At 67.3% G+C, this 94,230-nt stretch carries 85 protein-coding genes, 1 tRNA gene and 6 pseudogenes (2 of these 92 cut by a window edge); 44 read left to right on the top strand and 48 right to left on the bottom strand.

Annotation, left to right across the window (positions count from 1 at the left end):
• The 4 genes in view from nusB to EOJ32_RS06995 are tightly spaced (at most 22 nt apart) and all read right to left on the bottom strand, a layout consistent with a single transcriptional unit that may run on beyond the window.
• Nucleotides 1-185, bottom strand: the 5' portion of a protein-coding gene (nusB, locus tag EOJ32_RS07010) for a transcription antitermination factor NusB (RefSeq protein ID WP_127898074.1). Its footprint begins 298 nt before the window's first position; only the first 185 of its 483 coding nucleotides appear in the window; its start codon is at nt 183-185; its stop codon lies beyond the left edge, outside the window.
• Nucleotides 182-724 (bottom strand): 6,7-dimethyl-8-ribityllumazine synthase, encoded by a 543-nt coding sequence (locus EOJ32_RS07005; protein WP_127898073.1) that lies wholly within the window; start codon nt 722-724, stop codon nt 182-184. Before EOJ32_RS07005 ends, nusB begins: the two co-directional genes overlap by 4 nt.
• Nucleotides 725-728: 4 nt before the next feature.
• Nucleotides 729-1,847: a 3,4-dihydroxy-2-butanone-4-phosphate synthase gene (ribB, locus tag EOJ32_RS07000; protein ID WP_127898072.1), complete on the bottom strand. Its 1,119-nt coding sequence runs from the start codon at nt 1,845-1,847 to the stop codon at nt 729-731.
• A 22-nt stretch (nt 1,848-1,869) separates the two neighbouring features.
• Entirely contained in the window at nt 1,870-2,478 is a 609-nt protein-coding gene (locus tag EOJ32_RS06995) for a riboflavin synthase (RefSeq protein ID WP_127898071.1), read from the bottom strand.
• 188 nt (nt 2,479-2,666) lie between these two features.
• On the opposite strand from EOJ32_RS06995, the gene EOJ32_RS06990 reads away from it, so the two are divergent.
• The 3 genes from EOJ32_RS06990 to EOJ32_RS06980 all read left to right on the top strand — a co-directional run bounded on the left by EOJ32_RS06990 (nt 2,667) and on the right by EOJ32_RS06980 (nt 7,267).
• Nucleotides 2,667-4,013 carry a capsule biosynthesis protein gene (locus tag EOJ32_RS06990; RefSeq protein ID WP_127898070.1) on the top strand — a complete coding sequence of 449 codons (1,347 nt, stop codon included), beginning with the start codon at nt 2,667-2,669 and terminating at the stop codon, nt 4,011-4,013.
• 157 nt (nt 4,014-4,170) lie between these two features.
• Nucleotides 4,171-5,259 carry a polysaccharide biosynthesis/export family protein gene (locus EOJ32_RS06985; protein WP_369799423.1) on the top strand — a complete coding sequence of 363 codons (1,089 nt, stop codon included), beginning with the start codon at nt 4,171-4,173 and terminating at the stop codon, nt 5,257-5,259.
• A 4-nt stretch (nt 5,260-5,263) separates the two neighbouring features.
• A complete protein-coding gene (locus EOJ32_RS06980) occupies nt 5,264-7,267 on the top strand; it encodes a capsular polysaccharide biosynthesis protein (RefSeq protein WP_127898069.1) in 2,004 nt (667 codons plus the stop codon).
• Here the strand turns inward: EOJ32_RS06980 and ribD are convergent, their stop codons facing one another.
• Together ribD and nrdR are read right to left on the bottom strand one after the other, a co-directional pair.
• Nucleotides 7,268-8,245 carry a bifunctional diaminohydroxyphosphoribosylaminopyrimidine deaminase/5-amino-6-(5-phosphoribosylamino)uracil reductase RibD gene (gene ribD / locus EOJ32_RS06975; protein ID WP_127898068.1) on the bottom strand — a complete coding sequence of 326 codons (978 nt, stop codon included), beginning with the start codon at nt 8,243-8,245 and terminating at the stop codon, nt 7,268-7,270.
• Between the two features lie 29 nt (nt 8,246-8,274).
• Entirely contained in the window at nt 8,275-8,739 is a 465-nt protein-coding gene (gene nrdR / locus EOJ32_RS06970; protein ID WP_045982052.1) for a transcriptional regulator NrdR, read from the bottom strand.
• A gap of 163 nt (nt 8,740-8,902) precedes the next feature.
• Here nrdR and EOJ32_RS06965 point away from each other — a divergent pair, with 163 nt between their 5' ends.
• A complete protein-coding gene (locus EOJ32_RS06965) occupies nt 8,903-9,574 on the top strand; it encodes an SDR family oxidoreductase (RefSeq protein ID WP_127898067.1) in 672 nt (223 codons plus the stop codon).
• On the opposite strand, the gene EOJ32_RS06960 is transcribed toward EOJ32_RS06965, so the two are convergent.
• The 6 genes from EOJ32_RS06960 to EOJ32_RS06935 form a co-directional block, all read right to left on the bottom strand.
• The gene (locus tag EOJ32_RS06960; protein WP_127898066.1) at nt 9,565-9,990 is read right to left on the bottom strand and encodes a secondary thiamine-phosphate synthase enzyme YjbQ; all 426 of its coding nucleotides are present in this window, start codon (nt 9,988-9,990) and stop codon (nt 9,565-9,567) included. The genes EOJ32_RS06965 and EOJ32_RS06960 overlap by 10 nt on opposite strands.
• Complete coding sequence (rmuC, locus tag EOJ32_RS06955; protein WP_127898065.1) at nt 9,987-11,390, bottom strand: DNA recombination protein RmuC; 1,404 nt, start codon at nt 11,388-11,390, stop codon at nt 9,987-9,989. Before rmuC ends, EOJ32_RS06960 begins: the two co-directional genes overlap by 4 nt.
• A gap of 63 nt (nt 11,391-11,453) precedes the next feature.
• On the bottom strand, nt 11,454-11,879 hold the full coding sequence (locus EOJ32_RS06950) for a BLUF domain-containing protein (protein WP_127898064.1): 426 nt from the start codon (nt 11,877-11,879) through the stop codon (nt 11,454-11,456).
• Complete coding sequence (gene rpoD / locus EOJ32_RS06945) at nt 11,869-13,842, bottom strand: RNA polymerase sigma factor RpoD (RefSeq protein ID WP_127898063.1); 1,974 nt, start codon at nt 13,840-13,842, stop codon at nt 11,869-11,871. The genes EOJ32_RS06950 and rpoD overlap by 11 nt, the downstream gene beginning before the upstream one ends.
• Before the next feature lie 150 nt (nt 13,843-13,992).
• Nucleotides 13,993-15,903: a DNA primase gene (gene dnaG / locus EOJ32_RS06940; RefSeq protein ID WP_127898062.1), complete on the bottom strand. Its 1,911-nt coding sequence runs from the start codon at nt 15,901-15,903 to the stop codon at nt 13,993-13,995.
• 42 nt (nt 15,904-15,945) lie between these two features.
• The gene (locus EOJ32_RS06935) at nt 15,946-16,530 is read right to left on the bottom strand and encodes a TetR/AcrR family transcriptional regulator (protein ID WP_127898061.1); all 585 of its coding nucleotides are present in this window, start codon (nt 16,528-16,530) and stop codon (nt 15,946-15,948) included.
• Nucleotides 16,531-16,606: 76 nt separating this feature from the next.
• Between EOJ32_RS06935 and EOJ32_RS06930 the strand changes: the two genes are divergently transcribed.
• Together EOJ32_RS06930 and EOJ32_RS06925 are read left to right on the top strand one after the other, a co-directional pair.
• Complete coding sequence (locus EOJ32_RS06930) at nt 16,607-16,855, top strand: hypothetical protein (protein ID WP_127898060.1); 249 nt, start codon at nt 16,607-16,609, stop codon at nt 16,853-16,855.
• Nucleotides 16,856-16,913: 58 nt separating this feature from the next.
• On the top strand, nt 16,914-18,092 hold the full coding sequence (locus EOJ32_RS06925) for an alpha-hydroxy acid oxidase (RefSeq protein WP_127898059.1): 1,179 nt from the start codon (nt 16,914-16,916) through the stop codon (nt 18,090-18,092).
• Here the strand turns inward: EOJ32_RS06925 and EOJ32_RS06920 are convergent.
• A complete protein-coding gene (locus EOJ32_RS06920; protein WP_127898058.1) occupies nt 18,089-19,048 on the bottom strand; it encodes an acyltransferase family protein in 960 nt (319 codons plus the stop codon). The two genes, EOJ32_RS06925 and EOJ32_RS06920, sit on opposite strands and share 4 nt — an antisense overlap.
• Before the next feature lie 209 nt (nt 19,049-19,257).
• Between EOJ32_RS06920 and EOJ32_RS06915 the strand changes: the two genes are divergently transcribed.
• The 3 genes from EOJ32_RS06915 to gluQRS all read left to right on the top strand — a co-directional run bounded on the left by EOJ32_RS06915 (nt 19,258) and on the right by gluQRS (nt 22,132).
• Nucleotides 19,258-19,887: a 50S ribosomal protein L25/general stress protein Ctc gene (locus EOJ32_RS06915; RefSeq protein ID WP_045982043.1), complete on the top strand. Its 630-nt coding sequence runs from the start codon at nt 19,258-19,260 to the stop codon at nt 19,885-19,887.
• A 101-nt stretch (nt 19,888-19,988) separates the two neighbouring features.
• Complete coding sequence (gene trmFO / locus EOJ32_RS06910) at nt 19,989-21,326, top strand: methylenetetrahydrofolate--tRNA-(uracil(54)-C(5))-methyltransferase (FADH(2)-oxidizing) TrmFO (protein WP_045982042.1); 1,338 nt, start codon at nt 19,989-19,991, stop codon at nt 21,324-21,326.
• The gene (gluQRS, locus tag EOJ32_RS06905; protein WP_127898057.1) at nt 21,308-22,132 is read left to right on the top strand and encodes a tRNA glutamyl-Q(34) synthetase GluQRS; all 825 of its coding nucleotides are present in this window, start codon (nt 21,308-21,310) and stop codon (nt 22,130-22,132) included. The genes trmFO and gluQRS overlap by 19 nt, the downstream gene beginning before the upstream one ends.
• On the opposite strand, the gene hisI is transcribed toward gluQRS, so the two are convergent.
• Nucleotides 22,129-22,485 (bottom strand): phosphoribosyl-AMP cyclohydrolase, encoded by a 357-nt coding sequence (gene hisI / locus EOJ32_RS06900; RefSeq protein WP_127898056.1) that lies wholly within the window; start codon nt 22,483-22,485, stop codon nt 22,129-22,131. The two genes, gluQRS and hisI, sit on opposite strands and share 4 nt — an antisense overlap.
• Nucleotides 22,486-22,557: 72 nt before the next feature.
• Here hisI and EOJ32_RS06895 point away from each other — a divergent pair, with 72 nt between their 5' ends.
• Nucleotides 22,558-22,995: an iron-sulfur cluster assembly scaffold protein gene (locus tag EOJ32_RS06895; RefSeq protein WP_127898055.1), complete on the top strand. Its 438-nt coding sequence runs from the start codon at nt 22,558-22,560 to the stop codon at nt 22,993-22,995.
• Between the two features lie 273 nt (nt 22,996-23,268).
• On the opposite strand, the gene recG is transcribed toward EOJ32_RS06895, so the two are convergent.
• From recG to EOJ32_RS06875, 4 genes are all read right to left on the bottom strand, one after another.
• Nucleotides 23,269-25,389 (bottom strand): ATP-dependent DNA helicase RecG, encoded by a 2,121-nt coding sequence (gene recG, locus EOJ32_RS06890; RefSeq protein ID WP_240542514.1) that lies wholly within the window; start codon nt 25,387-25,389, stop codon nt 23,269-23,271.
• Nucleotides 25,362-27,551, bottom strand: a complete 2,190-nt coding sequence (gene ligA, locus EOJ32_RS06885) for an NAD-dependent DNA ligase LigA (RefSeq protein WP_371706049.1) — start codon at nt 27,549-27,551, stop codon at nt 25,362-25,364. The genes recG and ligA overlap by 28 nt, the downstream gene beginning before the upstream one ends.
• A gap of 75 nt (nt 27,552-27,626) precedes the next feature.
• Nucleotides 27,627-28,337, bottom strand: a complete 711-nt coding sequence (ctrA, locus tag EOJ32_RS06880; protein WP_042249236.1) for a response regulator transcription factor CtrA — start codon at nt 28,335-28,337, stop codon at nt 27,627-27,629.
• Nucleotides 28,338-28,436: 99 nt separating this feature from the next.
• The gene (locus EOJ32_RS06875; protein ID WP_042249233.1) at nt 28,437-28,712 is read right to left on the bottom strand and encodes a DUF1153 domain-containing protein; all 276 of its coding nucleotides are present in this window, start codon (nt 28,710-28,712) and stop codon (nt 28,437-28,439) included.
• A gap of 177 nt (nt 28,713-28,889) precedes the next feature.
• On the opposite strand from EOJ32_RS06875, the gene mnmA reads away from it, so the two are divergent.
• Nucleotides 28,890-30,059 carry a tRNA 2-thiouridine(34) synthase MnmA gene (gene mnmA, locus EOJ32_RS06870; protein WP_127898054.1) on the top strand — a complete coding sequence of 390 codons (1,170 nt, stop codon included), beginning with the start codon at nt 28,890-28,892 and terminating at the stop codon, nt 30,057-30,059.
• On the opposite strand, the gene EOJ32_RS06865 is transcribed toward mnmA, so the two are convergent.
• On the bottom strand, nt 30,031-30,441 hold the full coding sequence (locus EOJ32_RS06865; protein ID WP_045982037.1) for a SufE family protein: 411 nt from the start codon (nt 30,439-30,441) through the stop codon (nt 30,031-30,033). The genes mnmA and EOJ32_RS06865 overlap by 29 nt on opposite strands.
• Before the next feature lie 119 nt (nt 30,442-30,560).
• On the opposite strand from EOJ32_RS06865, the gene EOJ32_RS06860 reads away from it, so the two are divergent.
• Entirely contained in the window at nt 30,561-31,064 is a 504-nt protein-coding gene (locus EOJ32_RS06860) for a hypothetical protein (protein ID WP_052714684.1), read from the top strand.
• 42 nt (nt 31,065-31,106) lie between these two features.
• Nucleotides 31,107-31,196, top strand: a tRNA-Ser gene (locus tag EOJ32_RS06855).
• 88 nt (nt 31,197-31,284) lie between these two features.
• Here EOJ32_RS06855 and EOJ32_RS06850 read toward each other — a convergent pair.
• Nucleotides 31,285-31,474: pseudogene (locus EOJ32_RS06850) on the bottom strand (IS5/IS1182 family transposase); the annotation flags it as partial.
• A 565-nt stretch (nt 31,475-32,039) separates the two neighbouring features.
• Between EOJ32_RS06850 and EOJ32_RS06845 the strand changes: the two are divergent.
• The 6 genes and pseudogenes from EOJ32_RS06845 to EOJ32_RS06825 form a co-directional block, all read left to right on the top strand.
• Nucleotides 32,040-34,790 carry a DEAD/DEAH box helicase family protein gene (locus tag EOJ32_RS06845; protein WP_127898053.1) on the top strand — a complete coding sequence of 917 codons (2,751 nt, stop codon included), beginning with the start codon at nt 32,040-32,042 and terminating at the stop codon, nt 34,788-34,790.
• On the top strand, nt 34,790-35,164 hold the full coding sequence (locus EOJ32_RS06840; RefSeq protein WP_127898052.1) for a restriction endonuclease subunit S: 375 nt from the start codon (nt 34,790-34,792) through the stop codon (nt 35,162-35,164). Before EOJ32_RS06845 ends, EOJ32_RS06840 begins: the two co-directional genes overlap by 1 nt.
• Nucleotides 35,116-35,277 (top strand): annotated as a pseudogene (locus EOJ32_RS20630) (hypothetical protein); the annotation flags it as partial. The gene EOJ32_RS06840 and the pseudogene EOJ32_RS20630, both read left to right, overlap by 49 nt.
• 33 nt (nt 35,278-35,310) lie before the next feature.
• Nucleotides 35,311-36,588 (top strand): restriction endonuclease subunit S, encoded by a 1,278-nt coding sequence (locus tag EOJ32_RS06835; RefSeq protein ID WP_164871401.1) that lies wholly within the window; start codon nt 35,311-35,313, stop codon nt 36,586-36,588.
• Nucleotides 36,588-36,851: an AAA family ATPase gene (locus tag EOJ32_RS06830; protein WP_205963187.1), complete on the top strand. Its 264-nt coding sequence runs from the start codon at nt 36,588-36,590 to the stop codon at nt 36,849-36,851. Before EOJ32_RS06835 ends, EOJ32_RS06830 begins: the two co-directional genes overlap by 1 nt.
• Before the next feature lie 65 nt (nt 36,852-36,916).
• Nucleotides 36,917-37,731 (top strand): annotated as a pseudogene (locus tag EOJ32_RS06825) (IS3 family transposase); the annotation flags it as partial.
• A gap of 216 nt (nt 37,732-37,947) precedes the next feature.
• On the opposite strand, the gene EOJ32_RS06820 reads toward EOJ32_RS06825, so the two are convergent.
• Nucleotides 37,948-39,228 (bottom strand): IS110 family transposase, encoded by a 1,281-nt coding sequence (locus tag EOJ32_RS06820; RefSeq protein ID WP_045983797.1) that lies wholly within the window; start codon nt 39,226-39,228, stop codon nt 37,948-37,950.
• Between the two features lie 136 nt (nt 39,229-39,364).
• Between EOJ32_RS06820 and EOJ32_RS06815 the strand changes: the two are divergent.
• The 3 genes and pseudogenes from EOJ32_RS06815 to EOJ32_RS06805 form a co-directional block, all read left to right on the top strand.
• Nucleotides 39,365-39,637: pseudogene (locus tag EOJ32_RS06815) on the top strand (transposase); the annotation flags it as partial.
• 98 nt (nt 39,638-39,735) lie between these two features.
• Entirely contained in the window at nt 39,736-41,367 is a 1,632-nt protein-coding gene (locus EOJ32_RS06810) for a DUF262 domain-containing protein (protein ID WP_205963186.1), read from the top strand.
• Nucleotides 41,368-41,447: 80 nt separating this feature from the next.
• The gene (locus EOJ32_RS06805) at nt 41,448-42,911 is read left to right on the top strand and encodes a class I SAM-dependent DNA methyltransferase (protein WP_127898050.1); all 1,464 of its coding nucleotides are present in this window, start codon (nt 41,448-41,450) and stop codon (nt 42,909-42,911) included.
• Between the two features lie 326 nt (nt 42,912-43,237).
• Here EOJ32_RS06805 and EOJ32_RS06800 read toward each other — a convergent pair.
• From EOJ32_RS06800 to EOJ32_RS06775, 6 genes and pseudogenes are all read right to left on the bottom strand, one after another.
• Nucleotides 43,238-43,729, bottom strand: a pseudogene (locus EOJ32_RS06800) (ATP-binding protein); the annotation flags it as partial.
• Nucleotides 43,718-44,304 (bottom strand): annotated as a pseudogene (gene istA, locus EOJ32_RS06795) (IS21 family transposase); the annotation flags it as partial. The pseudogenes EOJ32_RS06800 and istA, both read right to left, overlap by 12 nt.
• 328 nt (nt 44,305-44,632) lie before the next feature.
• Nucleotides 44,633-44,821: an AlpA family transcriptional regulator gene (locus EOJ32_RS06790; RefSeq protein ID WP_240542513.1), complete on the bottom strand. Its 189-nt coding sequence runs from the start codon at nt 44,819-44,821 to the stop codon at nt 44,633-44,635.
• A gap of 711 nt (nt 44,822-45,532) precedes the next feature.
• Nucleotides 45,533-46,450: a plasmid partitioning protein RepB C-terminal domain-containing protein gene (locus EOJ32_RS06785; RefSeq protein WP_127898049.1), complete on the bottom strand. Its 918-nt coding sequence runs from the start codon at nt 46,448-46,450 to the stop codon at nt 45,533-45,535.
• A complete protein-coding gene (locus EOJ32_RS06780; protein WP_094020045.1) occupies nt 46,447-47,355 on the bottom strand; it encodes a plasmid partitioning protein RepB C-terminal domain-containing protein in 909 nt (302 codons plus the stop codon). Before EOJ32_RS06780 ends, EOJ32_RS06785 begins: the two co-directional genes overlap by 4 nt.
• Nucleotides 47,355-48,848, bottom strand: coding sequence for a recombinase family protein (locus EOJ32_RS06775; RefSeq protein ID WP_240542541.1), 1,494 nt, complete (start codon nt 48,846-48,848; stop codon nt 47,355-47,357). The genes EOJ32_RS06780 and EOJ32_RS06775 overlap by 1 nt, the downstream gene beginning before the upstream one ends.
• A gap of 175 nt (nt 48,849-49,023) precedes the next feature.
• On the opposite strand from EOJ32_RS06775, the gene EOJ32_RS06770 reads away from it, so the two are divergent.
• From EOJ32_RS06770 to modC, 4 genes are all read left to right on the top strand, one after another.
• Nucleotides 49,024-49,410, top strand: a complete 387-nt coding sequence (locus EOJ32_RS06770; protein ID WP_127898048.1) for a hypothetical protein — start codon at nt 49,024-49,026, stop codon at nt 49,408-49,410.
• A 295-nt stretch (nt 49,411-49,705) separates the two neighbouring features.
• Nucleotides 49,706-50,464 (top strand): molybdate ABC transporter substrate-binding protein, encoded by a 759-nt coding sequence (modA, locus tag EOJ32_RS06765; protein WP_127898047.1) that lies wholly within the window; start codon nt 49,706-49,708, stop codon nt 50,462-50,464.
• Nucleotides 50,461-51,168, top strand: coding sequence for a molybdate ABC transporter permease subunit (gene modB / locus EOJ32_RS06760; RefSeq protein WP_127898046.1), 708 nt, complete (start codon nt 50,461-50,463; stop codon nt 51,166-51,168). The genes modA and modB overlap by 4 nt, the downstream gene beginning before the upstream one ends.
• Nucleotides 51,165-52,262 (top strand): molybdenum ABC transporter ATP-binding protein, encoded by a 1,098-nt coding sequence (modC, locus tag EOJ32_RS06755; protein ID WP_127898045.1) that lies wholly within the window; start codon nt 51,165-51,167, stop codon nt 52,260-52,262. Before modB ends, modC begins: the two co-directional genes overlap by 4 nt.
• 107 nt (nt 52,263-52,369) lie before the next feature.
• Here the strand turns inward: modC and EOJ32_RS06750 are convergent, their stop codons facing one another.
• The 9 genes from EOJ32_RS06750 to EOJ32_RS06715 form a co-directional block, all read right to left on the bottom strand.
• A complete protein-coding gene (locus EOJ32_RS06750) occupies nt 52,370-54,373 on the bottom strand; it encodes a Hint domain-containing protein (RefSeq protein WP_127898044.1) in 2,004 nt (667 codons plus the stop codon).
• A gap of 178 nt (nt 54,374-54,551) precedes the next feature.
• Nucleotides 54,552-54,740: a hypothetical protein gene (locus EOJ32_RS06745; protein WP_127898043.1), complete on the bottom strand. Its 189-nt coding sequence runs from the start codon at nt 54,738-54,740 to the stop codon at nt 54,552-54,554.
• Nucleotides 54,741-54,812: 72 nt separating this feature from the next.
• Entirely contained in the window at nt 54,813-55,178 is a 366-nt protein-coding gene (locus EOJ32_RS06740; protein WP_127898042.1) for a hypothetical protein, read from the bottom strand.
• Between the two features lie 15 nt (nt 55,179-55,193).
• Entirely contained in the window at nt 55,194-56,468 is a 1,275-nt protein-coding gene (locus EOJ32_RS06735) for a hemolysin family protein (RefSeq protein ID WP_127898041.1), read from the bottom strand.
• Between the two features lie 195 nt (nt 56,469-56,663).
• Nucleotides 56,664-56,825, bottom strand: a complete 162-nt coding sequence (locus EOJ32_RS20075) for a hypothetical protein (RefSeq protein WP_157020456.1) — start codon at nt 56,823-56,825, stop codon at nt 56,664-56,666.
• Nucleotides 56,826-56,960: 135 nt separating this feature from the next.
• Nucleotides 56,961-58,478: a tripartite tricarboxylate transporter permease gene (locus tag EOJ32_RS06730; protein ID WP_127898040.1), complete on the bottom strand. Its 1,518-nt coding sequence runs from the start codon at nt 58,476-58,478 to the stop codon at nt 56,961-56,963.
• Between the two features lie 4 nt (nt 58,479-58,482).
• Nucleotides 58,483-58,971 (bottom strand): tripartite tricarboxylate transporter TctB family protein, encoded by a 489-nt coding sequence (locus EOJ32_RS06725; protein ID WP_127898039.1) that lies wholly within the window; start codon nt 58,969-58,971, stop codon nt 58,483-58,485.
• Nucleotides 58,968-59,912, bottom strand: a complete 945-nt coding sequence (locus EOJ32_RS06720; protein WP_240542512.1) for a tripartite tricarboxylate transporter substrate binding protein — start codon at nt 59,910-59,912, stop codon at nt 58,968-58,970. The genes EOJ32_RS06725 and EOJ32_RS06720 overlap by 4 nt, the downstream gene beginning before the upstream one ends.
• 84 nt (nt 59,913-59,996) lie before the next feature.
• Nucleotides 59,997-61,094: an ABC transporter substrate-binding protein gene (locus tag EOJ32_RS06715; protein WP_205963184.1), complete on the bottom strand. Its 1,098-nt coding sequence runs from the start codon at nt 61,092-61,094 to the stop codon at nt 59,997-59,999.
• Between the two features lie 99 nt (nt 61,095-61,193).
• Between EOJ32_RS06715 and EOJ32_RS06710 the strand changes: the two genes are divergently transcribed.
• The 10 genes from EOJ32_RS06710 to EOJ32_RS06665 all read left to right on the top strand — a co-directional run bounded on the left by EOJ32_RS06710 (nt 61,194) and on the right by EOJ32_RS06665 (nt 71,004).
• Nucleotides 61,194-61,862: a response regulator transcription factor gene (locus tag EOJ32_RS06710; RefSeq protein ID WP_046000203.1), complete on the top strand. Its 669-nt coding sequence runs from the start codon at nt 61,194-61,196 to the stop codon at nt 61,860-61,862.
• Nucleotides 61,863-61,868: 6 nt separating this feature from the next.
• Nucleotides 61,869-63,230: a sensor histidine kinase gene (locus EOJ32_RS06705; RefSeq protein ID WP_127898037.1), complete on the top strand. Its 1,362-nt coding sequence runs from the start codon at nt 61,869-61,871 to the stop codon at nt 63,228-63,230.
• Between the two features lie 97 nt (nt 63,231-63,327).
• Nucleotides 63,328-63,663: a hypothetical protein gene (locus EOJ32_RS06700; protein ID WP_127898036.1), complete on the top strand. Its 336-nt coding sequence runs from the start codon at nt 63,328-63,330 to the stop codon at nt 63,661-63,663.
• A 216-nt stretch (nt 63,664-63,879) separates the two neighbouring features.
• Nucleotides 63,880-66,777: a monovalent cation/H+ antiporter subunit A gene (locus EOJ32_RS06695; RefSeq protein WP_127898035.1), complete on the top strand. Its 2,898-nt coding sequence runs from the start codon at nt 63,880-63,882 to the stop codon at nt 66,775-66,777.
• Entirely contained in the window at nt 66,777-67,124 is a 348-nt protein-coding gene (locus EOJ32_RS06690) for a Na+/H+ antiporter subunit C (protein ID WP_045983165.1), read from the top strand. The genes EOJ32_RS06695 and EOJ32_RS06690 overlap by 1 nt, the downstream gene beginning before the upstream one ends.
• Nucleotides 67,121-68,761, top strand: a complete 1,641-nt coding sequence (locus tag EOJ32_RS06685; RefSeq protein ID WP_127898034.1) for a monovalent cation/H+ antiporter subunit D — start codon at nt 67,121-67,123, stop codon at nt 68,759-68,761. The genes EOJ32_RS06690 and EOJ32_RS06685 overlap by 4 nt, the downstream gene beginning before the upstream one ends.
• Nucleotides 68,758-69,246: a Na+/H+ antiporter subunit E gene (locus EOJ32_RS06680; RefSeq protein ID WP_232303301.1), complete on the top strand. Its 489-nt coding sequence runs from the start codon at nt 68,758-68,760 to the stop codon at nt 69,244-69,246. The genes EOJ32_RS06685 and EOJ32_RS06680 overlap by 4 nt, the downstream gene beginning before the upstream one ends.
• Nucleotides 69,243-69,524 (top strand): K+/H+ antiporter subunit F, encoded by a 282-nt coding sequence (locus EOJ32_RS06675; protein WP_045983163.1) that lies wholly within the window; start codon nt 69,243-69,245, stop codon nt 69,522-69,524. Before EOJ32_RS06680 ends, EOJ32_RS06675 begins: the two co-directional genes overlap by 4 nt.
• Nucleotides 69,521-69,886 (top strand): monovalent cation/H(+) antiporter subunit G, encoded by a 366-nt coding sequence (gene mnhG, locus EOJ32_RS06670; protein WP_045983162.1) that lies wholly within the window; start codon nt 69,521-69,523, stop codon nt 69,884-69,886. The genes EOJ32_RS06675 and mnhG overlap by 4 nt, the downstream gene beginning before the upstream one ends.
• Nucleotides 69,883-71,004, top strand: a complete 1,122-nt coding sequence (locus EOJ32_RS06665; RefSeq protein WP_045983161.1) for an AI-2E family transporter — start codon at nt 69,883-69,885, stop codon at nt 71,002-71,004. Before mnhG ends, EOJ32_RS06665 begins: the two co-directional genes overlap by 4 nt.
• On the opposite strand, the gene EOJ32_RS06660 is transcribed toward EOJ32_RS06665, so the two are convergent.
• Both EOJ32_RS06660 and EOJ32_RS06655 read right to left on the bottom strand, forming a co-directional pair.
• Nucleotides 71,001-73,532, bottom strand: a complete 2,532-nt coding sequence (locus EOJ32_RS06660) for an ABC transporter permease (protein ID WP_127898033.1) — start codon at nt 73,530-73,532, stop codon at nt 71,001-71,003. The two genes, EOJ32_RS06665 and EOJ32_RS06660, sit on opposite strands and share 4 nt — an antisense overlap.
• Nucleotides 73,529-74,212, bottom strand: a complete 684-nt coding sequence (locus EOJ32_RS06655) for an ABC transporter ATP-binding protein (RefSeq protein WP_240542511.1) — start codon at nt 74,210-74,212, stop codon at nt 73,529-73,531. The genes EOJ32_RS06660 and EOJ32_RS06655 overlap by 4 nt, the downstream gene beginning before the upstream one ends.
• 157 nt (nt 74,213-74,369) lie before the next feature.
• On the opposite strand from EOJ32_RS06655, the gene EOJ32_RS06650 reads away from it, so the two are divergent.
• Nucleotides 74,370-74,930 (top strand): arylesterase, encoded by a 561-nt coding sequence (locus EOJ32_RS06650; RefSeq protein ID WP_341872770.1) that lies wholly within the window; start codon nt 74,370-74,372, stop codon nt 74,928-74,930.
• On the opposite strand, the gene fba is transcribed toward EOJ32_RS06650, so the two are convergent.
• From fba to EOJ32_RS06625, 5 genes are read right to left on the bottom strand one after another with little or no spacing between them, the layout of a single operon-like run.
• Entirely contained in the window at nt 74,924-75,958 is a 1,035-nt protein-coding gene (gene fba, locus EOJ32_RS06645; protein ID WP_045982706.1) for a class II fructose-bisphosphate aldolase, read from the bottom strand. The genes EOJ32_RS06650 and fba overlap by 7 nt on opposite strands.
• Before the next feature lie 6 nt (nt 75,959-75,964).
• Nucleotides 75,965-76,933, bottom strand: a complete 969-nt coding sequence (locus EOJ32_RS06640; protein ID WP_127898030.1) for a class 1 fructose-1,6-bisphosphatase — start codon at nt 76,931-76,933, stop codon at nt 75,965-75,967.
• Nucleotides 76,933-77,394 carry an RpiB/LacA/LacB family sugar-phosphate isomerase gene (locus EOJ32_RS06635; RefSeq protein ID WP_127898029.1) on the bottom strand — a complete coding sequence of 154 codons (462 nt, stop codon included), beginning with the start codon at nt 77,392-77,394 and terminating at the stop codon, nt 76,933-76,935. Before EOJ32_RS06635 ends, EOJ32_RS06640 begins: the two co-directional genes overlap by 1 nt.
• A complete protein-coding gene (locus EOJ32_RS06630) occupies nt 77,391-78,152 on the bottom strand; it encodes a triose-phosphate isomerase (RefSeq protein ID WP_127898028.1) in 762 nt (253 codons plus the stop codon). The genes EOJ32_RS06635 and EOJ32_RS06630 overlap by 4 nt, the downstream gene beginning before the upstream one ends.
• The gene (locus EOJ32_RS06625; RefSeq protein ID WP_045982702.1) at nt 78,149-78,919 is read right to left on the bottom strand and encodes a DeoR/GlpR family DNA-binding transcription regulator; all 771 of its coding nucleotides are present in this window, start codon (nt 78,917-78,919) and stop codon (nt 78,149-78,151) included. The genes EOJ32_RS06630 and EOJ32_RS06625 overlap by 4 nt, the downstream gene beginning before the upstream one ends.
• Nucleotides 78,920-79,050: 131 nt before the next feature.
• Between EOJ32_RS06625 and tkt the strand changes: the two genes are divergently transcribed.
• Nucleotides 79,051-81,075 (top strand): transketolase, encoded by a 2,025-nt coding sequence (tkt, locus tag EOJ32_RS06620; RefSeq protein WP_127898027.1) that lies wholly within the window; start codon nt 79,051-79,053, stop codon nt 81,073-81,075.
• 116 nt (nt 81,076-81,191) lie between these two features.
• Here tkt and EOJ32_RS06615 read toward each other — a convergent pair whose 3' ends face one another.
• From EOJ32_RS06615 to EOJ32_RS06595, 5 genes are read right to left on the bottom strand one after another with little or no spacing between them, the layout of a single operon-like run.
• Nucleotides 81,192-82,145: a sugar-binding transcriptional regulator gene (locus tag EOJ32_RS06615; RefSeq protein ID WP_127898026.1), complete on the bottom strand. Its 954-nt coding sequence runs from the start codon at nt 82,143-82,145 to the stop codon at nt 81,192-81,194.
• The gene (locus tag EOJ32_RS06610; protein WP_127898025.1) at nt 82,145-83,293 is read right to left on the bottom strand and encodes an iron-containing alcohol dehydrogenase; all 1,149 of its coding nucleotides are present in this window, start codon (nt 83,291-83,293) and stop codon (nt 82,145-82,147) included. Before EOJ32_RS06610 ends, EOJ32_RS06615 begins: the two co-directional genes overlap by 1 nt.
• Before the next feature lie 22 nt (nt 83,294-83,315).
• Complete coding sequence (locus EOJ32_RS06605; protein ID WP_127898024.1) at nt 83,316-84,248, bottom strand: sugar phosphate isomerase/epimerase; 933 nt, start codon at nt 84,246-84,248, stop codon at nt 83,316-83,318.
• Complete coding sequence (locus EOJ32_RS06600; RefSeq protein ID WP_127898023.1) at nt 84,245-85,762, bottom strand: glycerol-3-phosphate dehydrogenase; 1,518 nt, start codon at nt 85,760-85,762, stop codon at nt 84,245-84,247. Before EOJ32_RS06600 ends, EOJ32_RS06605 begins: the two co-directional genes overlap by 4 nt.
• Nucleotide 85,763: 1 nt before the next feature.
• Complete coding sequence (locus EOJ32_RS06595) at nt 85,764-87,323, bottom strand: FGGY-family carbohydrate kinase (RefSeq protein ID WP_127898022.1); 1,560 nt, start codon at nt 87,321-87,323, stop codon at nt 85,764-85,766.
• A gap of 364 nt (nt 87,324-87,687) precedes the next feature.
• On the opposite strand from EOJ32_RS06595, the gene EOJ32_RS06590 reads away from it, so the two are divergent.
• From EOJ32_RS06590 to EOJ32_RS06565, 6 genes are all read left to right on the top strand, one after another.
• Nucleotides 87,688-88,350: a DUF2291 family protein gene (locus EOJ32_RS06590; RefSeq protein ID WP_127898021.1), complete on the top strand. Its 663-nt coding sequence runs from the start codon at nt 87,688-87,690 to the stop codon at nt 88,348-88,350.
• Entirely contained in the window at nt 88,347-89,852 is a 1,506-nt protein-coding gene (locus tag EOJ32_RS06585) for a sugar ABC transporter ATP-binding protein (protein ID WP_127898020.1), read from the top strand. Before EOJ32_RS06590 ends, EOJ32_RS06585 begins: the two co-directional genes overlap by 4 nt.
• 21 nt (nt 89,853-89,873) lie before the next feature.
• Nucleotides 89,874-90,911 carry an ABC transporter permease gene (locus EOJ32_RS06580; protein WP_042245462.1) on the top strand — a complete coding sequence of 346 codons (1,038 nt, stop codon included), beginning with the start codon at nt 89,874-89,876 and terminating at the stop codon, nt 90,909-90,911.
• 97 nt (nt 90,912-91,008) lie between these two features.
• Nucleotides 91,009-91,959 carry a D-ribose ABC transporter substrate-binding protein gene (locus tag EOJ32_RS06575; RefSeq protein ID WP_045982694.1) on the top strand — a complete coding sequence of 317 codons (951 nt, stop codon included), beginning with the start codon at nt 91,009-91,011 and terminating at the stop codon, nt 91,957-91,959.
• A gap of 58 nt (nt 91,960-92,017) precedes the next feature.
• Complete coding sequence (locus tag EOJ32_RS06570) at nt 92,018-92,818, top strand: DeoR/GlpR family DNA-binding transcription regulator (protein ID WP_127898019.1); 801 nt, start codon at nt 92,018-92,020, stop codon at nt 92,816-92,818.
• A 4-nt stretch (nt 92,819-92,822) separates the two neighbouring features.
• Nucleotides 92,823-94,230 carry the 5' portion of an FGGY-family carbohydrate kinase gene (locus EOJ32_RS06565; protein ID WP_127898018.1) on the top strand. It continues 86 nt past the right edge of the window, so only the first 1,408 of its 1,494 coding nucleotides appear in the window; its start codon is at nt 92,823-92,825; its stop codon lies off the right edge, out of view.

Genomic DNA, 94,230 nt, shown 5'->3' with positions numbered 1-94,230 from the left:
TCGGCCTGATCGGTCGGGCCGTCGCGGTCGTCGAAATCGATGCGGAAGTTCTGGAATTCGCGCGTGACACGGTCTGCGGACTGACCCGCGGCCTCCATCTGGAACAGCGCCTGCACGGCATACATCCGCGCCGCGCTGCTGAGGGCGCGCCGGTCGGGCCGCTTGTCCTGGTCGTGGTCGGTCATGCCCTGCCCTGCCCTTCAAGTTCGCCCGCCAAGCGGATCACGTCATGGGCCGCAGCCTTTTGCGGTGTCGCCGCCCAACGGCGCGCAAGTGCCACCAGATGCAGCGCGGCCGCCGCGGCGCCCCCGCCCTTGTTCTGACCCGCCGGGTCCGCGCGGACCTGGGCTTGGGCCATCGTCTCGACCGTCAGGATGCCGTTGCCAAGACAGACGCCCTGCAGCCCCAGCAGCGTCAGCGCGCGGGAGCTGTCGTTGCAGACAGTGTCGTAATGCGTGGTCTCTCCGCGGATGACGCAGCCCAGGGCCACGAAGCCGTCGTACTGACCGCTGCGGGCGGCAAGGCCCACGGCGGTGGGGATCTCCAGCGCGCCGGGCACCTCGATCACGTCAAGGCTGGCGCCCGCGGCATCCGCCGTGGCGCGGACGCCCGACAGCAGGCCGTCGGTGATGTCCTTGTAATAGGGTGCCACGACCGCCAGCAGGCGCACCGGAGCATCCAGACGCGGCAGCGCCAGTTCGTGATGTTGCGTGTTCGAGGCCATGTACCTAGTCCTTGGGGATAGGCCGGGTGGAATGGATGGAAAGGCCGTAGGCGTCAAGCCCAACCACCTTCACCGGCGCCGAATTGGTCAGCAGGATCAGGTCCGACAGGCCAAGGGCAGACAGGATCTGCGCGCCCAGGCCGTATTGACGCAAGGTATGCGGCCCGACATCGCCCGGATCGGCGATCGCATGGGACAGGTCGCGGATCAGCACGACGACGCCCCGCCCCTCGTCGGCGATGGCCTGCATCGCCGCGGGCAGGCTGCCCGCGCTTTCGCGCCCGACGCCCAGCACGTCGTGCAGCGGGTCCAGCGCGTGCATCCGCACCAGCACCGGCTCGGGGGTCGTCAGGTCCCCCTTGATCAGGACGATATGCTCGCTGCCCTGCGTCTCGTCCGCAAAGACCCGCATCATCCAGTCGCCGCCATGGGCGGAATGAACCGCCTTCTGCGACCGCTCGGCGATCAGGTTGTCGTGGCGGCGGCGATAGCGGATCAGGTCGCTGATCGTGCCGATCTTCAGACCGTGGCGCTGCGCGAAATCGACCAGGTCGGGCAGGCGTGCCATGCTGCCATCGTCGTTCATGATCTCGCAGATCACGCCCGACGCGTTCAGCCCGGCCAGGCGGGAAATGTCGACCGCGGCCTCGGTGTGGCCCGCGCGGACCAGCACGCCCCCGTCGCGGGCGCGCAGCGGAAAGATGTGGCCCGGCGTCGCGATATCGGGCGCGCCCTTGGTCGGGTCGATCGCCACGCTGATCGTGCGCGCGCGGTCGGCGGCGCTGATGCCGGTGGTGACGCCTTCGCGCGCCTCGATGGACATGGTGAAGGCGGTCTCGTGCCGGCTGGAGTTCTTGGGGCTCATCAGCGTCAGGCCCAGGGTCTCGATCCGGTCGGCGGTCAGCGTCAGGCAGATCAGCCCGCGCCCATGCGTCGCCATGAAGTTGATGGCATCCGGTGTGGCCATCTGGGCGGGAATGCACAGATCGCCCTCGTTCTCGCGGTCCTCGTGGTCGACCAGAATGAACATCCGGCCGTTGCGGGCTTCGTTGATGATGTCCTCGATCGGAGAGATGGCGGCCGATAGGTCGCGTTCGACGGGTCCGGGTTCTTCGAATTGCATCTGTTCGTCCTTCACGCAGGCGTCACGCGCCGATCGGTTGTCCGGCTTCGGCCAGCCGCGCGACATAGCGGGCCAGCGTGTCGATTTCCAGGTTCACGACATCGCCCACCGCCGCATCGCCCCAGGTGGTCACCTGCTGGGTATGCGGGATCAGGTTGATGCCGAAGCTGTTGCCAAAGACCTCGTTCACGGTCAGCGAGGTGCCGTTCAGCGTGACCGACCCCTTCTGCGCGATGAAGCGTGCCAGGTCCGCGGGCGCCTCGAAGGTCAGGCGCAGGCTGTCGCCGTCCTTCGCGGCGGCGGTGATCTGGGCCACGCCGTCGACATGGCCGCTGACGATATGGCCGCCCAGCTCGTCGCCGACGCGCAGCGCGCGTTCCAGGTTCAGGCGCTGGCCCACGGACCAACCCTCGGCGCCGATGCTGGTCTTGGACAGCGTCTCGGCCGAGATGTCGACGTCGAACCAGTCCGGGCCCTTGGCCACGACCGTCAGGCAGACCCCGTCGCAGGCGATCGAGGCGCCCAGATCCACGCCCGCCATGTCATAGGCACAGCCGATGCGCGCGCGCATGTCGCCGCGCATCTCGACCGCGCGGACGATGCCGATATCCGTGATGATCCCCGTGAACATCGCAGCCCTTCCCTGATGATCCTGGTTCGAACTAGGCCATCGGCCCTGTCCGTTCAAGCACCAAGCCCCCGCCCCCGCGCCGGGCCGCTAAAGCTTGATGCACAAAATGATGGATCGGTGGGGCATGACATGGCATGTCTGACGCATGGCCCCAGGCATTGCGGCCGCCCCTCCTTTTCAAGTCGACCATGATTCAGACCGGCGTCACCCCCCTGCCCCAGACCTCGCACGCGCCGACGGGCCGCGTGTCCGCGCAGGGTGATCCGGTCTTCCTGATGCTGCAGGGGCCCCATGGTCCGTTCTTCGACCGCCTTGGACGGCTGCTGCGCGCGGCGGGGGCGGTGGTCTGGCGCTGCGGCTTCAACGCAGGGGATGAGTTCTTCTGGTCCGACCCGAAAAGCTTCATCCGCCATCAGGGCAGCGTCGACGACTGGCCCGACCATCTGGCGGCGCTCCTGGACGACAAGGGCGTGACCGACATCGTCCTCTACGGCGATGTCCGCCCGATCCACGCCACCGCCCGCCGCCTGGCCGCAGCCCGCGGCCTGCGCGTCCACGTGTTCGAGGAAGGCTATCTGCGTCCCTACTGGGTCAGCTATGAACGTCAGGGATCGAACGGCAACTCGGTTCTGATGCGCATTCCGCTGGCCCAGATGCGTGCCGCGCTGCGCGAGCAGATCAACGAGGTGCGCCGCCCACCCGCCCATTGGGGCGATATGCGCCACCACAAATTCTATGGCGCCTTCTATCATTTCCTGATCCTGGTCGCGAATGGCCGGTACCGCGCCTATTCGGGGCATCGTGCGATCGGCGTCGTGCAGGAATTCCGCCTAAACCTGCGGCGGCTGGTGCTGGCCCCGGCCTACAACCTGGGCCGCGCACTGCAATGGCGGCGCCTGCGCCTGTCGGGCTGGCCCTACAACCTGGTCCTGATGCAGCTGGAACACGATTCCAACTTCTTGGGACATTCGCCCTTCACCCGCAACGCCCAGTTCGTCCGCACCGTGATTGACGGGTTCGCCCGCGCAGCCCCCCGACACCACCACCTGATCTTCAAGGCCCACCCGCTGGAGGACGGTCGCGCAGGGAACCGCGCCGCCATCCACGCGGCGGCTGCCGAACATGGGGTGTCGGACCGCGTACATTACGTCCGCGGCGGCAAGCTGGCCGAGATTCTGTCCCATGCCCGCGCCGTGGTCACCGTCAATTCCACCGCTGGCCAGCAGGCCCTGTGGCGCGGGATTCCGGTCAAGACCCTGGGCCGCGCCGTCTATGACAAGCCGGGGCTGGTGTCCGAGCAGACGCTGGAGGAGTTTCTGGCCGATCCTGACGCCCCGGATCCGCAGGCCTACCGCGTCTTTCGCGACTATCTGCTGCAGACCAGCCAGATCCCCGGCGGCTTCTATGCCAGTCGGTCGCGCGCCCACGCGCTGCGCCTGGTGGCCGACATGCTGCTGTCGCCGGACGACCCCTACCAAGCCCTGGCGACCGGCCGAATCCTGCCGCGGCAGCAACTGGCGGACCGCCATGGCTGAAAGGCAACGCCCCGCCGACATTGCTCAAGATGATATAGCCTGTCTTTGCGGACAGGGTTACAGTGGATGCAAACCGGCATACAAGGCCGGAACCAGACAAAATGGAGTATCAGAGGTGACAGTTTTATCCCGGTCGTCGACCACCCTGCGGATGCTGATGATCGCGTCAATGAGCCTTTTGGCCGCTTGCGCGCTGCCCCGTTCCGGCCCCAACAAGAACGAGATCTTCAACGGCGCGGTCGAACGCGGCGGCAACACGCAGGTGATCTACGTCAACGACCACGTCACCCGTGCCTCCGCCTTCGCACCCGCCTACGGGTTCTCGAACAGCTTCCGCAATGCCGGACAGGTCGGCGCGGACGAGATCCGGGCCGGCGACACGCTTGGCCTGTCGATCTGGGAGAACGTTGATGACGGTCTGCTGACCTCGCTCGGCGCCAGCTCGACCACCCTGACGGAAATCCAGGTGGACAGCGACGGCTTCATCTTCGTGCCCTATGCCGGCCGGGTCCGCGCCGCGGGCAACACGCCCGACCAGCTGCGCCAGGTCATCACCGACGCGCTCAGCGCGCAGACCCCCGACCCGCAGGTGACCGTCCAGCGCGTCGCCGGCAACGGTGCGACCGTGTCCGTGGTGGGCCGCGTCGGCGCTCAGGGCGTCTATCCGATCGAGCGCCCGACCCGGTCGCTGTCGGCCATGCTGGCCCGTGCGGGCGGCGTCGCCATCGAGCCCGAGGTCGCCGTCGTGACCGTCAAGCGCGGCAACGACAGCGGCCGCGTCTGGCTGACGGACCTCTACAGCAGCCCCACCAACGACATCGCCCTGCGTCCGGGTGACCTGATCGTGGTCGAGGAAGACCAGCGGACCTTCACCGCCCTTGGCGCTTTGGGCGGCCAGACCCGCGTGCCCCTGGGCAACGAGGTGATCAACGCGGCCGAGGCCATCGCCATGGTCGGCGGTCTGACCAGCGCCCTCGCCGACCCCACCGGCGTCTTCGTCCTGCGCGACGAGCCGGAATCGGTCGCCTCGCGCGTCCTGGGCAAGCCGGTCGTCGGCACGCAGCGCTTCGCCTATGTCCTGGACCTGACGCGCCCCAACGGCCTGTTCCTGGCCCGCGACTTCGTCATCCGCGACGGCGACACCGTCTATGTGACCGAGGCGCCCTACGTCCAGTGGCAGAAGACCCTGTCCGCCGTCACCGGCAGCGCCGCCACCGCAGACAGCCTGTCCAGCATCGGCAACTGATCTGCTGCCGACGCCGCGAGACGATCGTTCAGCCGCCGGGGAAACCCGGCGGCTTTGCGTTTTCAACCTTGGTTTCCTGACCCGCCCCCGGATCGCACGCATCCTGACGCTGGCCGGCCACCGTCCGGTCCTGGCCCTGCCCCGGCCTGGCGATGCGGTGGGCATCTGGGGCAATAGCCCGACGGCATGGCGCGGTCGGGCCATTGCGCAACGCCACGGCTACCCGCTGATCACGGTCGAGGACGCCTTGCTGCGATCGGTTCTGCCCGGCCGGGCGCGGGGGACACTGGCGGCTCGCGGTCCGGTCGGACTGATCATCGACCCCCAGGGGCTGCATTTCGATCCTGACCGGCCCTCCCGCCTGGAACACCTCATCGGACAACCGCTGGCACCCGCCACGCGCGACCGCGCGGTTCGCCTGCTGGCCCGGCTGCGCGCGGCGGATCTGTCGAAATACAATCTTCATGATCCCGACGCGCCGCTGCCGCCGCCCGGCTATGTACTGGTCATCGACCAGACGCGGGGCGACGCATCCTTGCGCGGCGCGGACCGCGCTTTGTTCCTGACGATGCTGCAGGCCGCGCGTGACGAACATCCCGGCTGCCGCATCGTGATCCGCACCCATCCCGAAACCGCGGCGGGGCTCCGGCCCGGCCATCTGACCGCCGAGGACCTGCGTCCCGGCGACACGCTGTGCGACGGACCGGTATCCCCGTGGCGACTGGTCGAGGGGGCCGATGCGGTCTATGCCGTCAGCTCTCAACTAGGATACGAGGCCTTGCTGGCCGGGCACCGACCGCGCCTGTTCGGTCAGCCGTTCTATGCAGGCTGGGGCCTCAGCGATGACGAAACCCCCCCCGCCCGGCGCGGCCGCGCCACGCGCGAGGCATTGTTCGCCGCCAGTCACCTGACCGGGCCCACATGGTACGACCCCTGCCGCGACCGGCTGACCGATTTCGAAGGCGCGGTGGATCAGATCGAGGCCGAGACCCGCGTCTTTCGCCAGGATCGGCACGGCCACACGGCCCATGGCATGCGTCTGTGGAAGCGCCGCTTCCTGGCCCGTGAATTCGGCGATGCCCGCCCGCTGCGTTTTGCGGCTGAACCCGGCCCGAAGGTGACCTTGGCTTGGGCCGGGGCTGCGCCTCAGGTGCCGCAGGCGATCCGGGTCGAGGACGGCTTTCTGCGATCGAACGGCCTCGGTGCCGCGCTGACCCCGCCCCTGTCGGTGGTGGCCGACGATCTGGGGATCTATTTCGACCCGACCGCGCCCTCCCGGCTGGAGGCGCTGATCTCTCGCGGCCCGCCGCCCTGCGGACGCGACAGGGCGGAACGGCTGATCGCCGCGCTGATCTCCGCGCGGCTGACCAAGTATAATCTGGGCGGGACCGTTGACCTGCCCCCACGCGACGGGCGCCGCCGCATCTTGGTGCCCGGACAGGTCGAAGATGACGCCTCGATCCTGAAGGGCGCAGGCGCCGAACGGACCAACCTGACGCTGCTGGCGCGGGTGCGGGCGGACAATCCAGATGCCTGCCTGATCTACAAGCCGCATCCCGATGTCGAGGCAGGGTTACGCCCCGGCGCGATTGATGCCGCATCGCTGGCGGCCTTGGCTGATCATGTCGCCATCCACGCCGATCCCGTCACGATGGTCGACGCCGTGGACGAGGTTTGGACAATCACCTCGACCCTGGGGTTCGAGGCGCTGCTGCGCGGCAAGCCTGTGACGGTGCTGGGTGCGCCCTTCTATGCGGGCTGGGGGCTGACCCGCGATCTGGGCCCCCTGCCCGCCCGGCGTCAGGCGCGCCCTGATCTGGCGGCGCTGGTCCATGCCTGCCTGATCGCCTATCCCCGCTATCGCGATCCGGTGACGGGCCTGCCCTGCCCGGTCGAACTGGCGCTGGAACGGCTGGCGGAAGGACAGGCGCATCCGCCACCGGCCCTACGGCTGCTGGCCAAGGCGCAAGGGGCGCTGGCCGGACATGCCTGGATCTGGCGCCGCTAGTCAGGCGCGGGTCCAGCGATGGAACAGATCGCCGCCAATGGCGCGCGTCTCGGCCAGGCGAAACCGCGGTGCCTGGGCCAGATGCGTCCAGCCGGTCGGACCCAAGAACGGCCGCGCCTCTGCCCCAAGCGCCAGGCCGGCAGTATAGCCGACCAGTTGATCGACCAGCCCCGCGGCCAGCAGGCTGGCAGCCAGCCGCCCGCCCCCTTCGCAAAAGACCCGCGTGATGCCGCGCGCCCCCAGATCGGCCAGGATCTGTGCCGGGGGCCCGTCGACCCGCCACAGCGGCCCGTGATCGGCGTCCTGCGGCGGCAATGGCGGCAAGGCCTGTGCCGACACGACGATGCGGACCGGCTGCTGTGGCGTGCGGATGCCGCGGACGTTCAGATGCGGCAGGTCCGTGCGTGCCGTCGCTCCGCCGACCATGATCGCGTCATGCTGCGCGCGCAGGGCATGGACATGTGCGCGGGCGGCGGGCCCGGTGATCCATCGGCTTTCCCCGCTGGCCATGGCGATGCGCCCGTCCAGGCTGCTGGCCAGCTTCAGCGTCATGAAGGGGCGGCCGGCGGTGATGCGCAGCAGGAACCCCGCCTGTAGGTCCGCGGCCTGGTCCGCCAGCACGCCTTCGGTCGGCGGAATGCCAGCATCGCGCAGCATCTGGTGACCCCGCCCGGCCACGCGCGGGTCCGGGTCGGTCAGCGCCGTCACCACCCGCGCAACGCCCGCACCGACCAGCCCCGCCGCGCAAGGCGGCGTGCGGCCGTGATGGGCGCAGGGCTCCAGCGTGACATAGGCAGTGGCGCCCGCCGCCAGCGGACCCGCCTGGTCCAGCGCCATGCGTTCGGCATGCGGCCTGCCACCGGGCTGGGTCCAGCCGCGCCCAACCACACGCCCGTCGCGCAGCAGCACGCAGCCCACCGCGGGGTTCGGCCAGACATTGCCCAGACCGCGCCGCGCCAGGCGCAGGGCATGGGCCATGTGCCGGGCGTCGTCTGTCGGATCGGGGGTCAATCGTTGGCGGCGCCGGGGCGCAGCTCGGACACGAACTTGTCGAAATCGTCCGCGTCCTGAAAGTTCTTGTAGACGCTGGCAAAGCGGACATAGCCGACATTGTCGATGCGCGACAAAGCCTCCATCACGATCTCGCCGATGGTCTTGGACGGGATGTCGGTCTCTCCGGTGCTTTCAAGCCTGCGGACGATGCCGCTGATCATCTGTTCGATGCGTTCCGGCTCGACCGGGCGCTTCTGCATGGCGATGCGGATCGACCGGGCCATCTTGTCGCGGTCGAAATCCTCGCGGCGGCCATTCGTCTTGACCACGACAAGATCGCGCAGCTGGACGCGTTCATAGGTCGTGAAACGCCCGCTGCAGGACGGGCAGAAGCGACGGCGGCGGATCGCCACGTTATCCTCGGCCGGGCGCGAGTCCTTGACCTGGGTATCGACATTTCCGCAAAACGGGCAGCGCATTCCGTTGTCCCTGTGCCAAGGCGATCCACCGTCACTATAGGCACCTTGGCAGGGATTGGGTAGCTTTATCCACAGCCCACAAGATAGGCCCCCTGGAACCTGTGGCCCGAATGCCGCGTTGCCGCCCGTAATTTCCTGCGGGATTCAACCGATTGAGGCATCCATGACCCAGACCCTGTTCATCACCGGCGCCTCCTCGGGCATCGGTGCGGCGACCGCGCGCACCGCCGTCGCCGCCGGCTGGAACGTCGCGCTGTTCGCCCGGTCCGCGGACAAGCTGTCTGCCCTGGCGGAGGAACTGGGCGACCGGGCGATGGTCGTCAGCGGCGATGCCACCGACATCGACGCGCTGACAGCCGCCGCGGCCCAGGTCGCCGACCATTTCGGCGGCATCGACGCGGCCTATGCCAATGCGGGGCGCGGCCTTTCCAAGCCGGGGACCGAGGCGGGCGATCTGGACGACATTCGCGGGATGATCGACCTGAACGTCATGGGCGTTGTCCTGACGGCGCGCGCCCTGCTGCCGCATCTGCGCAAGACGCGGGGAACGCTGGTGCTGACCGGGTCCGCGGCGGGACGCCAGCACATCAAGGGATCGATCTATGGCGCGACCAAGTGGTTCGTGCACGGCTATGCTGGCAACTTGGCCGAAGAGATGCGCGAATGGGGTGGGCGCTGCTGCGTCGTGGCGCCGGGGATGGTCGACACCGCGTTCTTCGACGACGGCGCCCCGGACAAGCTGCAGCCGGACGATGTTGCCGCCGCCGTCATGCACATGATCACCGCCCCGGACCGCGCCGCGATCCGCGAAGTGTATCTGATGCCTCAGGCCTGAGGCGCGAACATCGCCACGACCTGACGCCGATGCGGGGCGCGGCGGTGTTCCACCAGATAGATGCCCTGCCAGCGGCCCAGCATCATCCGACCCCGATCGACCGGGATCTGCAGGGACGTTGGCAGAACGGCCGCCTTCAGATGCGCGGGCATGTCGTCAGGCCCCTCATAGCGGTGCGTGATCCAGCCCATCGACGGATCGTCGGCGGGCGGGGCCAGCCGGGCCAGCCATGCCAGCAGGTCAGCCTGCACCTCGGGGTCGGCATTCTCCTGGATCAACAGAGACGCGGACGTATGCTGCACGATCAGGGTCAGAACCCCCCGGACCGCGCCGCCGGAACGCAGCCAATCGGCTAGGTCCGCAGTGATGTCGTGACAGGCGGGCCCCTGCGTGGCGACGGTCAGGACATGCATCATTCGGCGGCCTCCGGGCCCAGCAGGGCATCGTCGCGGTCATGGTCAAGGTCGATCTGCTTGCTGGCACGTGCGCCCAAGGACCGCAGCATCTCGACCTGACGGATGACGTTGCCGGACCCGCGCGTCAGCCGGTCCATCGCCTGACCGTGGGCGCGGTTGGCCTGGTCCAGCGCGCGGCCGACGCCGTCCATCGCCTCGACAAAGCCCGCGACCTTGTCATACAGCTGCCCCGCCCGGCGCGCGATCTCCAGCGCGTTGCTTTCGCGCCGCTCGACCGCCCAGATGTGATCGACCGTGCGCAGCGTCAGCATCAGCGTCGTGGGCGTCGTCAGTCCCACGCGGCGTTCCATCGCGAATGCCGCCAATGCCGGATCGGCCCGCAGCGCGTCCGAGAACGCCCCCTCGATCGGGATGAACATCAGCACGTAATCGACGGAGTTGTCGTCCATCCGCTGATAGCCCTTGCCCGACAGCGTGGCGATGTGCGTGCGGATGGCGGCCACGTGACGGCGCAGCGCCGCGGCAGAGGCCGCCGGATCGTCAAGCGTCACCGAGGCCTCGTAATCGTTCAGCGACACCTTGCTGTCGATGACCATGACCTTGCCGCGCGGCATCTTGACCACCACGTCGGGACGCCACAGCTTGCCGTCGTCGTCGCGCCAGCTGGACTGCAGATCGTAATGCGTCCCGGCCATCAGCCCCGAATCCTCCAGGATGCGTTCCAGAACCATCTCGCCCCAGGCACCCTGCTGCTGCTTGTCGCCCTTCAGGGCACGGGTCAGGTTGACGGCCTCGCGGCTGATCTGTTCGCTGCGGTTGTGCAGGGACAGGATCTGTTCGCGCAGGCGGGCCGATTCCTCGTCCAGCACCTTGTTCCGGGCCTGCAGCTCTGTCTGAAACCGGCCGACCTGATCGCGGAACGGGGTCAGCAGGGCCGCCAGCTGGTCGTTCTGCAACCGCTGCAGGTCGTCCTGCTGCGTGCGCAGCGTCTCTGCCGACAGCAGCTTGAACTGTTGCGTCATCTCGGCGCGCAGTTCCCGAAGGGTGGCGACCTCGCGCGCGCTGGCCTCGGCGTCCTTCTCGGCGCGCAGGCGTGTTTCGGCCAGACTTGTCTCCAGCTGAGCCGCCTGCCGGCGGGCGTGATGCAGCGCGTCGGTCAGCCCGTCCCGCTCTTCGGTCAGATCGGCAAGGCGGGCATCCTGCGCCTCGGCCCGGGTCTGCGCGCGGGTGCGGTCCAGGTTCGCCTCGTGCAGTCGATCCTCGGCCAGTGTCGCGCGCACACGCATCCGCGACAGTGCCACCTGCCCGCGCCACCACAGCAGCAGCGCCAGCGCGACCGCCAAGGCCGGCCCGATCACCGTCATGTCGGAAAGCCACGCCCCGGCATCGTCGAACTGCATCCTGTCATCACCCCGTCGTTTCGGGGCAGTGTTCACAGTTTGTGCCGCAAGCGCAAGGCGCTGTCAGAGATCGAGGCCCATCATGAAGGCGACCACGCCGCCCGCATAATCCCCGCGATGCACGGTCGAACTGTCGGACCGTGCGAACCAGTCCATCAGCGATGCCCTGTCCCGGTCCGAGAAACGCATCCGCCAATCCTGAAAGCGCCGGTGATCCAAAGCGCCCTGGTCCAGAATCTCGAAATCGCGATGACGGTCGTCGTCCATCAGCGACGCCACCACCTTCCGCAGGCCGTCGGCCGGTCCCTCCAGCCACTGGAAGAACAGGCCGTCCTCGTGGTGCAGGCATCCGGTCAGGCCAAGCGACTGGTTGCGGTGGCGCGCGGTGCGCAGGATGTCCTGCATGGTCGAGCCGTCCAGACCGGCACGCGCGGTGCTGCGGTAGAGGACAAAGCCCAGGCCCTGCAGGTCGTCCAGATCACTGGTCAAGGAAGGACCGCAGCTTTCTGCTCCGCGACGGATGCTTCAGCTTGCGCAGCGCCTTGGCCTCGATCTGGCGGATGCGTTCGCGGGTCACGCTGAACTGCTGGCCGACCTCCTCCAGGGTGTGGTCGGTGTTCATGCCGATGCCGAAGCGCATGCGCAGCACCCGTTCCTCGCGGGGCGTCAGGCTTGCCAGGACGCGGGTCGTGGTCTCCTTGAGGTTCTCCTGGATGGCGCTGTCCAGCGGCAGGACGGCGTTCTTGTCCTCGATGAAATCGCCAAGCTGGCTGTCCTCCTCGTCCCCGATCGGGGTCTCGAGGCTGATCGGCTCCTTGGCGATCTTCATCACCTTGCGGACCTTCTCCAGCGGCATCTGCAGCTTCTCGGCCAGTTCCTCGGGGGTCGGTTCGCGACCGATCTCGTGCAGCATCTGGCGGCCGGTGCGGACCAGCTTGTTGATCGTCTCGATCATGTGGACCGGGATGCGGATCGTGCGCGCCTGATCCGCGATGGACCGGGTGATCGCCTGACGGATCCACCAGGTCGCATAGGTCGAGAACTTGTAGCCGCGGCGGTATTCGAACTTGTCCACGGCCTTCATCAGGCCGATGTTGCCCTCCTGGATCAGGTCCAGGAACTGCAGGCCGCGGTTCGTGTATTTCTTGGCGATCGAGATGACCAGGCGCAGGTTGGCCTCGACCATCTCCTTCTTGGCCTGACGGGCCTCCTTCTCGCCGCGCTGGACCTGGCTGACGATCCGGCGGAATTCCTCGATGTCGACACCGACATACTGGCCGACCTCGGCCATGTCGCCGCGCAGACGCTCGACCTGGTCGCGCGACCGGTCGAACAGCGCCTGCCAGCCGCGCCCGGCCTGCGCGGACATGCGGTCCACCCAGTTCGGGTCCAGCTCGCTGCCGCGATAGGCGTCGATGAATTCGCGGCGGTTGATGCGGGCCGCGTCGGCCAGCTTGACCATGCCGCTGTCGATGGTGACGATCCGGCGGTTGATGCCGTAAAGCTGATCGACAAGCGCCTCGATCCGGCCGCTGTTCAGGTGCAGCGAGTTCACCAGGACGACGATTTCCGACCGCAGGTTCTGATAGTCGCTCTCGGCACTGGCCGAGAAGCTGTTGTCCTCGTTCAGCGTCGCGGACATGCGCTGGTCCTGCATGTCGGCCAGCCCCTCGTAGTGATGGGCGATGGCTTCCAGCGTCTCCAGGACCTTGGGCTTGAGGCTTGCCTCCATTGCAGCCAGCGACAGGTTGGCGCCCTCGTCCTCGTCCTCGTCATCCTCGATGCGCAGCGGGTTGCCGTCGGCGTCGAACTCCTCGCGCTTGGTCGCGGCGGGGCTGGCCTCGCCCTCGACGGTCAATTCGACCTCCTCGGCCTCCTCGTCGTCCATGGACTGGCCGAAGGTGGTCTCGAGGTCGATGACGTCGCGCAGCAGGATCTCTTCGTCCAGAAGCTCCTCGCGCCACAGCGTGATGGCCTTGAACGTCAGCGGGCTCTCGCACAGGCCCGCGATCATGGTGTTGCGGCCCGCCTCGATCCGCTTGGCAATGGCGATCTCGCCCTCGCGGGAGAGAAGCTCGACCGATCCCATCTCGCGCAGGTACATGCGGACGGGGTCGTCGGTGCGGTCCAGCTTTTCGGTCTCGCTGGCCGACACGGCCAGTTCGCGCGAACCGGACCCGGTGGTGACGATGGCCCCGCCCTCCGACTCCTCGGCGGCGTCGTCGTCCTCGATGACGTTGATGCCCATTTCGGACAGCATCGACATGACGTCCTCGATCTGCTCGCTGCTGACCTGCTCGGGCGGCAGGACGGCGTTCAGCTGGTCGTAGGTGATGTAGCCACGCTCGCGTGCCTCGGCGATCATCTTCTTGACCGCTGCCTGGCTCATGTCCAGCGTATGGGCATTGTCGTCCTTGTCGGTCTTGTCGTGGTCATCGTCCTTGGCGGCCATCCAGGGCTCCTTCTCGGCGAGATCGTGGGCGGGTGATTCGCATGTGCGTGCGAATCGTCGCAAAGTTGCTTCGGTTCTAACGTGCTTCCCGGACGAATCAAAGGCCGGGCGCGCTGATGATTCGCAACCCCCGGGGGTTGCGAATCGCGGTTACCGCCGGGGCGGCTTGCGCCAGATCTGGCCCGACAGCCAATCCGACAATTGCGCCGACATGGCGTCGCGATCCTCGTTCATGTCGCCCGACGTCTCCATCTCGGGGTTCTCGGCCCGGTGGCGGGCGCGGGTGATCTGGCTGATGCGCCATGTCAGTCCCTCATCGGCCTCTCCCTGGATCTCGGATTCGGCGCGGGGCAGTTCGTGCGTCGTGGCGCGCGCGACCTCGATGCGGTCCAGAAGATCCAGCAGCATCGTCACGGCGCCGTCGTCGTCCTTCCGTTCGATGATTGCGGGCGTCAGGCCCAGATGGGCGTCGCGGCGCAGGGTTTCAAGGCCGCGCCGCCCGGCCGGGCTGTCGGTGTGGGTCAGCAGATCATGAAGCAGCGCCGCGCGGTCCGGGTCGCGCGGCAGCACGCGCTCAAGACGCGCCTCGACATGCGCCACGACCGAAGGGCGCAACGCACAGATCAGCAGGGCGGCGCCCTCCAGCGTCCCTTCTCCCTGCTCCGGGACGTTGATCCCCACCGGCAGGGACGGCGCCCGCGGGGCCATCGAGGCCCCTTGGCGCCGGGCCGGGCCACGCCCGGCCGCGCCCCCCCGCGGGGTGGTCTTGCGGGCGCCACCGCCGAACAGCTCCCACTGCTTGCGCCGGATATCCTCGGAGTACAGCGCGCGGGTGCGTTCATCGGGGATGCGGGCGACAGCCTCGGCCAGGCGGCGATCCAGGGCCGCCTTGCGTTCCGGACTGTCGAAGACCTGCCCCTGCGTCTCGCGCGCCCAGAGCAGATCCAGCATGGGCCGTGCCTGATCCAGCAGCGCCCCCATCGCGCCCGGGCCGGATGCCTTGATCAGATCGTCGGGATCCTGCCCCGCGGGCAAAATGACAAAGCGCAGTGCCTGTCCGGGTCCGGTCAGCGGCAACGCCAGGTCGATCAGCCGCTGCGCCGCGCGCTGGCCCGCCGCATCGCCGTCCAGCGCGATCACCGGTTCGGGCGAGACGCTCCACATCAGGCGCAGCTGCTCCTCGGTGATGGCGGTGCCCAGGGGAGCCACCGCCCCCTCGAACCCCGCGCGGGCCAAGGCGACCACGTCCATGTAGCCTTCGGCCACGACCAGCCGCTGGCCCTTGGCGACCGCGCTGCGCGCAGGGCCCAGATTGTACAGATTGCGCCCCTTGTCAAAAAGCGGCGTTTCCGGGCTGTTGAGGTATTTCGCCCGCGCGTTCGGGTCCATCGCCCGGCCGCCAAAGCCGATGCAGCGGCCCTGTCCGTCGCGGATCGGAAAGATGATCCGCCCCCGGAACCGGTCATAGGCCGCGCCGCCGCCTTCGGGCCGGGCGGACATGCCGGCCTCGACGATCTGATCCTCGGCAAAGCCCTTGTCGCGCAGGGCCGCGGTCAGGGCGGTGCGGTGATCGGGGGCAAAGCCGATCTCGAACCGGTCCAGTGCGGCGGCGTCCAGGCCGCGGCGGTCCAGGTAATCGCGCGCATCCGCCGCGGCGCCGGTCTGCAATTGCAGGCGGAACCACCGGCAGGCGGCCTCGGTCACCTCCAGCAGCCGCGTCCGCCTGTCGGTCTTTTCGCGGGCACGGGGGTCGGGTTCGGGCATGGTCAGCCCGGCCTCGGCGGCCAAGAGCTTGACCGCCTCGATGAACTCCATCCCGTCATGGTCGCGCAGGAAACCGATGGCGTTGCCCTTGGCCTGACAGCCGAAGCAGTAATAATACCCCTTCTGGTCGTCGCAGTGAAAGCTGGCGGACTTTTCCTGATGGAACGGGCACGGTGCCCACCAGTCGCCGCGCGCCTGGTTCGACTTGCGCAGATCCCACGTGACCTTCTTGCCGATCACCCGGCTGATCGGGACGCGGTTGCGAATCTCGTCAAGGAAACCGGGGGGCAGGGACATGGGCGCGATTATCCGGCATGGCGCGGGGGGCAGCAAGCGCCTTCAGGCACCCACGGCGCCGCGGGCCAGCCCCCAATAGATCTGGGCGATGCGGCCCCGGTCCAGGCGCCCGCCCTCGCGGTACCAGTTCGTCACCCCGGTCAGCATCGCGATCAGGGCCAGTGTGGTCAGCTTGGGATCCTCGATCCGCATGGAGCGGGAGGCGACCCCGTCGCGCAGGATCCGCTCCAATGCGGCCTCGTACCGGCCCCGCAGCGCCGCGATGCGGCCGAAATTGTCGGGCGTCAGGTTGCGCAGCTCCATGTAGGACAGGAACACCGCGTCGCTGTGATCCAGGCTGAAATCGATGTGGAACCGCACGAAGCGTTCCAGCCGCCCCAGCGGATCGGCCGCCGGATCGTCCGACCAGGCGTCCAGCAGCTCCTGCATGTGGCTTTCCAGCAGGTCGGCCAGCAGCGCCTGCTTGTCGGGCGTATAGGCGTAGAGTGCGCCGGCCTGTACGCCCACGGCGGCCGCGATCTGGCGCATCGACACGGCGGCATAGCCCTGCCGCGCGAACAGGCGGCGGGCCTTGTCGCGGATCAGGGGGCCGGTGATTTCGGCGCGGGAACCGGTGGTGCGGGCCATGGCCCCGTGTCTAGCGCGCGGCCACGGCCGAGGGAAGGCGTTGCCGGGCGCCCCCGGCCCGCGTATCGTCGCCGCCATGAGACACGCCCTGATCCTTGCGCTGACGCTGGCCGCCTGCACCGCCGACGGGGACTATCCCCGCCTGCTGCCGACGGAACAGGCGCTGGCCGAACCCGCCCTGCCCGCCCATGCGACCGCGGCCCGCACCGACCCCACACCGCTGGAGGATGCGACCGCCGCCCGTGCAGCCGCCCTGCAGGCGCGGGCCGATGCGCTGCGCGGCCCTGTGGTCGATCCGGGCCTGCGGGGACGCGCGGGCGGGTGATTGCCAGAGGCCCGCGCCACTGGTAATAAGTTTTGACCAGTTCGCGAAAGGCCACGCCATGCCCGTCATCACCTGCATCGACGATCTCAAGCGGATGCACCGCGCCCGCACGCCCAAGATGTTCTACGATTACGCGGAATCGGGCAGCTACACCGAACAGACCTTTCGCGACAACACGACCGATTTCGCGCGGCTGAAGCTGCGCCAGAAGGTCGCCGTGGACATGTCCGACCGCCGTCTGTCGCGGCAGATGGCGGGTCAGGCAGTGACCATGCCGGTGGCGCTGGCTCCGGTCGGCATGACAGGCATGCAGCATGCCGACGGAGAGATCCACGCCGCCCGCGCGGCCGAGAAGTTCGGCGTGCCGTTCTGTCTGTCCACCATGTCGATCTGTTCGATCGAGGACGTGGCCGCGCACACCACCGCGCCCTTCATGTTCCAGCTGTACGTGATGAAGGACCAGGATTTCGTGGCCGCGATCATCGACCGCGCCAAGGCCGCGAATTGCAGCGCGCTGGTGCTGACGCTGGATCTGCAGATCCTGGGCCAGCGGCACAAGGACCTGAAGAACGGCCTGTCCGCGCCGCCCAAGATGACCCTGCCCACGGTGCTGGACCTGGCCACCCGCTGGCGGTGGGGCATGGGCATGCTGAAGACCAAGCGCCGTTTTTTCGGCAACATCGTGGGCCATGCCAAGGGCGTCGGCGACACCTCCAGCTTGATGAGCTGGACGGCGGAGCAGTTCGACGAACGCCTGGACTGGGACAAGATCGCCAAAATCCGCGACATGTGGGGCGGCAAGCTGATCCTGAAGGGCATCCTGGACCCCGACGACGCGCGCATGGCCGCCGATTTCGGCGCCGACGCGATCATCGTCAGCAACCATGGCGGGCGACAGCTGGACGGCGCCCTGTCGTCGATCCGGATGCTGCCCCACATCGTCAAGGCGGTGGGCGACCGGGTCGAGGTCCACATGGACAGCGGCATCCGGTCGGGTCAGGACGTGCTCAAGGCGCTGGCGCTTGGCGCGCACGGCACCTGGATCGGACGGGCCTGGCTGCACGGGCTGGGCGCGATGGGAGAGGCCGGCGTGACCCGCGCGCTGGAGATCATCCGCAAGGAGCTGGACATCAGCATGGCGCTGTGCGGCGAACGCGACCTGGACAATATCGGGCCCGAGCATCTGCTGATCCCGCGCGACTTCCTGGACGAATACCAGATCGGCCAGCCGGCCTAGAACAGGCGCGACAACCAGCGGTGGCGTCGGCCCGCAAGGCTGACGCCCCAGACCAGCAGGAACGGCAAGGCGATCCCCAGGACCGCCGTGACGCCGGGATGGTCCACCCCCAGCTTCGGCAGCCCCTGCAGCACGATCACGTGCAGCACATAGATCCCCGCCGCCGCCCGCCCCAAGGGCAGCGCCGTGTCGGGCATCCGCAGCCGCATGACCAGCAGCAGCAGCGCCGGACACAGGATCAGGTGGCCGACCGGGATCTCCAGCAGCGGCTCCTCTCCGATGCGGCGCAGCCAGTACAGGCTTTCGCCGATGGTCAGGGCCAGCCCCCCCGCGACCATCGCCCACAGAAGTGCCGTCGACAGGCGCGGCGGATGCACGGCCATCAACCAGCCCATCACCAGATAGGGATAGAGGTAGAAGGGGCCGTTGCGATAATGTTCGACGGGCATCTCGGACAGTCCCGCCATCCGCGCGTATTGCAGCGCAATCCCCACCAGACCCAGCACGACCGCCGACGCGACCACGGCCCCCGATCCAAGCAGCCGCATCGCGCCCAGGATCACGCCGGAGATCGCCAGCCCCTCCAGGAACCACAGGTGCATGAAGCCGAGCGTCAGTTCGGTCGCGGTCAGGCCAAGGGGCCGGTTCGTGTAATAGGGCCACAGGAACAGCAGATAGACCACCGACCAGACGGCATAGAGCACCAGCAGATGCCCCACCCAATCCGACAGCCGCGCCCGCCGCAGCACCGATGCCAGGAAATACCCCGCGATCAGCGTGAAGACCGGCACCGCGACGCGCAGCACACTGTTGCCCGTGGCCAGCGCGACCAGGCCCGCATCGCCCCAGCTCCGGAACGTCTCTCGGGCCAGGCCCGAATGCGCGACGACCACGAAGGCGGCCAGCACCACCCGCAGATAGTCCACCGACATCAGCCGCGCCTGCGTCTTTTCCACCGCTGCCCCCAAGCCCCGCCCACGCCTTGCGCGCAGGCCCTGTCGGCCCATAGGGCCGGGGGGACCGGCAAGTCAATTCACCTGCGCGCATGCGTCGCGCGGCGTGGCATTTCTGACTTCACATCCGGGCCTATCTGCGCTAAGGGCACCGCTTGGCGCCACGCACCCTTGGAGGGTGGCGTCTTCAATCATGGTTAAGGATTAAGAAAATGGCCAAAGAGATTCCGAATCTGGTGGCCGAGGCACGCGCGGGGTCAGGCAAGGGGGCCGCCCGCCAGACCCGCCGCGAAGGCAAGGTGCCCGGTATCGTGTATGGCGACGGCAAAGAGCCCGTCTCGATCGCGTTCGACTTCAACAAGCTGCTGACCACGCTGCGCGCCGGCCGCTTCATGTCCACGCTGTGGAACCTGCAGGTCGAGGGCCAGGACGATGTCCGCGTCATCTGCCGCGGCGTCCAGCGCGACGTCGTCAAGGATCTGCCGATCCACATCGACTTCATGCGCCTGCGCCGCACGTCCAAGGTGAACCTGTTCATTCCGGTCGAGTTCATCAACGAGGACAAGTGCCCCGGCCTCAAGCGCGGCGGCACCCTGGTCACCGTGCGTCCCGAGGTCGAGCTGGTCGTGACCGCGGGTGACATCCCCGATCACCTGACCGTGGACCTGGAAGGCCGCCAGATCGGTGACACCATCCACATCAGCGACGTCACGCTGCCGAACGGCGCCAAGGCGACGATCGACCGTGACTTCGTGATCGCGAACCTGGCCGCACCGTCGGCCCTGCGCGCCGAGGATGATGCAGAGGACGGCGACGCCGCCGAGGCAGCCGCCGAGGCCTGATCCCGCGCGGATCGGTCGCATGACCCTGGGGGCGGTGCCGACGGCGCCGCCCCTTTCCATTCCGCCACGGCCTTGCTAGCCCACCCGTCAAGGAGACACGCATGGAACCCGTCCACATCATCGGTGCCGGCCTTGCCGGATCGGAAGCCGCCTGGCAGATCACCCGGATGGGCGTGCCCGTCGTGCTGCACGAGATGCGCCCGCAGGTCGAAACCTTTGCCCACAAGACCGGCGACTGCGCCGAGATGGTCTGTTCGAACAGCTTCCGGTCCGATGACGACGTGATGAACGCCGTCGGCCAGCTGCACTGGGAGATGCGGGCCGCCGGCGGTCTGATCATGGAGATGGCGGGCCGCCACCGCCTGCCCGCGGGCGGCGCGCTGGCCGTGGACCGCGAGGCCTTTTCGGCCGCCGTCACCGCCGCGCTGCAGGCGGAGCCGCTGATCACCATCGTTCCCGGAGAGATCACCGAACTGCCCGGAACCGGCAACTGGATCGTGGCGACGGGGCCGCTGACCTCGGACGCGCTGGCCGGGGCGATCCGCGGCGTGACGGGGACGGACGCGCTGGCCTTCTTCGACGCCATCGCGCCCATCGTGCATGCCGACACGATCGACATGTCGATCGCCTGGGAGCAGTCGCGCTATGACAAGGGCGAGACGGAGGCCGAGCAGAAGGCCTATATCAACTGCCCGATGAACCGCGACGAATACGAGGCCTTCATCGACGCGCTTCTGGCCGCCGACAAGACCGAGTTCCACGAGGGAGAGACCGCGGGCTATTTCGATGGCTGCCTGCCCATCGAGGTCATGGCCGAACGCGGCCGCGAGACCCTGCGCCACGGCCCGATGAAGCCCGTGGGCCTGACCAATGCCCACAAGCCTCAGGAAAAGGCCTATGCCGTGGTCCAGCTGCGCCGCGACAACGCGCTGGGCACGCTGTACAATATCGTGGGCTTTCAGACCAAGATGAAATACGGCGCGCAGACCCAGGTGTTCCGGATGATCCCTGGCCTGCAGAATGCCGGCTTTGCCCGGCTTGGCGGCATCCACCGCAACAGTTTCCTGAACTCCCCGACGCTGCTGGACGACCGCATGCGCCTGCGCCTGGCGCCGAACCTGCGCTTTGCCGGGCAGGTCACCGGGGTCGAGGGATACGTCGAAAGCGCCGCGATGGGGCTGCTGGCGGGGCGCATGGCCGCAGCCCAGGCCCTGGGGCGCGATCTGGCGCCGCCGCCCTTCACCACCGCAATGGGCGCGCTGGTCAACCACATCACTGGCGGGGCCGAGGCCAAGACCTTCCAGCCGATGAACGTGAACTTCGGCCTGTTCCCGCCCCTGCCCGACAGCCGGTCGGGTCGCCGCGGCCGCAAGGACCGCTATCCCGCCTACACGCAGCGCGCCAAGGACGATTTCAACGCATGGCTGGCCGCCCAGTAACACGGTTCGCGCCGTCGCCCACGGGGCTGCTGCACCTGGGCCATGCGTTTTCGGCCCTGACCGCGGCGGCGCAGGGGGATTTCCACATGCGGATCGAGGATATCGACCGTGACCGCTGTCGCCCGGAATACGAGGCCGCGATCTTTGAGGACCTGGCTTGGCTGGGCCTGGACTGGCCGCGGCCGGTCATGCGCCAGTCCGACCGCATGCCCGCCTATCAGGACGCGCTGGCGCGGCTGGCGCCATTGACCTATCCCTGCCGCTGCCGCCGGGGGGATATCCGCGCAGCGCTGTCCGCCCCGCAGGAGGGCGCCCTGCCTGCCGGGCCGGATGGCCTGATCTATCCGGGCACCTGCCGCCACCGCGACCTGCGCGATGCCGGCCCCGACGACGTGATCCGGCTGGACGCCGGTCGCGCCTTCGACGCGCTTGGGCTGGACAGCATCGGGTTCACGGACCAAGGCCAAAGCCACATCCTGACCCGTCAGCAGTTCCTGGCGGGCATCGGCGACGTGGTCCTGTCGCGACGGGGGATGGGCACGTCCTATCATCTGGCGGTTGTCGTGGACGATGCGGCACAGGGGATCACGCTGGTGACGCGGGGGATGGACCTGTTCGCGTCGACCCATATCCACGTGCTGCTGCAGCACCTGCTGGACCTGCCGACGCCGGCCTATCTGCACCACCGGCTGATCCGCGACACGGCGGGGCGGCGGCTGGCGAAACGCGACGATGCCCGCGCGATCCGCCAGTACCGGGCGGACGGAGCGTCCCCCGACGACATCCGCCGCATGGTCGGGCTTTAGACCATCGGTTCGGTCAGCACGACCTCGGCCCCGTCCCGGATGCCGGTGTAAAAGCAGCTGCGCCGGTTCGTGTGGCAGGCGGGCCCGGTCTGATCGACCAGCACCAGCAGACAGTCGCGGTCGCAATCGACGCGCATCTCGACCAGCGCCTGGACGTGGCCCGAGCTTTCGCCCTTGATCCAGAAGGACGACCGCGACCGCGACCAATAGGTCACGCGCCCGGTCTCCAGCGTCCGGGCCACGGCGTCGGCGTTCATCCAGGCCATCATCAGCACCTCGCCCGAGGCGGCGTCCTGCGCGATGGCGGGGATCAGGCCGGCCGCGTCATATTTCAGGCTGAGGGGGTCGAACATCGGGTTTCCTTTCGGCATGGCCGTCCCTATCTACTCATCGACCCGCGCTGATGAAACCCCAAGGGATGACGCATGGCCGAAACCGATCTGATGCAGCTTTACTCGCGACGCATCCTCGCGCTGACGACCGCCATCCCCCATCAGGGCCGGCTGGACGACGCGCAGGCCAGCGTCCAGCGCCGGTCGCCGCAATGCGGATCGTCCGTGACTGTGCACCTTTCGATGGCCGATGGCCGCATCAGCGATTTCGCGCAAGAGGTGCGGGCCTGCGCCCTGGGACAGGCTTCGGCATCCGTGCTGGGACAGGCGGTGATCGGCATGGACCGGGCGGGCATCGTGCAGGCGCGCGATCAGTTGCGCGCGATGCTGACCCAGGATGCCCCCGCCCCCGACGCGCCCTTTTCCGACCTCGAGGCGCTGACGCCCGCGCGCGCCTATCCCAACCGCCATCCGTCGATCCTGCTGGCCTGGGACGCCACGCTGGAGGCGCTGGACAAGGCATCCGCATGAAAAGGGCCGGCCCCCTGCAGGGCCGGCCAGGTGCGCGAGCTTTGGGGACGGATGGCGCACAGGCGGGGCGCCATCCCTGCGTCGCGGGGCAGTCGGTCAGACCTGCAGCATGGCGGGCAGCCACAGCAGGACAATGGTGGTCAGGCTGAGCGCGGCGGCCCCGATCAGGTCGATGGCGGTGTCTTTGGTCATGACGGCAACTCCTCTCTGTTGCCTCTTTGTTCTCATGTTCTCTCGATTCGGTAAAGAACTTTTTAAGAACATTCCGCCTTGTCAGCCGACCTGGATCAGTCGAATCGCCTGATCCTGCTGCATCAGCCACATCAGCAGCCGCAGCGCCTGTCCCCGCGGGGTCTCCAGTGTGGGGTCGCGTTCCAGCAGCGACCGTGCGTCCTGGCGCGCCACCGCCATCAGCCCGGCCTGGTGTTCCAGGTCCGCGATGCGGAACCGCGGCAGGCCCGATTGCGCAGTGCCGATCACATCGCCCGCGCCCCGCATCTCGAGGTCGACCTCCGCGATGCGGAACCCGTCCTCGGTGTCGCGCAGCGTGGTCAGGCGGCGGGCCCCGGTCTCGTTCAAGGGCCCATGATACATCAGCAGACAGGTCGAGGCCCCTGCCCCGCGCCCGACCCGACCCCGCAACTGGTGCAGTTGCGCCAGACCAAAGCTTTCGGCGCGCTCGATCACCATGATCGTGGCCTGCGGCACGTCCACGCCGACCTCGATCACGGTGGTGGCGACCAGCAGCTGCGCCGTGCCGTCGGCGAAATCGGCCATCGCCGCATCGCGTTGGTCGGGGGGCATCTGGCCGTGGATCAGCCGCACCCCGTCGCCGAAGATCGCGCGCAGATGGGTGAACCGCGCCTCTGCCGCGGTCAGGTCGGTGACCTCGCTCTCCTCGACCAGGGGGCAGACCCAATAGGCGCGCGCGCCCTGCGCCATCGCGGCGCGCAGGCGTTCGGTGACCTGGTCCAGCCGCGTGTCCGCGATCATCACCGTGGTGATGGGCTGGCGTCCGGGCGGCTTTTCGTCCAGCACCGACAGGTCCAGATCCCCATATTGCGACAAAGCCAGCGACCGGGGGATGGGGGTCGCGGTCATGATCAGCATGTCGGGCGGCACGTCGCCCTTGGCCGACAGCTCCAGCCGTTGGGCCACACCGAAGCGGTGCTGTTCGTCGATGATGGCCAGGCGCAGGTCGTGGAAGGTCACGTCCTTCTGGAACACCGCATGGGTGCCGACCAGGATGTCGATGGTGCCGTCCGCCAGATCGGTCAGGATCTGCCCGCGCAGGTCGCGCTTGTCGCGCCCGGTCAGCGCCGCCAGCCGCACCCCCGCCGCACGCGCCAGCGGCTCCAGCGCGCGGGCATGCTGGCGGGCCAGGATCTCGGTGGGCGCCATCAGCACGGCCTGTCCACCGGCCTCGACCGCGACCAGGGCGGCCATCAGCGCGACCAGCGTCTTGCCCGCGCCGACATCGCCCTGCAGCAGGCGGTTCATGCGGCGCGCACTGGCCATGTCATCGGCGATCTCGGCGATTGCGCGGCTCTGAGCGCCCGTGGGCGGCCAGGGCAGGCTTTGCAGCACCCGCGCGCGCAGGGTGCCGTCACCCGCGCTGGCCCGCCCCTTCAGCCGCCGCTTGTCCCGCCGCACCAGCGCCAAGGTCATCTGATGGGCCAGAAATTCGTCATAGGCCAGCCGCGCCCGCGCCGGGCTGTCGGGCGACAGCGCGCCGGGCGATTGCGGCGCATGCGCCTGGTGCAGCGCATCGGCAAAGGAGGGCCAGCCGCGCTGCGCGATCAGCTGCGAGTCGATCCATTCCTCGACCGGGGGCAGCCGGGACAGCGCGCCATCGACCGCCTTGGCCATGCCCTTCTGCGTCAGCCCCGCCGACAGGGGATAGACGGGCTCGAAGCTGGGCGGCAGCGCCTCACCATCCGCCAGGATGTGGTCGGGATGCACCATCTGGGCCAGCCCGTCGAACAGTTCCAGCTTGCCGCTGAGGATGCGACGCGCGCCCACGGGCAGCTGGCTTTCGATCCAGTTGTCGCGCGGACGGAAGAACACCAGCGTCAGGTCGCCCTCTCCGTCGGTGCAATGCACCCGGAACGGGCGGCCGCGGACCTGGGGCGGATGGTGGCGCGTAACGGTCACCGTGATCGTCACGATCTCGGGCGCGCGGGCGTCGGCGATGCGCGCGATGCGGCGGCGGGTGATGCCGCTGGCCGGCAGCGTCAGGACCAGGTCGCGCGGCTTGTCGATGCCCATCTGTTCCAGCGCGGCGCGCCCCTTGGGGCCGATGCCGGGCAGCGTGTCGATGGCCGCGAACAGCGGGAACAGCGCGGGCGGGCGGCCCTTGGGCGCGGTCATCCGGCCCCCGCGATGCGCAGCCATTCGTCCTCGTCGATGACGGTGACGCCAAGGGCCTCGGCCTTGGTGGCCTTGGACCCCGCCCCGGGCCCCGCGATCAGCAGGTCGGTCTTGGCGCTGACGGACCCCGCGACCTTGGCCCCCATCGCCTCGGCCCGCGCCTTGGCCTCGGCGCGGGTCATCCGCTCCAGCGTCCCGGTGAAGACCAGCGTCTTGCCGGAAATCTCGGTCTGCACCGCATTGGCGATATCCACCGGCCGGATGTCCAGAAGGGTCGCCAGCCGGTCGATGCTGGCGCGTTCGGTCGGCTGCGCGAACGTCGTCACCAGCGAATCGACCAGCACCGCGCCGATGCCGTCGATGCCGGTCAGCTCGGCCCAGTTCGGGCTGTCAGCCAAGGCCGCGCGACGGGCCTTGTCGTCCGGGGCGGCAAAGGCGGGCTCCCGTGCCGCCCCGTCGATGGCGGCGATCAAGGCAGGCCAGTCGTGGAAATGGCGGGCCAGGGTCGCGGCCGCGACCTCGCCCACATGGCGGATGCCCAAGGCAAAGATCAGCCGGGCCATGGGGATCGAACGGCGATCCTCGATCGCGGCGAACAGCTTTTCGGCCGAGCGTTCGCCGAACCCCTCGCGGTTCTTCAGCTTGGTAAAGTTCCGGGCATCGCGATCGGCCAGGGTGAAGATGTCGGCGGGCTCGCGGATGGGCAGCTGATCGTCTGCGAAGAACATCTCGATCTGCTTGGCGCCCAGCCCGTCGATGTCGAAGGCCGCGCGGCTGACGAAATGCTTCAGCTTCTCCACCGCCTGCGCGGGGCAGATCAGGCCGCCGGTACAGCGGCGCACGCTGTCGCCCGGCTCGCGGATCGCCTCGGACCCGCATTCGGGGCAGTGCGACGGAAAGACATAGGGCACGCTGTCCGCCGGCCTGCGCGACAGGTCGACATCGGCGATCTTGGGGATCACGTCGCCGGCGCGATAGATCTTGACCCAGTCCCCCTCGCGGATGTCGCGACCGTCGCGGATGGGCGCGCCAGAGTTGTCCCGCCCGGCGATGTAATCCTCGTTGTGCAGCGTCGCGTTGGACACGACCACGCCGCCCACGGTCACGGGTTCCAGCCGCGCGACGGGGGACAGGGCGCCCGTGCGTCCGACCTGGATCTCGATCCGCTCCAGCCGGGTCCAGGCGGTCTCGGCCGGAAACTTGTGCGCCAAGGCCCATCGGGGCGTGGTGGACCGAAAGCCAAGCCGTCCCTGGAACGCAAGGTCGTTCACCTTGTAGACCACGCCGTCGATGTCATAGCCCAGGGTGGCGCGCTGCTGTTCGATCTCGGCCCAGGTGGCGATCATCTGCGCGGTGTCGGTGCACAGGCGCGTCAGCGGATTGGTTTGGAACCCCAGAGCGGCCAACCGCTCCACGGAGGCCATCTGCGTCGGCGCCAGCGGTTCGGACAGCTGCCCCCAGCCATAGGCGAAGAAGCGCAGCGGCCGGCGCGCGGTCACCGCCGGGTCGATCTGGCGCAGCGATCCCGCGGCCGCGTTGCGCGGATTGGCAAAGACCCGCCCCGCATCGTTCAGCGCCGCAAAGTCGTCATGCCCCATGTAGACCTCGCCGCGCACCTCAAGGATGGCGGGGACGTCACCCTCCAGTTGGTGGGGGATGTCGGAAATCGTGCGGGCGTTCGCGGTCACGTTCTCTCCCACCACGCCATCGCCGCGGGTCGCGGCATGGACCAGCACGCCGTCCTCGTAGCGCAGCGACAGGGACAGGCCGTCGATCTTCGGCTCGGCCGTCACCTCCAGGGGCATGTCGGGGGCAAGGCCCAGAAAGCTGCGGACGCGGGCGGTGAAGTCGGCGACGTCGCCCTCGGTAAAGGCATTGCCCAACGACATCATGCGTTGCGCGTGGACGATCTTGCCGAAGCCCTCGGCCGGGGCGGCGCCGACCTTGCCGGTCGGGCTGTCGGGCAGCGCCAGGTCGGGAAAGTCCCGCTCCAGCGCCGCCAGCTGCGCCTTGAGCGCGTCGTATTCCGCGTCCGATATCTGCGGTGCGTCCTCGGCGTGATAGGCCTGGTTCGCGGCGGCGACCCGCGCCGCCAGATCCGCGATGCGGTCCGCGGCCTGACCGCGATCCATCTTCCGGTCCGGTTGCCCCACCGACTTGTCCTGCGCCATCGCCGCCCCCATCATCCGCATCCGGCCGAAACACGCGACCGTCTCAGATGTGGGTATCGCCCAAGGGCGGGGAATCGTCCAGAAGCCGTATCAGGCCCCGATCGCCAGTCGTTCCGCCTGCCCCGGACCCGGATCGCGCAGGACATAGCCGCGGCCCCAGACCGTCTCGATGTGGCTCTCGCCGCCCAAGGCCTCGGACAGCTTCTTGCGCAGCTTGCAGATGAACACGTCGATGATCTTCAGTTCGGGTTCGTCCATGCCGCCGTACAGGTGGTTCAGGAACATCTCCTTGGTCAAGGTCGTGCCCTTGCGCAGGCTCAGCAGTTCCAGGATCTGGTATTCCTTGCCGGTCAGGTTCACCGGCTTGCCCTTCACCTCGACCGAACGGGCGTCCAGGTTGACGGTGATCTCTCCGGTCCGGATCAGCGCTTGGCTGTGCCCCTTGGAGCGGCGGATGATCGCCTGGATGCGGGCCTGCAGCTCTTCGCGGTTGAAGGGCTTGGTCATGTAATCGTCCGCGCCGAAGCCGAAACCGCGCAGCTTGCTTTCCGTGTCGTCGGACCCGGTCAGGATCAGGATGGGCGTGTCGATGCGGGCCAGGCGCAGATGGCGCAGGACCTCCATCCCGTGCATGTCGGGCAGGTCCAGATCCAGCAAGATCAGATCGTAATCGTACAGCTTGGCCAGATCGATCCCCTCCTCGCCCATGTCGGTCAGGAACACGTTGTAGCTGGCCGCCGTCAGCATCAGTTCGATCGCCCGTGCAGTGCTTGGGTCGTCTTCTACCAGAAGGATTCGCATGGCTTGGTCTTTCCCCGATTCGCCGAAGGTCATGTCCCGACAATCTGACGAACAGGTTAATATGTCGTTACCACTTGCATTCCTTCTGCGTCATGCACCCTATGGTTGTCTATACTTTTGAAGCGCCGTCACCTTCAAGGCCGCCTTTCCGTGGCGCGCGACCGCGGTGCACCAGCCGTCGAACTCCTCCTCCGACAGGCCATAGCGGCGCAGCGCGTCGTCGCGGCTGATCAGCCCGTGCGACACCGCCAGCACGACCGTCTGCTTGCGGCTGGCGACCCATCTGGTGTCGGCCATCGGCAAATCCGCCACGCTGAGGATGCGCCCATCCGCCAGTGTCACGATCCGCGGGCCTGTGGTCTTTTTCACGAACATTGCAGCGTCCTTCCGTCACGTTCTGCAAGTTCTGGTCGAAAGCACTTAAGGCGCGGTTAGCCTGATCGGGATTTCGACCCCGGCCGGGGTTGAGAATCCGACCAATTTGCCTATATTTTGACGCAAATCCCTTTGCCGCCCGACCAGCACCGCCCCTGGCGGGCCGAAAGATCATCCATGACCCTGACCGCAGCCCTGCGTGCCGATGCGCCCGCGACCGAACTGAACAGCCTTGGTTTCGCAAAATCCCCTGCGCAGACGCGTGTCGTGGTGGCGATGTCGGGGGGCGTGGACAGTTCCGTCGTCGCGGCGCAGCTGAAATCCGAAGGCTATGACGTCATCGGGGTCACGCTGCAACTGTATGACCACGGCGCGGCACTGGCCAAGAAAGGCGCTTGTTGCGCAGGCCAGGACATCCACGATGCGCGTCGCGTGGCCGAACGCATAGGCTTTCCCCATTATGTCCTGGATTACGAGAACAAGTTCCGCGAATCGGTCATCGACGAATTCGCCGACGCCTATCTGGCCGGCGCGACGCCCGTTCCCTGCATCCGCTGCAACGAGCGGGTCAAGTTCCGCGACCTGCTGGAAACCGCGCGCGACCTGGATGCCGACTGCATGGCGACCGGCCATTACATCCAGCGCAAGGACGGCGCGCATCGCGCCGAACTGCACATGGCGGCCGACCCGAACCGCGATCAGAGCTATTTCCTGTTCTCGACCACCCAGGAACAGCTGAATTTCCTGCGCTTTCCCCTGGGCCATCTGGTCAGCAAGGCCGAAACGCGCGCCCTGGCCGCCGATTACGGCCTGTCCGTCGCGGACAAGCCCGACAGCCAGGACATCTGCTTTGTCCCCAACGGCGACTATGCCGCGGTGATCGAGAAGCTGCGCCCCGGTGCCGCAGATCCCGGCGAGATCGTCGACCAGCAGGGCACCGTCCTGGGCACCCATCGCGGGGTGATCCATTATACGATCGGACAGCGGCGCGGGTTGGGCATCGGCGGCGGCAGCCCGCTCTATGTGCTGCGGCTGGAGCCGGAGACGCGCCGCGTCGTCGTCGGCCCGCGCGAGGCGCTGTCGACGCGCACCATCGCCGTGACCGAGGTGAACTGGCTGGGCGATCAGCCCTTCGAGGGAGAGATCGCCTGCTTGGTCCGCATCCGGTCCACCCGCCCGCCGCGGCCCGCGATCCTGCGCCCCCTGCCCGGCCGCCGTGCCGAGGTCGAACTTCTGGATCCCGAGGACGGCGTCAGCCCCGGCCAGGCCTGCGTCTTCTACGAGGCCGAAGGCACGCGCGTCCTGGGCGGCGGCTGGATCAGCCTGCGTCGGCGGCCAGCTGCCTGATCCGGGCGATCATCGCGCGCACGCCGTTTGATCGTTGCGCCGACAGGTGTTCGTCCAGCCCAAGGCGTGCCAGCGCGGCCTGGGCGTCCACCGCCTCGACCTGGTCCACCGGCAGCCCGGCATACAGCGCGTGCAGCACCGCGATCAGGCCGCGCACGATCAGCGCATCGCTGTCGCCCTGAAAGTCAAAGCTGCGCCCCTCGATCCGCGGCAGGATCCAGACCTGGCTGGCGCAGCCGTCGACCTTGGTGGCCGGCACCTGCACCGCGGAGTCCATGGGCGGCAAGGCCTTGCCCATCTCGATCAGGTGACGATAGCGGTCTTCCCAATCGTCCAGAAAGTCGAAGGTTTCGGCGATGTCCTCGAAGGCGGGGGTGGCCATGGGTCTCTCCTGATATCAGGGGTCATGGCCTAGCGCGCCGCGGCGGTCAGGTCAAAGAGGCTTTTCGGCGCGGCCCGGATCGCCTATCACGGGGCCAAGGACCGCCAAGGGGACATGCCATGACCAGACTTACCCTGCCGCTGCTGATCGGCGCCCTGATCCTGTCCGGCTGCGGGCGGTTCGGCGACAGCGGCTGGAACCCGCTTGGCTGGCGTGGCGCGGGTGCGTCGACGCCCGAAACCCTGGCCCCGGAAGGCGGCTATCCCACGGCCCAGGACGCCCGCCCCGCGGTGCCGCAGATCCTGGGTGCCGAATGGCAACCGCTCAGCGACGGCCGCCTGCTGGTGCTGCGCGGCTTTGCCCCGGTCAAGGGCTATCACTCGGCCGCCCTGGTCCGGTCGGTGCCGCGGTCCGGCGACCAGCTGCAGCCCGACTCTGACGGCGTCCTGCGCTTGCGCTTCGTGGCCTCGCCTCCGGTCGCGGACAACCCCGCGGCGGCCCTGCCCGCAAATCCCGTCACGGACACGATCACGGTGGCGCTGCCGATCAGCTTCCTGCGCCTGTCGCGCCTGTCCGCGATCCAGGTCGAGGGCGGCGACCGCGTGATCACCCTGACCCGCTGAAGGCTTGCGCAAACGCCCGCGCCGCGCTAGTCCGCAGCGGTCGGAGGCGTGGCAGAGTGGTTAAATGCACCGGTCTTGAAAACCGACGTGGGTGAAAGTCCACCGTGGGTTCGAATCCCACCGCCTCCGCCAATCCTAGGTCGAAGCCGTTGATAAGCTAGCACGATTCTAGGTGGTCGCTCGTTAACCCCCCATTTATCCCCCCAAGGCGAGGAAAGACCTATCCCACGGCGTCCGTGACGGGGGATGCTGAGCGCGGTGTGGCCGTTCAGGACGGTGACATGGACTTGGAATTCCGCGACCTGGCGGTCGAAGTCCCGCGTCATGAGCCGCTGGTCCAGCAGTTATACGCAATGCATCTTTCTCTCTACGCGGTTTCGGCGGTGGTATCCGCTCCATCGTCTCCACAGGTCGTAGAATGGCGGCGACAGTGCGCTCCACCGTCTCCCTGCCGAATTCCTCCTCCAGAAGACTGTATACCCGGTCGGGCGTGGCAATACCGGAAAAGCATGGCGGCAGTTCGTCGGAAAGTCCGCCGCGCGCAGCTGCGCCTCTGCGGCCAGCACCCGCGCTGCGAGGCCGTCAATGGCCGGTCGGAGGCGGTTCACGACACCGTCGCGCAGGCCCTGGAATGTCGGCGAGCCTGCGGGAGCAAGCGACACGCCTGCACCGCAGACGAACACTACATCGCCGGCATCAGCGGCCGTGAGCAGGAGGCGGGGTAGTACGGGACCGTGAGAAATGAAGCACATGTGTGGATTCGCTGACGGGTTTGCATAGGCCTTCAACGAAACAGGCATTTATGCCTCATTCGTCGATCGAAGCTGCCTCGCGAGCATCCCGGGATGCGATTCCGTAAGAAAGTGCAAATCAAGCACCTTGAGCCCCATTGAACCTAACATGGTCATGGCGAAAGCAATATTTTTAATGCTATCCACCGATTGATCGGAATATATCAAATCTGGGCCCTATCGCGTGTCTTCTGATGTCAACCAAACCCCCGAGCAACTCGCCCGAGACCGGATCGACGAACGCCTGCGGACGTCCGGTTGGCATGTTCAGGACAAGGACTCGCTCGACTTCAATGCCGGCCTTGGCATAGCCGTCCGCGAGTACCAGACAGATATTGGGCCCGCCGATTACGTCCTCTTCGCCGACAGGCATGCGGTCGGTGTGGTCGAAGCCAAGCCTAACAACTGGGGGGTCCGCCTGACCTCCGTCGAGGAGCAATCCGAGGGGTACGCCAACGCCAAGCTGAAATGGGTCAACAACGCCGAACGGCTCCCGTTCCTCTACGAAAGTACCGGCCAGGTGACCCGCTTCACCAACGCCCGCGACCCGCGTCCTCGATCTCGTGAGGTCTTCACCTTTCACCGCCCTGAAAGTTTGAAATCATGGGCTCAGGCTCCAAAAAGCCTGCGTTCGATCATCGCTGCCCTCCCGGATCTTAACCCGGACGGGCTGCGTGACTGCCAGAGCAAGGCAATCACGAACCTCGAAAAGTCGCTTGAGGCCGACAAGCCACGCGCCCTCGTCCAGATGGCGACCGGGTCGGGAAAGACCTTCACGGCTATCACTCAGGTCTACCGCCTGCTTAAACATGCAGGTGCGCGGCGCATCCTGTTCCTCGTCGACACCAAGAACTTAGGCGAGCAGGCCGAACAGGAGTTCATGACCTTCATCCCCAACGACGACAATCGCAAGTTCACCGAATTGTATAACGTCCAGCGCCTCACCTCGCCCGCTATCGCGAATGACAGTCAGGTCGTCATCTCGACGATCCAGCGCATGTACGCCACGCTCAAGGGCGAGAAATTGAACGACGGCGCGGAGGACGATAACCCGGCGGAGCAGAGATGGCGCCGGAAGGAACCTCTGCCGGTCGCCTACAATGCCAAGCTGCCGCCGGAATACTTCGACGTGGTCGTCATCGACGAATGCCATCGCTCGATCTACAATCTGTGGCGCCAGGTCATCGAATATTTCGACGCCTACCTCATCGGCCTGACTGCCACGCCCGACAACCGCACCTACGGATTCTTCCAGAAAAACGTCGTCAGCGAATACACCCACGAGAAGGCCGTCGCCGACAAGGTCAACGTCGGCAACGAAATCTATCTGATCGAGACCGAGATCACCCAGGGCGGCCAAACGCTCAAGGCCGAGCAACTGGTGGAGAAACGCGAACGCGAAACCCGTGCGCGCCGGTGGGAAACACAGGACGACGAACAGGCCTACGCCGCGACCCAGCTTGACCGCTCTGTCGTGAACCCCGGCCAGATCCGAACCGTCATCCGCACATTCCACGACAAGTGGCCCGAGATCTTCCCCGGCCGCAAGGAGCTGCCGAAGACCCTGATCTTCGCCAAGACCGACAGCCACGCGGACGACATCATCCAGACCGTCCGGCAGGAGTTCGGCGAGGGCAACGACTTCTGCCGCAAAATCACCAACGGGGCGAAGAACCCCAAATCCTCGCTGTCGGCTTTCCGCAACGACTACTACCCGCGCATCGCCGTGACCGTGGACATGATCGCCACGGGCACCGACGTGAAACCGCTCGAATGCCTGATCTTCATGCGCGACGTGAAGTCGAAGAACTACTTCGAGCAGATGAAGGGCCGCGGCACCCGTGTCCTCAAACCCGATGATCTGAAAAAGGTCTCTCCCTCCGCCCAGGCCAAGACGCATTATGTGATCGTCGATGCCGTCGGTGTGACCAAGTCGCTCAAAACCGCCAGCCAGCCGCTCGACACCAAGCCTTCGATCCCCTTCAAGGACCTCGCCATGGGCCTGATGATGGGCGACCGGTCAGAGGAAACCGTTAGTTCACTCGCCGCCCGCCTGTCACGGCTAGACAACAAGCTCGGGACCGAGGATCAGGAGAAGATCACGAACGAGGCCGGCACCTCCCTCACCGCCATTGTCCGCGACCTCTTCGACGCCATAGACCCCGACAAGGTGGAGGCCGACGCCAAGGCCGCAGGCCACCCCGAGCCCGACGATGCCGCCATGCAGGCCGCGCGTGAGGAACGGATCAAACACACCGCCAATGTCTTCACCGGCCCGCTCATCAACCTAATGGACACCATCCGCCGCGACAACGAGCAGACCATCGACCATGACAACCTCGATACGCTCCTGCGCGCCGAATGGGCGGGCGACGTGGCCGAGAACGCCAAACAGATCGCGCAGGAGTTCGAGGCGTACCTGAACGAGAACCGCGACGAGATCGAGGCGCTGTCGATCTACTTCAACACCCCCGCGCGCCGGGCCGAGGTGACCTATGCCATGGTCAAGGATGTGCTGAAAAAACTGACCGACGACCGCCCACGACTTGCCCCGCTCACCGTCTGGCGCGCCTATGCGCATCTTGACGACTACAAGGGCAGCAACCCCGCCAGCGATCTGACAGCCCTCTTGGCGCTGATCCGCCGGGTCACGGGGCTGGATGACACGCTCACCCGCCATTCCGAACGGGTGCGGCGCAACTTCCAGAACTGGGTACTGAACCGCCATTCGGGCGCGGGCGAGAAGTTCACCGAGGAGCAGATGGACTGGCTGCGCATGATCCGCGACCACCTAACCACTTCCTTCACCATCGAGCGCGACGATCTGGACATGTCCCCCTTTGACGGCAAGGGCGGGATGGGGCAGATGTACGCGCTCTTTGGCGACGGAATGGATGAGGTCATGACCGAGATGAATGAGGCGTTGTCGGCATAATGGCGCTTTCACTGTCTCCACACGAAATCGTTGAACGCGATGAATATCCTCTCCTGCGCATCTCGCCGCGCTGGGAACGGGTGGCGCTCGGAGATATAGCAGTCGTGCAAAATGGCTTTCCCTTCAAATCGACGCTGTTCTCAGGGGAAAACGGCTTTCCACTTATTCGCATCCGCGATGTTGGTCGCGGCGAAACGCAGCATTTCTACACTGGTGATTACGATGACCAGTTCATTGTCAGACGCGATGACATTCTCATCGGTATGGATGGGGACTTCCGCGCGGCTCGGTGGCGAGGGCCTGACGCGCTGCTAAACCAGCGCGTATGTCGATTGAAGCTGGAAACCGAAGACATTGCGAACGCTTCTTCTTAATCTGCCTTCAGCCTTATCTCGATGCAGTTAACGCCGAGACGTCGTCCGTTACCGTTAAGCATCTGTCATCAAAGACGGTGCAAGATTTACCGCTTCCCCTTCCGCCCCTCAACGAACAACGCCGCATCGTGGAGAAGATCGAGGCGATGTTCGACGAGATCGACGCCGGGATCCAGAGCCTGCAAACGGCGCGCACCACCCTCGGCCTCTACCGCCAGTCCCTGCTGAAATCCGCCTTTGAGGGCCGCCTCACCGCCGACTGGCGCGCGCAGAATGCCGACAAACTCGAAGCCCCCGAAACCCTCCTCGCCGGCATCCAGAAAGAACGCGACACCCGCTACAAAGCCGCCCTCGACGAATGGCAAGACGCCCTCGCCCAGTGGCGCGCCGATGGCCATAAAGGCCAGAAACCCGCGAAACCAAAGCGGCCTCGGGACATCTCAACCAAAGCATCGGACATCGGCATATCTGGATGGACCATAATGCCGCTCGGCCTGCTTATCGACGAACCGGCATACGGGACGTCGAAGAAAAGCGACTACGATGGTGGCAGTAAGGGCGTTCTGCGCATCCCGAACATTGCGGCCGGCGTGGTAGACGCGACCGACCTCAAATCGGCCAGTTTCGATGAGGTCGAGCTTGCCCAATACCAACTGTTTGAAGGCGACGTGCTGACCATTCGGTCGAACGGGAGCCTTTCATTGGTCGGAAAGCCTGCACTGGTTCGATCAGTCGATACGGATTTCTTGTACGCAGGCTATCTGATCCGGCTTCGCCCCATACCCGGCTCGCTGCTTTCCAAGAACCTCATCTATCTGATGATGGAGCCAAACGTACGCGGCCAAATCGAAAGCAAGGCCAAGTCGACGAGCGGCGTCCACAACATCAACGCGAAGGAATTGCAGGAACTACAAGTCCCGGTTTGCTCCGAAGCAGAACAAGCCGAAATCGTCCGCATCCTCGACGCCCGGCTCGAGGCCGCCGACGCGCTCGAAGCCGAGATCGACGCCGCCCTCACCCGCGCCCGCGCCCTGCGCCAATCCATCCTGAAAAAAGCCTTCTCCGGCCAGCTCGTCCCCCAGGACCCTACCGACGAACCCGCCGCCGCCCTGCTGGAACGGATCAAGGCTGAGAAGGCCGAAAGAGACCAAGCCGCCAAACACGACCGAAAATACACGCCACCCCGCAAACCCGAGGCAAGGAGGCCGACATTGACTGACCTGATCGAAGTCCTCAAAAAGCAGAAAAGCTGGATCTCGGCCGCGAAGGCGGCGCAGGAGTTGGGGATCGGCGATGGCTCAACATCAGACGATGTCGAGGCGTTCTACCGCCAACTCAAGGATTTTGTCGAAGACGGTGCCATCGAAGTCGAAAGGCGTGGTGACGAAGATTGGCTGCGCCTTGCGAAGGCCGAGGTGAGCTGATGCGCATCGATTGGCTTTGGGTGGACGAGTACAAGAACCTCAGGGACCTGACGATTGATTTCTCTCAGGACCACTTGATCACTGTACTCATCGGCCGGAACGGAACCGGCAAGTCCAATGTTCTCGAAGCCCTGACTGTCATCTTTCGCGACCTTTTGATGTCGGAGCGTGTGCCATCGCTCAAGTATCGCATCGCCTATGAAATCCAAGACCGCTGGGTATTTATCGACGCTGACCCCAACCGAAAGGAGGTCTACCGGTAATCCTCCCCATGGTTAAGGGGATTCGTTCGTAGAATTTTCTCGTAGCGTGAGCTGAGGAGATTCGAATGAGGAAGACCCGATTTACCGAACCGCAGATCATGGCGGTGTTGCGCCAGGCCGAGGGCGGCGTTGCGGTGCCGGAACTGTGCCGCGAGCACGGGATCAGCAGCGCGAGCTTTTACAAATGGCGGGCGAAGTATGGCGGCATGGATGCCTCCATGATGAGCCAGATGAAGGCCTTGGAAGACGAGAACCGGCGGCTCAAGCGCATGTTCGCGGATCTGAGCATGCAGGCCGACCTGCTGAAAGAAGCCCTGGGAAAAAAGTGACGCGGCCAACTCAACGCCGAGAGTTGGCCGCGAGAGCGGTGGCAACGAAGGGGGTCAGTATTGCGCTGGCCTGCCGGGCTTTCGGGGTCAGCGAGACCTGCTTTCGTTACAGCCCGAAGCGCTGCGCCGAGAACGAGACCATCGCGGATCTCCTCGAGGGCCTGACCAAGGCGCACCGGACCTGGGGCTTCGGGCTGTGCTTTCTGTATCTGCGCAACGTTCGCGGGCACGTCTGGAACCACAAAAGGGTTCGCAGGATCTACTGCGAGCTGGAGTTGAACCTGCGGATTAAACCCCGGCGGCGGATCAAACGGGACAAGCCGGACGTGCTCTCGGTTCCGGACGCGCCGAACCTCGTCTGGTCCATGGACTTCATGGCCGACAGGCTTGCGGATGGTCGCCAGTTCCGGCTGCTGAACGTGCTGGACGACTTCAACCGCGAGGGTCTGGGTATCGAGGTCGACTTCTCGCTGCCCGCAGAGCGCGTGGTTCGGGCGCTGAACCAGATCATTGAGTGGCGCGGCAAGCCAACGGCCATCAGGGTCGACAACGTCCTAGCTCGGGAACAAATCGCCGTTTAGGGCATCAGATCACGGGGCATCCGAGCGACCGGATGCCCTTAAGATGTTTGCCCAAGCGGGCTCCGCCGTCAAGAAGTGGTCTCTTCCATAGCAAATACAGGGTCGGTCTGGTTGCCGCCCTCACCGTCCTTAAGACGAGATCCTAAATCCCAAGCGGAAGGCCCGAACATTATCTACGAGGTCGCGTCATGCGCCTCCACGGCCCTTTGAGAGAGAGGTCCTTCCGCTTGGGCTCGTCCCTTCGAAGAAGGGACGATAGGGTTCGCCGGATTTGATCACGGCGTGAATAGTGCGTGCCATCTTTGCAGCGATGGCGGTGTAGGCCTTGCGGCGTAGATCTGGGTTGTGGCGATCCTGCGCAATGTAACGCTCGAATTTGTCCCGGAAGCTATTCGCTTTCTTCAGAACCGCGGTCTGCCCTGCGAGCCACAAAGTGCGGCGCAGGCGGGCATTGCCATACTTGGATATCTTGCTTCGACCGCGAAACATGCCGGACTGGACGGTAGCAAGATCCATACCGCAGAACTTCAGGAACTGGCGGTGATGGTGGAACCGCCGCAGATCGCCGGTCTCGGCCAGAATGGTCAGCGCATTGATGGGTCCGATCCCCGGAATGGTGCGAAGCAGCTGATAATCCGGTCGGTCGCCCAGCAGTTCGACGGCGCGATCTTCGATTGCATTGCGCTGCCGGATTAGGCTCCTTCCCTCGGCCAGCATCATGCGGAACATACGAAGGGCGTCAGAATCTGGCGCGACGGGCAATCCTGCCGACACCTTTGCTGTCTCGTAAATATCTGACAACAGGAGAGACTTCTCGACCTTGCGCCCAACCACTTCCCAAGCAGTCTGAATGAACTCCTCCTTGGTCATGGCGCTGATCATGTGCGGAGAAGGGAACATCTCGAGGAACGCCAGAAACCAATCCGTCCGCGAACTGCGGTGGAAACGGTCGGCTTCCGGAAAGTAGAGCGGCAGGTAGTGGGTCAGGATGCGGTGCCAAAGCTCAGTCTTGGACCGCGACACCGCATCATGGGTCTTGGACAATTCCTGAATATCGTTCGTGCCGGCCACCATCGGGTCCTGGAAGATCTGCACCGCCCCGATCTGCAGCATGTGCAAGATAACTTGGGCATCCTTCGGATCATTTTTGTCCCAACTGTTGTGCAGCGCCTCCCGCGTCCGGGCCAAAGCGACCGAAGACACCAGCTTCAGGTCGAACCCGGCGACACCCAGATGATACATCAGCACCCGATGATAGTTGCCAGTTGCTTCAAAGCCGATCCGGACAGGCAGGCCGTATTCTCGCAAGATCGCGATGAGCCGCATGAAATCATCCGTGCTGTTGGTGATCGTCAGGCGCCTGCGACGCGTCTTGCCCGGGACAGCAATCAACACCTCGTGCCGGTGTTTGCAAATGTCGATGCCTACCAGAACAAGGGCATCCGAAGTATGCTCAATCTTGGCCATAGCCGGTCTCCTCTGTGGTGTGGTTAGCAAAGCCACCATAGAGACCCGAGACCCGGTTATGGCCGCCTGCTGCGCAATTTTGTAGGCTGCGCAGGCGGCCATAACCTTCAACGGTGGGTCATTCCCAACATGCTACGGCCCCGAATACATCAGCGCAACCCTGGCGATCTGGGCTGCAAAGCAGGGCATTGCCCTGACCCACATCCAGCCCGGAAAGCCGCAGCAGAATGCTTACGTCGAGCGCTACAACCGCACCGTCCGCCATGAATGGCTCGACCTCTACATCTTTGAAACCATCGCGGAGGCACAGAACATCGCAACCGACTGGCTCTGGACTTACAATAACGAGCGGCCCAACATGGGCATCGGCGGCATTACACCCGCGCAGAAACTGAAGATGGCTGCGTGAATTCTACGGCCAAACCCCGTTAAAACGGGGAGGATTACCATACCAGCGAGGCGATCCAAGCACGACTGGAGGCCATACTCACTGCCCTACTGAACCGGATGAAGCTGGTTGTCATTACGCTGGGCGAGGACGACGACGCGCAGGTAATCTTCGAGACGCTGAACTCGAAGGGTGAGCCACTGCTCGCCATGGACCTCGTGCGCAACAATATTTTCTATCGCGCTGAGAAAGAAGAAGCTGAAGTCGAAGATCTTTATCACGACCTCTGGGACCCCTTCGACCATTCATGGTGGAAAGAGGCGGCGCCTTTCGCGCGCCCCACACGGCCACGGATCGACCACTTTCTGACCCATGTACTTGCGGCAGAGACAGGTCAGAAAATCTCGATGCGCGAGCTTTATGCCGAATACCGCGCGTTCGCAGTGCCAAAGGGACGGCCCCGGTTCGAGAGGGTGGAGGATGAACTTGACCTCCTAAGCTCGTATTCGCCGATCTATGAAACGCTCGAAGGTCGCTTGGATGATGACAAGGACCTGCACTGGCTCGGAAGGAAGTTGGCGGCATGGCAGGTCACAACGGCCTATCCTGTTGCAATGCAGGTGAATGTCGCCAACATCGAGCCCGAGGAGAAGCGCAAGCTATATCGTCTAATCTATTCATATATTGTCCGTCGGGCACTCTCGGGTTTGACAGCCAAGAACCTTAACCGGGTCTTTCAAAGCCTATCACAGGTGTTCAGAGAGAACGGCCCATCCGTCGAGGCATTCGAAGGGTATTTCGCGCAGCGCATCGGTGATAGCACACGCTTTCCGGGCGATCAGGAGTTCCGTCAAGGAATACTCTTGAAGCCTGCATACACCTTGGCCCCGCAAACGCGGATCAAGGACGTGCTTTGGGAATTGGAGGAAGCCAGCCGCACAAAATTCTACGAACAGACAGCCATGCCGAACGGATTATGGACCGAGCACGTCCTACCTGTTTCATGGACCTCTGATTGGCCTTTCGAAGATGGCGAGTTTGTTGAGCGGTGGACGAATGACCCGAAAGCCGAGAACCGCAACAGAGTTCTTCATTCACTTGGAAACCTTACGTTGCTGACCGGTGGTCTGAACATCTCGTCGGGCAACAAACGGTTTCTCGAAAAAAGAGAAAAATTGGAGGAGCACACCGGGCTCTTCCTGAACAAGTGGTTCCTAAAGAGGGATAGTTGGGACGAGACAGATATCAGGGAAAGGGGTGAAGCATTTGCAGATATGGCGGTTTCGATCTGGCCGTCTTCGACAGTCCCGGAGATCGAGCGCGGAAAGTGGGATCAGCCGTTAGAATATGACTTCCCACCCCTCGCTGCCGGCGGCGACACCGATTTACTGCGCTTCCCGGATCAAACGCCCTTAAATTCAGCTCATTGGCATATCAGGCTGGAAAACCAAAATATCTCGGCAAGTACTGGAGCAGATGCTCTGGAGGAGACCTTGCGAAGGATGACCACTGGAAGCCCGGATCGCCTCAACGCTGTTTCTGGAGTGAAGGGCCGAGTTCGTCCGCTGATCGCCCGAACCGCAGAGGAGCTATATCCCGGGCGACCAGATCTAGTCGTTTTTTCGCGTGAATTTTTGCCGGGGTGGTTTGTTGGAACCAACTATAGCCGACGGGATGTGATGCGCCTAATCCGGGTCGCAGCAGAAGCGTGTGAACTAACGTGGGGAGTGGATATTCATGTCGAAGTATAACGCATGTGCGGCCCCCACGGGGTGCCAATTCCCAGCATCATTTAAATCGCAGCAACTCAAACTAGCCAAGCGAGGGTAACATGAGCACCGCCCCCATCGTCTCCAAAGTCTGGAGTTTCTGCACAACGCTGCGGGACGACGGCGTTGGCTATGGCGACTACTTGGAGCAACTGACTTACCTCATCTTCCTCAAGATGGCGGACGAGTATGCCAAGCCCCCCTACAGCCGCGACGTGGGCATCCCCACAGGGTTCGACTGGACCAGCCTGACCTCGCGCCGGGGAGCGGAACTGGAAGCGCATTACATCATGCTGCTGCGCAAACTGGGCAAGCAGAAAGGCATGCTTGGGCAGATTTTTACGAAGGCGCAGAACAAGATCGCCGACCCCGCCAAACTGTTCCGCCTGATTGACATGGTGGATGGCACCAGGTGGGTCAAGCTGGGTGCGGACGTCAAAGGCGATATCTATGAGGGGCTGTTGGAGCGCAACGCCGAGGATACGAAATCGGGCGCTGGCCAGTACTTTACGCCGCGCGCATTGATCCGCGCAATGATCGAATGCGTCCGCCCCGAGCCTGGCAAGACCATTGCCGATCCGGCTTGTGGCACCGGGGGGTTCTTCCTTTCCGCCCACGAATTCCTGACTGACCCGAACAATCATGCGCTCGACAAGGATCAGAAAGCCTTCCTGAAGCACTCGACTTTCTTTGGCAACGAGATCGTCGCAGGGACGCGGCGCCTCTGCCTAATGAACATGTTCCTCCATGGTATCGGTGAGATGGCAGGAGATACATTGATATCACCCGCCGACGCACTGATTTCGCCGCCTCCCGAAACCTTTGACTATGTCCTGGCAAACCCGCCCTTCGGGAAGAAAAGCTCGATGAGCTTTACCAATGCGGACGGCGAGCAGGAAACCGATGACCTGACCTACAATCGTCAGGATTTTTGGGCAACCACGTCGAATAAGCAGCTGAATTTCGTCCAGCATATTCGGACCATGCTGAAAACGACCGGGCGGGCCGCGGTGGTCGTGCCCGACAATGTTCTGTTCGACGGCGGCGCGGGAGAAATCATCCGTCGCAAACTACTTCAAACAACCGACCTGCACACCATTCTTCGCCTGCCAACGGGCATCTTTTATGCGCAAGGCGTCAAGGCAAACGTGATCTTCTTCGACAACCGCGCCGCCAGCGCTGATCCGCAGACTTCGAAGGTCTGGTACTACGATTATCGGACGAACGTGCATCATACGTTGAAGCAGAAGCCATTGACGTATGCGCACCTTGAGGACTTCGTGACCTGCTACAATCCCGGGAACCCCCATGAGCGCAACCCAACGTGGAGCGAAGAAAGCCCCGAAGGCCGCTGGCGCGCTTTTGATCGGGAAGAACTCCTGGCACGGGACAAGGCAAGCCTCGATCTTTTCTGGCTTCGGGATGCGTCAATGACTGACTTCGAGAACCTACCTAAGCCCGAGGTGTTGGCAGAAGAGATCGTAGAAAATCTGCGCGCGGCACTGTTCAGTTTCGCTTCAGTGTAAAATACAGTACTTGGGGAATGTCGGCTTGCATGCGAAGAAGAGCATTAGATTGCTCCCGCAGTGAGCTGCGTCACGCCGATCGACCGCACCGCCTCGGCCACCGATCAGCCTTGCGACACCAGCACGTCGACCTGCCGGAGCTTCGCTACGATCTCCTCCGGCTTGTGCTTCTTCTGTGCCATTTGCTCATTCTCCAATGCGCTCGAAAGCCTACTTCAGGGAAGACCATTTTTCAGCGGGCAGGGCAGAGCAAGTGTTGATTTCCACCCAGAACTGAGCCGGGTTTTCCATCGAGAAGTGAGCCACCTCTGATTATGGATATAGGGTCATAGAGGGGTCAAGGTATGGTTTGTCTCCTTCTTTTTCGTGGCCGCTGCGGCTGAGCTTGCCTTGAACCTGAAGCTGTCGTTTCCGGTCTCCAGGATGTGGCAACGGTGGGTCAGGCGATCGAGCAGTGCGGTGGTCATCTTGGCGTCGCCGAAGACCGTGGCCCATTCGCTGAAGCTGAGATTCGTGGTGATGACCACGCTAGTGCGCTCATAGAGTTTGCTCAGCAGATGGAAGAGCAAAGCGCCGCCTGATGCACTGAAGGGCAGATAGCCCAGCTCGTCCAGGATCACGAGATCGAGGCGGCTGAGACTTTCGGCAATCTGTCCGGCCTTCCCCCTTGTCTTCTCCTGCTCGAGGGCATTGACCAGTTCGATAGTCGAGAAGAAGCGGACCCGCCGGCGGTGCTGTTCGATGGACTGAATGCCCAATGCCGTCGCCACATGGGTCTTTCCGGTCCCTGGGCCACCGATCAGCACAACATTCTGCGCAGGCACGCCACCAAAAACCCGGAACCCGTGCCAGTGGGCGTCAAACAGCATCTCGTGGGTCTGCAGCAGATAGGCGCGCAGCAAAAAGGCCCGGCTGTGCGACAGCTTGATGTGGGCCATCTGAAGCATGGGTCACGCTCTCCACCCAAAATGGCGAAGTCGTCGCTCCAGTCGAACTGGAAGGCCTCGCCCGGACTGAAGGACAAGGGGACAAAGGTCCCCCGTCCTGCCGTCTGCTGCTCACGCTGACGGTCCGCGCGCCAGTCCCGCGAAAAGGCGGCCACGCGGTTGTAGGATCCGGTGAAGCCGAGCTTGACCAGATCGGCGTGCATCTGCTTCAGCGTTCGTCGCTGCTTGCGCGGCTTGCCGATCTCCGTCTTCAGCCAGCCGGCCAGCTTCTCCGAGAAGGGGTCAAGCTTGCTTGGACGTTCCGGCGCCGCAAACTTTGGCTCGATCGTGTTCGCCGCCAGATGCTTTGACACGGTATTGCGCGAAAGACCCGTGCGCCGAGCGATCTCGCGGATCGACAGCTTCTCGCGCAAGTGCATGCGTCGGATGATGTTCAAAAGCCCCATGTGGATCACTCCGTTACCCCCGCCGCTGACCGCTATGGGGGAAGGTTCACATGGCTCACTTCTCAGTGGAAATTATGCGCTTACCCGGCTCAGTTCTGGGTGGAAATCAACATCTATGAACTCGAGGCGCTGCTCGACGCCCCAGCGAAGTTCCGACCTGTCGTTCTCCATCACGCTCTCCCGGCTCGGGCGATGCGCACGCTAACTATGCGCGCCCATTTACTGGGCATGAGCCGAGGCTAGCCGAGCCGGGAAGGTGGTGCAATCGAAATGCGTCGCAAATCAGAGCGTTGGAGTGTGACGCGCATTCGAGAGGTCGGGAATGGCGTCAGGACGCGGCGATCCGCTGGTCAGCCGTGGAGTGAATGACCTCTTGTTCGAACGCCTCGATGTCGCTGACGCGGTACACGACGCGTCCGCCGAGCTTCATGTATGCCGGGCCTTCGCCAGCCCACCGCCACCGCTCCAGGGTGCGGTGCGAGATGGTCCAGCGGTCGGCGAGTTCCTTCTGGGTCATGCAGTTCCGTTTCATGTCTTCCTCCATTCGAGCAACTCGGTGTGGTTGCGTCCAAACGAAGGCGTGAAAGAAAATGCGAGGCAAGTCAGCTGGTTGCGCAATTCCGCGCATTGCGTCTGGTTTGGCGACGGCGGGGCCTCCAAGCGGCGATCAGCGGCCTGGTCTTGGGAAGTTCCGAACGGACGTAACCCAGAGAAAGCGATTAACAATCGCTCGGAGACGAGCGCTCTCGTGCAGTTCTGCCAGCGCATGACTGCAGGGCTCTGAGCCGAGATTTTCGATGACTCAACCCCTCCGAAATGCGCAGAGACCCCAAAGGCTACGCAGACCTCACACATTCTTACGATGCACAATGGAATCAATAGCATAAAAACTCGCATGGATGAATTTCGATTCTTTTGTGCCTGTTTCGTTTTTTAGATGTTCTCTTTTCGCAGAGAACCGCAACGCACTACCTCAGGACGTCGCGGATTCACCATGTTTTTCGAGTGGGCAAATGGGCGTGCCGGAGTGGCCCGGTCTCCGACACGCCCCGAATGGAACGCAGCCGCATGCGCGACCGCGCGGCCGGCGAAAACTCGAGCCAGCCTGGTGGGCTCCGAGCGGGTTCGCCGCCATCCCCACCACCGCGCTCGATCCGGCCCACAGTCCGGCGTCTCCCGCGGTCCCCGCGCTTATCGGGTCCGGGTCCCCTTCATTCGCCGCGAACGGCTACTCGGCGTCGGCGGCCTCGGCCGGCGTGATCTCGGTGATCGTCTGGAACTCGCCGAGGAACTCGGGGTGGTTCTGCGCCAGATAGCGCACGACCCGGGCGTTCCCGAGCAGCTTGCCGACATAGCCTTTGATCACGGTCAGATGCAGGTGGTCCTGGCCGTAGGTGTCCTGTATCGAGGCGATCCCCTCCTGCAGGCGGGCCAGTTCCTGTTCCATGCGCGCCATCGCCTCGGGCGTTATCCCCTTGACCTTCTTCGCCTTGGAGGATTCGACCAATTGGGCCTGCGGCGTTCCCGCGAGGATCGCGTTCACGTAGGCGACGGAATAGTTGTTCGCGTTGACCAGCAGTTCGGCCGCCTCGATCTGGCGCATGGTCTTCATCTTGCGCAGCGCGTCGAACACCGCGCCGGTCGCGGGCTTGTCTTTCAGGATCGCAACCGCTTCCTCGCAGATACCGTCCAGAAGGCGCACCTTGCGCCGGATGCTGCTCATGTTGAGATCGAGCGCGAGCGCGATCTTCTCCTCGGGCACGCCGCGCTCGATCGCCTTTCGGATCATCTTGTGTTCCTGGATCGGCGCAAGGCGGCTGACCTGACGGTTGTAGGTGAAGGCCTCATCGTCGGTGGAGACCAGACACTCCACTTCCTGTTCGCCTGCGTCCTTCAGCGCCTCGATCCGAAGATGGCCGTCGAGCAGCAACCAGGTGGCGGACTTGTCAGGGTTCCGAACCACGACGGGCGGCTCGACGATCCCGATCTGGGCGATGGAAGCCACGATCTGCCGATACTTCCGGCTGGATTTTGCGGACTTGCCGAGGGCGCGGAGCGGCAGGATCGCATCGATGGGGAGCGTGACGCAGTCGTCCTCGAACCCGAGCGTGACGCTCTTCGGGGTCTCGCGTGCTTCGCGCTTCATGCCGGAGCCCCGTCAGTCACGGGCCGCGCAAGGTCGGCGGGCATTGTCTCGAGCCCCTCGGCCCTGAGCAGGGTCATGAAATGCTCGTCCGCGCAGAGCTTCCGGAACGCCTCGCGCACGAACATCAGCCGACTCTGGGTGAGCTCGGCCTTTTTGATAAGCAGCTTCTGGCGCGTCGCCTCCTGCTGATACGCCCGCACAAGGCCCTCGCTCGTCAGGGCACGTTTCGGAGGCTTGCGTCCGAGTTGGTTGCTGTGGATCTGCGGGCCCCGCAGTTCGCGCTGCTGGATCAGGCGGCGCACGAGCGCCAGCTTCCGGCCTCGCAGCTTGTTCTGGGTGTAGGCGTCCATCAGTGCCTTCTGCGCGCCCTTGGCGTCCGTCTTGGAAATCTGTATGGCCAGATTCAGCGGAAGCACCCCGGTTTCCACGGCCGAGACCAGGCGCTCCTCGCCTTTCTCCAGCAGCCCCGCGATCATGTTCACATATTCGGTGGACACGCCGATCTTCTCGCCGATCTGACGGTCGTTGTAGCCGCGCTGGCGGAGCGCGCCGATCTCGCGCATCAGGTCGATGGGGTTGTGCTGCCGCCGCGCACAGTTCTCAACGAGGCTCATCACGAGGCAATCGCTCTCGTCAGCGTCGATCACAATGGCGGGGATGTGGTCCTGCTTCAGTTCGACGAAGGCCTCGAGGCGGCCCTGACCGCAGACGAGGTCGTACTCCTGCGGATCGGTCCCGGGGCGCGGTGCCACGGTGATCGGGCGCTTCAGGCCGATGCGCGCGATGTTCTCCACCATCGCCTCGAAGGTGCGCCGATTTCGGACGCGGGGGTTGAGGACCCGAACCCTGTCGGTCGGGATCAGGGTCACCTGCTTCTGGCTCGTTGGCTCCAAGTCGTCGGGCATCACGCCACCTCCGCGATCCTCGCCCGCGAGGCGAGCGCGTAGAAGAAATCGAGCGTGTCGAACCGGTACGCATCGAGCGCGAGCCCGTTCTGCTCGGCGAATTTCAGTTTCCCGAAGGTCATGTCGATGCTGGGCAGCAAGTAGTAGTCGCGCGGCGCCTCGTTCACCTCGTCCATGCGCACGGCGATGGTGATGTCCGGTACAAGGCCAGTGTCGAGGCGGATGCGCCAGCGCAGCGACCCGGCCGCCGTCGCGGTGCAGCGGGCCAGAACGATGGACACAGTGAACTCGTCGTTGACGCGCACCAGATCGGTATCCGGGTCCTGCACAGCCCGCCCGCCGTGCCGGGTGATGCCGGCGATGATTTCGGCCACGACCTGCGGATGCGCCTGCCGCAGGGCCCGATTGACCTCGATGTAGCTGTAGTCCCGGTCGGGTTCGTAGCCAATCAGTCGATAGGCGCGCAGCAGGCTGCCGAAGCGGCTGCGATAGGCGCTGGAGGACGGCAGATCCTCCTCCTCATCGATGATCAGGCCCGACAGCATGCCCTGTCGCTTGAGGATGGCGCGCAGCGCGTCGAGCAATTCCTCATCCGAGAAATGGCGGCTGCGGGCGTCCACGATCTCCCGGGCGCGCAGGAACAGCGCCTCGTCAACAATGGCAGGATAGGCGCCCTCGGCCCGGATCCACATTTCGCGCGGGTTTACCACCCGACGCTGCTTCAGCTTGAAGGACACCTTGTTGAAAACGTTGTTCCCGATGTACTTTTCGTTGGTCAGCACCTGATGGACCGTCGCCCGGGTCCACGGCCGATCGAGATCGGTGCGGTGACCTTCGGCGTTCAGAACCTCCGCGATCTCCCGCTCCGGACGCCCCTCGCGCACGAACATCTCGTACATGCGCTGGACGACCCGCTGTTCCTCCTCGGGGCCGGGGACGAGGATGACGCGGTCTGTCTGCAAGCTTTTCTGCTCGCCGCGCGATAGTTCGCCCTTCGGGTTGCCGTGCTCGTCGATCAGCACCCGCCGCAGCCCGTATCCGGCCGCGCCGCCCTGACGATAGCCAAGCTCCACCAGGCGGCATTGTCCGGCGAAGACCTTGACCGACAGCTCGCGGCTGTATTCGCCAGCCATCACCCGCTTGACGGTCTTCAGCAGGTTCGAGCCGATGCTGCCGTCGTTCTCGAACTGCTCGCCGCAGTAATGGACCCGGATCCCCGCGCGGGAGCAGACGTGTTCGTGGTAAGCGCCCTCGTCAGCGTCCTGAAACCGACCCCACCGGCTGACGTCATAGACGAGGATCGCCTTGAAATCGGCGTGGCCGGAACGGACCTCGGCCATGAGGTTCTGCAAGGCCTCGCGACCATCGAGCCGCAGCCCGGATCGGCCAGAGTCCTCGAACACGCGCAGGATCTGCAGGCCCCGCGCGGCGGCGTAGTTCCGAATGACGTCCAGCTGGTTCTCGGTCGAGTATTTCTGGTGATCCGTCGACATCCGGACGTAGGCGACGGCGGGCACGTCCGGCTCGGCCGCACCGTCGCTCTTGCCCGAATTGGCCACCAAACGACCGCTCACACATGCATCTCCTCGGTATTGCTGGCCAATCCATCCGAACCGCCTGAATCCAGGGCTGAATCCCTCTCATCCATCTACAGCGAGGGAGGCCGGAATGTCGTTTCCGAAAAAGGGCAAGTTCTTTCCGAAACAAAACGGATATGGTCGGAGTGATCCGGAGAACGGGTTCGCCGACGAAATCGCAGCTGCACTGCGTCGGTCCCATGAGGACAGCAGGGCGGGCGCCAAGATCGTTGCGTCCTGGACGGGGGCGAACGAGAAAACGGTGAAGAACTGGTTTGCCGGCCGATACGGCCCGAGTGGCGAGCATCTGGTGGCGCTGGCCCGGCATTCCGACGACGTGCTGGGAACGTTCCTTGCGCTGGCAGGGCGTCAGGACCTGATGGTGGCGATGAAACTCGCGGCGGCCGAACAGGCGATCGAGGAGTTGCTCGCGGCGGTGCGCGAGATGCGCTCCGATGGCCAGAACCGCGAGGGGTGATTTTCACTTACCCGATTGGTAACAAATGCAAAAATCATGTCGGCGAAGGATCTAGAATCGCCTTCGGTGTAGATGAGGCCGCCATTTGAATCCTCGGACCGAAGGCGATTCTTGGAAGCCTTCTGAGCCGAGATTCCTCGCGGTTCCGACCCTCCGCCATCCCCAACTCATCTGATCTGATCGTCCACACCCCGACCCTGCCTGTGCGTCGATATGTCCGCCCGAAAATAGCGCTTGCCAGGTCCGCCCTTCGTTGCGTTATATCCACCCGGACATATCACCGACGGAGATCACCATGCCCGGCCCGGATCGCCTTGCCCTTGCCGCCTGCGTGGCGCTGATCGCGTCCCCCGGGCTGGCCGATGACGTCACCGTCTTTGCCGCCGCCAGCCTGACCGACGCGCTGGACCGCATTGCTGCCCAGTGGAGCGAAGAGACCGGTCAGATGGCCGTGATGTCCTATGCCGGCTCGTCCGCCCTGGCCCGCCAGATCCAGCAGGGCGCGCCCGCGGATATCTTCATCTCGGCCAGCGAAGACTGGATGGACGCGGTTCAAGCCTCGGGGGACATCCGTCCCGATACGCGCCGCGACCTGCTGGGCAACAGCCTGGTGCTGATCGCGCATGGCGACGCCGCCCCGGTGACCATCGACAAGACGCTGGACCTGACGGCGATGCTGGACGGGGGGCGGCTGTCCATGGCGATGGTCGACAGCGTCCCGGCGGGCATCTACGGCAAGGCCGCGCTGACCCATCTGGGGCTGTGGGACGCGGTGGCGCCAATGGTCGCGCAATCGGAAAACGTGCGCAGCGCCCTGACCTTCGTCGCGCGCGGAGAGGCGCCCCTGGGCATCACCTATGCCACCGACGCCGCCGCGCAGGACGACGTGACCATCCTGGGCACCTTTCCCGCCGACAGCCACGACCCGATCGTCTATCCCGCCGCCGTCACCGCGCAGTCGGACAATGATCAGGCGCAGGCCTTTCTGGACTATCTGTCGTCGGACGCGGCACGGGCGGTCTGGACAGAGTTCGGCTTCACGACCCCACAATGATCGACGCCGTCACATCCTGGCTGGGACCGACCGAATGGCAGGCGGTGCGCCTGTCGCTGTGGGTCGGGCTGGTCGCCACGCTGGTCAGCCTGCCATTGGGCATCCTGACCGCCTATGCGCTGGCGCGCTGGTCCTTTCCCGGCAAGCAGATCCTGAACGGCATCGTCCACCTGCCGCTGATCCTGCCGCCGGTGGTCACGGGCTATCTGCTGCTGGTCACCTTCGGGCGGCGGGGCAGCGTCGGGCAGTGGCTGGAGACGGTGGGCATCATCTTCTCGTTCCGCTGGACCGGGGCGGCGCTGGCGGCCGCAATCATGGCCTTTCCGCTGATGGTGCGTGCCATCCGCCTGGCGATCGAGTCCGTCGATCCCCGGCTGGAGGCGGCGGCGGGCACGCTTGGCGCCAGCCCTTCCTGGGTGTTCGCCACGGTGACCCTGCCCCTGATCCTGCCAGGCGTGCTGGCCGGATCGATCCTGGCTTTTGCCAAGGCGATCGGTGAATTCGGGGCGACCATCACCTTCGTGTCGAACATCCCCGGCCAGACCCAGACCGTCCCCTCGGCCATCTATGCCCTGCTGCAGGCGCCGGGCGGAGAGGCGGCAGCGGGGCGCCTGGTCCTGGTGTCGATCACCATCGCCATGACCGCGCTGCTGCTGTCAGAGGTTCTGGCGCGCCGCGTCGCGCGGCGGGTGGCAGGCGCATGACGCTGCAGGTCCGCCTGACCCACCGGTTTGCCGGGTTCGACCTGGACGTGGCGTTCGACGCGCCCCCGGGGCTGACGGTGCTGTTCGGGCCATCCGGTTCGGGCAAGACCACGGTCGTGAACGCGGTCGCGGGCCTGCTGCGACCGGATGCGGGGCGGATCGCGGTCGATGACTGGGTCCTGACCGACAGCGCCCTTCGGCGCCACCTGCCCCCCCACCGCCGCCGCCTTGGCTATGTCTTCCAGGAGGGGCGGTTGTTCCCGCATCTGTCGGTCCGCCAGAACCTCCTCTATGGCCGGTGGTTCGCGCCGCGCGACGCCACCGCGCCCGATCTGGATCGCGTGGTGCAGATGTTGGGCATCGGCCCCTTGCTGGCCCGCCGTCCCGGAACCCTGTCCGGCGGAGAGCGCAGCCGCGTGTCCATCGGGCGCGCCCTGCTGGCGGCCCCGCGCCTGATCCTGGCGGACGAGCCGCTGGCCGCCCTGGACGAGGCCCGCAAGGCCGAGATCCTGCCCTATTTCGAACGCCTGCGCGACGAGGCCGGCGTGCCGATCCTCTATGTCAGCCATTCCAGCGCCGAGGTCGCGCGGCTGGCCACCACCGTCGTGGCGCTGCGGGCCGGGCGGGTCGCGGCCATCGGGCCGCCGGCGCAGGTCCTGGGCGATGCGGGCGCGGTTGGTGCGGACACGGCATCGGTCCTGACCGCGCGCGTCGCCAGCCATGATGCGGACGGGCTGACACGTCTGCAGACGGGGGCGGGTCCGGTCTTCGTCGCCCGCCTGGATGCCCCGCCCGGCACGCATGTGCGCCTGCGCGTGGGGGCACGCGACGTCATCCTGTCACGGGATCGGCCGCAGGGCCTGTCGGCGCTGAACATCCTGGCGGGCCGCATCGCCGCGATCACGGCCGAGGAAGGACCGAACGCGCAGGTCGTCCTGACCGTTGGGTCCGACACGCTGACGGCTCGCCTGACGCGCCGCTCCGTCGCCGCGATGGGTCTTGCGCCGGGACAACCCTGCCACGCGATCCTGAAGACCGTGGCGGTGGCCGCCGGCGACATCGGCGCATTGCACGCTGTGCGGCCCGTGACGTGACCGCATCTTCGGATGCAGAAATTTGATGGCCGACGCCTAAATGAACGGCCACCGCAACCAAAGGCGGCATGCCTTCGGATGCAGTGGCCGTGGACGCCTGGTCCCGGTCAGCAGACCAGCGTCTTGCCGTTGCGGCGGTGGCGCTGAACCATCTTCTGCGCCTTGCCGCCGGGCACGAAGGGCCGTGCGGGTTCCGACGGGCCGGCACGCAGTTCGGGGAACAGCGTGAAGATCTCGTCCTGCGCGGCCTGGCCCAGGGACTTCATCGCCTGCGGCCCGGTGTACAGCGACTCGGTCTGCGCGTCGTTCGAGAAGACGATCTCGTGGCGGGCGAACAGGATGTGATAGTACTGGACCGAGTCCACCGCGACCTCATCGACGCCGTCCAGAGCGGTCAGCTGACGTGCGGCGACCAGAACCTCGGTCGTGCCGAACATGCGCTGCGCGATGGCCGACCGGACCAGCACGCGATGCTGCGGCGACACCATCAGGTCGCGGCTTGGCAGATCCTGCCCCAGGGCGCCCGCGCGGATGCGGATCGGACGCAGCTTGGGAACCATGGTCAGATCGACGCGGTCCAGCGCGCGCCCCCCGATCCAGCGGATCGGACGGGCGCCGTTGTCGCGGGTCTCGACCAGGTCGCCCACGCGCAGGTCCTCGACCGCGACGTCGCCATCGGGGGTGCGGATCATCGTGCCCGCGCAGAAGCAGGGAATGCCCATCCCGTTCAGGCGCGACGGCGTCAGGCTGTCGGGATCGACGTCGCGCATCCACAGCTCTTCCCCGTTCGGGAAGGAGATGACGGCGTACTTGTTGTCCCACTCGTCCACATCGGCGCGGATCTTGACGTCTGACAGGTCGATCGGGTTGCCATCGGCATCATGCAGGCCGCTGAGGTCCAGCACGTCCGCGGCGGCGGGGTTGCCCTCGCTGTCCAGCTCGTCCCCGAACCCGAACCCGCGGATCGTGTCATGGCCAAAGCCGCCGGTCAGGACCAGCGTGTCGACCTCGGCATCAGGACGGCTGACGGCGGCGAACAGATCGCCGTTCATCGAGATCTCGTCATTGCCAAGGCCGCCGATGATGGTATCGGCGCCCCACCCGCCTTCCAGGACGTCGTTGCCGTCGCTGCCGATGATCATGTCGTCGCCCGCATCGGCAAAGACGCGGTATCCATCGACGCCTGCCGCCGATCCGTCGATCACGTCATGACCGCCGCCGGTCCGCAGGTTCTGCATGTTCAGGAACCGCAGATGCCCGTCCACGCCGCCCAGGGCGTCGATGTCGCCCGAGCTGGAGCTGTCCAGCACGACATGCACGCCGGGCGCGGATTCGGTGGGCTCCGACGGGGCGGACTGCCAGGCATTCAGGGTGTTGTACCCCCCTTCGCCGTCGTACAGGTCGTTCCCGATCGGCGCGTCGCTGCCGCCGTTGCCCCAACGATAGCCGTCGTCACCGTCCCCGCCATAGGCGACGTCGTCGCCGCCGCCGGTCTCGATCACGTCGTTGCCGTCGCCGCCATGGACGATGTCGTTGCCGCCGCCGCTCTGGATGTAGTCCGTGCCCGAGCTGCCGAGGATCGTGTCATTGCCGTTGCCGGAATAAAGGCGCATGCCGACCGTGTGCGTCGGGCCGTCGACATACAGGATGTCGGCATTCGAGGCGTCGACATTGTGGTTGCCGTCCCCCAGGTACACCCGCTCGATTCCCTGGAATTCGATGGTGTTGCCGTTGGAATCGGTCGCGGTCCCTGCCTCGGTCGAGGAATAGGTGACCGTCATGTCGGCGTTGCTGTCCGGGTTCAGGCTCAGCGTGTCGCCGCCGTTGTGGTTGTAGGGATCGAAGGTGTAATTCTCGGACCCCGTCATGCCGATGACATAGGAACCGTCGAAGACGGGCACATGCCCGTCGCCACCGATATACGTGTCGTGCTCCCCACCCTCGGCCGACCCGTTCCAGGTCAGATGGTCCGCGCCCTCGCCACCGTTGACGGTGTCATTTCCGGGACCGCCGTCGATGGTGTCATTGCCCGAGCCGCCGTTGATCGTGTCGCCCTCGGCGGTGCCCACGATCGTGTCGTCACCCGTGGTTCCGGGAATATCTGCGGCCATGGATAGTCCTCACAATGTCGCTGGTTACATCACATGCCGCGGGTCGCTGAGGGCTTCTGCCCGGCGATTCGCACCCGCTGACTTATGTCGGTTTAGTCCAAAACGCTGCCCAATTGAGAGTTGTCCTTTTCTACAGGCCACGGGCATGGCACGGCCCCGCCGCACCATGCCGCGCCGGTCAGTAGATCAGCACGAGGGCACCGATCACCCCGCCGAACACCAGCGCGAAGATCGCCCAGTGCAGCAGGACGCTGTGCGGCGTGGTCGGGGGTTGCACCAGGCGCCAGTCCTCGACCGGGCCGGGTTGCGCGTCCATGTCGGTCGGTGCCGGGGGCGTGGCCGCCCGGTCTTGGTTCATGTCTGTCATCTGGATGTCCTGAAAGAATGAGGTCGCGACGAACCGCCCGCCAGGGCGGTGTCCGTTCAGATCGTCATTGTTTCAGGGGCATGGCGGCGCGCGGGGCCTGCGCGTCCGCCGGACAGGCCGCGGGGGTGCGGCGCGGCGTGCCTGCGGCAGGACCAGCCTGACGGGCGCACGCGGGGGCGGCGGCGAAAACGGTTCCGGATCGGCCCCCGCGGCGGGTGACGGCACCACCGGCACGCCCTGGCGGTCGACCAGCGCGACGGTTGCAGGCAGGCCGAGCTGTGACAGGCGGTCGCCAGACAGATGCGGCACCTGCCGCTGCCAGGCCGGATGGGAAACCGCCACCGCCGCGACCAGCAGCAGGACCGCGCAGACGGCCCACAGCCTCAGGACAAGGGTCCTGAGGCTGTTATGGGATGCGGCGTTCGGCGGGACGGACATCGGTTCTGGCGTTCCTCAGTCGATGCGGGCGACCAGCAGCTTGTCGATGCGGCGGCCATCCAGGTCCACCACCTCGATCCGCCAGGGCGACAGGGTCACGTGGGCGCCCACCTCGGGCAGGACGCCCGCAAGGTCAAGAACCAGGCCGGCCACGGATTCGTAATCGCGATCCTCGGGAAGCGGGACGCCCAGCAGGTCGGAGAACTCGTCCACCGGCATCCAGCCCGCGATCAGCCAGCTGCCATCGTCGCGCCGGACGGCCTTGGGCTCGTCCTCTCCGGGGTCGGGGAAATCGCCGGCGATGGCTTCCAGCACGTCCATCGCGGTGATCACACCCTCGAAATGCCCGTATTCGTCAAAGACCAGCAGCATGTGCGCGGGCGAAGATTTCAGCTGCTCGATCACGTTCAGTGCCGGCAGTCCGTCGCGAACGACGGGCACCGCCTGGATCAGCGCGCGCGGGTCGGCGGCGGGATCGGCCTGCAGTCGGATCAGGTCGCGGGCATGGATGACGCCGACGATGTCGTCATCGGCCCCGTCCCGCAGCAGGATGCGAGAGCGGTGGCCGGTGCGGAAGATCTGCGCCAGATCGTCGGGGGTGGCGTTCGCGTCGGCGATCAGCACCTCGTGGCGCGGGGTCATCAGGCCGCGCGCGGTGCGGTCGGCGATCCGCATGACGCCGGCGATCATCTCGTTCTCGGCCGGGGCGATGACGCCGGCGTTGTGCGCCTCGGCCAGCATGACCTTGATCTCCTCGTCGGACATGCTGCTCTCGGCCTTGCCCGATTGGCCCAGCAGGGCCAGCAGCACCCGCCCCGACCGGTCCAGCACCCAGACCACCGGCGCCGCGATGCGCGAGATCATCCGGATCAGCGGCGCGATGCGCGCGGCCACGGCCTCGGGGGCGCGCAGGGCGATCTGCTTGGGGACCAGTTCCCCGACGATCAGCGACAGATAGGTGATGGCGACGACCACGCCTCCCACGGCCAGCGTATGGGCCAACGCGGGCTGCATGCCCCCCGCGACCAGGGCGGTGGCCAGGCGCGTGCCCAGTGTCGCGCCCGAGAAGGCGCCCGACAGCACGCCCACCAGCGTGATGCCGATCTGCACGCTGGACAGGAACCGGCCCGGATCGGCGGCCAGGTCCAGCGCGGTCGCGGCCCCCCGGCTGCCCTGCTGCGCCATGGTCTTGAGCCGGGCGGGCCGGGCAGAGACGATGGCAAGTTCGGACATGGCAAGAACGCCGTTGAACAGGGTCAACAGCAGGACGATGGCGATTTCGAGGAGCATTGAACTTTCGTCAGGTGATGAAAGGCGGCGTCACGGCCGTCCTGGACCGCCACGATAAGCGACGGCCCCCCATCGGACCAGCACCTTTCCGTGTCCGCTCACGCAATCGTCGGTTTTCCGCCAACGTGGCGCGGAAACACGAAGACGCGCCGCGGGGGGCGGCGCGCCGGGTGGCGGATCGGGCCGGGGCCGCGATCAGATATGGGTCGGAAAGCTGTCGCGGCGGATGCCCAGCTGCTTCAGGCTGGCATCGGCGGGACGGCGATGGGCGCGGACGGCGCGGGCCGCCTCGAGGCTGGCACCCAGAGTGTCCATCGCGGACAGAAGGCGGTTCCAGGCATTGCGCAGGGTGGTCATTTCGGTCTCTCTTTCCGTCATCAGGTGACAGCAGAGATATCGGGTCCGACCCCCGTTTCTGCAATGCAGCATCCGGTCAACCCAGCCTTGCGCCAAGTGCATGACCCCGGCCCGTCACCGGGCCGGGGTTTCGCGTCAATCCTCGTCCGATGCCATCTGGCTGAGGACCTGACCCTTGCCGCGGGCCCGCATGATCATCGGCACGATCAGCGCAAAGGCTGCGACCGCGATTAGCCCCGCGGATACCGGGGTCGAGACCAGCGTCATCACGTCGCCCTGGCTGATCGACAGCGCGCGGCGCAGCTGCTGTTCGGCCATCGGGCCCAGGATCAGCCCCACGACCACCGGCGCGATGGGATAGCCGTAGAGGCGCATCAGGTAGCCCATGACGCCAAAGATCAGCAGCATCGACAGTTCGATCGGGGACGGGTTGGCGCCGATCGTGCCCAACGTGGCAAAGCACAGGATGCCCGCGTAAAGCCACGGCCGCGGGATGGTCAGCAGGCGCACCCACAACCCGATCAGCGGCAGGTTCAGGATCACCAGCATCACGTTGGCGATCAGCAGCGACGCGATCAGGCCCCAGACCAGGTCCGGGTTGGTCGCGAACAGCAGCGGTCCGGGCTGCAGGCCGAACTGCTGGAACCCGGCCAGCATGATCGCCGCGGTGGCGGTGGTCGGCAGGCCCAACGTCAGCAGCGGAACCAGCGTGCCCGCGGCGCTGGCATTCTTCGCGGCCTCGGGCCCGGCGACGCCCTCGATGGCGCCGTGGCCGAACTCCTCGGGGCGCTTGGCGGCGCGTTTCTCGGCGGCATAGGACAGGAAGGTGGCGATGTCGGCACCGCCAGCCGGCATGGCGCCGATGGGAAAGCCGATGAAAGTGCCGCGCAGCCAGGGTTTCCAGGACCGCTTCCAGTCCTCGCGCGTCATCCAGACAGATCCCTTGACCGCCGTCACCTTGTCCTCGACGCCATGACGGTTGGCGGCGACGATCATCGCCTCGCCCACGGCGAACAGCGCCACGGCCAGGGTCGTGACCTCGATCCCGTCCAGCAGCTGCGGGACGCCAAAATCCAGCCGCGCCTGACCGGTCAGCTGGTCGATGCCGACCAGGGCCAGCGCCAGGCCGATGAACAGCGATATCAGCCCCTTGCGCGCGCTGTCGCCGAAGGCAGACGACACGGTGACGAAGGCCAGCACCATCAGCGCGAAATACTCGCGCGGGCCGAAGGTCAGGGCCAGCTTGACCACGGTCGGCGCGACGAAGGCCAGAAGCAGCGTCGCGACCAGCCCCGCGACGAAGGACCCGATGGCGGCGGTGGCCAGCGCCGGTCCGCCGCGTCCGGCGCGGGCCATCTTGTTGCCCTCCAGCGCGGTCACGATGGAGGCGCTTTCGCCCGGCGTGTTCAGCAGGATCGACGTGGTCGATCCGCCATACATGCCGCCGTAATAGATGCCCGCGAACATGACCAGCGACCCGGCCGGGTCCAGCCCGTAGGTCACCGGCAGCAGCAGCGCCACGGTCAGCGCGGGCCCGATGCCGGGCAGCACGCCCACGGCGGTGCCCACGGTCACGCCGATCAGCGCGTAGAGCAGGATCATCGGGTCGGTCGCGACCATCAGGCCCTGGAACAGGTATCCGAACGTGTCCATGCCCCTAGCCCCCCGTGATCAGGCGTTCCAGCGGACCCGCCGGAAGGCTGAGGTTCAGAAGCTGGGAGAAGACCAGATAGATCGTCCCGGTGAAGATCAGCCCGATGGGCAGGGTCAGCGCCAGGTTGCGCTTGCCAAAGGCCCGGGCGGTGGCCGCGAACAGCAGCGCGGTCGCAATGACGAAGCCCGCCGTGTTCAGCAGCGCCAGCTGCGCGGCCAGGCCGCCGATGATCCAGGCGATGGGCGCGGGATCCTGGGCCGGGCGTTCGGCCGGCGCGTCGCGGAATGCCGCGACGATGGTCCAGACCGACAGCGCCAGCAGCGCCCAGGCGATCCAGCGCGGGACGTCGGCCGGGCCGACGCCGGAATAGCCCCGGTTCTGCGGCAGCGTGGCCACGTCGCGGAAAATGATGACCGCGATCAGCGCCAGCACGGCCGCCACGGTCAGCGCCGCCCCGTCGGGGCGGCGTCTCGTGTCCGGGGCAGTCGTCATTCGACCAGCCCGATGTCCTTGAGGACCGCGGCCGTCGTGGCGGTCTCCTCCTCTAGCTGGGCGCGGAACGCGTCGCCCGCCAGATAGGTGTCGGCCCAGCCCTTGGTCGCCAGCGCCTCCTGCCATGCGGTCGATTTGGCCATCGTCTCGATGTCGGCGGCGATGGCGGCCTCGTCCTCGGGGGACAGTCCTGCGGGGGCGGCGACCATGCGCCAGTTTTGCAGCACGACGTCCAGGCCGACCTCGGTCAGGGTGGGGGCGTCGACGCCCTCGATCCGCTCCTCGGAGGTGACGGCCAGGATGCGCAGCGTCCCGGCATCGGCCTGCGGCTTGAACTCGCCAAGGCTGGAGATGCCCGCGGTCACCTGGTTGCCCAGGATCGCGGCCAGTGCCTCGCCGCCGCCGGAATAGGCGATGTAATTGATCGCGGTCGGGTCGACATCGGCGGCATTGGCCAGAAGGCCCACCGCGATGTGGTCCGCGCCACCCGCCGAACCGCCGGCCCAGCTGACGGAGCCGGGATCGGCCTTCAGCATCTCGACCAGCTGGTTGATGTCCTGGATCTCGGATGCGGTGGGCACCACGATCGCCTCGTATTCGCCGGTCAGGCGGGCAATGGGCGTCACGTCGGCCAGCGACACGGGCGAGGCGTTGGTCAGGATCGCGCCGACCATCACATAGCCGCCCACGATCAGCTGGTCGGCCTTTCCGGTGGCCGAGGACGCGAACTGCGCCAGACCCACGGTGCCGCCGGCGCCCGGAACGTTCTGGACCTGCACGGAATCAGAGATGCCCTCGGCCTGCAGGACCTCCTGCATGGTGCGGGCGGTCTGGTCCCAGCCGCCGCCCGGTGCGGCAGGCGCCAGGATGGTATAGTCGGTGGCCAGCGCCGGAACGGCCAGGGCCGCGGTGAACAGGCCCGCAAGAATCGCGTGTTTCAAGATAGTCCTCCCCATTGGCCGGGCCTCCACCCGGCAACGGGCATCCTGACACGCCAACCTGACGCAAAGCTGACATCGGCGCGATTATTCCGGGCCCGGCTCCGGCTCCGGCGGGGACAATGCCTGCTGCCATCGCGCGATCAGCCGGGCACGGCGCGACTGGTCCAGATAGGCCAGCAGGCCGGGGCTGATCGCCACGGGGCGCAGCTGCGCGCCCAGCGCCGGGGGCATGCCGTCCGCGCCCGACGACACCTCCAGGCTGACGGCGGGCAGGCGCAGCTCTTCGGCCAGGATGGTCTGGCCCTCGCGCGACATCAGGAAGGCCAGGAAGGCCGCGCCCAGGTCGGGCCGCGCCGCGGCACGCGGCACCAGCGCCACCCGCGACACGACCACGGTGAAGTCGCGCGGCAACAGCAGGCCCACATCCGGCTCCTGCCGCGCCCAGTCCGCGGCATAGGACCCCAGGATGTTGTATCCGACCGCCAGCCGCCCGTCGGCCACGCGTTCCAGGATCTCGCGTGAGGTCGCGAACTGCTGGACGCCCGCGCGTCCCATCGCCTGGCCCAGGTTCCAGATGTCGAAGAAATGCTCCTGGTCGCGGGCCAGGAACAGGTATCCCACCCCCGACAGTGCGATGTCATAGGTGCCGATGCGCCCCTGCACCGTCGCCCCGCCATGATCCAGCCAGTCCAGCAGCTCGAACCGGGTCGCGGGGGGCTGGCGGTCGCGGAAGCTGGGCTTGTGATAGACCAGGACGGCGGGTTCGAATGTGATCGCATAGGCCGTGTCGCGCCAGTTCGCCCAGCGCGGCCAGTCGGCCGAGGACGGCGTGGCCACCGCCTGGGCATAGCCGTCATTGGCCAGCTTGATCTGCAGGTCCATGGCCGAGGAGAACGCCAGATCCGCGGTGGTGCCGCCGGCATCAGTCTCCTCGGTGATACGCGCAAAGATCTGGCCGGTCAGCAGGTCCTGGTATTCGACGGCGATGTCGGGGTTCAGCGCCTGGAACCCCTGGATCAGCGGGCTGGCCAGATCCTCGTCCAGCGACATGTAAAGGCGCAGCGGCCGGTCCTGCGCGCCCGAGGGCGCGGGAAACCGCAGCGTGTCGGCCGCCGCCGCCCCGGCGACGACGGACAGGATCAGCGCAACGCAGGACAGGCGGGGAATCATGCGCACCAGCATGGCGCATCGTGGCACCCGCCGCCCCGCCGGACAAGCGGGCCGCGCGCCCTTGCCTGCCCGGCCCGCGCGGCCCTAAGATCGCCGCCGGGGGGACGGTCGATGCGCATTCTGCTGGTCGAGGACAACGCGGCGCTGGCCGACGGGCTGGTGCAGCTTCTGGCCGGCGCGGGGCATGCCGTAGATCATGTCGATGACGGCGCCTCGGCCGAGGCGCTGATCGCGGCGGAGCGGTTCGACCTGGTGATCCTGGACCTGAACCTGCCGCAGATGGACGGGCTGGAGGTCCTGCGCCGCATGCGCACCCGCCGCGACCCGGCCGCGGTGATGATCCTGACCGCCCGCGGCACGCCCGAGGAACGCGTCCGGGGCCTGGACCTGGGGGCCGACGACTACATGGTCAAACCCTTCGAGATCACCGAGTTCGAGGCCCGCGTCCGGTCGCTGCTGCGCCGCCAGGCGGGCCTGCGCGCGGCCGAGGTCACGATCGGCGGCGTCATGCTGGACCTGACCGCGCGCCGTTTCCTGGCCGAGGGGCAGCCGATGGACCTGCCCGCCCGCGAACATGCGCTGCTGGAACTGCTGTTCATGCGCGCCGGCAAGGTCGTCCCCAAGGAGACGATCATGCAATCCATGACCTCGCTGGAGGATACCCTGTCGGACAACGCGATCGAGCAATATGCCAGCCGCCTGCGCCGCAGGCTGGCGCCCCACGGGGTGCAGCTGCGCACCGCGCGGGGCATCGGCTATTACATCGACAAGGGCGTCTGAGCGCCGATGGGATCGCTGCGCCGCCGACTGCTGGCCTGGCTGCTGGCGGCCACGGCCGCCCTGGGCACGCTGGCGATGGCCGACACCTGGTCCGAGGCCGTGTCCACCGCGCGCGCCGTGTCCGACCGGGTGCTGACCGGATCGGCGCTGGCCATCGCGGAACGGGTGACGGTGGGCGACGATGCCGCCCTGCAGGCCGACATCCCCTATTCCGCGCTGGAGATGCTGACCTCGACCGCGCAGGACAGCGTGTTCTATCGCGTCGACGGGCCGGGCGGGTTCATGACCGGCTATGCCGACCTGCCGCTGGCCGAACCGGGCTCGGATGGGGCGGGCTACGCGGATGCGGTGTTCGCGGGCGCGCCGATCCGGGTCATCACGCTGGCGCGGACCGTGTCGACGGGCATCGAATCCATCCCGTTCCGCGTGACGGTCGCGGAATCCAAGCTGGCGCGGAACCAGCTGTCGCAGGCGATCCTGCTGCGCTCGGCGGCCAGGTTGGCGCTGATGATCTGCGGGGCGGCGGCGATCATCTGGATCGCGGTTCCACTGGCGCTGCGCCCGCTGAACAGGCTGGGCGACGCGATCAGCGCGCGGCGCGCGGACGACCTGTCCCCCCTGCCCACCGACGTCCCGCAGGAGGTCCAGGACCTGGTCGCGGCGATGAACTCGTTCATGGCGCGGCTGGACACGGCGCTGTCGGCGCTGCGCAACTTCACCGGCAATGCCAGCCATCAGCTGCGCACGCCGCTGGCGGTGATCCGCACCCAGCTGACACTGGCGCAGCGGGCGGGCGACGCGCAGGCCGCGCGATCGGCGGTGGCCAAGGGCGACGCGGCACTGGCCGATGCCGAACGGATCCTGGCGCAGCTGCTGCTGCTGGCGCGGGTCGATGCGGCAGCGGGCCATCCGATGGTCGCGCCGCTGGATGCCCACGCCCTGGCCCGCGATCTGACCGGAGAGATGATCCCCCGCGCCGCCGGTGCGGGGATCGACCTGGGCTATGACGGCCAGCCCGTCGTCGTGCGCGCCGAACCCGTCCTGCTGGCCGAGGCGCTGAAGAACCTGGTCGACAACGCGCTGGCCTATGCCGGCCGCGGGGCAGAGGTTACCGTCCGCGTCGCGCGGCAGGACGGCACGGCGGTGATCTCGGTCGAGGATGACGGCCCCGGCATCGCCGCCCCGGCGATGGACCAGCTGACCTCGCGCTTTACCCGCGGCGCGTTGGCCGAGGCGCGGCCCGGCGGCAGCGGCCTGGGCCTGTCCATCGTGACCGAGATCGCGCAGCTGTTCGGCGGGACCTTGCGGCTGCGCGCGGGGGCGCAGGGGCGCGGCCTGCGGGCCGAACTGCACCTGCCGGTGGGGTGACAAACGCGTCTGCGCCCCCCACCCGCCCTTGCATCGCCCCGGCAGCGTCTGCAATATCCGCGCCATGGACGGACAGCGGACACCCTTGGCGTGCATCATGCGCGTTCTGGTCCTGGTGGCCAGCATCGTGCAGCTTGCGCTGTACGGGGCGACGGCGCCTGCCTCGGTCGAACTGGGGCCGCAGTTCCTGCGCCTGACCGAGGAGCAGCGGCTGTATTCCGACAGCCCGGCCCAGGTCGCCGTCCTGACCTCCAAGGCTCCGGCCGGACCGCAGGCGACATCATCACTGCCGGACGCCGATCCCTGGTACCGCACGCCCGCGAGGCCCGTCCCGCCGCAAGCCGTCTCGATCATCGCCGCGTCCGACGCGGACGTTCCCCGGCCGCAGGGCGTCGCCCGCCCTGCCCGCGCCCGCGGCCCTCCGCTGGCCTGACCCGCGCCCGCGGACGCCTGCTGTCCTGACCCGCGGCCGATGGCTCCGCGGCCGCCCCCACAGAGGTGATCCCGGACGGATCGTGCCGCGGCACGGCCGCATCGCATGCGCCGTCCCGTCATCACCCGCATCTTGCCGCATTCCCCCGACGCCCGCATGATCTCGCCTGGGATCCTGCCCCGCCCTGTATGCCGCCCCAGCGAAGGACCGCCCTTGATGATCACCCCCACCGCCCTTGCGCAGCAGAACCTTCTGGTGCTGCTGGCGGTCCTGCCCTTCCTGTCCGCGCTTCTGCTGATCAGCGTCTCGGGGCGCGCGGCGGGGATTCTGGCGGGCATCACGATGCTGGCCGGAATCGCGCTGTCAGCGGGGCTGGGGGGACCCGTGATGTCGGGCGAGGTGCTGCGCGCATCGCTGGACTGGGTGCCGTCGGCGGGGCTGTCGCTGTCGCTGCGGATGGACGGGTTCGCCTGGATGTTCGCGACGCTGGTCAGCGCGATCGGCCTGCTGGTCGTCGTCTATGCCCAGGTCTACATGGCGGGCAAGGACCGCCTGCCGCGCTTCTTCGCACTGCTGATGGCGTTCACCGGCGCGATGCAGGGCATCCTTCTGTCGGGCAACCTGCTGATGCTGGTGGTGTTCTGGGAGCTGACATCGGTCGTGTCGTTCCTGCTGATCGGGTTCTGGCACCAGGGCCAGGCGGCACGCGACGGCGCGCGCACCGCGCTGCTGATCACCGCGATGGGCGGGCTGTGCCTGCTGCTGGCAATGCTGATGCTGGGCCATGTCGTGGGCAGCCACGATCTGGACGTGGTGCTGGCCGCGGGGCCGCAGGTGCGCGAACACCCGATGTACGGCGCGATCCTGGCGCTGTTCCTGCTGGGCGCGTTCACAAAGTCGGCGCAGGTGCCGTTCCACTTCTGGCTGCCCGGCGCGATGTCGGCGCCGACCCCGGTCTCGGCCTTCCTGCACAGCGCCACGATGGTCAAAGCCGGGGTGTTCCTGCTGATCCGCTTCTCTCCCGTCCTGGGCGGGACCGAGGCGTGGTTCCTGGCCGTGACCGGCATCGGCATGGCGACCTTCCTGACCGGCGGGGTGATCGCGCTGTTCCGCCACGACCTCAAGGGGTTGCTGGCCTATTCGACGATCAGCCATCTGGGCCTGATCACCGCGCTGGCCGGCATCGGCAGCCAGGGCGCGATCCTGGCCGCGATCTTTCACATCTGCAATCACGCGGTCTTCAAGGCGTCGCTGTTCATGACCGCGGGCATCATCGACCACCAGACCGGCACGCGCGACCTGCGCAAGCTGGGGGGCCTCGCGCGCGTGATGCCCTTCACCGCGACCCTGGCAATTATCGCATCCGCCGCGATGGCGGGCGTGCCGCTGCTGAACGGCTTTCTGTCCAAGGAGATGTTCCTGGCCGAAGCCGTCGCCTGGCACAACGGCAGCTGGCTGGACGACAGCCTGCCCTATCTGGCGGTCGTGGCCAGCGCGTTTTCCGCCGCCTATGCGATCCGGTTCATCGCGTCGGTGTTCTTCGGTCCGCTGCCCGACGCCCTGCGCGGCCGCGTGTCCGAGGCGCCGGTCCTGCTGCGCCTGCCCGTCAGCCTGCTGGCCGCGGCCTGCCTGGCGGTGGGCATCCTGCCCGCGCCGGTGATCGGCCCCGTCATCAACCGCGCCGCGCGCGCCGTGCTGGGGCCCGACCTGCCCTATTACGACATCGCGATCTGGCACGGGGTCAATGCGGCGCTGATGCTCAGCCTGGTGTCCCTGGGCGTGGGCACGCTTATCTATGCGATGACCCGGACCCGCATCCCCCTGGGCCCCGAAGGCCCGCCCCTGCTGTACCGCCTGCGCGGGCAGCGCGTCTTCGACCGGCTTATGCTGAAGGGGGCGTGGGTCCTGCCCCGCCGCGTGCTGGGCAGGCTGGCGACCGAACGGCTGCAGCCGCAGCTGCGCCTGCTGGTGGCGGTCGCGCTGTTTCTGGCCGTCGCGGCCATCGGCGCGCGGTTCCCCTGGGCACCCCCGGCGCGGGTGACCGATTTCAGCCCGGCATTCGCGCTGATGTGGCTGATCGGCGGGGCCTGCGCGGTGGGGGCGGCGTGGCAGGCCAAGTACCACCGCTTTGCCGCGCTGGCGATGCTGGGCGGCGCGGGTCTGGTCACCTGCCTGACCTTCGCCTGGCTGTCGGCCCCCGACCTTGCCGTGACCCAGCTGCTGGTCGAGGTGGTGACCACGGTCCTGCTGCTGCTGGGCCTGCGCTGGCTGCCCCAACGCCGGGCGGGCCTGCCCGAGGACAACCTGGCATCCGCGCGCAGGCGGCGGATGCGCGACCTGGTGATGGCCGTCGCGGGCGGGTCGGGCATCGCCCTGGTGGCGCATTCCGTGATGACACGGCCGCTGGTCCCGAACGTGGGCGACTGGTTCCTGGCCAACGCCTATTACGAAGGCGGCGGCACCAATGTGGTGAACGTCATCCTGGTCGATTTCCGCGCCTTCGACACGTTCGGAGAGATCGCCGTTCTGGCGATCGTGGGCCTGACCGTCTATTCGCTGCTGCGCCGGTTCCGCCCCGCCCCCGAAAGCGTGGACCAGCCCAACCAGCAGCAGGCCACCAGCCAGCAGGCGCTGGACGACTACCTGATGGTGCCGTCGGTCATCATGCTGTGGATGTTCCCGGTGCTGATCATGGTCGCGGCCTATTTCTTCTTCCGCGGCCATGACCTGCCGGGCGGCGGCTTCGCCGCGGGCGTGACCATGGCCATCGCCTTCCTGCTGCAATACCTGGCCACCAATGTGCGTTGGGTCGAGGCGCGGCTGACCATCCTGCCGATCCGCTGGATGGGCATCGGCCTGCTGATCGCGGTGGGCACGGGGATGGGGTCGTGGATCTTCGGCTATCCCTTCCTGTCGGCCCATGCCCGCTATGTCTCGATCCCGCTGATTGGGAACGTGCCCGCCGCGACCGCGCTGCTGTTCGACCTGGGGGTCTTTGCCCTGGTCGTGGGCGCGACGGTGCTGATGCTGATCGCCATCGCCCACCAGTCCCTGCGCGCCGCGCGCCTGCGCGAACAGGACGACGCTGCCCCAGCCACGAAGGAGATCCGCTGATGGAGATCGTGCTGTCCCTGGCCATCGGCGTTCTGTCGGCGTCGGGCATCTGGCTGATCCTGCGCCCGCGCAGCTTCCAGGTCATCGTCGGGCTGTGCCTGCTGTCCTATGCGGTGAACCTGTTCATCTTTTCCATGGGGCGCCTGACGCTGTCGGCGCCCGCGATCATGCCCAAGGGCGGCTTCGTCGATCCGACCCGCTATGCCGACCCGCTGCCCCAGGCGCTGGTCCTGACCGCCATCGTCATCAGCTTTGCCACCACGGCGCTGTTTCTGGTCGTGCTGATCGCCTCGCGCGGGTTCACCGGCACCGACCATGTCGACGGCCGCGAGAGAGAGCAGCCATGAGCCAGCACCTGATCATCGCCCCGATCCTGATCCCCTTCGTCGCCGGCGCGCTGATGCTGCTTTATGACGACCGCCAGCGCGCGGCGAAATTCTGGCTCAGCCTGATCGCGACCGGGCTGACCCTCGCGGTGGCGGTGGCGCTGCTGATGCGCGCCAAGCTGGGCGCGTCCGAAGGGGCCGAGAACATCGGCTTCTACCTGCTGGGGGACTGGGCCGCGCCGATGGCGATCGTCCTGGTGCTGGATCACCTGGCGGCGATGATGCTGCTGCTGACATCGGTGCTCGCGCTGGCGTCGCTGGTCTATGCGCGGGCGTCCTGGCATCGGCAGGGGCAGCATTACTTTTCGCTGTTCCAGTTCCTGCTGGTCGGTCTGAACGGCGCGTTCCTGACCGGCGACCTGTTCAACCTGTTCGTCTTTTTCGAGGTGCTGCTTGCCGCGTCCTACGGCCTGCTGCTGCACGGGTCGGGACAGGTGCGGGTCCGCGCGGGCCTGCATTACATCGCGATCAACCTGGCGGCGTCCCTGCTGCTGCTGCTGGGGATCAGCCTGATCTATGGCGTGACGGGCACGCTGAACATGGCGCATCTGGCCAGCATGATGCCCGACATCGATGCCGCCAACCGGCCCCTGTTGCAGATGGGCCTGGCGCTGATGGGGGTGGCCTTCCTGGTCAAGGCGGGCATATGGCCGCTGTCCTTCTGGCTGCCCAACGCCTACATGGCCGCCGCCGCGCCGGTGGGCGCGATGTTCGCGATCATGACCAAGGTGGGCATCTATGCGATCCTGCGCCTGACGATGCTGCTGTTCGCGGCCGGATCGGGCCCGTCTGCGGGGCTGGGCGCGGGGCTGCTGATCGGGCTGGGCATGACCACGGTCGTCTTCGGCATGCTGGGCGTGCTGGCGTCGCAAAGCCTGGGGCGGATCGCGGCGCATGCGGTGGTCCTGTCGTCGGGCACCATGCTGGCCGTGACCGGGCTGGCGCTGGCGGGGGGCGGGGAATGGATGCTGGCGGGCGCTCTGCATTACATGGTCGCGTCGACCCTGGCCGCGGGCGCCCTGTTCCTGATGGTCGAGCCGATGTCGCGCGACGACGGCGGCATCGCCGCCATGCTGGCGCTGACGGCCGAGATCTATGGCGCCAAGGCCGACCTGCCGTCCGACGACGACGGCCCGGACGGCCCCGCCATCGCCGCGGGCCCCGCCCTGCTGGCGGCGTGCTTTGCGCTGTGCCTGCTGGCGCTGGCAGGGTTGCCGCCGATGCCCGGCTTCATCGGCAAGCTGACGATGATCCAGGGCGTCTTCGACACGGCCGATACCAGCCCCTGGCTGGGCTGGGCCTTCGTCGCGCTGCTGCTGGTATCGGGCTTTGCCACGCTGATCGGGCTGGCGCGGATCGGCATCCAGACCTTCTGGGCCAATGACGACCGCGATTCCCCCGTCATGGCGATGGAGATCGCCCCGATCATGGCCCTGATCGCCGTTCTGGCCGTGATCAGCATCGAATCCGAGGCCGTGCTGCGCTATACCGACCGCACCGCGCAGGCGCTGCACCAGACGTCGCGCTATGCCCAGGGCGTGCTGACCGCGCCCCGTGCCGACGACGCGCAGCCGCCCACCCCAGAGGACGTTCCATGATGACCCGGCTTGTCCCCTATCCCGTCCAGTCGGGCCTGCTGACGCTGCTGTGGATGGTGATGACGCGGTTCTCGCTTGGTCACCTGCTGCTGGGGGGCGCGCTGGCGCTGCTGGCGGGCTGGGCGATGTCGTCGCTGCACCCCGAACGGGCCACGCCGCGCAACTGGCGCGTGGTGCCGCGGCTGATCGCCACGCTGTTCGGCGACATCGTCCGGTCGAACATCCGCGTGGCGCGGCTGATCCTGACCGAGGGGCGGTCGGGCCGCCGCTCGGCCTTCCTCGAGGTGCCGCTGCAGCTGCGCAGCCCGACCGGGCTGGCGGTGCTGTCGATCATCCTGACCGCCACGCCCGGCACCGCCTGGATCGAATATTCCCACGACCGCCAGACGCTTGTTCTGCATGTCTTCGACGGCGCCGAGACCGACCATTACCTGCATGTCATCCGCGACGTGTATGAACCCATGCTGCAGGAGATCTTCGAATGAGCGGCACGATCCTGACCTTTGCCATCGGCTACGCCCAGGTGGTCCTGGCCCTGGCGGGCTGCCTGGCGGGCCTGCGCATCCTGCGCGGTCCCCGCGCCCAGGACCGGGTGCTGGCCCTTGACACGCTGTATATCGCGGTGATGCTGCTGTTCCTGGTCACCGGGATGCGTCTTGGCTCACTGTACCTGTTCGAGGCCGCGATGGTCATCGCGGTGATGGGGTTCGTGGCCTCCATCGCGCTAGCCAAGTTCCTGTTCCGCGGAGAGGTGATCGAATGAGCCCGCTTGACGACATCCCCCTGTGGCTGGCCATTCCGGTGGCGGGGCTGGTGATGCTGGGTGCGACGCTGACGCTGATCGGGGCCTGGGGGTTCTTGCGGATGAACAGCTTCTATGACCGGCTGCATGCGCCGACGCTGGCCTCCAGCTGGGGGACGGGCGGGGTGATCCTGGGGTCGGCGCTGCTGGCCAGCTTTCAGCAGGGGCGCCCGATCCTGCATGAGCTGATGGTGGGTCTGGGCATCATGACGACGGTTCCCGTCACGCTGATGCTGCTGGGCCGCGCCGCCCTGCACCGCGACCGGGCCGAGGGCACGCTGCCCCCCGCCCCTGGCGACGACCACCCGGAGACGCGCGAATGACCCCAGGGGCCGACCGCAACGCCGTTCCCCGTCCGGCGCCGCGCCCGCTGGTCACCGACCTGTCGGCCGCGCGCTGGCTGCTGCTGGGGATCCTTGCGGCGTCGATCTATTTCTTCCACGGCTTCCTGATCCCGGTCCTGGCCGCGACGATCATCTGCGTGGCCAGCTGGCGCATCCGCGAGCGCCTGGCACAGCGCAGCGGGCCGACGCTGGCCGCGACGCTGCTGGTGCTGGCGATCCTGTGCATCCTGGTGGTGCCGCTGCTGATGGCGCTGACCTATGCGGCGGCCGAACTGCGCGTCTGGATCCTGTGGGCGGGCAACGTGAACGCCATGGGCGAGGCCACGCCCCCCTGGATCGCCGACATCCCCCGCGTTGGGCCGTGGCTGGACCAGCAATGGCGCACCTATATCGGTCAGCCCGGCGCGATCAGCCAGCTGGTCCAGGCGGTGACCGGGTCGAACATCTATTCCGTCTATCGCGGCATCCTGACCGCGGGATCGACCGCGTTCCACTTCATGTTGAACCTGCTGTTCACGTTGATCGCGCTGTTCGTCTTCTATCGCGACGGCGAACGCATCGTGGCGCAGCTGGACCGCGTGGGCGCGCGCATCCTGCCCGGCCGCTGGTCGCACATGTCGCGCGTGGTCCCCGCCACGATCAGCGCGACCGTCACCGGCATGACCCTGATCGCCATCGGCGAGGGGGTGATCCTGGGCACGGCCTATTGGCTGGCGGGGGTGCCCTCGCCGGTGTTCTTCGGGGTCGTGACCGGGTTCATGGCGCTGATCCCGGGCGGGGCGCCACTGTCCTTCACGCTGATCTCGGCCTATCTGGTGTTCAGCGGAACGCCGGTCGCGGGCGCCGCGCTGTTCCTGTGGGGCACGGTCGAGCTGTTCATCGTGGACAAGACCATCCGCCCCGTGCTGATCGGCGGACCGGTCAAGCTGCCGTTCCTGGCCACCTTCTTCGGGCTGATCGGCGGGATCAAGACGATGGGCCTGGTGGGCCTGTTCGTGGGGCCGGTGCTGATGGCGCTGCTGATGTCGATCTGGCGGGAATGGCAGCGCGACGTGTCCCAGCCCGCGGCCCCCCTGCCCGGTCCCGTCGACCCCTAGTCCTGCGCCCGCAGGACCTGTGCGGGCCGCGCGGCCAGCGGGCGCCACGCAAAGGCCAGCCCCGCCACGACGGTCGCGGCGATACCGCCCACCACGATGGGCAGCGCCGAGCCCATGTCGAACCGATAGGGCACGTCCATCACGAAGCGGCTGACCGCCCATCCCGCGAGGCCCCCGCCCAACAGCGCGACCAGCCCCGCCGCCGCCCCCATCAGCGCCTGGCGCAGCGCAAAGCTGCCCAGGATCAGCGCGCGCGACGCGCCGAGCGTCTTCAGGATCGCGGCCTCATAGACGCGCGCGCGTTCGCCCGCCGCCGCAGCCCCGATCAGCACGACGAAGCCGGTGACCAGCGTGGCCCCCGCCGCCCAGGCCACCGCCGCCGCGATCCCCGCCAGGGCGTCGGAGGCGCGGTCGATAGCCTCGGCCACGGGGACGACGGTGATGTTCGGAAAGCGGTTGCCCAGATCGCGCAGGATCTGCGCCTCGGCCGCCGGATCGGCATAGACGGTGGCGATGTGGGTATGCGGCGCGCCCGCCAGCGCGCCGGGGTTCAGCGCCATGACGAAGCCGATGCCCGCGTCGCTGAAATCGACCACCCGCAGGTTGGCGATGGTCGCGGTGATGTCGCGGCCCAGGATGTTGACGGTGACGGTGTCGCCCAGGTCCAGGCCGATCTCGGTCGCGATCTCCTCGGACAGGCTGACCAGCGGGGGGCCGGCGTAATTCTGGGGCCACCAGTCGCCGCGGGTGATCTGGGTGCCCGGCGGCGGGGTCGCGGCATAGGTGATGCCCCGGTCGCCGCGCAGCACCCAGTGATCGCCCGCGACCTCGCGCGCGGGGCGGCCGTTCAGCTGCGTGACGATGCCGCGCAGCATCGGCGCGGTCTGCACGTCGCCGACCAGCGGATCGTCCCGCAGCCGGGTCAGGAACGGGTCCAGTTGATCGGGCTGGATGTCCAGGAAGAAATAGCTGGGCGCACGTTCGGGCAGTTCGGTCGCGATGGCCTGGCGCAGGTTCGACGACACCTGCCCCACCGCCGCCAGCACCGTCAGGCCCAGGCCCAGGGACAGGATCACCGACAGCGCCTCGCTGCGCGGCCCGCCGATGGCTGCCAGCGCAAGCCGCAGCGCGGGTCTGCGCCGCGCCAGGCGCGCCCCCGCCCCCGCCGCGCGCCGGACCAGCGCCGCCGCCCCGGCCAGCACGACAAAGGCCGCCAGGACGCCCCCCGCCATGCCAAGCGTCAGCCGCCACAGCCCCGAAAACAGTGCGGCAGCCCCCACCAGCGCGATCAGCGCCGCGACGATCATCACCAGATAGCGCCGTTCGGGCCAGCCGCCCCCGGATGCGTCCGCGTCGCGGAACAAGGTCGCCGCCCGAATGCGCCGCGTTCGCGCCAAGGGCCACAGCGCAAAGATGAACGCAGTCAGCACGCCATAGACCGCCGCCTGCGCCAGGGGGCCCGGATAGACGCCGAACTCCGCCGGCACCGGCAGGCGCGCCGTCAGCAGCGGCGCCAGCGCCAAGGGCACCGCCGCCCCCAGGATCAGCCCCGCCGCGACGCCGATCGCGGTCACCGCCCCGATCTGCAGCAGATAGACCTGAAAGATCGTCCGCCCCGACGCGCCGAAGGTCTTGAGCACGGCGATGGTCTCGGTCTTGCGGGCCAGATGGGCGCGCACCGCGGCCGACACGCCGACCCCGCCCACGGCCAGCCCGGTCAGCCCGACCAGCACCAGGAACGCGCCGATGCGGTCCACGAAACTGTCGATGCCCGGCGCGCCACGGCGGCTGTCGCGCCAGCGCGCGCCGCTGTCGGGGAAGGCCACGCGCCAGTCGGCCCGCAGCGCGTCCAGATCCGTTCCCGGCGGCAGCGCCAGCCGATAGTTACTGTCGAACAGCGTGCCTGCGCCCAGCAGCTCGCTGTCGGCCAGCGCCTCGCGCAGCACCAGCGTGCGGGGGCCGAAGCCGAAGCTGGCCGCGCCCGCATCGGGTTCGCTGACCAGCCGCGCAGTCAGCACGAAATCCTGCGTGCCAAGGCGGAAGATGTCACCCGGCGACAGCCCCAGCCTGTCGGCCAGCAGCGGCGCCATGACGCCCCCCGGCAGCCCCTGCGGCGTCGTCCCCAAGGCCTGCGCCAGCGGCATGGGCGGGTCCAGCACGGCCTGCCCCAGCAGCGGCCAGGCCGCGTCCACGCCCTTGACCTGGGTCAGGGCGCGTTCGGAGGCATCCCCCTGCCCGACCACGGCCATGGACCGGAAATCAACTATTTCAGAGACGGTTACGGCCCGATCCTCCAGCCAGTCGAGCTCCTCGGGGCTGGCAAAGCGATAGGTCAGCTGCACCTCGGCATCGCCCCCCAGCAGGACCGCGCCCTGCGAGGTCAGCCCCGCCTGTATCGCCGCGCGGACGGACCCCACGGCGGCGATGGCGGCCACGCCAAGCGCCAGACAGGTCAGCAGCACCCAAAACCCGCGCAACCCCCCGCGCAGGTCGCGCCGCGCCAGCCGGGCCGCCAGCGCCAGGCTCATGCCGCGGCCTCGGCGGCCAGACGGCCGTCAGCCAAGCGGATCACCCGGTCGCACCGTCGCGCCAGGTCCGGGTCATGCGTGACCAGGACCAGCGTCGCGCCATGATCGGCGCGCAGCCCGAACAGCAGGTCCATGATCGCCTGCCCCGTCGCCCCGTCCAGATTGCCGGTGGGTTCGTCGGCCAGCAGGATGGCCGGGCGCGGCGCCGCGGCGCGGGCTAGGGCCACGCGCTGCTGCTCTCCGCCCGACAGTTGCGCGGGGTAATGGTCGCGCCGCGCACCAAGGCCTACGCGGTCCAGTTCCGCCGCCGCGCGGGCGAAGGCGTCGGGCGCACCAGCCAGCTCCAGCGGTGTCGCGACATTTTCAAGCGCCGTCATGGTGGGGACCAGGTGGAAGGACTGGAACACCACCCCCATATGGGACAGACGAAAGCGTGCCAGCGCATCCTCGTCCAGCGCGGTCAGGTCTTGACCCATCGCCTGGACAAGGCCGCCCGTGGCGCGTTCCAGACCGCCCATCAGCATGAGGAGCGACGACTTGCCCGATCCCGAAGGACCCACCAGCCCGACCGTCTCTCCGCGTTCGACCTGCAGCGACAGGCCGCGCAGGATCGGGACCGGCCCGGCATTGCCCTGCAACGTCAGATGCGCATCGGACAGGCGGATCACGGGGTCGGCCATCGGGTCGCTCCTTCGTCGCGGTCTGGGTATCGGGGCACGATATGGTCGGCCCGCCCGCGAAGGCAACCGCCTGACAGCCGCCGTCGCGGCGCTGGCGGTCACCATCGCGGCATCATGGGCAGCCCCTGCTTACGCAGAGACGCTGCGTCTGACCGCGATGGGCGACAGTCTGACGCAGGGATACGGCCTGCCGCAGGATCAGGGGTTCGTCCCCTTGCTGGAGGCCTGGCTGCGGGGTCGCGGCCATGACGTGGCGGTGACCAATGCGGGCGTGTCGGGGGATACCACGGCAGGGGGTGCCGCGCGGATCGACTGGACGCTGGCGGACGGGCCCGACGCGATGATCGTGGCGCTTGGCGGCAACGATCTGTTGCGCGGGATCGACCCGGCCTCCAGCCGCGCGAACCTGGCGGCGATCCTGGACAAGACGCGGGCGGCGGGGGTGCCCGTCCTGCTGGCGGGCCTGCCCGCGCCGGGCAATTACGGCCCCGATTTCAAGCGCGACTTCGAGGCGATGTATGCCGATCTAGCCACCGAGTACGATGCGGTGCTGGTCCCCGACTTCCTGGGGCCGATCGGGGAAAAGGCCACGCAGGGCTTGTCCCTGTCGGACCTGATGCAGGACGACCGCATCCACCCCAACGCGCGCGGCGTCGAGCAGATCGTGGATGCGATCGGCCCCAAGGTCGAGGAGCTGCTGGCCCGGGCGGATCAGTAGCGCGCGGCCATTTCCGGCAGGGACATCGGGCGCAGCTTGTCGGCGTTGCCGGCGGTGCCGAAGGCCTCGAACCGGTCGCGGCAGACTTGGGCCATCATCGCCATCGCGGGCTTCAGATAGGCGCGCGGATCGAACTCGGCCGGGTGTTCGGCCATCACGCGGCGGATCGCGGCGGTCATCGCCAGGCGGTTGTCGGTGTCGATGTTCACCTTGCGCACGCCATGGCGGATGCCACGCTGGATCTCCTCGACCGGGACGCCCCAAGTCGGGCGGATGTCGCCGCCATGGGCGTTGATGATCGCTTGCAGATCCTCCGGGACGGAACTGGAGCCGTGCATCACAAGATGGGTGTTGGGCAGGCGGCGGTGGATCTCCTCGATCACATGCATGGCCAGGATGTCGCCATCGGGCTTGCGCGTGAATTTATACGCGCCGTGGCTGGTGCCCATGGCGATGGCCAGGGCGTCCACGCCGGTCTCCTCGACGAACCGCACGGCCTCGTCGGGGTCGGTCAGCAGCTGCTCCTCGGACAGCTTGCCCTCTGCGCCGTGGCCGTCCTCGGCGTCGCCCATGCCGGTCTCAAGGCTGCCCAGCACGCCCAGCTCTCCCTCGACCGACACACCGCAGGCATGGGCCATCTCGGTCACGCGGCGGGTGATGTCGGCGTTATAGGCGTAATCGGCGGGCGTCTTGCCGTCCGATTTCAGCGACCCGTCCATCATCACCGAGGTGAAGCCGTTCTGGATCGCGGTCGCGCAGGTTTCCAGCCCGTTGCCATGGTCCAGATGCATGCAGATCGGGATGTCGGGATAGGCCCGCGCCAGACCCGCGATCAGCCCCGCCAGCACCGCGTCATTGGCATAGGCCCGCGCGCCGCGGCTGGCCTGCAGGATCACCGGGCTGCGGGTGGCCTGGGCCGCCTGCATGACCGACAGGCCCTGCTCCATGTTGTTGATGTTGAAGGCGGGCACGGCATAGTCGTGCTCAGCCGCGTGGTCCAGAAGCTGGCGCAGGGTGATCATCGGCATGGGATGTTATCCTTGAAGGGCGGCGTGAAGCGCGTCGATTTCCTCGGACGCGCCAAAGAACAGCGGGGTGAAGTCATGCGGCCCGCGCGGCACGCGGTCCAGGATCGGGCCATGCCCGTCGGTCGCGCGGCCCCCGGCCTGTTCGATCAGGAAGGCGATGGGCACGCATTCATAGATCAGCCGCAGCCGGCCGTCGCCGTATCCGGGCCGGGTATCGGCGGGGTACAGGAATGCACCGCCCTTCAGCAGGATGCGGTGCAATTCGCCCACGGCGGCGGCCAGCCAGCGCATGTTGAAGTCGCGCCCGCGCGGCCCGTCCCGCCCTGCGCGCAGATCGCGCGCCCAGGCCTGAAGGCCCGGCGCCCAGTGGCGTTCGTTCGAGGCGTTATAGGCGATGGTCGAGGCCTGAGGCTTCAGCCGCAGGTTCTGGCGGGTGACGCGGAAGGCATGGGCCTCGGCGTCCCAGGTCGCGACATGGACACCCGCGCCGGTGGACCAGCCGAAATCGACCGAATGACCGAAGGAGGCATAGCCTGCCGCCACCACCGCCCGGCCTGTCCGCTGGAATCCCTGCGGGTCGGCGGGCAGGATGCTGAACAGCATCCCCAGGGGCGCGCCGATGCCAATGCTGCCCGAGCCGTCGATCGGGTCGATCGCCACGTCGAAGGCGCCGCCTTCGTTCAGCAGGATGATGTCCAGGGCTTCCTCGGACAGGACCTGGCGCACGCCCGCCGCACGCAGGGCGGCGATCATGTGGTCGTGGGCCGCGACGTCCAGCGCCTTCTGCCGGTCGCCGCTGTCATTGGTGCCGACGATGGCCTCGGGGTCACCATGCAGGCGCCCCGCCGCCAGCCGTGCGGCCAAAGGCGGCAGCGCGCGCGCGATGGCTGCCACGATGACCGCCGCGCCATCGCGCGCCAGCACATCGTCCAGCAGCGGCCCCGTCGCGGGCCTGTCCGTCGGCAGGCGCAGCATCACCGGCCCGCGTATTTCGCGCCGACCGCGTCGATGGCGTTGACATTGCCCGCCGACTTGCCGTTGCGGTCGAAGTTTTGGGTCTGCGCCAGCCAGGCATCGGCGATGGCCTTGGCCAGTTCGGGTCCGATGACGCGGGCGCCCATGGTGATGATCTGCGCGTCGTTCGACAGGGCCGCGCGTTCGGCCGAATAGGTATCATGCGTCAGGGCGGCGCGGATGCCCGGCACCTTGTTGGCCGCGATGCAGACGCCGATGCCCGTGCCGCAGACCAGGATGGCGCGGTCATAGGTGCCGTCCATGACCTGGCTGGCCACCCGGTCCGACAGGTTGGCATAGAAGGCGTCGGGGCCTTCGTCGGTGCGGCTGATCTCGGCCACGTCGAAGCGGTCCCTGAGGTGGTCGGCCAGCACCTTGGCCAGACCTTCGCCCGCGCTGTCCCCTGCGATTGCCAGTTTCATGCGTCATCTCCGATGGTTGCGGCGCATCGCGCCAGGATGTCCAGATAGCCGTTCACGTCCCAGGCTGACCGCCCGATGAACAGCCCGTCGATATGCGGGCAGGCGATCAGTTCCGCGCAGTTGCCCGGATTGACCGACCCGCCGTAGAGGCAGGGCACGCGGCGGCCCAGCACGTCCTGCGCGACCGCGATGATCTCGGCCTGCCGCGCATCGGCATAATCCGATGTCGCGGGGATGCCGTTCGCGCCGATCGCCCAAACCGGCTCATACGCCAGCAGGATCGTGGCGTCGGACCCTGCCACCGGCTCCAAAGCGGCGCGGACCTGCGTCTCCAGCACCTGCGTGGCGCGGCCAGCCTCGCGCTCGGCCAGGGTCTCGCCGATGCAGATCAGCGGGATCAGGCCGTGGCGGACGGCGGCGGCGGTCTTCAGGCCCACGGTCCTGTCCGTCTCTCCGAAATGCTCGCGGCGTTCGCTGTGGCCCAGCTCCACGATGTCCAGCCCGCAATCGGTCAGCATCACGGGGCTGATCTCTCCGGTCCAGGCGCCCGCGTCGTCCCAATGCATGTTCTGCGCGCCGACCTTGACGTCGGTGTCCGACAGCGCCTCGGCCACCTGGCGGCAGGCGGTGAAGGGCGGGATGACGAAACGCTGGATGCCCGCGGGCGCGGGCGTGCCGCGCAACCCTTGGGCAAAGGTCATCGCCTCGGCCAGGGTCTTGTTCATCTTCCAGCTGGTGCCGATCCAGAATTGGGTCATGCGGGGTCCTTTGCGATGGTCAGCGCGATGCCTGCCCGGTCGATCGCGGCGCGATCCTCGGGCGCGGGAGGCGCGTCGGTGATGATGGCGTCGAATTCGGTCAGGTCGGCCAGCGCATGCAGCGCGCTGCGCCCGAACCGCGCGTGGTTGACCAGCAGCACGCTGCGCTCCGCCGCGTGCATCATCGCGCGTTTCGCGCGCACCGCGTTGTCGTCCATGTGGAAGGCCCGCAAACCCGCCACCGCGGGGGTCGAGATGAAGGCCAGGTCCGCATGCAGCCCGGCCAGCGCGCTTTCCGTGACCATGCCGAAGAAACCGTTGAACTTGGCGCTGTAGATGCCGCCAAGCGCGATCAGCGTGACGCGCGGCGCATCCTTCAGCCGCTCGATCACGGCGGCGTTGTTGGTGATCACCGACAGGGGCGCGCATTCCGTCAGGCTGGCCCCCAGCAGCGCCGCCATCGAGCCGTCATTGACCATCACGGTCATCCCCGGCTCGATCAGGGCGCGGGCGGCATGGGCCATGCGGATCTTGGCCTCTCCGTCCTGCAGGGCGCGGATGCGGAAGTCGCTCTCGAACTGGGTGCCGGCCTCGATGGTGGCGCCGCCGCGAACCTTGCGCAGCAGGCCCGCCTGTTCCAGGTCGTCCAGGTCGCGATGGATGGTCATCTTGCTGACCGCGAAACGGGCCGCCAGATCGTCCAGGTCCACGGCGCGTGCCGCGACCAGCAGATCCATGATCGCCTGTCTGCGTTCCTCGCGTTTCACCCAAACCCTCCCCTGGTCGCCGGTTTCATAACATGATCCGCGCACATAACAACACCGACTTTGTGACTTTGTGATTTTTTGTTGTGATGATGACAGCGGCGGGTTATGGAGGGCGCGACAGGAGGACCGCCATGCCCTTAGACACCCCCAAAGACCCCGCCATCGCCGCCAAGGCCGATCTGGACCCGCAGAACTTCGCCCTGGCGAACTGCATCCGCGCGCTGACCATCGATGCCGTGAACGCCGCCAACAGCGGCCATCCCGGCGCCCCGATGGGCATGGCCGATGCCGCCACCGTGCTGTTCCGCAACCACCTGAAGTTCGATGCGGCCAATCCCGACTGGCCCGACCGCGACCGCTTCGTGCTGTCGAACGGGCACGCGTCCATGCTGCTCTACAGCCTGCTGCACCTGACCGGGTACCAGGACATGACGCTGGATCAGATCAGGAATTTCCGCCAATGGGGCGCGATCACCGCCGGCCATCCGGAATACGGCCATGCCAAGGGCGTGGAGACCACGACCGGCCCCCTGGGCCAGGGCCTGGCCACCGCCGTCGGCATGGCGCTGGCGGAACGCGCGCTGGCCGGAGAGTTCGGCGATGATCTGGTCGATCACCGCACCTGGGTCATGCTGGGCGACGGCTGCCTGCAGGAGGGCATCGGCCAGGAGGCGATCAGCCTGGCGGGCCATCTGGGCCTGGGCAAGCTGATCGTGCTCTATGACGACAACAGCATCACCATCGACGGCCCGACGTCGGTCAGCTTCTCCGAGGACATCCCGGCACGGTTCAAGGCCTGCGGCTGGCATGTCCAGAGCTGCGACGGCCATGACGGGCGCGCCCTGGATGCCGCGATGGAGGCCGCCAAGGCAGAGACGGGCAAGCCCTCGCTGATCGCGATGAAGACGATCATCGGCTTCGGCTCTCCCAACCGCGCGGGCAGCTATTCCGTGCACGGATCGCCTTTGGGCAAGGATGAGGGCGCGCTGACCCGCGAGGCCCTGGGCTGGAGCCACGGCGCCTTCGTGATCCCCGACGATCTGGCCGCCGAATGGCGCGAAATCGGCGCGCGCGGCGCCGCCGACCGCGAGGCCTGGGAGGCCCGTCTGGCCGCATCGCCCAAGGGCGCGGCCCTGACGCACCGGCTGTCGGGCGATCTGCCCGAGGGCTATGACGCGGCAGTCTCCGCCGCCCGCGACGCCCTGTTCGCCGCGCCCAAGAAAGCCGCGACCCGCAAGGCCAGCCAGATGGCGCTGGAGGCGCTGACCCCGGCCGTGCCCGCGATGATCGGCGGATCGGCCGACCTGACCGGATCGAACCTGACCCGCGTCAAGGCCGTCGACACGCAGTTCACGCGCGAGGCGCCCGGCCGCTACATCGGCTATGGTGTGCGCGAGTTCGGCATGGCCGCCGCGATGAACGGGCTGAACCTGCATGGCGGCGTGATCGCCTATGGCGGCACGTTCCTGGTGTTTTCCGACTATGCCCGCAACGCGATCCGCCTGTCGGCGCTGATGGGCGTGGGCACGATCTATGTCATGACCCATGACAGCATCGGCCTGGGCGAGGACGGCCCGACCCACCAGCCGGTCGAGCATCTGGCGTCCCTGCGCGCCATCCCCGGCCTGACCGTCCTGCGCCCCGCCGATACGGTCGAGACGCTGGAGGCCTGGGACATCGCGATCCGCAACCGGACCGTGCCGTCGCTGCTGGCCCTGTCCCGCCAGGACGTCCCGCAGCTGCGCACGGAGGCCGGGTCCGAGAACCTGACCGCCAAGGGCGCCTATGTGATCCGCCAGTTCGGCGAGGGCCGCGACGTGACCCTGATCGCCACAGGAACCGAAGTCGCCATCGCCGTGGAGGCTGCCGAGGCGATGGCCGCCGAAGGCATGGCCGTGGCGGTCGTGTCGATGCCCAGCTGGGAGCTGTTCGAGGCGCAGGACGCGGATTACCGCGCCCAGGTGCTTGGCACCGCACCCCGCATTGCGGTCGAGGCCGCGGGCAAGTTCGGCTGGACCCGCTATGTCGCGACCGAGGACGACGTGATCGGCATGACCGGCTTTGGCGCATCGGCTCCGATCGACCGGCTGTACCAGGAGTTCGGCATCACACCCGAGGCCATCATCGCCCGCGCCCGCCTGGTGACAGGCCACTAATCCAAAGGCCAAGGCCGCAAGCGGCCTTGCCACGATGCTCCCCACGCGCGCAAAGCGCGCGCGGGGCCCAGCGGCAGCGACCGGGTCGGGGTTTCCCCGACCCGTCCCCGTTTGGGTCACCCCGCCATCAGCGCGCGCGCCGTCGCCTCGTCGGTGATCAGCCCGGACAGGCGCCCGCTGTTCAGCACCGCGCGGATGGCCGCGACCTTTTCCGCGCCTCCGGCGACGACCACGATACGCTGATCCTGCCCCCGGTTCAGGTCCACCGACAGCGTCCGCGCGCTCAGCGTCGTGTCCAGCACACGGCCCGTGGCATCGAAGAAATAACCCATCATCTCTCCGACGCCCCCCGCGGCGTTGATCTCGGCGATCTCGCGCGCCTCAATCATGCCGGATGCGACCAGCTGCGCGCCCGCATCCGCCGTGCCCATGCCCACGAAGGTGAGCGTGGCGCTGTTCGACAGATCGAAGATGTCGCGCACGCCGGGCTGGGACAGCAGCACGGCCCGGTCGCCTTCGGAATTGGCAAAGAACGGCACCGGCATCACGAAGGCCTGCGCCCCGGTCTTTTCCGCCAGCGTATGCATCACGTCATGCGGGTTCGCCGCATAATTGCGCGTCAGCCCGCCCAGGACCGCGACGAAGCGCACCGCGCGCGCGTCAAAGCGCGGCATCTGCCGGACCGCCGCCGCCAGCGTCCGGCCATGCCCCAGCCCGATGACCCTGTGTTCGCCTCGCTCGATCTCGCGGCGCAGGAAGCCCGCGCCCGCCAGGCCCAGGGCGCGCAGGGGCATGCCGTCCTCGCCCAGGTCGGGGGCAACCTCGCAGTGGTCCAGCCCATAGCGCGCGCACAGCTGATCCTCCAGCATGGCGCATTCGACGATCTCTCCGTCGATGGTGACCTTGACCACGCCCTCGGCCACGGCGCGGGCGATCAAGCGGTGCGCCTTGACGCCGGGCAGGCCCAGCCGCTTGGCGACGGCCGCCTGCGTCAGCCCGCCCGCATAATGCAGCCAGGCGGCCCGGATCGCCAGGCTCTGCTCCGGATCGACCGGTCCCCGCCGGGCCATCAGGCGGCGGCCCGCATCAGGGCGTCCAGATCGTCGGCCGACAGGGGTGCCGGGTTGGCCCTCATCGACGACGACGCGGCCGCCGCCTGCGCCGCGGCCTTGCGCGCCGCCGCGTCGATCCCCAGGGCGTCCAGCCCCGGCAGGCCCGCCGCACGGGACCAGTCGGCCAGCAGCGCTGCGGCCTCGGCCACCGATGCATCGGCCCGCCCGAACGCCGCCCCGATCCAGGCGCCCACCTGGTCCAGCCGGGCCGCCAGCGCGCGGTCCGTGACCGCCCAGCGGTTCGCCACCAGCACATGCGGCAGCAGCGTGCCGCAGATCGCGCCATGCGCCGCCCCGGTCAGCCCGCCCAGGGGGCCGGCCAGCCCATGCACCGCGCCCAGCCCGGCATTGGCCAGCGCCAGGCCGCCGCACAGGCTGACCCAGGCCATCTCGTCGCGCGCCTGGCGGTCTTCGGCCTGCATCAGGCGGATCAGCGCCGCCAGCCCACGCGGGATCGCGTCGCGGCACAGCGAGTCGGTCAACGGATTGGCGCGGGTGCAGACATAGGGCTCGATCACCTGCGTGACGGCATCCAGCCCCGAGGCCAGCGTCACCGCGCGCGGACAGCCGTCCGTCAGGGCCGGGTCCACGATGGCCAGCGCCGGCAGCATCCGCGCATCGCGCAGGCTGACCTTGCGGCGCGCCTCGGGGACGCCGATCACGGCGTTGCGGGTGACCTCGGCCCCGGTGCCGGCGGTGGTGGGGATGGCCACGAAGGGCAACGGGGGATGGTCCAGCGGCAGCCCCTGTCCCACGACCTCCAGATGATCCATCAGCGGACGGGTCATGGTCAGGCAGGCCGCCAGGGCCTTGCCCGCGTCGATCACCGCCCCGCCGCCCATCGCGACGACGACCTGGACCTCCGCGCCCGTCCGGACGCCTGCCTCAATCAGGGCGATGTCGGGTTCATGCGGAACGGCAAAGGTTGCGACCGAACAGCCCGCCGCGGCCAGATCGCGGGCCAGCGCCGCGCTGCGGCCGGGGTCGCGGCCGTGGACCAGCAGGACCCGCCGCCCCAGGGCCGCGACCCGCCCGGCGGCCATCGCCGCCTGCCCCCGGCCGAACAGGATCTCGGTGGCGGTGGCAAAGGCGAAGGGCTGGGGCATGGGGCGTCCTGTCGATGATGGGTCAGATATTCAGCTTATCCGCCCCGGTGTCGATATGCGGCGCCCAGAATGCGACACTTTCGGCGATCTGGGCGATGACCTGCCGGTCGTTCGGGTCGCGTTCCTTGAAGGACAGCTCCAGGCAGATCTCGTTGTCGACCGCGCCGCCCTGGGCCAGCGCCTCCAGCAGGGGTTCCGGCTGGACGCGGCCCTTGGCGTTGAATTCGGCGGTGAAGGGGCGGTGGCCGCCCTTGTCCATCAGCGACTGCTTGATGTGGATGATCGGGCTGACGCGCGGCACGGCGCGGGCCCAGGCATAGGGGTCCAGATCGTCCGGATCGGGGCTGGTGACGTCGCCGTGGTCGATATCGGCCATCATCCACATCGGCACCGCCATGTCGGCCGCGCTCAGCCGGTCCTGCAGCGCCAGGGCGGCCGGGATCGTCTCTCCGAATTCGCGGCCCACGCTCATGGGCTCCCAGAAGACATAGTCCAGCCCGGCGGCCTTCGCGTGATCCGCGACCTCGGCCCAGCAGTCGATGGCGATGCGGATCAGGTCCTCGCGCCGGGCCGGACCGTCGTAATCGCGATAGGTGAAGATCGCGAATTGCGTGCCCACCGATCGACCGCCCAGATCGGCGGTGATGTCCGCGAAGGTCTTGAACCAGTCGACATAGTATCGCCGCACATCCGCATCGGGATGGCCGAAATGGTTCAGCCGACCATAGGGGCCTGTCATGCCGCTGGTGACGCGCACCCCGGTCCGGTCCAGCGCCGCGCGCATCTGCCGGGTCAGGCGGCGGATCACCGGCGCGGGCCAGGAGGGATTGATGAACTCATGCGTCAACTGCAGGTCGCGGATGCGCAGATCGCGCGCGACCGTGTCGATCAGGTCGTCCGGATCGGCAAAGCGGTTGACCAGCGGGTTGGTGTTCAGCGACAGGGTCAGCATCACGCGATCTCCGGCGCCAGGGTGTCGTCGAACCACGCGGCAAAGGCCGCCTGCTGGTCCCGGGTCAGGTGCAGATAATGCTTGGTGCGCCGGGTCAGGATGTCCTGCGGCGTGCGCGCCCATTCCTTGGCGACCAGGTACCGCGCCTCGGCCTCGTAAAGCTGTCCACCGAAATGCCGCCCAAGGCCCGACAGGGTCATGGCGCCCGCCACGACATCCTTGGTCCGCGCGCCGTACAGGCGACCGTAATGCTGGACCAGCGCGCGCGGCATCCAAGGGTGCAGTTCGCGCTGCAGGTTGGCAAAGCTTTCGTAATCGGCATTGGCGATCTCGCCGCCCGGCAGGGTCGCGGTCTCGGTCCAGTCGGGGCCCATCTGCGGGAACACCTCGGTCAGGCGGTGCATGCCGCGTTCGGCCAGTTCGCGGAAGGTGGTGATCTTGCCGCCAAAGACGTTCAGCAGCGGCGCGCCTCCGGTCTGGTCCAGGTCGAACACATAGTCCCGCGTGACCGCCGACGGGTTGCCCTGCCCGTCGTCGAACAGCGGGCGCACGCCCGAAAAGCTGTGGATCACGTCGGACCGGCGCAGCTTCTCCTTGAAATAGCGGTTCACGGCGGCCAGCAGATAGTCGATCTCGGATTCGTCGGCGGTGACATCCTCGGCCCGGCCGTCATAGGCGATGTCGGTCGTGCCGATCAGCGCCATGTCGCCCTCGTAGGGGTTGATGAAGATCACGCGCTTGTCGTGGTTCTGCACCAGATAGGCGTTGGTCCCCGCCCACCATTTCGGCACGATGATATGGCTGCCCTTGACCAGGCGCACGTTGCGGGCCGAATTCGACCCCGCAACGCGGGTGATGAAGTCGCTGACCCAGGGACCGGCGCAGTTGACCAGGCAACGGGCGCGGAACTGCCGTTCCTCTCCGGTGACGGTGTCGCGGGTGGTCACGGACCAGGCGTCGCCCTCGCGGCGTGCCGACACACAGGCGGTGCGGGTCAGGACGGTCGCGCCGCGCTCCGCCGCATCGACCGCGTTCAGCACCACCAGCCGCGCGTCGTCAACCCAGCAATCGCTGTATTCGAACCCCTTATGGTACTTGTCCAGCAGCGGCGCGCCCTCGGGATCGCGGCGCAGGTCCAGCGTGCGCGTGCCCGGCAGCTTCTTGCGCCCGCCCAGGTTGTCATAGAGGAACAGCCCCAGCCGGACCAACCAGGCGGGCCGGTCGTCGGGGCTGTGCGGCAGCACGAAGCGCATCGGCCAGATGATGTGCGGGGCCGCGGCCAGCAGCACCTCTCGTTCGATCAGCGCCTCGCGGACCAGGCGGAATTCGTAATATTCCAGATAGCGCAGCCCACCATGGACCAGCTTGCCCGAGCGCGACGAGGTGCCCTGCGCCAGGTCGTCCTTTTCGCACAGCACGACCGACAGGCCCCGCCCCGCGGCATCGCGCGCGACGCCCGCGCCGTTGATGCCGCCGCCGATCACGAACAGATCGATCATCTCGTGGCCTTGGGTCATCCTACTCTCCTGTCGTGGTGCGGGCCCGCGCCATGGCTGCCCAGACGGGCGGCAGGGCGGCGCGGGTCGCGGCAAAGGCGGGGAACAGCCGCGCATAGGTCGCGGCCAGATGGGGATCGGGGGCCTCGGGGGCGCGCAGCAGGGGCGTGACCCATTCGGCGATGCAGGCGTCCATGTCGCGATAGGCGCCGATGGCCACGGCGGCCATCATCGCGGCCCCCGCGGCCCCGGCCTCGTCACGGTCGGACACGCGGACCGGCGCGTCCAGCGCGGCCGACAGGATGCGCCGCAGGGCGGGCGACCGCGCCGCCCCACCGGTCAGGCGCAGTTCGGACGGAAGCGGCCCCATCGCGGCGTAACAGTCGCGCATGGCCAGGCCCAGCCCTTCGGCCACGGCGCGCACCAGATCGGGATAGCGATGGCCCGCCGACAGGCCGGTGAACCCGGCCCGCGCCGCAGCATCGACGAAGGGCCCGCGTTCCCCGGCATCCGAGATATAGGGGTGGTACAGGATCTGCCCCGGCGCGGCCTGGCCCAGCCAGCCGTCCAGCCGCGCGACAAGGTCGCGATGCGTCACCGGCTGGCCCATATCCGACAGGATACCCGCCGCCAACCCCAGTACCCAATCGAGGTTCAACGTCGCCGCCATGTTGGTCTGGACCTGCGTGACCACGCCCGGCACCGGCAGGCATATGACATAGCCCGTGCCCTGATCGTTCAGATGCACCCGGTCGGCGGTCACGGCGCGCAGATGCACCCCGGTCGAGCCGACCGTCGAACAGGCCACGTCCCCCGCCCCACCCAGCACGCCCGCACCCAGCGCGGTCATCACCATGTCGACATAGCCCAAGCTGACCGGCGTGCCTGCCAGCAGGCCCGTCGCCGCAGCGGCATCCGCGGTCAGCGGATGGGTCACCTGTGTGCCATCGATGATCGGCGGCAGCAGGCCGCGCCGATGCGTCAGGCCCAGCGCGTCGATGACCGTGTCATCATAGGCCCGGCTGCGGAAGTTGCCGAAGGTGAAGCTGGCCTCGGACGGGTCCGTCGCCCGAACGCCGGTCAGGTTCAGATACAGCCAGTCCTTGCAATGCAGCGCGACCCGCGCCCCATCCAGCAGGTCCGGATGATGGGCGTCCATATGGGCCATCTGCGCGCCCTGCTGGCAGGTGTTCAGGCCGGTGCCCGTCGCCTCGAACCGGGCGCGGTCCTGGCCCAACCGGCCGACGGTCGGTGCGGCGCGCGCGTCCAGCCACAGCCAGGCGTCGCCCACCGGGCCGTCGTCGCCGACCAGCCAGGTGCCGTCGCCCTGCCCCGTCACGGCCAGCGCCGCGGTCCGCCCCGCCAGGTCCGGGATACGATCGGCCAGTCCGCGCAGCGCCGCGGCGCAATCATCCCAGGTGCGGGCCATGTCCTGCGTCGCGGCGCCCTGCGCCCCGGTCGCATAGCGATTCGGCACCGCCGCCGCGCCCAGCTGACGCCCGGCAAGATCGAACCCCACGGCCTTGATGACCGAGGTCCCGGCATCGATTCCGATCAGCACGTCGCGCTGCTTGTCCGTCATGATGCCTCCATCCCTTGGCCCCGGTTTATATCACGATGATCGCACAGGGAACGTATTTTTTTACGGACACGGCAATTTATTTCATCTAAGCTGGTCCTGTTCGCGTCCGACAGGATGCGCGGAATCGCCGCAATCACAGGCCCGCGCCACGCGAATCGACCGGAGGGGAGGCCGGACCGCATGATGACTTTTGCCAGCACAGGCTTGCGCCCCGCATGCCCTCGCGCCATGGATGCGGCCCGTGCGGCGACCGCCACAGGACAGGCCCCGATGCGCATCCTCTCCGCGAGGTCGATCACGTGAAGTTATCATCAACCATGAGATGTGCGCCCGCCCGCCCCGTGTTCCAGCCAGAGGCAGACCGATGACCGACAGCACCACCGCCCCCCGGGCCCCCGCCGCCAGCCGTCGCGGCCTGATCCTGTCCGTGGCCCTGGGCCTGGCCGTCCTGGCCGTCCTGGCCGCCATCGCGCTGGATACCACCGTGGTGCAGGTCGGCTCCGAGGCGGATGCCCGCCGGCAGGCGTTTTCGCCCGACACCTATGGCACGCAGGAATTCCCGCGCATCCGCGACGCGGTGATCGAACGCGCCGTGCCCGCCACCGACCTGGCCGCGGCCATCGCCGCCGATCAGGACGCGGCCATCGCCGAATACGGCACGCCCGCATCGACCGGCGCCATCATGATGGTCACCGTGACCGGCACCGCCGGCGAGCCGCGGGCCGGAGTCTATCCGCTGACCGTCGAGGGCCTGCCCGAGGATCTGCGCATCCGCGTGCAGACCGGCCCCGCGATCAACGGCACCGACCTGCGCGACGCGCCGGGCGACATCGCCTTCGGCGCCTTCAAGAACCAGATCGAATACCAGGACGCGGGATCGGGCATCAACCGCGCCATGGCGGCCGAAGTGCTGGCCCCCATCGACACCACCGCCCTGGCGGGCAAGCAGGTGACGGTGACCGGGGCGTTCCGGCTGATCAACCCGTCGAACTGGCTGATCACCCCCGTCGCGCTGGAGGTCCAATGAGCGCCCAGGTCGTCCTTGCCGCCCGTAACGTGGCCAAGTCCTATGGCCAAGTCCACGCGCTGAAGGGCGTGAACTTCGACATCCATCGCGGCCAGGTCACCACCCTGTTCGGAGAGAACGGCGCGGGCAAATCCACGCTGATGAAGATCCTGTCGGGCGTGATCCAGCCCACATCGGGCCAGATCGTGCTGGACGGCAGGCCTGTGGCCTTCGCCAATGCCAATGACGCGCGCGACCGGGGGATTTCCATCATCCACCAGGAGCTGTCGCTGGCCCCGAACCTGTCGGTGCGCGACAACATCTTCATGGGGCGTGAGATCATGGGCCCCTTTGGCGTCGATTACGCCGAGGAGGACCGCCAGACCCGCGCCCTGATGGAGGAGCTGGAGGAGCAGATCGAGCCTTCGACCCTGGTCGAGGACCTGCGCCTGGGCCAGCAGCAGATCGTCGAGATCGCCCGCGCCCTGTCGGTGGATAGCCGCATCCTGATCATGGACGAACCGACCAGCGCGCTGTCCGCCAGCGAGGTCGAGGTGCTGTTCAAGGTCATTCGCGACCTGACCGCGCGGGGCGTCAGCATCGTCTATATCTCGCACCACCTGGAGGAGGCGCTGACCATCACCGACCATGCGGTGGTGCTGCGCGACGGGGTGATGACCGCCTATGCGCCGCGCGCCCAGATCGACCTGGAATGGATCGTGCGCAACATGGTCGGCGAGAATTACGACCTGGGATCGCCCCCGGACAGCACCATGGGCAAGGTCGCCCTGTCGATCCGCGACCTGTCGGTCCCGGACGCCACCGGCCAGGACCTGGTGCGCGGGCTGAACCTGGACGTGCGCGCCGGAGAGATCGTCTGCATCTATGGCCTGATGGGCGCGGGCCGCACCGAACTGCTGGAGACGGTCGCGGGGCGGCTGCGCGCCACCGGCGGCCAGATCGTGCTGGAGGGGCACGAGATCAGCCACCTGTCCATCGGCGAGCGCATCGCCCGCGGCCTGGCCCTGGTCCCCGAGGACCGCCAGCGCGACGGCCTGGTCCAGACCATGAGCGTCGGCCAGAACCTGTCGCTGGCCTCGATCGCGCGGTTCACACGGGGGCTGTTCACCAGCACCCGCGCCGAACGCGACCTGATCGACGACAGCATCCGCCGCGTGACGGTCAAGACATCGGGCGGCAGCGCCCCCATCGGGTCGCTGTCGGGCGGCAACCAGCAGAAGGTCGTGATCGGCAAGATGCTGGCCACCCGGCCCCGCGCGATCCTGCTGGACGAGCCGTCGCGCGGCATCGACATCGGCGCCAAGGCCGAGGTGTTCCGCCTGCTGGCGGAAGGCGCGCGCGCCGGGCTTGCGGTGGTGTATTCCACCTCCGAGGTCAGCGAATGCCTGTCCATCGCCCACCGAATCATCGTCATGCACAAGGGCCGCATCACGGCCGAATTCGACAGCACCGTGTCCAAGGACCGGATCATGGCCGCCTCGGGCGAGTCCGTGGCCGCCTGACGCGCCCGAGGGAGGGAACACATGTCCGCAACCACCACGACCGCCCCCGCGAAAGGCCGCCAGTTCCATCTGGGCCGCCTGCTGCTGGAAGGGCGCGCCTTCTTCGCGCTGATCGCCATCATCGCGGTCTTCTCGTTTCTGTCGCCAAACTACTTCACGCTGTCGAACCTGCTGATCATGTCCAGCCAGGTGGCGATCTTTGGCATCCTGTCCATCGGCATGCTGCTGGTCATCCTGAACGGTGGGATCGACCTGTCCGTGGGCTCCATCCTGGCGCTGTCGGGCGTGGTCGCCGGCGCGATGATGCAGGGGGTCGAACTGGATGCGCTTGGCGTGATCCTGTATCCGCCGGTCTGGGCGGTCGTGGTGCTGACGCTGTGCGTGGGCGCGGCCGTTGGCGCGGTGAACGGCGTGCTGGTCGCGATCTTCAAGGTGCCGCCCTTCGTGGCGACGCTTGGGGTCATGTACGTGGCGCGCGGCATCGCGCTGTTGATGACCAACGGGCTGACCTACAACAACCTGCGCGGGTCCGAGGCCTTGGGCAATACCGGCTTCAACTGGCTGGGCTTCTACCGCATCGGCGGCGTGCCCATCAGCGTGATCGTGCTAGCGGTCGTGGCGATCGCCGCGGGGCTGATGCTGGGCCGGTCGGCCTTCGGGCGCTGGCTGTACGCGTCGGGCGGGAACGAACGCGCGGCGGAACTGTCCGGCGTGCCGGTCAAGCGGGTCAAGATCACCGTCTACATGGTGTCGGGCGCGCTGGCCGCCGCCGCGGGGCTGGTTCTGGCGTCGCAGCTGACCTCGGCCGGACCCACGGCGGGCAACGCGTATGAACTGACCGCCATCGCCGCGGTCGTGATCGGCGGCGCGGCCCTGACCGGCGGGCGCGGCAACGTGCGCGGCACGATGCTGGGCGCCTTCGTCATCGGCTTCCTGTCGGCGGGCCTGGTGATCATCGGGGTCAGCTCCTACTGGCAGACGGTGTTCACGGGCGCGGTGATCGTGCTGGCCGTGCTGATGAACTCGCTTCAATACGGCAGCGGCACGCGCAAGACGTGAGGCCCTGCCCCCGACCTTCCCCGCGCGCCACAGGGATGGCGCGCGGAAAGACTGCCCCGCACCGGGCAGGATCACCACACCAAGGGAGAGAGACCAAATGATGAAGATGACGCGCCGGATGCTGATGGCCGCCGTGGCCACTGTGCCGCTGATGGCCGGATCGGCCTGGGCCGAGGGGCTGATCACCGTGATCGTGAACGATCCGGCCAACCCTTACTGGTTCACCGAGGGCGAAGTCGCCAAGGCCACCGCCGAGGAGCTGGGCTATACCGCCAACGTGGCCGCCCATCGCGGCGACACCAACACCGAAAGCACGCTGATCGACACCGCGATCACCAACCAGTCGGTCGCGATCATCCTGGACCCGGCCAACGCCGACGGTTCGGTCGGTGCCGTCCAGAAGGCCGTCGATGCGGGCATCCCGGTGTTCCTGGTCAACGCCGAGATCAACCAGGAGGGCCTGGCCAAGGCGCAGCTGGTGTCGAACAACGCGCAGGGCGCGGCCCTGGGCGCGCAGGCCTGGGTCGAGGCCATGGGCGAGGAAGGCGGTCAGTTCGTCGAGCTGTTCGGCAACCCCTCGGACAACAACGCCCAGACCCGTTCGAACGGCTACGAGACCGTGCTGAGCCAGTATCCCGAGTTCGAGAAGGTCGGCCAGGAGGTCGCCAACTGGGACCGCACCCAGGGCTATCAGCGCATGCAGTCGCTGCTGCAGGCGAACCCCGACATCACCGGCGTCATCTCGGGCAATGACGAGATGGCGCTCGGCGCCATCGCCGCGCTGAAGGAGGCCGGCAAGCTGGACGCCGTGACCGTGGGCGGCTTTGACGGCAGCCCCGACGCCGTGGAGGCGGTGAAGGCCGGAGAGATGGCTTATACCGTCCTGCAGCCCGTCGCTGTCTTCGCCGAGGAGGCCGTCCGCCAGGCCGACACCTTCATCAAGACCGGAGAGACCGGCGTCGAGACCGAAAAGCAGCTGTTCGACTGCCTGCTGATCACGCCGGAGAACGTGGACAGCTACAGCGCCGCCTTCGTTCTGGACCAGTGACGCCACCGGGGCGCGCGCCGTCACGCGCGCGCCCCACCCACGCAAGGGCCGCATCCCCATGGACATGATCCCCTCGGACAGCCGACAGGCCCGCCTGCAGGCGCGTCGCCAGCTGATCGCGCAGGCCGTCATGGCCGAGGGCAGCCTGCGGATCGAGGATCTGACCGACCGCTTCGGCATCAGCCTGATGACCGCGCACCGCGACCTGGACGAACTGGCCGGCAAGGGCCTGCTGCGCAAGTCGCGCGGCATCGTGTCCGCCGCCCCCACCAGCCTGATCGAGGCCAGCGACCTGTATCGCGACACCCGCCAGGGTCCGCAGAAATCCGCCATCGCGCAGCTGGCGGCCCAGCAGGTCGAACCGGGCCAGGCGGTGTTTCTGGACGACAGCACCACCGTGCTGCGCATGGTGCCGCATCTGGCCGCACGGGTACCGCTGACGGTCATCACCAATTCGCTGACGCTGATGAGCGCGATCAAGGAGATCGGCGACATGACGCTGCTGGGTCTGGGCGGCCAGTTCCACCATTGGTGCAACGCCTTCATGGGACCGCAGACCACCGCCCAGATCCGCCGCCTGCGCGCGGACGTGGCGATCCTGTCGATGGCCGCCGTCACCGACGACCAGGTCTTTCACCAGTCCCCCGAGATGGCCGAGACGAAGCGCGCCATGCTGGACGCCGCCAGCCGCCGCATCCTGCTGGCCGATCACACCAAGTTCACCCGCCGCGCCCTGCACTCGATGGGCGGCATCGAGGATTTCGACCTGATCGTCACCGACGACCGCACGCCCCCCGATCAGATCACCGCCCTGCGCCGCCGCGGTGTCGAGGTCCAGATCGCCTTGACGGGGGACTGACGCCATGCTGATCCTGGGCATCGACAACGGGCTGACCGTCACCAAGGCGGTGATCTTCGACGCCACAGGCCGGGTTCTAGCCACCGCGCGCCGCCGCGTGGCGCAGGTCATGCCCCAGCCCCGCCATGTCGAACGCGACATGGAGGACCTGTGGCGCCAGACAGCCGCCGCCGTAGCCGAGGCCATCGCCGCCTGCGGTCGCCCGGCCCGCGACATCGGCGCCATCGCCGCGACCGCGCATGGCGACGGGCTGTATCTGCTGGACCGGGCGGGCGCGCCTTTGGGGCCGGGTATCCTGTCGCTGGACAGCCGCGCGGGCGGCGTCGCGGATGGCTGGGTCGCGGACGGGACCGCCGCGCGCGCGCTGGCGCGGACGGGGCAGATGCCCCATGCCTCGGCGCCGTCGGCGATCCTGGCGTGGCTGCGCGACCATGACCCCGCGCGCTTTGCCGCGATCGGCCATGTGCTGGCCTGCAAGGACTGGCTGACCTATCGGCTGACCGGCCGCATCGGCACCGACCTGACCGAGGCCAGCACCGCTTTCACCGATGTCGCAACCCAAGGCTTCGCCCCCGACATCCCCGGCATCTTCGGCCTGCCGGGCCTGCCCTTGCCTGACATCGCCCTGCCCGATCAGGTCGTGGGCCATGTCACGGCGGATGCGGCCGCCCTGACCGGCCTGGCCGCGGGCACGCCGGTTGTGGCCGGACTGCATGACGTGACCGCATCGGCCCTGGGCTCGGGCGGGTACGGGCAGGGCTGCGTCGCCATCGTCGCCGGCACCTATTCCATCAACGAGACCGTCACCGACCGACCCCTATCCGATCCGCGCTGGTTCTGCCGCAATGGCATCTCGCGGGGCGAATGGAACGCCATGTCGATCTCTCCGGCGTCCGCCGCGAATTACGACTGGTTCCTGGACAGTCTGTGCCGCGAAGGGGGCGACCAGCCCGCCCATCTGCGCGTCATCCCGGAAATCGAGGCCGCCCTGGCCCGGCCCTCCAGCGCGCTGTTCCACCCCTACCTGTTCGGATCGCCCTATGGGGCGCAGGCCAGCGCGGGCTTCTTCGGCCTGCGCGGCTGGCAGGATCGCGGCGACATGCTGCGCGCCGTGATCGAGGGCATCGCCTTCAACCACCGCCACCACGTCGACGCCCTGCGCGACGGGTTCGCCCCCAGGGCGGCGCGGCTGACCGGCGGCATTTCCCGCGCGCCGCTCTTTGCACAGCTGTTCGCGGATGTGCTGGACATGCCCGTGACCGTCAGCGCGACCGAGGAGGCCGCAGCCTGGGGCGCGGCGCTCTGCGCGGGCGCGGGGGTCGGCATCTTCGCCTCGCCGCGCCACGACCCGCGCGACATGGGCGCGATCAGCACCACCCATCACCCCGACCCCGCCCGCGCCGCCGACATGG

It is taken from the genome of Paracoccus sp. Arc7-R13, from assembly GCF_004010775.1.
GTDB classification, from domain to species: Bacteria; Pseudomonadota; Alphaproteobacteria; order Rhodobacterales; family Rhodobacteraceae; genus Paracoccus; species Paracoccus marcusii.
Note: the sequence above shows the minus strand (reverse complement) of the source record. Positions and strands in the feature narration are given on the sequence as shown.

Excerpts from the sequence above, each read along its gene's own strand:
- EOJ32_RS06710 (WP_046000203.1), top strand. The coding sequence starts at position 61,194 with ATGCGCATTCTGCTGGTCGAGGACAACGCGGCGCTGGCCGACGGGCTG.
- EOJ32_RS06690 (WP_045983165.1), top strand. The coding sequence starts at position 66,777 with ATGGAGATCGTGCTGTCCCTGGCCATCGGCGTTCTGTCGGCGTCGGGC.
- recG (WP_240542514.1), bottom strand. The coding sequence starts at position 25,389 with ATGGCTGCGCATCGCGGGGGCCGGATGACCGCGCCCAAGGGCCGCCCG.
- EOJ32_RS06990 (WP_127898070.1), top strand. The coding sequence starts at position 2,667 with ATGATTCAGACCGGCGTCACCCCCCTGCCCCAGACCTCGCACGCGCCG.
- modB (WP_127898046.1), top strand. The coding sequence starts at position 50,461 with ATGATCGACGCCGTCACATCCTGGCTGGGACCGACCGAATGGCAGGCG.
- EOJ32_RS06860 (WP_052714684.1), top strand. The coding sequence starts at position 30,561 with ATGACCAGACTTACCCTGCCGCTGCTGATCGGCGCCCTGATCCTGTCC.
- EOJ32_RS06735 (WP_127898041.1), bottom strand. The coding sequence starts at position 56,468 with ATGCTCCTCGAAATCGCCATCGTCCTGCTGTTGACCCTGTTCAACGGC.
- modC (WP_127898045.1), top strand. The coding sequence starts at position 51,165 with ATGACGCTGCAGGTCCGCCTGACCCACCGGTTTGCCGGGTTCGACCTG.
- EOJ32_RS20075 (WP_157020456.1), bottom strand. The coding sequence starts at position 56,825 with ATGACCACCCTGCGCAATGCCTGGAACCGCCTTCTGTCCGCGATGGAC.
- mnhG (WP_045983162.1), top strand. The coding sequence starts at position 69,521 with ATGAGCCCGCTTGACGACATCCCCCTGTGGCTGGCCATTCCGGTGGCG.
- EOJ32_RS06895 (WP_127898055.1), top strand. The coding sequence starts at position 22,558 with ATGGCCGAAACCGATCTGATGCAGCTTTACTCGCGACGCATCCTCGCG.
- EOJ32_RS06570 (WP_127898019.1), top strand. The coding sequence starts at position 92,018 with ATGGACATGATCCCCTCGGACAGCCGACAGGCCCGCCTGCAGGCGCGT.
- EOJ32_RS06770 (WP_127898048.1), top strand. The coding sequence starts at position 49,024 with ATGTCGTTTCCGAAAAAGGGCAAGTTCTTTCCGAAACAAAACGGATAT.
- EOJ32_RS06985 (WP_369799423.1), top strand. The coding sequence starts at position 4,171 with ATGATCGCGTCAATGAGCCTTTTGGCCGCTTGCGCGCTGCCCCGTTCC.
- dnaG (WP_127898062.1), bottom strand. The coding sequence starts at position 15,903 with ATGTCCCTGCCCCCCGGTTTCCTTGACGAGATTCGCAACCGCGTCCCG.
- EOJ32_RS06750 (WP_127898044.1), bottom strand. The coding sequence starts at position 54,373 with ATGGCCGCAGATATTCCCGGAACCACGGGTGACGACACGATCGTGGGC.
- EOJ32_RS06725 (WP_127898039.1), bottom strand. The coding sequence starts at position 58,971 with ATGACGACTGCCCCGGACACGAGACGCCGCCCCGACGGGGCGGCGCTG.
- EOJ32_RS06700 (WP_127898036.1), top strand. The coding sequence starts at position 63,328 with ATGCGCGTTCTGGTCCTGGTGGCCAGCATCGTGCAGCTTGCGCTGTAC.
- mnmA (WP_127898054.1), top strand. The coding sequence starts at position 28,890 with ATGACCCTGACCGCAGCCCTGCGTGCCGATGCGCCCGCGACCGAACTG.
- EOJ32_RS06665 (WP_045983161.1), top strand. The coding sequence starts at position 69,883 with ATGACCCCAGGGGCCGACCGCAACGCCGTTCCCCGTCCGGCGCCGCGC.
- EOJ32_RS06630 (WP_127898028.1), bottom strand. The coding sequence starts at position 78,152 with ATGACCCAATTCTGGATCGGCACCAGCTGGAAGATGAACAAGACCCTG.
- gluQRS (WP_127898057.1), top strand. The coding sequence starts at position 21,308 with ATGGCTGGCCGCCCAGTAACACGGTTCGCGCCGTCGCCCACGGGGCTG.
- EOJ32_RS06830 (WP_205963187.1), top strand. The coding sequence starts at position 36,588 with ATGCGCATCGATTGGCTTTGGGTGGACGAGTACAAGAACCTCAGGGAC.
- rmuC (WP_127898065.1), bottom strand. The coding sequence starts at position 11,390 with ATGCAGTTCGACGATGCCGGGGCGTGGCTTTCCGACATGACGGTGATC.
- EOJ32_RS06655 (WP_240542511.1), bottom strand. The coding sequence starts at position 74,212 with ATGGCCGACCCCGTGATCCGCCTGTCCGATGCGCATCTGACGTTGCAG.
- EOJ32_RS06575 (WP_045982694.1), top strand. The coding sequence starts at position 91,009 with ATGATGAAGATGACGCGCCGGATGCTGATGGCCGCCGTGGCCACTGTG.
- EOJ32_RS06730 (WP_127898040.1), bottom strand. The coding sequence starts at position 58,478 with ATGGACACGTTCGGATACCTGTTCCAGGGCCTGATGGTCGCGACCGAC.
- EOJ32_RS06930 (WP_127898060.1), top strand. The coding sequence starts at position 16,607 with ATGAGACACGCCCTGATCCTTGCGCTGACGCTGGCCGCCTGCACCGCC.
- EOJ32_RS06790 (WP_240542513.1), bottom strand. The coding sequence starts at position 44,821 with ATGACCCAGAAGGAACTCGCCGACCGCTGGACCATCTCGCACCGCACC.
- EOJ32_RS06585 (WP_127898020.1), top strand. The coding sequence starts at position 88,347 with ATGAGCGCCCAGGTCGTCCTTGCCGCCCGTAACGTGGCCAAGTCCTAT.
- EOJ32_RS06865 (WP_045982037.1), bottom strand. The coding sequence starts at position 30,441 with ATGGCCACCCCCGCCTTCGAGGACATCGCCGAAACCTTCGACTTTCTG.
- ribD (WP_127898068.1), bottom strand. The coding sequence starts at position 8,245 with ATGGCCCATGCCCTGCGCCTGGCGCGGCGCGGTCTGGGCAATGTCTGG.
- EOJ32_RS06695 (WP_127898035.1), top strand. The coding sequence starts at position 63,880 with ATGATCACCCCCACCGCCCTTGCGCAGCAGAACCTTCTGGTGCTGCTG.
- EOJ32_RS06805 (WP_127898050.1), top strand. The coding sequence starts at position 41,448 with ATGAGCACCGCCCCCATCGTCTCCAAAGTCTGGAGTTTCTGCACAACG.
- EOJ32_RS06685 (WP_127898034.1), top strand. The coding sequence starts at position 67,121 with ATGAGCCAGCACCTGATCATCGCCCCGATCCTGATCCCCTTCGTCGCC.
- EOJ32_RS06740 (WP_127898042.1), bottom strand. The coding sequence starts at position 55,178 with ATGTCCGTCCCGCCGAACGCCGCATCCCATAACAGCCTCAGGACCCTT.
- ribB (WP_127898072.1), bottom strand. The coding sequence starts at position 1,847 with ATGCAATTCGAAGAACCCGGACCCGTCGAACGCGACCTATCGGCCGCC.
- EOJ32_RS06610 (WP_127898025.1), bottom strand. The coding sequence starts at position 83,293 with ATGCCCCAGCCCTTCGCCTTTGCCACCGCCACCGAGATCCTGTTCGGC.
- rpoD (WP_127898063.1), bottom strand. The coding sequence starts at position 13,842 with ATGGCCGCCAAGGACGATGACCACGACAAGACCGACAAGGACGACAAT.
- hisI (WP_127898056.1), bottom strand. The coding sequence starts at position 22,485 with ATGTTCGACCCCCTCAGCCTGAAATATGACGCGGCCGGCCTGATCCCC.
- EOJ32_RS07005 (WP_127898073.1), bottom strand. The coding sequence starts at position 724 with ATGGCCTCGAACACGCAACATCACGAACTGGCGCTGCCGCGTCTGGAT.
- nrdR (WP_045982052.1), bottom strand. The coding sequence starts at position 8,739 with ATGCGCTGCCCGTTTTGCGGAAATGTCGATACCCAGGTCAAGGACTCG.
- EOJ32_RS06745 (WP_127898043.1), bottom strand. The coding sequence starts at position 54,740 with ATGACAGACATGAACCAAGACCGGGCGGCCACGCCCCCGGCACCGACC.
- EOJ32_RS06820 (WP_045983797.1), bottom strand. The coding sequence starts at position 39,228 with ATGGCCAAGATTGAGCATACTTCGGATGCCCTTGTTCTGGTAGGCATC.
- EOJ32_RS06705 (WP_127898037.1), top strand. The coding sequence starts at position 61,869 with ATGGGATCGCTGCGCCGCCGACTGCTGGCCTGGCTGCTGGCGGCCACG.
- EOJ32_RS06615 (WP_127898026.1), bottom strand. The coding sequence starts at position 82,145 with ATGGCCCGGCGGGGACCGGTCGATCCGGAGCAGAGCCTGGCGATCCGG.
- EOJ32_RS06595 (WP_127898022.1), bottom strand. The coding sequence starts at position 87,323 with ATGACGGACAAGCAGCGCGACGTGCTGATCGGAATCGATGCCGGGACC.
- EOJ32_RS06935 (WP_127898061.1), bottom strand. The coding sequence starts at position 16,530 with ATGGCCCGCACCACCGGTTCCCGCGCCGAAATCACCGGCCCCCTGATC.
- EOJ32_RS06635 (WP_127898029.1), bottom strand. The coding sequence starts at position 77,394 with ATGAAACTGGCAATCGCAGGGGACAGCGCGGGCGAAGGTCTGGCCAAG.
- trmFO (WP_045982042.1), top strand. The coding sequence starts at position 19,989 with ATGGAACCCGTCCACATCATCGGTGCCGGCCTTGCCGGATCGGAAGCC.
- modA (WP_127898047.1), top strand. The coding sequence starts at position 49,706 with ATGCCCGGCCCGGATCGCCTTGCCCTTGCCGCCTGCGTGGCGCTGATC.
- EOJ32_RS06680 (WP_232303301.1), top strand. The coding sequence starts at position 68,758 with ATGATGACCCGGCTTGTCCCCTATCCCGTCCAGTCGGGCCTGCTGACG.
- EOJ32_RS06835 (WP_164871401.1), top strand. The coding sequence starts at position 35,311 with ATGTTCGACGAGATCGACGCCGGGATCCAGAGCCTGCAAACGGCGCGC.
- EOJ32_RS06995 (WP_127898071.1), bottom strand. The coding sequence starts at position 2,478 with ATGTTCACGGGGATCATCACGGATATCGGCATCGTCCGCGCGGTCGAG.
- fba (WP_045982706.1), bottom strand. The coding sequence starts at position 75,958 with ATGCCGATGATCACCCTGCGCCAGCTTCTGGACCACGCGGCTGAGCAC.
- ctrA (WP_042249236.1), bottom strand. The coding sequence starts at position 28,337 with ATGCGAATCCTTCTGGTAGAAGACGACCCAAGCACTGCACGGGCGATC.
- EOJ32_RS06915 (WP_045982043.1), top strand. The coding sequence starts at position 19,258 with ATGGCCAAAGAGATTCCGAATCTGGTGGCCGAGGCACGCGCGGGGTCA.
- EOJ32_RS06960 (WP_127898066.1), bottom strand. The coding sequence starts at position 9,990 with ATGATGCATGTCCTGACCGTCGCCACGCAGGGGCCCGCCTGTCACGAC.
- EOJ32_RS06580 (WP_042245462.1), top strand. The coding sequence starts at position 89,874 with ATGTCCGCAACCACCACGACCGCCCCCGCGAAAGGCCGCCAGTTCCAT.
- EOJ32_RS06600 (WP_127898023.1), bottom strand. The coding sequence starts at position 85,762 with ATGACCCAAGGCCACGAGATGATCGATCTGTTCGTGATCGGCGGCGGC.
- EOJ32_RS06715 (WP_205963184.1), bottom strand. The coding sequence starts at position 61,094 with ATGCTGGTGCGCATGATTCCCCGCCTGTCCTGCGTTGCGCTGATCCTG.
- EOJ32_RS06810 (WP_205963186.1), top strand. The coding sequence starts at position 39,736 with ATGAAGCTGGTTGTCATTACGCTGGGCGAGGACGACGACGCGCAGGTA.
- ligA (WP_371706049.1), bottom strand. The coding sequence starts at position 27,551 with ATGATGGGGGCGGCGATGGCGCAGGACAAGTCGGTGGGGCAACCGGAC.
- EOJ32_RS06675 (WP_045983163.1), top strand. The coding sequence starts at position 69,243 with ATGAGCGGCACGATCCTGACCTTTGCCATCGGCTACGCCCAGGTGGTC.
- EOJ32_RS06775 (WP_240542541.1), bottom strand. The coding sequence starts at position 48,848 with ATGTCGACGGATCACCAGAAATACTCGACCGAGAACCAGCTGGACGTC.
- EOJ32_RS06780 (WP_094020045.1), bottom strand. The coding sequence starts at position 47,355 with ATGCCCGACGACTTGGAGCCAACGAGCCAGAAGCAGGTGACCCTGATC.
- EOJ32_RS06650 (WP_341872770.1), top strand. The coding sequence starts at position 74,370 with ATGGGCGACAGTCTGACGCAGGGATACGGCCTGCCGCAGGATCAGGGG.
- EOJ32_RS06875 (WP_042249233.1), bottom strand. The coding sequence starts at position 28,712 with ATGTTCGTGAAAAAGACCACAGGCCCGCGGATCGTGACACTGGCGGAT.
- EOJ32_RS06590 (WP_127898021.1), top strand. The coding sequence starts at position 87,688 with ATGACCGACAGCACCACCGCCCCCCGGGCCCCCGCCGCCAGCCGTCGC.
- EOJ32_RS06660 (WP_127898033.1), bottom strand. The coding sequence starts at position 73,532 with ATGAGCCTGGCGCTGGCGGCCCGGCTGGCGCGGCGCGACCTGCGCGGG.
- EOJ32_RS06785 (WP_127898049.1), bottom strand. The coding sequence starts at position 46,450 with ATGAAGCGCGAAGCACGCGAGACCCCGAAGAGCGTCACGCTCGGGTTC.
- tkt (WP_127898027.1), top strand. The coding sequence starts at position 79,051 with ATGCCCTTAGACACCCCCAAAGACCCCGCCATCGCCGCCAAGGCCGAT.
- EOJ32_RS06925 (WP_127898059.1), top strand. The coding sequence starts at position 16,914 with ATGCCCGTCATCACCTGCATCGACGATCTCAAGCGGATGCACCGCGCC.
- EOJ32_RS06840 (WP_127898052.1), top strand. The coding sequence starts at position 34,790 with ATGGCGCTTTCACTGTCTCCACACGAAATCGTTGAACGCGATGAATAT.
- EOJ32_RS06965 (WP_127898067.1), top strand. The coding sequence starts at position 8,903 with ATGACCCAGACCCTGTTCATCACCGGCGCCTCCTCGGGCATCGGTGCG.
- EOJ32_RS06640 (WP_127898030.1), bottom strand. The coding sequence starts at position 76,933 with ATGCTGCGCCTGCCGACGGACAGGCCCGCGACGGGGCCGCTGCTGGAC.